This is a genomic window from Microbacterium ureisolvens, assembly GCF_015278315.1.
In the GTDB taxonomy this organism is placed as follows: Bacteria; Actinomycetota; Actinomycetes; order Actinomycetales; family Microbacteriaceae; genus Microbacterium; species Microbacterium ureisolvens.
In genome coordinates, this window is record NZ_JADIJE010000002.1 from 224997 (window position 1) to 340339 (window position 115343).

General features: G+C 71.2%; 89 protein-coding genes (2 of these 89 cut by a window edge). 33 read left to right on the forward strand and 56 right to left on the reverse strand.

Annotated elements, in window-relative coordinates; all coding sequences use genetic code 11:
• Together rhaI and IM767_RS03375 are read right to left on the reverse strand one after the other, a co-directional pair.
• On the reverse strand, window positions 1–15 hold the 5' end (the start) of the coding sequence (gene rhaI / locus IM767_RS03370; protein ID WP_109209041.1) for an L-rhamnose isomerase. The gene continues 1152 nt to the left of window position 1, outside the view; only the first 15 of its 1167 coding nucleotides appear in the window; its start codon is at window positions 13–15; its stop codon lies beyond the left edge, outside the window.
• A complete protein-coding gene (locus IM767_RS03375) occupies window positions 12–428 on the reverse strand; it encodes an L-rhamnose mutarotase (protein WP_109209042.1) in 417 nt (138 codons plus the stop codon). The genes rhaI and IM767_RS03375 overlap by 4 nt, the downstream gene beginning before the upstream one ends.
• Before the next feature lie 200 nt (window positions 429–628).
• Here IM767_RS03375 and IM767_RS03380 point away from each other — a divergent pair, with 200 nt between their 5' ends.
• Complete coding sequence (locus tag IM767_RS03380) at window positions 629–1411, forward strand: nucleotidyltransferase domain-containing protein (protein WP_109209043.1); 783 nt, start codon at window positions 629–631, stop codon at window positions 1409–1411.
• A 12-nt stretch (window positions 1412–1423) separates the two neighbouring features.
• Here IM767_RS03380 and IM767_RS03385 read toward each other — a convergent pair whose 3' ends face one another.
• The 3 genes from IM767_RS03385 to IM767_RS03395 all read right to left on the reverse strand — a co-directional run bounded on the left by IM767_RS03385 (window position 1424) and on the right by IM767_RS03395 (window position 4646).
• Window positions 1424–2332 (reverse strand): carbohydrate ABC transporter permease, encoded by a 909-nt coding sequence (locus IM767_RS03385; RefSeq protein ID WP_109209044.1) that lies wholly within the window; start codon window positions 2330–2332, stop codon window positions 1424–1426.
• Window positions 2329–3252, reverse strand: coding sequence for a carbohydrate ABC transporter permease (locus IM767_RS03390; protein WP_109209045.1), 924 nt, complete (start codon window positions 3250–3252; stop codon window positions 2329–2331). The genes IM767_RS03385 and IM767_RS03390 overlap by 4 nt, the downstream gene beginning before the upstream one ends.
• Before the next feature lie 83 nt (window positions 3253–3335).
• Complete coding sequence (locus IM767_RS03395; RefSeq protein WP_109209046.1) at window positions 3336–4646, reverse strand: ABC transporter substrate-binding protein; 1311 nt, start codon at window positions 4644–4646, stop codon at window positions 3336–3338.
• 267 nt (window positions 4647–4913) lie between these two features.
• On the opposite strand from IM767_RS03395, the gene IM767_RS03400 reads away from it, so the two are divergent.
• The 3 genes from IM767_RS03400 to IM767_RS03410 all read left to right on the forward strand — a co-directional run bounded on the left by IM767_RS03400 (window position 4914) and on the right by IM767_RS03410 (window position 11578).
• Window positions 4914–7601, forward strand: coding sequence for an alpha-L-rhamnosidase (locus IM767_RS03400; RefSeq protein WP_109209047.1), 2688 nt, complete (start codon window positions 4914–4916; stop codon window positions 7599–7601).
• Between the two features lie 65 nt (window positions 7602–7666).
• The gene (locus IM767_RS03405) at window positions 7667–10492 is read left to right on the forward strand and encodes a family 78 glycoside hydrolase catalytic domain (RefSeq protein WP_109209048.1); all 2826 of its coding nucleotides are present in this window, start codon (window positions 7667–7669) and stop codon (window positions 10490–10492) included.
• 78 nt (window positions 10493–10570) lie between these two features.
• Window positions 10571–11578 carry a LacI family DNA-binding transcriptional regulator gene (locus IM767_RS03410; protein ID WP_109209049.1) on the forward strand — a complete coding sequence of 336 codons (1008 nt, stop codon included), beginning with the start codon at window positions 10571–10573 and terminating at the stop codon, window positions 11576–11578.
• A 165-nt stretch (window positions 11579–11743) separates the two neighbouring features.
• Here the strand turns inward: IM767_RS03410 and IM767_RS03415 are convergent, their stop codons facing one another.
• Window positions 11744–14605 (reverse strand): FAD-binding and (Fe-S)-binding domain-containing protein, encoded by a 2862-nt coding sequence (locus IM767_RS03415; protein ID WP_109209050.1) that lies wholly within the window; start codon window positions 14603–14605, stop codon window positions 11744–11746.
• A 212-nt stretch (window positions 14606–14817) separates the two neighbouring features.
• On the opposite strand from IM767_RS03415, the gene IM767_RS03420 reads away from it, so the two are divergent.
• Window positions 14818–17958: a glycoside hydrolase family 2 TIM barrel-domain containing protein gene (locus IM767_RS03420; RefSeq protein WP_239453154.1), complete on the forward strand. Its 3141-nt coding sequence runs from the start codon at window positions 14818–14820 to the stop codon at window positions 17956–17958.
• Window positions 17959–17994: 36 nt separating this feature from the next.
• Here the strand turns inward: IM767_RS03420 and IM767_RS03425 are convergent, their stop codons facing one another.
• The 5 genes from IM767_RS03425 to IM767_RS03445 form a co-directional block, all read right to left on the reverse strand.
• Window positions 17995–20457 carry a transglycosylase domain-containing protein gene (locus tag IM767_RS03425; protein ID WP_239453156.1) on the reverse strand — a complete coding sequence of 821 codons (2463 nt, stop codon included), beginning with the start codon at window positions 20455–20457 and terminating at the stop codon, window positions 17995–17997.
• A 131-nt stretch (window positions 20458–20588) separates the two neighbouring features.
• Window positions 20589–21050: an NUDIX hydrolase gene (locus IM767_RS03430; RefSeq protein WP_109209053.1), complete on the reverse strand. Its 462-nt coding sequence runs from the start codon at window positions 21048–21050 to the stop codon at window positions 20589–20591.
• Between the two features lie 11 nt (window positions 21051–21061).
• Entirely contained in the window at window positions 21062–22351 is a 1290-nt protein-coding gene (locus IM767_RS21130; RefSeq protein WP_109209054.1) for a four-carbon acid sugar kinase family protein, read from the reverse strand.
• Complete coding sequence (locus IM767_RS03440) at window positions 22344–23615, reverse strand: RuBisCO large subunit C-terminal-like domain-containing protein (RefSeq protein ID WP_109209055.1); 1272 nt, start codon at window positions 23613–23615, stop codon at window positions 22344–22346. Before IM767_RS03440 ends, IM767_RS21130 begins: the two co-directional genes overlap by 8 nt.
• Before the next feature lie 4 nt (window positions 23616–23619).
• On the reverse strand, window positions 23620–25641 hold the full coding sequence (locus IM767_RS03445) for a glycoside hydrolase family 127 protein (protein WP_109209056.1): 2022 nt from the start codon (window positions 25639–25641) through the stop codon (window positions 23620–23622).
• A 246-nt stretch (window positions 25642–25887) separates the two neighbouring features.
• Between IM767_RS03445 and IM767_RS03450 the strand changes: the two genes are divergently transcribed.
• The 4 genes from IM767_RS03450 (at window position 25888) to IM767_RS03465 (ending at window position 29784) form a co-directional block, all read left to right on the forward strand.
• A complete protein-coding gene (locus IM767_RS03450) occupies window positions 25888–27234 on the forward strand; it encodes an ABC transporter substrate-binding protein (protein WP_109209057.1) in 1347 nt (448 codons plus the stop codon).
• A gap of 68 nt (window positions 27235–27302) precedes the next feature.
• Complete coding sequence (locus tag IM767_RS03455) at window positions 27303–28190, forward strand: carbohydrate ABC transporter permease (RefSeq protein WP_109209058.1); 888 nt, start codon at window positions 27303–27305, stop codon at window positions 28188–28190.
• Window positions 28187–29104, forward strand: coding sequence for a carbohydrate ABC transporter permease (locus IM767_RS03460; protein WP_109209059.1), 918 nt, complete (start codon window positions 28187–28189; stop codon window positions 29102–29104). The genes IM767_RS03455 and IM767_RS03460 overlap by 4 nt, the downstream gene beginning before the upstream one ends.
• A 20-nt stretch (window positions 29105–29124) precedes the next feature.
• A complete protein-coding gene (locus IM767_RS03465; RefSeq protein ID WP_109209060.1) occupies window positions 29125–29784 on the forward strand; it encodes an aspartate/glutamate racemase family protein in 660 nt (219 codons plus the stop codon).
• A gap of 262 nt (window positions 29785–30046) precedes the next feature.
• On the opposite strand, the gene IM767_RS03470 is transcribed toward IM767_RS03465, so the two are convergent.
• Together IM767_RS03470 and IM767_RS03475 are read right to left on the reverse strand one after the other, a co-directional pair.
• Window positions 30047–31024 (reverse strand): sugar-binding transcriptional regulator, encoded by a 978-nt coding sequence (locus IM767_RS03470; protein ID WP_109209061.1) that lies wholly within the window; start codon window positions 31022–31024, stop codon window positions 30047–30049.
• Between the two features lie 165 nt (window positions 31025–31189).
• Window positions 31190–33805 carry an alpha-L-rhamnosidase gene (locus tag IM767_RS03475; protein WP_109209062.1) on the reverse strand — a complete coding sequence of 872 codons (2616 nt, stop codon included), beginning with the start codon at window positions 33803–33805 and terminating at the stop codon, window positions 31190–31192.
• 121 nt (window positions 33806–33926) lie between these two features.
• Between IM767_RS03475 and IM767_RS03480 the strand changes: the two genes are divergently transcribed.
• From IM767_RS03480 to IM767_RS03490, 3 genes are read left to right on the forward strand one after another with little or no spacing between them, the layout of a single operon-like run.
• Window positions 33927–34757, forward strand: a complete 831-nt coding sequence (locus IM767_RS03480) for an NAD-dependent epimerase/dehydratase family protein (protein ID WP_109209063.1) — start codon at window positions 33927–33929, stop codon at window positions 34755–34757.
• A complete protein-coding gene (locus IM767_RS03485; protein WP_109209064.1) occupies window positions 34744–35787 on the forward strand; it encodes a LacI family DNA-binding transcriptional regulator in 1044 nt (347 codons plus the stop codon). Before IM767_RS03480 ends, IM767_RS03485 begins: the two co-directional genes overlap by 14 nt.
• Window positions 35788–35823: 36 nt before the next feature.
• On the forward strand, window positions 35824–37350 hold the full coding sequence (locus IM767_RS03490) for an apiosidase-like domain-containing protein (RefSeq protein WP_109209065.1): 1527 nt from the start codon (window positions 35824–35826) through the stop codon (window positions 37348–37350).
• A 54-nt stretch (window positions 37351–37404) separates the two neighbouring features.
• On the opposite strand, the gene IM767_RS03495 is transcribed toward IM767_RS03490, so the two are convergent.
• From IM767_RS03495 to IM767_RS03540, 10 genes are all read right to left on the reverse strand, one after another.
• Window positions 37405–39141: a D-apionate lactonase family protein gene (locus IM767_RS03495; RefSeq protein WP_109209066.1), complete on the reverse strand. Its 1737-nt coding sequence runs from the start codon at window positions 39139–39141 to the stop codon at window positions 37405–37407.
• A gap of 148 nt (window positions 39142–39289) precedes the next feature.
• Window positions 39290–40045 carry an SDR family NAD(P)-dependent oxidoreductase gene (locus IM767_RS03500; protein WP_109209067.1) on the reverse strand — a complete coding sequence of 252 codons (756 nt, stop codon included), beginning with the start codon at window positions 40043–40045 and terminating at the stop codon, window positions 39290–39292.
• A gap of 3 nt (window positions 40046–40048) precedes the next feature.
• On the reverse strand, window positions 40049–40927 hold the full coding sequence (locus IM767_RS03505; protein ID WP_109209068.1) for a phosphogluconate dehydrogenase C-terminal domain-containing protein: 879 nt from the start codon (window positions 40925–40927) through the stop codon (window positions 40049–40051).
• On the reverse strand, window positions 40924–41718 hold the full coding sequence (locus tag IM767_RS03510) for a sugar phosphate isomerase/epimerase family protein (RefSeq protein WP_109209069.1): 795 nt from the start codon (window positions 41716–41718) through the stop codon (window positions 40924–40926). Before IM767_RS03510 ends, IM767_RS03505 begins: the two co-directional genes overlap by 4 nt.
• Window positions 41715–42590 carry a triose-phosphate isomerase family protein gene (locus tag IM767_RS03515; protein ID WP_109209070.1) on the reverse strand — a complete coding sequence of 292 codons (876 nt, stop codon included), beginning with the start codon at window positions 42588–42590 and terminating at the stop codon, window positions 41715–41717. The genes IM767_RS03510 and IM767_RS03515 overlap by 4 nt, the downstream gene beginning before the upstream one ends.
• Complete coding sequence (locus IM767_RS03520; protein ID WP_109209071.1) at window positions 42590–43060, reverse strand: ribose-5-phosphate isomerase; 471 nt, start codon at window positions 43058–43060, stop codon at window positions 42590–42592. Before IM767_RS03520 ends, IM767_RS03515 begins: the two co-directional genes overlap by 1 nt.
• Window positions 43053–44813: a dihydroxyacetone kinase family protein gene (locus IM767_RS03525; protein WP_109209072.1), complete on the reverse strand. Its 1761-nt coding sequence runs from the start codon at window positions 44811–44813 to the stop codon at window positions 43053–43055. Before IM767_RS03525 ends, IM767_RS03520 begins: the two co-directional genes overlap by 8 nt.
• Window positions 44810–46225 (reverse strand): MFS transporter, encoded by a 1416-nt coding sequence (locus IM767_RS03530; protein ID WP_109209073.1) that lies wholly within the window; start codon window positions 46223–46225, stop codon window positions 44810–44812. Before IM767_RS03530 ends, IM767_RS03525 begins: the two co-directional genes overlap by 4 nt.
• A gap of 97 nt (window positions 46226–46322) precedes the next feature.
• Complete coding sequence (locus IM767_RS03535; RefSeq protein ID WP_239453158.1) at window positions 46323–47882, reverse strand: hypothetical protein; 1560 nt, start codon at window positions 47880–47882, stop codon at window positions 46323–46325.
• A 317-nt stretch (window positions 47883–48199) separates the two neighbouring features.
• Complete coding sequence (locus tag IM767_RS03540) at window positions 48200–49510, reverse strand: ABC transporter substrate-binding protein (RefSeq protein ID WP_109209074.1); 1311 nt, start codon at window positions 49508–49510, stop codon at window positions 48200–48202.
• A 145-nt stretch (window positions 49511–49655) separates the two neighbouring features.
• Between IM767_RS03540 and IM767_RS03545 the strand changes: the two genes are divergently transcribed.
• Entirely contained in the window at window positions 49656–50393 is a 738-nt protein-coding gene (locus tag IM767_RS03545; protein ID WP_109209075.1) for a FadR/GntR family transcriptional regulator, read from the forward strand.
• Between the two features lie 44 nt (window positions 50394–50437).
• Window positions 50438–51688: a D-arabinono-1,4-lactone oxidase gene (locus tag IM767_RS03550; RefSeq protein ID WP_109209076.1), complete on the forward strand. Its 1251-nt coding sequence runs from the start codon at window positions 50438–50440 to the stop codon at window positions 51686–51688.
• Window positions 51689–51841: 153 nt separating this feature from the next.
• Here IM767_RS03550 and IM767_RS03555 read toward each other — a convergent pair whose 3' ends face one another.
• From IM767_RS03555 to IM767_RS03565, 3 genes are all read right to left on the reverse strand, one after another.
• Entirely contained in the window at window positions 51842–52825 is a 984-nt protein-coding gene (locus IM767_RS03555; RefSeq protein WP_109209077.1) for a type IV toxin-antitoxin system AbiEi family antitoxin, read from the reverse strand.
• Window positions 52826–53076: 251 nt separating this feature from the next.
• On the reverse strand, window positions 53077–54423 hold the full coding sequence (locus tag IM767_RS03560) for an MFS transporter (protein WP_378764569.1): 1347 nt from the start codon (window positions 54421–54423) through the stop codon (window positions 53077–53079).
• 5 nt (window positions 54424–54428) lie between these two features.
• Window positions 54429–54902, reverse strand: coding sequence for a MarR family winged helix-turn-helix transcriptional regulator (locus tag IM767_RS03565; RefSeq protein ID WP_109209079.1), 474 nt, complete (start codon window positions 54900–54902; stop codon window positions 54429–54431).
• Window positions 54903–55003: 101 nt separating this feature from the next.
• Between IM767_RS03565 and IM767_RS03570 the strand changes: the two genes are divergently transcribed.
• The 7 genes from IM767_RS03570 (at window position 55004) to IM767_RS03600 (ending at window position 62628) form a co-directional block, all read left to right on the forward strand.
• Window positions 55004–55855 carry an alpha/beta fold hydrolase gene (locus IM767_RS03570; protein ID WP_109209080.1) on the forward strand — a complete coding sequence of 284 codons (852 nt, stop codon included), beginning with the start codon at window positions 55004–55006 and terminating at the stop codon, window positions 55853–55855.
• Between the two features lie 304 nt (window positions 55856–56159).
• On the forward strand, window positions 56160–57770 hold the full coding sequence (locus tag IM767_RS03575; protein ID WP_109209081.1) for a glycoside hydrolase family 6 protein: 1611 nt from the start codon (window positions 56160–56162) through the stop codon (window positions 57768–57770).
• A gap of 189 nt (window positions 57771–57959) precedes the next feature.
• Window positions 57960–58286, forward strand: a complete 327-nt coding sequence (locus tag IM767_RS03580) for a hypothetical protein (protein ID WP_109209082.1) — start codon at window positions 57960–57962, stop codon at window positions 58284–58286.
• A 68-nt stretch (window positions 58287–58354) separates the two neighbouring features.
• Window positions 58355–59404: a lipoate-protein ligase LplAB gene (locus IM767_RS03585; RefSeq protein ID WP_109209083.1), complete on the forward strand. Its 1050-nt coding sequence runs from the start codon at window positions 58355–58357 to the stop codon at window positions 59402–59404.
• A gap of 71 nt (window positions 59405–59475) precedes the next feature.
• Window positions 59476–60405 carry a DNA-methyltransferase gene (locus IM767_RS03590; RefSeq protein ID WP_109209084.1) on the forward strand — a complete coding sequence of 310 codons (930 nt, stop codon included), beginning with the start codon at window positions 59476–59478 and terminating at the stop codon, window positions 60403–60405.
• A gap of 137 nt (window positions 60406–60542) precedes the next feature.
• A complete protein-coding gene (locus tag IM767_RS03595) occupies window positions 60543–61529 on the forward strand; it encodes an LLM class F420-dependent oxidoreductase (RefSeq protein WP_109209175.1) in 987 nt (328 codons plus the stop codon).
• Window positions 61530–61749: 220 nt separating this feature from the next.
• Window positions 61750–62628 (forward strand): type IV toxin-antitoxin system AbiEi family antitoxin domain-containing protein, encoded by an 879-nt coding sequence (locus IM767_RS03600; RefSeq protein WP_109209085.1) that lies wholly within the window; start codon window positions 61750–61752, stop codon window positions 62626–62628.
• Window positions 62629–62679: 51 nt separating this feature from the next.
• Here the strand turns inward: IM767_RS03600 and IM767_RS03605 are convergent, their stop codons facing one another.
• The 5 genes from IM767_RS03605 to galT all read right to left on the reverse strand — a co-directional run bounded on the left by IM767_RS03605 (window position 62680) and on the right by galT (window position 68653).
• Complete coding sequence (locus IM767_RS03605) at window positions 62680–64179, reverse strand: carboxylesterase/lipase family protein (RefSeq protein ID WP_109209086.1); 1500 nt, start codon at window positions 64177–64179, stop codon at window positions 62680–62682.
• Complete coding sequence (locus IM767_RS03610; protein WP_109209087.1) at window positions 64176–64814, reverse strand: TetR/AcrR family transcriptional regulator; 639 nt, start codon at window positions 64812–64814, stop codon at window positions 64176–64178. The genes IM767_RS03605 and IM767_RS03610 overlap by 4 nt, the downstream gene beginning before the upstream one ends.
• A 338-nt stretch (window positions 64815–65152) precedes the next feature.
• Entirely contained in the window at window positions 65153–65995 is an 843-nt protein-coding gene (locus IM767_RS03615) for an alpha/beta fold hydrolase (RefSeq protein ID WP_109209088.1), read from the reverse strand.
• A 268-nt stretch (window positions 65996–66263) separates the two neighbouring features.
• Window positions 66264–67460 (reverse strand): galactokinase, encoded by a 1197-nt coding sequence (galK, locus tag IM767_RS03620; RefSeq protein ID WP_109209089.1) that lies wholly within the window; start codon window positions 67458–67460, stop codon window positions 66264–66266.
• The gene (gene galT, locus IM767_RS03625) at window positions 67457–68653 is read right to left on the reverse strand and encodes a galactose-1-phosphate uridylyltransferase (protein ID WP_109209176.1); all 1197 of its coding nucleotides are present in this window, start codon (window positions 68651–68653) and stop codon (window positions 67457–67459) included. The genes galK and galT overlap by 4 nt, the downstream gene beginning before the upstream one ends.
• Before the next feature lie 93 nt (window positions 68654–68746).
• Here galT and IM767_RS03630 point away from each other — a divergent pair, with 93 nt between their 5' ends.
• The gene (locus tag IM767_RS03630; RefSeq protein WP_109209090.1) at window positions 68747–69748 is read left to right on the forward strand and encodes a LacI family DNA-binding transcriptional regulator; all 1002 of its coding nucleotides are present in this window, start codon (window positions 68747–68749) and stop codon (window positions 69746–69748) included.
• A gap of 180 nt (window positions 69749–69928) precedes the next feature.
• Here the strand turns inward: IM767_RS03630 and galE are convergent, their stop codons facing one another.
• Together galE and IM767_RS03640 are read right to left on the reverse strand one after the other, a co-directional pair.
• Entirely contained in the window at window positions 69929–70906 is a 978-nt protein-coding gene (gene galE, locus IM767_RS03635) for a UDP-glucose 4-epimerase GalE (RefSeq protein WP_109209177.1), read from the reverse strand.
• A 240-nt stretch (window positions 70907–71146) separates the two neighbouring features.
• Window positions 71147–71857, reverse strand: a complete 711-nt coding sequence (locus IM767_RS03640; protein ID WP_239453159.1) for a ThuA domain-containing protein — start codon at window positions 71855–71857, stop codon at window positions 71147–71149.
• A gap of 108 nt (window positions 71858–71965) precedes the next feature.
• Between IM767_RS03640 and IM767_RS03645 the strand changes: the two genes are divergently transcribed.
• A complete protein-coding gene (locus IM767_RS03645; protein ID WP_109209092.1) occupies window positions 71966–73093 on the forward strand; it encodes a glycerate kinase in 1128 nt (375 codons plus the stop codon).
• A gap of 153 nt (window positions 73094–73246) precedes the next feature.
• Here the strand turns inward: IM767_RS03645 and IM767_RS03650 are convergent, their stop codons facing one another.
• The 6 genes from IM767_RS03650 to IM767_RS03675 all read right to left on the reverse strand — a co-directional run bounded on the left by IM767_RS03650 (window position 73247) and on the right by IM767_RS03675 (window position 79891).
• Window positions 73247–74707 (reverse strand): aldehyde dehydrogenase (NADP(+)), encoded by a 1461-nt coding sequence (locus IM767_RS03650; protein ID WP_109209093.1) that lies wholly within the window; start codon window positions 74705–74707, stop codon window positions 73247–73249.
• 97 nt (window positions 74708–74804) lie between these two features.
• A complete protein-coding gene (locus IM767_RS03655) occupies window positions 74805–75950 on the reverse strand; it encodes a mandelate racemase/muconate lactonizing enzyme family protein (RefSeq protein WP_109209094.1) in 1146 nt (381 codons plus the stop codon).
• On the reverse strand, window positions 75950–76849 hold the full coding sequence (locus IM767_RS03660) for a 5-dehydro-4-deoxyglucarate dehydratase (RefSeq protein WP_109209095.1): 900 nt from the start codon (window positions 76847–76849) through the stop codon (window positions 75950–75952). Before IM767_RS03660 ends, IM767_RS03655 begins: the two co-directional genes overlap by 1 nt.
• A complete protein-coding gene (locus tag IM767_RS03665) occupies window positions 76846–77817 on the reverse strand; it encodes an NAD-dependent epimerase/dehydratase family protein (RefSeq protein WP_109209096.1) in 972 nt (323 codons plus the stop codon). The genes IM767_RS03660 and IM767_RS03665 overlap by 4 nt, the downstream gene beginning before the upstream one ends.
• A complete protein-coding gene (locus IM767_RS03670) occupies window positions 77814–79169 on the reverse strand; it encodes a Gfo/Idh/MocA family oxidoreductase (RefSeq protein ID WP_109209097.1) in 1356 nt (451 codons plus the stop codon). Before IM767_RS03670 ends, IM767_RS03665 begins: the two co-directional genes overlap by 4 nt.
• An 89-nt stretch (window positions 79170–79258) precedes the next feature.
• Window positions 79259–79891, reverse strand: coding sequence for a TetR/AcrR family transcriptional regulator (locus IM767_RS03675; RefSeq protein ID WP_109209098.1), 633 nt, complete (start codon window positions 79889–79891; stop codon window positions 79259–79261).
• A 107-nt stretch (window positions 79892–79998) separates the two neighbouring features.
• Between IM767_RS03675 and IM767_RS03680 the strand changes: the two genes are divergently transcribed.
• A complete protein-coding gene (locus IM767_RS03680; RefSeq protein ID WP_109209099.1) occupies window positions 79999–80541 on the forward strand; it encodes a dihydrofolate reductase family protein in 543 nt (180 codons plus the stop codon).
• Window positions 80542–80707: 166 nt separating this feature from the next.
• Window positions 80708–81739 (forward strand): ScyD/ScyE family protein, encoded by a 1032-nt coding sequence (locus tag IM767_RS03685; protein ID WP_109209100.1) that lies wholly within the window; start codon window positions 80708–80710, stop codon window positions 81737–81739.
• Between the two features lie 164 nt (window positions 81740–81903).
• Here the strand turns inward: IM767_RS03685 and IM767_RS03690 are convergent, their stop codons facing one another.
• Complete coding sequence (locus IM767_RS03690) at window positions 81904–82914, reverse strand: LacI family DNA-binding transcriptional regulator (protein ID WP_109209101.1); 1011 nt, start codon at window positions 82912–82914, stop codon at window positions 81904–81906.
• 88 nt (window positions 82915–83002) lie between these two features.
• On the reverse strand, window positions 83003–84037 hold the full coding sequence (locus tag IM767_RS03695) for a LacI family DNA-binding transcriptional regulator (protein WP_109209102.1): 1035 nt from the start codon (window positions 84035–84037) through the stop codon (window positions 83003–83005).
• A gap of 107 nt (window positions 84038–84144) precedes the next feature.
• Here IM767_RS03695 and IM767_RS03700 point away from each other — a divergent pair, with 107 nt between their 5' ends.
• Window positions 84145–86451, forward strand: a complete 2307-nt coding sequence (locus tag IM767_RS03700) for a beta-L-arabinofuranosidase domain-containing protein (RefSeq protein ID WP_162564205.1) — start codon at window positions 84145–84147, stop codon at window positions 86449–86451.
• A 139-nt stretch (window positions 86452–86590) separates the two neighbouring features.
• On the opposite strand, the gene IM767_RS03705 is transcribed toward IM767_RS03700, so the two are convergent.
• The 6 genes from IM767_RS03705 to IM767_RS03730 all read right to left on the reverse strand — a co-directional run bounded on the left by IM767_RS03705 (window position 86591) and on the right by IM767_RS03730 (window position 95936).
• Complete coding sequence (locus IM767_RS03705) at window positions 86591–87469, reverse strand: sugar phosphate isomerase/epimerase family protein (protein ID WP_109209104.1); 879 nt, start codon at window positions 87467–87469, stop codon at window positions 86591–86593.
• Window positions 87466–88683: a dihydrodipicolinate synthase family protein gene (locus tag IM767_RS03710; RefSeq protein WP_109209105.1), complete on the reverse strand. Its 1218-nt coding sequence runs from the start codon at window positions 88681–88683 to the stop codon at window positions 87466–87468. Before IM767_RS03710 ends, IM767_RS03705 begins: the two co-directional genes overlap by 4 nt.
• 12 nt (window positions 88684–88695) lie before the next feature.
• Complete coding sequence (locus IM767_RS03715; RefSeq protein WP_194398796.1) at window positions 88696–89898, reverse strand: Gfo/Idh/MocA family protein; 1203 nt, start codon at window positions 89896–89898, stop codon at window positions 88696–88698.
• 135 nt (window positions 89899–90033) lie between these two features.
• Window positions 90034–91338, reverse strand: coding sequence for an alpha-galactosidase (locus IM767_RS03720; RefSeq protein WP_239453161.1), 1305 nt, complete (start codon window positions 91336–91338; stop codon window positions 90034–90036).
• Between the two features lie 91 nt (window positions 91339–91429).
• On the reverse strand, window positions 91430–92962 hold the full coding sequence (gene arfA, locus IM767_RS03725; RefSeq protein WP_109209106.1) for an arabinosylfuranosidase ArfA: 1533 nt from the start codon (window positions 92960–92962) through the stop codon (window positions 91430–91432).
• Window positions 92963–93029: 67 nt separating this feature from the next.
• Window positions 93030–95936: a glycoside hydrolase family 2 TIM barrel-domain containing protein gene (locus tag IM767_RS03730; protein WP_109209107.1), complete on the reverse strand. Its 2907-nt coding sequence runs from the start codon at window positions 95934–95936 to the stop codon at window positions 93030–93032.
• A 244-nt stretch (window positions 95937–96180) separates the two neighbouring features.
• On the opposite strand from IM767_RS03730, the gene IM767_RS03735 reads away from it, so the two are divergent.
• The 7 genes from IM767_RS03735 (at window position 96181) to iolG (ending at window position 103938) form a co-directional block, all read left to right on the forward strand.
• Entirely contained in the window at window positions 96181–97458 is a 1278-nt protein-coding gene (locus IM767_RS03735; RefSeq protein ID WP_109209108.1) for an ABC transporter substrate-binding protein, read from the forward strand.
• A gap of 2 nt (window positions 97459–97460) precedes the next feature.
• Window positions 97461–98426, forward strand: a complete 966-nt coding sequence (locus IM767_RS03740; RefSeq protein WP_109209109.1) for a carbohydrate ABC transporter permease — start codon at window positions 97461–97463, stop codon at window positions 98424–98426.
• Window positions 98423–99283, forward strand: a complete 861-nt coding sequence (locus IM767_RS03745; protein ID WP_109209110.1) for a carbohydrate ABC transporter permease — start codon at window positions 98423–98425, stop codon at window positions 99281–99283. Before IM767_RS03740 ends, IM767_RS03745 begins: the two co-directional genes overlap by 4 nt.
• A gap of 2 nt (window positions 99284–99285) precedes the next feature.
• A complete protein-coding gene (locus IM767_RS03750) occupies window positions 99286–101010 on the forward strand; it encodes a hypothetical protein (RefSeq protein ID WP_109209111.1) in 1725 nt (574 codons plus the stop codon).
• Window positions 101007–101906 (forward strand): Cgl0159 family (beta/alpha)8-fold protein, encoded by a 900-nt coding sequence (locus IM767_RS03755; protein ID WP_109209112.1) that lies wholly within the window; start codon window positions 101007–101009, stop codon window positions 101904–101906. Before IM767_RS03750 ends, IM767_RS03755 begins: the two co-directional genes overlap by 4 nt.
• Window positions 101907–101921: 15 nt before the next feature.
• Window positions 101922–102863, forward strand: a complete 942-nt coding sequence (locus IM767_RS03760; protein WP_239453163.1) for a sugar phosphate isomerase/epimerase family protein — start codon at window positions 101922–101924, stop codon at window positions 102861–102863.
• A gap of 64 nt (window positions 102864–102927) precedes the next feature.
• Window positions 102928–103938 (forward strand): inositol 2-dehydrogenase, encoded by a 1011-nt coding sequence (iolG, locus tag IM767_RS03765; protein ID WP_109209113.1) that lies wholly within the window; start codon window positions 102928–102930, stop codon window positions 103936–103938.
• A 205-nt stretch (window positions 103939–104143) separates the two neighbouring features.
• Here iolG and IM767_RS03770 read toward each other — a convergent pair whose 3' ends face one another.
• The 9 genes from IM767_RS03770 to IM767_RS03810 form a co-directional block, all read right to left on the reverse strand.
• On the reverse strand, window positions 104144–105430 hold the full coding sequence (locus IM767_RS03770; RefSeq protein ID WP_109209114.1) for an ABC transporter substrate-binding protein: 1287 nt from the start codon (window positions 105428–105430) through the stop codon (window positions 104144–104146).
• A gap of 52 nt (window positions 105431–105482) precedes the next feature.
• Window positions 105483–107573 (reverse strand): beta-galactosidase, encoded by a 2091-nt coding sequence (locus tag IM767_RS03775; RefSeq protein WP_109209115.1) that lies wholly within the window; start codon window positions 107571–107573, stop codon window positions 105483–105485.
• A 53-nt stretch (window positions 107574–107626) separates the two neighbouring features.
• A complete protein-coding gene (locus IM767_RS03780; protein ID WP_109209116.1) occupies window positions 107627–108274 on the reverse strand; it encodes a DUF624 domain-containing protein in 648 nt (215 codons plus the stop codon).
• An 8-nt stretch (window positions 108275–108282) separates the two neighbouring features.
• On the reverse strand, window positions 108283–109224 hold the full coding sequence (locus IM767_RS03785) for a carbohydrate ABC transporter permease (protein ID WP_109209117.1): 942 nt from the start codon (window positions 109222–109224) through the stop codon (window positions 108283–108285).
• Window positions 109221–110216 (reverse strand): carbohydrate ABC transporter permease, encoded by a 996-nt coding sequence (locus IM767_RS03790; RefSeq protein ID WP_109209118.1) that lies wholly within the window; start codon window positions 110214–110216, stop codon window positions 109221–109223. Before IM767_RS03790 ends, IM767_RS03785 begins: the two co-directional genes overlap by 4 nt.
• 76 nt (window positions 110217–110292) lie before the next feature.
• The gene (locus IM767_RS03795) at window positions 110293–111594 is read right to left on the reverse strand and encodes an ABC transporter substrate-binding protein (RefSeq protein WP_109209119.1); all 1302 of its coding nucleotides are present in this window, start codon (window positions 111592–111594) and stop codon (window positions 110293–110295) included.
• Between the two features lie 249 nt (window positions 111595–111843).
• On the reverse strand, window positions 111844–112830 hold the full coding sequence (locus tag IM767_RS03800) for a family 43 glycosylhydrolase (protein ID WP_109209120.1): 987 nt from the start codon (window positions 112828–112830) through the stop codon (window positions 111844–111846).
• The gene (locus tag IM767_RS03805) at window positions 112827–113921 is read right to left on the reverse strand and encodes a Gfo/Idh/MocA family protein (RefSeq protein WP_109209121.1); all 1095 of its coding nucleotides are present in this window, start codon (window positions 113919–113921) and stop codon (window positions 112827–112829) included. The genes IM767_RS03800 and IM767_RS03805 overlap by 4 nt, the downstream gene beginning before the upstream one ends.
• Window positions 113922–114132: 211 nt before the next feature.
• Window positions 114133–115343 carry the 3' portion of an ABC transporter ATP-binding protein gene (locus tag IM767_RS03810; RefSeq protein WP_109209122.1) on the reverse strand. The gene runs 577 nt beyond the window's last position, so only the last 1211 of its 1788 coding nucleotides appear in the window; its start codon lies beyond the right edge, outside the window — the gene reads right to left on this strand; its stop codon occupies window positions 114133–114135.

The window sequence follows — 115343 nt, forward strand, 5'->3', positions numbered from 1 at the left end:
TGACAGCGTCGTCATGATGCGGTGCCTTCTTGGTGGGCGGGGTCTGTCGGGGAGGTGAGCCCGCTCGCCGCGCCCCGGGCGGCGGTGAGCTGGTCGTGGAGGTTGAAGATCTCGGTGAGCGGGGTCGCGGCCTGGTCGGGACGGCCGTCGAGATCGACGAAGAACCGGCCCATCTCTGCCTCCCAGCGCGCGGCGACCTCGGAGCGCGCGAGATACTCCTGCGCCGCCGCGTCGTCGTCGGTCTCGTAGTAGCCGATGAGCCGGCCACCGTCGCCGAGGAAGAGCGAGTAGTTGCGGCGCCCCGCCGCTGCGATCTCGGCGAGCATCTCCGGCCACACCGGCGTGTGGCGGGCGATGTACTCGTCGAGCAGCTCGGGGCGGATCAGCAGCTGGAAGCAGACCCGCTTCGTCGCGGTGGCGCTGGTCATGTGCCGGAGGGTCCTCTGCGGTTCGGGGATGCGGCGGTCGCGGCATCCGTCATTCGGAATCGCGGTGCGATTGTGAATCGTTTCAACGATAAGGGTCCGAAACGTTTCTCGCAACCCGGAAAGCGTTTCCCTCCGCATCGTACGCGCCGGGTCGCGCAGTGTCGATAGCGTGGGAGCCGATTCGACGCGAGGGAGCACGGATGGAGCAGCAGGAGCGGGCGCTGGCCGCCTACGTGGATTCGGTGCGGGACCAGGCCGGCGCTCTCGGGGTCGTGCTGGTCGGCTCGGTGGCGCAGGGGAGGGAGCGCCCGGACTCCGACGTGGACGTCTACCTCGTCGTCGACGACGAGCGGTTCGCGGCCGAGACCGCGCAGGGGCGGTTCGCCTGGATCGAGCGGCGCGACGAGGACTATCCCGGCTCCTACATCGACATCAAGCTCGCGAGCCCCAGCTACCTCGCCGCGGCGGTCGAGAAGGCCGACGACCCCACGCGCGCGTCGTTCCTGGGCGCGCGCGTCGCGTGGAGCGCGCTGGCCGGACTCGACGAGACCGTCGCCCGGATCGCGGAGCTGCCCGACGACGTGTGGGACGAGCGGGTGCGATCGCACGTGGCACAGGCGCGCCTCTACGGCGGCTACTTCCTGCGGCAGGCCGTCGAGCGTGGCGACGAGTTCCTCCGTCGCCACGCCGGACTGCACCTGGCGCTGGCGGCTGCGCGAGCCGCCCTGGCCGCGAACCGGGTCGTGCTGCCGGGTCCGAAGTACATCTCGAAGCTCGTCGGCACGGTGCCCACCCCCGAGGGGTTCGTCGAGGCGTGGAGTCGCGTCGTGGACGCCCCCGACATCGACTCGGGTCGCGAGCTGCTGCGCCTCCTCGACGAGTGGCTGGCCGTGGGCCTCACCCCCGACGAGACGCTGTCGACGTTCATCCGCGACAACGAACTCGCCTGGCTCCGGGGGACCGTCCCCGCGGAGTTCTGGTGACCGCACCGCGCATCACCCCTTGACCGCTCCGCTGGTCATGCCCGCGACGATCTGCCGGTTGAAGAAGATGTACATCACCAGCGGCGGGATCGTGATGAGCAGGATGTCCATGAACAGCAGGTTCCACTGGCTCAGGTTCTGACTCGAGAAGTTGTAGAGCGTCAGCTGCACGGTGGCGTTGGCATCGCCCGGGAAGAAGTACAGCGGGTTGGTGAAGTCGTTGAACACCGCGACCGCCTGCACGACGATGACGGTGATGACGACCGGCTTCAGCAGCGGCAGGACCACGGTGAAGAACAGCCGCAGCGGTCCGGCGCCGTCGATGATGGCGGCCTCGTCGAGCTCTCGGGGGATCGTCGAGACGAACGCGCGGAACAGCAGGATGCAGAACGACAGACCGAATGTGACCTCGATGAGGATCATCCCGGGCATGGTCTTGAACAATCCCAGCGACTGCATGACCCAGATGGTCGGAACCACCGCCGGCGGGACGATGAGGCCGGCCAGCACGAAGAAGTTGATCAGGTGGTTCCACCGCGACTTGCGGCGCTGGAGCACATAGCCGACCATCGCGGCCAGCACGACCATGATGGCGACCGAGGCGACGGTCAGGATCGTGCTGTTGATGAACGCGGTCACCAGGATGTAGTCGCGCGCGGAGAAGACGGTGACGACGTTCTCCCACAGCTGCCAGCCCTGCTGCGGCAGCGTGAACTCGAGCAGGGAGGCTTCCTGCTCGTTCTTGGCCGCGGTGACGAAGATGAACGCGAACGGCACGATGAACACCACGATCGACACCAGGATCGCGATGATGCCGACGAAGTACTTCTTCATGAACCGCCGGAAGGTCAGCGGCTTGCGGTCGGGTCGTACCCGCGCCGACTTCGGGCCGGCCGTGGTGAGGGTGCGCGTGAGGCTCATGACTCGACCTGCCGCTTCGTGAGGTAGTAGTTGATGGGCAGCACGATCGCGGTGACGACGATGAAGAGCACGACGTTGCCGGCCGTCGAGAGTCCGTAGAACCCGGCCTGGTACTGCTTGTAGATGACCGACGCGATGACGTCGCTCGAGAATCCGGGGCCGCCTCTGGTCATCGCCCAGATGAGCTCGAACGAGCGGAGACCGCCGATGAGCGACAGCAGCACCACGGTCGCGGTGGCCGGCTGCACGAGAGGCAGCGTGATGTTCTTGAAGGTCTGCCACGCGCTCGCGCCGTCGACCCTCGCCGCCTCGAAGAACTCCTGCGGGATCGCGACGATTCCGGCGATGTAGATCAGCGTGGCGATGCCGACGCCTTTCCACACGTCGACGAGTGCGACCGAGAAGAGCGCCCACGCGGGGTCGGTGAGCCACGCGGGCCCCTGGATGCCGAAGACCGCCAGTGCGTTGTTGATGAGTCCGTCGAAGGGGTCCATGAGGACCTTGAACGTCACGCCGATGCCGATGGTCGAGACGAGCACCGGGAAGAAGATGGTCGCGCGCAGGTAGCCACGGCCGAGGATGCTGCCGGTGAGCAGCAGAGCCAGCGCCAGACCCAGGACGACCTTCAGTCCCGAGGTCACGAACCCGTAGATGAAGGTGTTGATCAGGCCCTGGAAGAGCATGGGCTCCGTGAAGAACGTCACGAAGTTCTGGAATCCGATGAACTCCACGTCGAACAGCGACCAGCGGGTCAGGCTGAAGTAGAACGACGCGAAGGTCGGGACGGCGAAAAGGACGACGTAGAGCACACCCGAGGGGATGTAGAACCACAGGGGGTACATGCTCTTGATCGACCGCCGTCTGTCGCGTGGCGGCGGGGTGGTCTGCTGTTGCTGCGGTCGCTCTGCGATCGTGGTCATGTCATCTCCGTTGATGTGAGCGGGGGCCGCGCCGCATGCGACGCGGCCCCCGGAGCGGTCAGCCGCCGATCAGTGCCGGTGGATCACCAGCCCTCGAGTCCAAGCTGCTGAGCCTGCTTGACGACGTCCTCGTCGTACAGCGCGGCACCCTCTTCGGCGGGGCTGATGCCCGAGCCGACCTGAACCGTGATGTTCTCGAGGTTCGGTCCCTTGATCGGGGACAGGAACTCCAGTGCGGGGTTCGTGTTGCCCTCGTCGAAGTACGGCTGCATGTCCTTCAGCAGACCGGGCACGTCGTCGGGCAGGGTGCACGCGTTCGTGGCGAACGGGCCGCTCGGCGTCATGACCGTGGTCTGGATCTCACAGCCACCCGGCGAGTTGAGGAACTCGATGAAGGTCTTCGCGGCCTCGAGCTTGTCGCCCTCGGTCGTCTTGGGGATGTAGACGGCGTTCGGCAGCCAGACCGTGAGCTTGGTGTCCTCCGCGTTCTGTGCGGGCAGCGGGAAGACGCCGATGTTCTCGAGCTCGTCGGGGTAGTTCTGCTGGAAGGTCGAGACGATGCCCGTCAGGATCGGGTAGTGCGCGCCCTCACCGGTCGCGACCATCCGTGCGCCGTCGTCGTACAGGGCGGAGGCGAAGTCCTCGTTCCACCAGCCGGCCTCGAAGCCCGCCTGCTGGTTCGCGAAGCCCGCCAGCGCGGGCTCGTCGACGTACTTGCGGTCGCCCTCGGTGTAGGCCTCGGCCCAGTCCGGGTCCTGCGCGAGGACGTTGCCGAAGTCGCCCAGCACGAACAGCTGGCTGGTCCACGTGTCGCCGTACGTCTGGATCACCGGTGTGATCCCGGCCGCCTTGATGGCCTCGTTGTTGGCGGCGAACTCGTCCCACGTCGTGGGCACCTCGAGGCCGAGGTCGGCGTAGACCTGCTTGTTGTAGACGACCGCGCCGGCCTGGGTCGCCCCGAACGGGGCGCCGTAGATGCCGTTGTCGGTCGAGACGACCGCCTTCATCGTGTCGATGAGGTCGCCCACCCACGGTTCGTCGTCGAGCGGGACGAGGTTCTGGTCGGGGTTCATCGCCTGGAACAGCGAACCGGAGTTGTAGTAGAAGACGTCCTCCATCTCGCCGGTGGCGAGCTTGGTCTTGATGAGGTTGTCGCCTTCCGTACCGGCGGGCTGGGTCTCCAGTCGCACGGTGATGCCTTCGTTCTCGGCTTCGAACGCCTCGATCAGCGCCTCGGCGACCTCGACGTTCGTGCCGGTGTTCTGCGTCAGAAAGGAGATCTCGACGCCGCCGTCGCTATCGCCGCCTCCCGCGCTGCACGCGGCCAGCGGCACAGCCACTGCCACGATGCCCGCACCCGCGAGGAGCACTCTCCTGGTCGGGGAGCTCTTCATCTTTACCTCCTTGTAAAGCCGAGCGGATGGTCCGCCCACGCTGCCGGAATCCCTGGTGCTTCGTCGATGGTGTCCTCTGCCGGGTGACATTGAAACCATTCAACCCTCGTACGGTACGACTCTTCCGCGGCCGCGGTCAACAGTCGTTTTGAAACGTTCAGTCACGATCGTGTAACGGTCTACACTCCTGTTGACAGGAAACCATGAATCGTTTCACGATGGTCGGGCGGGTCGGCGAGGAAGCCGCCCGCCGAAAGGACGACAGCCATGACGGCTCTTCCCCCTCCCGCTGCGCTCGATGCCGCGACCCGCGTCGTCGAGCTCCGCGCCCAGCACGGTCCCGGCCTCCTCGGCGTCCCGCGCACGGGGCTCCGGCTCGCCTGGAAGGCCGAGAGCGACGACCCGGACGCACGCGTCCTGGGGTACCAGCTGGCGCAGGGCGACGAGGGCGCCGAGCCGATCGCGTCGGAGCCGGTCGCCGACCCCCGTGGTTTCGGCGTCGAGATCCCCGGCGCCCTCTCGCCGCGCGAGCGCCGCGCCTTCGCCGTGCGCCTGGCCACCACCACCGGCTGGACCGCGTGGAGCGAGCCCCTCGTCGTCGAAGCGGGAGTGGACGGCCCCGGCCTCGAGGCGGTCGTGATCGGCGCCGACACCCCGCCCGACGGTCCGGTGCCCCTTCTGCGCACCGAGTTCACGCTCGATCGGGTTCCCGCCACCGCCCGGCTGCGGCTCAGCGCGCTCGGGCTCGTGGACGCCTGGATCAACGGCGCACGCGCCACCGACGCCCTGCTCACCCCGGGGTGGACCTCGTACCAGGAGCGCATCCTCGTCGACACCCTCGATGTCGCCGGCCTCCTGCGCGAGGGCGTCAACGTCATCGTGCTGGCCGTCGCCGACGGGTGGTACCGGGGCAGCTTCGGCTTCGCGCGGCGCCAGGCCATCTACGGCGACCGCACCGGCGCGCTGGCGCAGCTCGAGGCCGACGGCGAGGTCGTCGCGAAGACGGATGCCTCGTGGCGGACGGGCTTCGGACCCCTTCGGTCCGCCTCGATCTACGACGGTACGGTGACCGACCTGCGCCTCGACGACCCCACGGTCCACGAACCCGGGTTCGCCGGCGAAGGGTGGGTCGCGGCATCCGTCGTCGACTTCGACGCTTCGCGCTTCGAACCCCGCTCCGCACCGCCCGTGCGCGTGGTGGACGAGCTGGCCATGACCGCTGACGGGCACGGCAGGCGGACCCGCTTGGACGGCGGCCAGAACGTCTCGGGCTGGGTGCGGCTCGTCGTTCACGGCCGCGCGGGGGACGTGGTCACGGTCCGTCACGCCGAGGTGCTCGAGCCCTCGGGCGACCTGCACGTCAAGGCGCTGCGTTCGGCGAAGGCCACCGACGTGTACACGCTCGACCGCGACGGCGAGCACACGCTCGAGCCGGCTTTCACGTTCCACGGCTTCCGCTACGCCGACGTCGAGGGCGCGGAGGTCGTGTCGGCCACCGCCGTCGCGATCTCGAGCGATCTCGCGCCGCGCAGCACCTTCTCGTCGTCGCACGAGGCGCTCGACCGGTTCCACTCCAACGTCTTCTGGTCGCAGCGCGACAACTTCGTCTCGGTGCCCACCGACTGCCCGCAGCGCGACGAGCGTCTCGGCTGGACCGGCGACGCCCAGGCGTTCGCGGCCACTGCGAACACGCTCATGGACACCGAGTCGTTCTGGATGTCGTGGCTGCGCGATCTCGAGATCGACCAGACCGACGAGGGCGGCGTGCCCGCGGTGGTGCCCGACATCATCCGTCCGCAGGACATGCTCATGGGCGGCGTGCCGACCGAGAACATGGGACGAGCGGGATGGGCGGATGCCGCGACCATCGTGCCGCTCGCGGTGTACGAGTCGTACGGGTCCACGGAGGTGCTCGCGCGTCAGCGCAGCAGCATGCGGCGCTGGGTGGACCACCTTCGTCGTCGCGCGGGCGAGGGCGTGGTGCTGCCCGGCGGCGATTTCCAGTTCGGCGACTGGCTCGACCCAGACGCGCCCGGCGAGCGCCCGTGGGAGGCGAAGGTGTCGAGCGACTTCGTGTCGAACGCGTTCTACTCCTGGTCCGCCCGTCTGCTCGCCCGCGCCGAGCGCGTCCTCGGTGACGCGGAGAGCGCCGATGACTACGAAGCCCTCGCGGACCGGGTCGCCCAGGCCACGTTCGAGCGGTGGGGTGACGAGGCGATCCTCACCCAGAGCGGCGCGGCGATCGCGCTCGAGTTCGCCTTGGCTCCCGACGCTCGCCGCGCTGAGATCGCGGACGGCCTCGCCGAGAACGTGCGCCGCGAGAACGGCCGCATCGCGACCGGGTTCCTCGGCACGCCCCTCGTGCTGTTCGCGCTCTCGCGCAGCGGCCACCTCGACGAGGCGTACCTCATGCTGCTCCGGCGCGAAGCGCCGTCGTGGCTGTACCAGGTCGACCGCGGCGCGACGACGGTGTGGGAGCGCTGGGATGCGATCAAGCCCGACGGCAGCATCCACTCCGGTGCGATGGACGCCCTCCCCACCGAGGACGCCTCGGAGGACGACACCGGCATGCTCTCGTTCAACCACTACGCCTACGGCGCGATGATCGACTGGGTGTACCGCACCGTGGCCGGGCTGGCGCCCGATCCCGGCGATCCCGGCTACCGCACCGTGCACGTCGCGCCGCGCCCGGCCGAGGGCCTCGACCGTGCGTCGGCGTCCATCCAGACACCGCAGGGACGCCTCGCGATCGACTGGCGCGTCGCGGACGACGTCTTCGAGGCGACCCTGGAGGTGCCGTTCGGCTCGCGCGCCGTGCTCGATCTGCCGACGACCGACGAATCCGTCGTCACCGTGGACGGCGTCCCCGCTCCCGCCGAGCTCCACCACGGCACGCACCGGATCTCTGTCACCACCCCCGCGCTCGCCACCCCCGGCGCCGTCGTGAGGGCTTGACCGAGGCATCCGTCCCCGTCCACCCCAGCCACCGCCGACCGCTGCAGACCACACAGAGGAGTGCCATGAGCAGCCCCGTCCCGCACATCGTCACCGACGCGCCGTACCGCAGCGACGTCGTCGCCTCGCCGTCGCCCGAGATCGGGTGGCGCATCCGGACCGACACCCCCGACTGGCGGCAGACCGCCGCCGAGGTGGAGGTCACCCGCGGCGAGGGGGTGTCTTCGCACCGCATCGAAGGCCGGGCGTCGACCCGGATCGCCTGGCCGTTCCCGCCGCTGGAGCCTCGCGAGGAGGCGTCGCTGCGCGTCCGCGTGACCGGTGCCGACGGCGTCACGGGCGAGTGGAGCGAGCCCCGGCTGGTCGTGGCCGGGTTCCTCGGCGAGGGGGAGTGGCAGGCCGCCGCGATCGGCCTGCCGTCGCCGGCCGAGACCGCGCAGCCGGCGTACCTGCGCGCCGAGTTCGAGGTCACCGGGCCGGTTGCGCGGGCGACGCTCTACGCGACGGCGCTCGGCGTGTACCAGGTGGCGATCGACGGCGTCGACGTCGACGACCAGGTGATGAAGCCGGGGTGGACGCCGTACGCGCAGCGGACCATCCACGAGACGACCGATGTCACCGCGCTCCTGCGCGAGGGCCGCAACGCGATCGGCGTGCGCCTGGCCGGCGCCTGGGCGACCGAGCGCTACGGATTCCGCGACAATGCGCGGCCCCTCTACGCCGACCAGCCCCGCTTCGCCGGGCAGGTGCTCATCGAGTACGCGGACGGCTCGAGCCAGTGGGTGCGGACGGATGCCTCGTGGCAGGCGTCGACCGGACCCATCACTGCCAGCGGGCTCTACGCCGGGGAGGACTACGACGCCCGTCTCGCGCTCGTCGACGCCGACGGCCGCTCGTTCGCGCAGGCCGGGTACGCCGCTGACGGCTGGGAACGGGCCGTCGAGCTCGAGGCTATCCACGCGCCCGAGGCGCGGGTGTCGCCCTTCGTCCGGCGCCTCGACGTGTTGGCGGTGCGCGAGGTCATCACGACGCCGAGCGGCCGCACGGTGCTCGACTTCGGTCAGAACCTCGTCGGCCGGCTGCGCATCCGGGTCTCCGGCCCCGCGGGCACCCGGCTGACGCTGCGTCACGCGGAGGTTCTCGAGCACGGCGAGCTCGGCACACGCCCCCTGCGGGCGGCCGCCGCCACCGACCACTACACCCTCTCGGGCGACGGGATCGAGGAATGGGAGCCGGAGTTCACCTTCCACGGCTTCCGCTACGCAGAGATCGAGGGCTGGCCGGGCGAGTTCGACCCGTCCGCGGTGACCGCGGTCGTGATCCACAGCGACATGGAGCGCACCGGCTGGTTCGAGGCATCCCACCCCCTCGTCAACCGGCTGCACGAGAACATCGTGTGGGGTCTGCGCGGCAACTTCCTGTACCTGCCGACCGACTGCCCGCAGCGCGACGAGCGCCTGGGCTGGACCGGCGACATCCAGGTGTTCGCGCCCACCGCGGCGTTCCTGTACGACGTGCGCGGTTTCCTCGACTCGTGGCTGCGCGACCTCGCGCTGGAGCAGGTCGACGGAGTCGTGCCGTTCGTCGTGCCGAACGCGCTCGGCGCCGCCCGCCCCGCGGCGGCGTGGGGCGACGCCGCGACAGTCGTGCCGTGGGTGCTCCACGAGCGGTACGCCGACGTCGCGACGATCGAGCGCCAGTACGAGAGCATGAAGGGCTGGGCCGACGCGCTCATCGAGCTCGCCGGTCCGCGCCGGCTCTGGGAGGCGATGTTCCAGTTCGGCGACTGGCTCGACCCCGACGCGCCGCCGCACCTGCCGGCCAACGCCAAGACGGATCCCGACGTCGTCGCCTCGGCCTACCTGTTCGCGTCGACGGATGCCGTGGCCCGTGCCGCGGCGCTGCTCGGCCGCGACGACGAGGCCAGGCAGTACCGGGCGATCGCCGAAGACGTGCGCGCGGCGTTCCTCGCGGAGTACGTGACGCCCGCCGGGCGGATGATGTCGGACGCGCAGACCGCGTACGCGATGGCGATCGTGTTCGACATCGTGCCCGCCGAGCAGCAGGAGGTGCTCGGCGCGCGGCTCGCCGAGCTCACGCGGCTGTCGGGCTACCGCATCAGCACCGGATTCGTCGGCACGCCGATCATCCAGGACGCCCTGACGCGCACCGGCAACCTCGAGACCGCGCGCCGCCTGCTGGTGCAGACGGAGAACCCGTCGTGGCTCTACCCCGTGACGATGGGCGCGACCACCATCTGGGAGCGGTGGGACTCGATGCTGCCCGACGGGTCGATCAACCCGGGCGAGATGACGTCGTTCAACCACTACGCGCTCGGCGCCGTCGGCGACTGGCTCCATCGCGTCGTCGCGGGCCTCGCGCCCGACGCGCCGGGCTACGAGCGGATCCGCATCCAGCCCCGCCCTCTCGCGGACTTCGACCACGCGTGGGCCGAGCACCTCACCCCGTACGGCACCGCCCGCTCGGGGTGGGCGCGACAGGACGGCGTGATCCGCGTGGAGGCTGTCGTGCCGCCGAACACGACCGCCGTCGTCGTGCTGCCCGACGGCAGGGAGCTGGAGGTCGGCTCGGGGGCTCACGAGTGGGAGGTGACGGATGCCGCACCCGCGGTCGCGGCATCGCGCATCGGCCTGGACTCCACGCTCGCCGCCGTCATCGACGACCTCGAGGCCTACGAGGCGATCGCGGGCGTGCTGGAGGCGGTCGACCCCGAGAAAGCGCACGCCTTCCGCGCGAACACGAAGTGGTCGTCCGGTCGCGAGCTCGGTGAGGCGCTGGCCATGCACGCCGGCCCCGACACGAAGCGCGAGATCGCCGACCGCCTCTCCGAGCTGTCTGCGCGGCGCGAGGAGGCGACGGCGGATGCCTGATCCCGCACCGGGGGAGCGGGGCAACGCTTCCCCGGTGCCCTACACTCGCGAACAGCGGAGAGAAGCCCTGGGGGTGTCATGGTGGTGAGCGTGCGGGATGTCGCGGCCGCGGCATCCGTTTCGGTGGGCACCGTCTCGAACGTGCTCAACCGTCCGGAGAAGGTGTCGGCGGCGACCGTCGAGCGTGTCACGCAGGCGATCGAGCAGCTCGGGTTCGTGCGCAACGACGCGGCCCGGCAGCTGCGCGCCGGGCGCAGCCGCAGCATCGCGCTGATCGTGCTCGACGCGGGCAACCCGTTCTTCGCCGAGGTCGCGCGCGGCGCCGAGGACCGGGCGGCCGAGGCGGGCATGAGCGTGCTGCTGGGCAACAGCGACGAGCGCTCCGACCGCGAGGACGCGTACCTCGAGCTGTTCCGCGAGCAGCGGGTGAACGGCGTGCTGGTCACCCCCGTCGACGGCGACCTGACGAGACTCGAGCGCCTGCACGGCGGCGGCGTGCCGGTGGTGCTGGTCGATCACGAGGACGCCGAGCGGTCGTTCGGCTCCGTCTCGGTCGACGACGTCGAGGGCGGCTACCTCGCCGTGTCGCACCTGCTGTCGACCGGCCGGCGACGCGTCGCCTTCATCGGCGGCCCGCACACGATCCGGCAGGTGGCCGACCGCCTTGAAGGCGCGCGGCGCGCCGTTGCCGAGGTCGCCGGTGCCACCCTCGAGGTCATCGAGATGTCGGCGCTCACGGTGCTGCAGGGGCGCGAGGCCGGGGAGCTGCTCCGTGCGCGGCCCGCGGCCGAGCGCCCGGACGCCGTCTTCGCCGCGAACGACCTCCTCGCCGTGGGCGCGTTGCAGGCGTTCACGCTCATGGCCGACGTGAACGTGCCGCGCGACATCGCGCTGATCGGCTACGACGACATCGACTTCGCCTCCGCGACCGTCGTGCCGTTGAGCTCGATCCGCCAGCCCGCGCATCTCATCGGCTACACCGCCGTCGACCTGCTCCTGAAGGATCTCCAAGAGCCTCAGGGCGAGCACGAGCGTCGGGTGCGGTTCCGCCCGGAGCTGGTGGTGCGCGAGTCCACCGCCGGCTGACCCCGGGGCACAGGCACCGCCGCCCGCGAGCCCGCACGACGCCCGCGAACCCACACCTCCGCCGCGAACCCACACCCTCGGGCCGTACCCGCGGTGTGGGTTGGCGCGAAGAGTGTGGGTTCGGAGCACGGCCCTGCCCGGTCGCACCCTTCTGTCAGCGAGGGCCTAGTCTCCGGCACTCCCGGTGCGGGTCGCGCTCGAGCCGCGCCCGCCGGCCGGCGAGCCCGGGCGGGTCGCCTCCTCGAGAAGCTCGAGCACGTGGCGGTAGTCGACGCCGGTCGCCCGCGTCATGCCGAGCTCGCACGTGCGGTTGCACGACGCGTGGGCGTCGGCGCCGAGGTCCTGCACCTCTGCCGCCTCGGCGGCCGTGGCCGCGGCGGTGAGCTCGGGATGCAGCATCCCGCGGTCGCCCGCGAAGCCGCAGCACGACCACGCATCGGGCACGACGACCTCGCCGGCGACCGCCTCAGCGACGCGGCGCAGCGACGGGTCGAGGCCCAGCTGGGTGGACGAGCACGTCGGGTGCAGCGCGAGGGTCGCGGCGACCGGTGTCACGGTGCCCAGGCGCGGCAGCAGTTCGCGCTCGGCGAAGGCGACGGCGTCTTCGACGCGGGCGTCGACCCCCGCGCCGGCGAGCAGGTGGACGAAGCCCTCGGTGCAGCTCGAGGCGTCAGTGACGATCGTGAGGCGCCCGTCCGCCGAAGCCTCGGCCACGGCCGCCGCCACGCGCCGTGCCATCACCTCGCGCCCGCCGGCGTAGCCCTTCGAGGTCCAGGGCGTGCTGCAGCAGAGCCCGTCGACGCCGGCAGGCACCACGAGCCGCACGCCGGCGCGCTCCGCGAGGCGCCGGAACGCCTCGGTGGCGCCGACGCCGTCGCCGGCGGGGCCGAACATGGCGTTGACGCACGCGGGGAGGTAGACGGCGATCGGATCGTCTCCGCCCGCGCCGACGGAAGAGCCCAGGCGCGAACGCGGCGCGCCGCCGCGGGGAAGGTCGGCGGTGTACCGGGGGACGGTGTCGTCGCCGAGGACGGCGCGGCCCACATCGGTAGCGGCCGTCACCAGCGGGGCGGGCAGGTGGTCGGCGAGGGTGAGTCCGGCGGCGGCGACCCGCGTGCCGGCCCCCCACGCCTGCGCGGCGCCCTTCCATGCCGCGGCGGCGGCCGTTCCGGCGCTCTCGCGGCGCAGCCGCTTGACGAGGGTGCCGGTGTTGATCAGCACCGGGCACGCCGTCTGGCACATGCCGTCCACCGCGCACGTGTCGACGCCCGCGTAGTCGTAGTCGCGTTCCAGCTCGCGGACGAGCGCGTGATCGCCGGATGCCTCGGCCCGCGCGATCGCGCGCCGCGTGACGATGCGCTGGCGCGGCGTGAGCGTCAGGTCGCGGCTCGGGCACACCGGCTCGCAGTAGCCGCACTCGACGCAGCGGTCGGCCTCGGCCTCGATCGGATCGGCGAGCTTGATGCTGCGCAGGTGCGCCTCGGGGTCGTCGTCGATGATGACACCGGGATTGAGGATGCCGGCGGGGTCGCACAGGTGCTTGAGCTCGCGCATCACCTCGTAGAGCTCGTCGCCGTACTGGCGCCGCACGTAGGGCGCCATCACGCGTCCGGTTCCGTGCTCTGCCTTGAGGTTGCCGCCGGCGTCGAGCACGAGGTCGACCATGTCCTCGGTGAACGCGGTGTAGCGGGCCAGCTGCTGGGGCGACTCGAAGCGGTCGGTGAGCAGGAAGTGGATGTTGCCGTCCTTGGCGTGGCCGAAGATCACGCTGTCGCCGTAGTCGTACTTCTCGAACAGCGTCTGCAGGCTGCCGCAGGTGGCGGCCAGGCGCTCGACCGGCACCACCACGTCTTCGAGGAGCGCCGTCGTGCCGGTCGGCCGGGCACCGGCGACCGACGCGTAGAGGCCCTTGCGCAGCTTCCAGGCCACGGCGCGCTGTGCCGGGTCCGACGAGAAGGCCGCCGCCGCCTCCAGGGACTGCGCGCCGAGCACGCGCGCTCCCTCCGCGACAAGCGCGGCGAGCTCGTCGTCGTCCTGCGCGTGGTACTCGACGAGCAGCGCCGCCTGGTCCCGCACCCGCAGGCCGGCGATCTCGCGGGGCGCACCACCCAGCGACTGGCCGACGCGCAGGGACGTGGCATCCATCAGCTCCAGGGTCGCCGCACCCGTCGCGACGAGCTCGGGGAGAGCGCGGGTGGCCGCGTCGAGGTCTGGGAACACCGTGAGCGCGGTGGCCATGCGCGGCAGGATCGGCACGGTGCGGTAGGTCGCCTCGGCCACGAAGGCCAGCGTGCCCTCGCTTCCGACCACGAGGTGCGCGAGCAGCTGGGCGGGGGTCGCGAAGTCGAGGAACGCGTTGACGGCGTAGCCCATGGTGTTCTTCATGGCGAACCGGGCGCGGATGGTCTCGACCGAGCGCGGGTCCCCCACCACTCGCTCGCGCAGCCGCAGCAGGCGGTCGACGAGGTCGGGCTCGGCGGCGCGCAGCGCCGCGTCGGCATCGGGGGCACCGGAATCGACCACCGTGCCCGACGGCAGCACGAAGACGAGGGACTCGAGGGTCTGATAGGTGTTCTCGGTGATGCCGCACGCCATGCCGCTGGAGTTGTTGTTGACGACGCCGCCGATCGTGCAGGCGATCTCGCTGGCGGGGTCGGGGCCGAGGCGGCGGCCGTACCGCGCGAGCCGCGTGTTCACCTGCCGAACGGTCGCGCCCGGCTGAACCCGTACGCGCTCCCCGCCGTCGAGGACGTCGATCCGCCGGAACCGCTGACGCACGTCGACCAGCAGTCCGTCGGTGGAGGCCTGCCCCGAGAGGCTGGTGCCGCCCGAGCGGAAGGTCACCGGCGATCCCGCGGTTGTCGCGGCCCGCATGACCCGGCCGACCTCGCCCGCGTCGGCAGCCACGAGCACCGCCCGCGGGGTGAAGAGGAAGTGCGAGGCGTCGCCGGCGTAGGCGACCCGGTCGATGGCGCGGGTCTTGAGGCGCGCCGGCTCGTCCACCGCGAGCGCCACGGCCTCCGGCACGCGCGACGGCGGCAGCGTCGTGGGGGTGGCTGTTCTTGCCACGGGCACTCCTCGCTGAGCTAGACTGCAATCGCATTCAAGCAAGAATGGATATGCAAACTCCTATGGATATGCAGACTACCCGATCGTCGGCCGTCGCCTCCACCGATCGGACGCCGCACGATCATGCGACACCGTACTGGGAGAGTACGGAACCGGGGACGGGAAGACGGATGCCGCGCGCCGACGCGGTGAGCGACGCCGAGGTGCGAAGCCTCAACGGGGTCTGGCGCTTCCGCCTCTCGCCGACGGCTGCGGGCACCGGCTACTCGTTCCTGGCGCCGGATTTCGACGACTCCGCGTGGGACGCGATGCCGGTGCCGTCCCACTGGGTGCTCGAAGAGTTCACACCTCTGGCCGGCGGCCCGGCGCGTCGCATGCTCGGGACCGAAGAGGGCCCGCTCTACACGAACACCGCCTACCCCATCCCGCTCGATCCGCCGCATGTGTCGGCCGAGAACCCCACCGGCGACTACCGTCTCGTGTTCGACGTGCCCGCCGGCTTCGGATCGGCGGTGCTGCGCTTCCAGGGCGTCGACTCGTGCGCGAAGGTCTGGCTCAACGGCGAGGAGCTGGGCTGGTCGACCGGAAGCCGGCTGCCGTTCGAGTTCGACGCACCCGTCCGCGCCGGCCGCAACGTGGTGTGCGTGCGCGTGCATCGCTGGTCGGCGGGGACGTACCTCGAGGACCAGGACATGTGGTGGCTCCCCGGCATCTTCCGCGATGTCGAGCTGCTCTCGCGTCCGGCCGGGGCCATCGACGACCACTTCGTGCACGCCGACTACGACGCCGCGACAGGCACCGGGATTCTGAGGGTGGATGCCTCCGCCCCGGCGGTCGTCGAGATCCCGGAGCTCGGCATCCGTGTTCCCGCCGGCGAGAGCGTGACGGTCGTCGTCGAGCCGTGGAGTGCCGAGAGCCCGCGCCTGTACCGCGGGACCCTGCGTTCGAGTGGGGAGACGATCGAGGTCTCCGTCGGCTTCCGGCGGGTCGAGATCGTGGACGGCGTGTTCACGGTGAACGGCCGGCCCGTGACCTTCCGCGGCGTGAACCGGCACGAGCACCACCCCCGCACCGGGCGCACCCTCGATCGCGACACGATGATCCAGGACATCGTGATGATGAAGCGGGCGAACATCGACGCCGTCCGCACGAGCCACTATCCGCCGCATCCGGAGTTCCTTCGCCTATGCGACGAGTACGGGCTGTGGGTTGTGGTGGAGGTCGACCTCGAGACGCACGGCTTCATCTACGAGGGCTGGGCGCACAACCCGCCCGCGCTGCCGGAGTGGCGCGACGCGATCATGGACCGACTGCGGCGGACCGTGGAGCGCGACAAGAACCGCCCGAGCGTCGTGGTGTGGTCGCTCGCGAACGAGAGCATGACCGGCGAGGGCTTCGCCGAGATGCGTCGGTGGCTCGACGAGCGCGATCCGTCGCGACCCGTGCTGTACGAACGCGACCCGAGCTACCGCGACTCCGACTTCTACTCGCTCATGTACCCGTCGCTGGAGCTGCTCGAGCAGATCGGCCGGCATGAGGAGCCGCGCGGCGGGCGCCTCAGCATGCACGGCCTGGTGCTGGACGAGTCCGGCGGCCCCGCGCCGCTGCCCGACGGCGTGACCGAGGCCGACGAGGAGCGCCGCCGTGGCCTGCCGTTCCTCCTGGTCGAGTACGCCCACGCCATGGGCAACGGCCCCGGCTCGCTGCAGGACTACTGGCGCATCATCCGCGCACACGACCGCCTCTGCGGCGCATTCGTCTGGGAGTGGATCGACCACGGCTTCGACGCCGTCACGCCGGACGGCGTGCCCTTCGTGATGCACGGCGACGACGTCGACTACGAGCCGGGCGGTGGCCGCTTCAGCCTGCACGGACTGGTGTTCAGCGACCGCACGCCGACCCCCGGCCTCGTGGAGCTGAAGAAGGCGCACGAGCCGGTGCGGATCGAGTTCCGCGGCGGCGGCGGGCGTGAGGACGTTGTGGGCGGAGTCGATGGCGGCCCGGATGTGCTGCCCGGCGAAGGGCTCGACACGGTGTACATAATGAACAACCGACATCATGTAGATACGGCGGACCTGATATTCGGGTGGAAAGTCGAGGTCCACGGCTCCGTCGCCGCGGAGGGCGTGCTCGACGTGCCGGCGATCGCGGCCGGCTCATCGGCGGAGGTGCGGATTCCGGATGCCGCGACCGCCGCTGTGAACGAAGGCCGATCCGCGCGGCGATCGGGCGATCAGCGCGCGGGGGGCGAAGCATCCGTCCGCTCCGACGCCGTGCTCACTGTGGAGGCCACGCTCGCCGCGGACGTGCGGTGGGCGCCGGCCGGGCATGTGATCGCGTGGGCCCAGCGGGTCAGCCCCGCCACCGTCGCCGGGCCGCAAACCCCCCACCCGCCCCGAGACCCCAGCGGACTTCGAGGGTCCCGACGCGAAAGCGCGGCGCCGACCGCCCGACGGACCCCGACAGCCGACGGGGCGAGCACCGTGCGCGTCGGCGAGGGGGTCTTCGACGCGGCGACCGGGCGTCTCGTGCGCCTCGGTGGGCTCGAGATCGACGGTCCGGTACTCGACCTGTACCGGGCACCGACCGAGAACGACCACGGCCAGGGTGAGCTCAACAACCTCGCGGCGGTGTGGCGCAAGACGATGCTCCACCGGCTGCTGCACCGGATCGACGGCATCCACGCCGAAGACGATCGTCTTCGGGTCAGCGGGCGCACCGCGCCACGGACGCATCCTCACGGAGTGGCCTGGACGATGACCTGGACCGCCGACGGCGACGGGCTCGTGCTCGACGTCGACGCGGACTTCGTCGGTCCGTGGACGGACACCCCGTACATGCACCGCGACATCCCGGTGCCGCGACTCGGACTGCTGTTCGGGCTGCCGGGCGCGGCCGAGCGCGTCGCGTGGTTCGGCCGTGGACCGGGGGAGACCTACGTCGACTCCTGCGAAGGCTCGCGGATCGGCTGGTTCGACCGCTCGGTCGACGACCTGCAGGTGGCGTACCCGGTGCCGCAGGAGAACGGCAACCACGTGCAGACCCGATGGCTCGAGGTCGCGGGGTCCGGCATCCCGTCGCTCCGCGTGAACGGGCGCCCCGAGTTCGACTTCACCGCCCGCCGCTGGACGTCGCACGACCTCGATCGCGCCGTGAAGCCGCACCAGCTCGTCGACTCGGGTCGGGTCTGGCTCAACATCGACCACGCGCAGCAGGGCGTGGGCTCGGCGTCGGTCGGCCCGGCGCTTCCGGAGCAGTACCGCATCCGGCGGGAGCGGACGTCATGGAGCGTGCGGATGGAAGCGCGCTGACCAGAGGGTCGTGAGGCGTCGGCTGCGCGGCGGTCCTCACCCCGGCGGGGGAGCGGGAGCGGGAGCGGGCTCCGGGTCGGGGTCGCGGTCGGGCGGTGGCGCGGGCCGCCGGACCAGCTGGCCTGGGGGCGGCGGGAACGCGCCGCCCGGATAGAGCTGATTGGCGGTGGCCTGGATGTCGCGGGCCATCGGGAGCCGGATCGTCGAGAGCGCACGCCCGTTGTAGAAGGAACGGAACACGTCGCCCTCGCCGAAGCTGTTGCCCACCCAGACGGCGGTCGTCACGCGTGTGCTCGACTCGACCAGCCAGGTCTGGATCTGCTCGTGCGTTCCGGTCTTGCCCAGCATCGGCGTGCCGTCGTTCGGGTTGCCCCCGGCGCCCGTGCCGCCGGGCACCATGACGCCCTGCAGCGCGAACGCGGTCGCTGCCGCAACCTCGGGGCTGAGCACGCGGGAGCACCGGTCGCCGGGGATAGGCAGCTCCTGACCGTCGGCGTTCACGACGCGCTCGATGGCGTGCGGAACGCAGTACACGCCGTTGTTCGCGATTGTGGCGAACGCCGCCGCCATCGCCACGGGGGCGATGTTGTTCGTGCCGATGATGCCCGCGGCGCCCTCGATGTCGATCGGTGCGCCGGTGCCGCGGGTGACACCCATCCGGGCCGCCACCTCTTCGATGTCGCACAGGTCGAGCTTCTCGGCCATGCCGATGAAGCCGCTGTTGAGCGACTGGGCGGTGAACTGCATCGGGGTCCCGGTGTAGCCCTTGACGCCGCCGAAGTTGCGCACCGTGTGATTCTCGCGGTTGATCCAGGTGCCCTCGCAGCGGTCTTGGAGGCGGGGGATCGCGCGGAGACTGCCGTTGACGGGCTCGAACAGGGAGTGCCCCTTCTCCAGCCAGTCGACGAGGGTGAACAGCTTGAAGGTCGACCCCGTCGCGAACCCGTCCGAGACACCGTGCGCCCAGTCGCCCGCATAGACGAGGGAGGTGTAGGCGGGATCCTTGCTGGAGAGGTCGAGATCCTCCGTGAAGCGGTTGTTCTGGCTGATCGCGAGGATGCGGCCGTTCGTCGTGTCGAGGCTCACCGTGGCCGATCCGAAGGTCAGTCCCGCCACCGTCTCCGGGGCGTAGCGGCGCATGGCGTCCTGCGAGGCGTTCTGCAGCCGCCAGTCCAGCGTGGTGTAGATGTTCAGTCCCTCGCGCGTCAGCGAGCGGCGCCGGTCCTGGGCCGTCTCGCCGAAGGCGCCGGCGTAGTCCGGGTCCAGGCGGGCGGTGTTGACGACGTACTGGCAGAAGAAGGGGGCCGCGGTCGACGAGCATCCCACCTTCGCCGGCGTCAACGCCGGCGTGATGGGCTCCAGCGCCGTGGCGACGTACTGGTCTTCGGTGATGCGTCCGTCCTCGCGCATGCGGTCGAGGACGTACAGCTGCCGGCCCTTCGTGGCGCTGTACGCGTCGCCGGCCGCCAGGTACTGCTCCGGGGTGATGGTGCCCGCGGCGAGGAGGGAGTCCAGCCCGGCGAGGGTTCCGGGGGTGACGTCATCGACCGAGCCGTCGGCCGCCTTGTTGTACCCGGTTCCGTCGGCGCCGATGATCGAGCCGCCCGTGCGGTCGATGCGGAACGTGTTCGGGTTCTGCACGATGCCCGCGAGCGTCGCGGCCTGAGACAGCGTGAGCTGCGCGGCGGTGGTGCTGAAGTAATAGCGGGCGGCGGCTTCGATGCCGTAGGTCGTTCCGCCGAAGTTGGCGATGTTGAGGTAGCCGAGGAGGATGTCGTTCTTGGAGTACTGCTGCTCCAGCTGCACCGCGTACCGCATCTCCTGCAGCTTGCGGGTGTAGCCCTCGGACCCCTCGGCCGTCGTGGCGTCGGACCAGCAGTTCAGGAGGGCCTGCTCACGGCTGACCTTCTCGATGGGCAGCCCGGTGGCGGGGTCGGTGATCACCTCGCCCGCCTCATTCGTCTCGTACTCCGCCTCCGCGTCGCGCTCGCAGCGCTGCACCAGGACGTTCTTGACGTACTGCTGGCTGATCGAGGAGCCGCCCTGGACGTCACCGCCCTGGACGTTGCTGAGCAGGGCGCGGGTGGTGCCCAGGATGTCGATGCCGCCGTGCTGGTAGTAGCGGGGGTCCTCCGAGGCCAGGATCGCGTCGTACATGACCGGGGACACCTGGTCGAAGCTGACCGGTTCGCGGTTCTGGTCGTAGAAGGAGGTCAGCTCGACGTCCGCACCCGTCTGCGGGTCGCGTGCGTAGATCGTCGTCGGGAGCATGAGGCGGTCGATCTCGAGGTAGCTGGGCATCCCGTCGAACAGCGACACCGCGCTGCGCGCCGCGTGCCCGGAGATCGCGAGGACCGGTGTGATCGGTGCGATGACCAGAACGCCGGCGATGACGCTCAGCACCACGAGCCCCGCCAGGCCGCCGAGCACCCCGGCGAAGGTTCGCGCGTAGGGCGGGAAATGTGCGCCCTCCGGAGAGACTCCTGTTGACGGCTTCACGACGGCTTCCAATGTGCGGTGGGAGAAATCATGACACGCGAGTCTCGATTGTGCGAGAGGCGCGACGCACCGCGGGTCGGCCCGCACGGCGCCTGCGGCCGGCCGCCGTCGGGGTGCCGCCGGAGCGCGATTCAGCGGGCGGCGAAGCCGTGCTGCAGCAGCGTCGCGGCGCCGCCCGCGCGGAGCGCAGCGAGTGCCTCCCGCTCGTAGTCGGGCACGCGCTCTGGGAGCGCGTCGAGGTCGAACCATCCCAGCTCGGCGCACTTGCGCGGCTCGAGGATCTGCGGTTCGCCGTCCCACGCGTCGCACACGAAGAACCAGTCGACGCGCTGCTCGATGGGGTTGTCGGTGCCGTCGGTGCGCTGCATCACCGCGATCGGCGTGAGCGCCGCGGGGGCGATGTCGAGCCCGAGCTCTTCGCGCACCTCGCGCACGGCGGCGTCGACGGCGGTCTCGCCCAGCTCGACATGACCCGCGGCGCCGGCGGCCCAGCATCCGTCCATGTAGCCGGTGTTCTGCCGCAGCTGCAGCATCACCGCCCCGTCCCGACGGAGGAAGACGTACGACGAGGGGACGACGGAGAAGCGGGCCACGGCGACCCAACCTATCGCCCGGATGCGTCCCCCAGCGCCGCGACGTCGAGGAAGAGCGTGTCGGCGCCGACCTGGCCGCCCTTGAGCAGCAGTTCGAGGCCGTCGATCGCAGGGTCTGCGGCATGCGCCCGCAGCAGCACCACGTTGCCCCACGGGTTCGCGGCGATCGACAGCGCCTCCACTCCGAGCAGCCGCGCGACGCGGCTGGAGGTGTCGCCGCCGCAGACGATCACGCGTCGTGCGGCGTCGTCCCGCGCGACGGCGGAGATGACGGATGCCGCAGCCTCCGCGATCGCCGCGAGCACCGGTCCGCCCGCGGCCGCGGCCGTATCGGCGTCGTCGGAGGTCAGCACGACGCCGCGGCCGGCCCGGAGCGCGGCGAGGACGACGGGAAGGGATGCCTCGACCCCTGCGGCGCCGAGGCGGAGGGGCTCGACCAGCCACCCTGCGGCGGCTGCGGCGTCCGCCTGGCGCCGGGTCTGCGCCGAGCGGCTTCCGGAGACCACGAGCACCGGCCCCTGGGTGTCGGTCGCGGTCGGGAGGAGAGGTCCGTCGCCCGGCGCGGCGGCGGCGATGCCGTGAGACAGGCCGCCGGATCCGATCGCGAACACCGGTCCGCGAAGGGCGCTCACCGCCCCGCCGACCACCACGAGATGCTCGTCGGTGAGGGCGTCGAGGACGACGCCGGCCTCGGGGGCGTCGCGCAGCGCCGCCTCGAGATCGTCGTACGCGAGGAGCGACACCGAGCCGATCGGCAGGCGCGTCTGCCGGCCGATGTGCGCGGCCAGATCGGCCTCGGTCATCGGCGTCGACGGGTGATGCGACATCGTCGGCTGGCGGTCGAGCCGGTAGACGATGCCCTGCTCTGCGGCGAAGTGCTGGCCGAACAGCGTGTAGCGTCCGAAGTCCGGCTGCGCGAAGAGCATGGGCACCGGCCTGTCGCCGAACGTCTCGCGCGCCAGTTCGATCACGCGGCCGAGGCTGCCGACCTCTGGCGCCGAATCAGCGGTCGAACAGGCCTTGTACTGCACGACGTCGGGGTCGAGCGCGGCGAAGGCGGCGAACACCGGTCGCAGCTCGGCGTCCATCTCGGCGGGGGGCAGCGAACGCGAGATGCCGGCCACACCCACCACGTCGACCTCGGCCGCCGCGCGCGCCAGCGCCTGCGCACCGCCCGGCGTCGCGGCATCCGGCAACCGCGTGAACAGCCGCCCGGTCCACCCGCGCCGCGCGAACTGCAGGAGCGCGTCGACGCTGCCGGTGAAGTCGTCGCCGTAGAAGGCGACGCGGGCTCTAGGCACGGACGGGTCCGAACAGCTCGGCGGCCCGCCGCAGCGCCGGGGAGTTCTCGTACGCGTGGTCGGCGCTCTCGCCGCGTGCGGCCGACGCCCACGCGTCGCGCATGCTCGCCACGCCCGCCGCGGCGCCGTCGGGATGACCGTGGATGCCGCCACCGGCGAGCACCAGGAGGTCGGTCGTGCCCACCGCGGCATAGGTGGCGTGCGCGAGGCCGCCCCACTGCCCCGACGAGAGCACGGGCACGGTCGGCGTCAGGCCGAGCAGCGGCTCGCGCACCGCGGCGATGGAGTCGAGCACCTGTTCGTCCGTCTCGTAGAACTTGTTGCTGATGCCGTTGGTGTGCAGGTGATCCGCGCCGGCGAGCCGGGCGAGCTTCTGCCACGCACGGAACCCTATCCCGACCTGCTCCGAGCGCCCGAACGCGCCGAACATCGCGCGATGGCCGTGGATCGGCACCTCGCTGTGCCCGCGGAGGAACTCCAGTCCCGGCAGGCCGACGAGGTTGATGCACGCCATCACGCACGTGCCGCCGGCAGCCACGACGAGGTCGTGGTTCGCCTCGAGCCGGCCGATGTCGTCGGTGATGTTGAAGGCGTACATCGGCTTGCGCCCGTGCCGGTCGGCATACCGCTCGAGCACCGGCATGACCGCGGCGACCCGCTCGGCCAGCGGTGCGCTCGGCCCGTTGCCCTGCAGCTCGTCGTCCTTGATGAAGTCGATGCCCGACTCGGCCAGCTGCGACACGACGTCGGCGAGATCCGCGGGCGACAGGCCGATGCTGGGCTTCACGATCGTGCCGATCATCGCGCCCTCGGGGCGGCCGACGAGCCGCCGCGTGCCCTCGACGCCGAAGGCGGGGCCGGGATAGTGCTCGGCGAACGCGCCCGGCAGCTCGAGGTCGACCAGCCGGATGGCCGACAGCTCCTTGATCTCGAACAGGTTGCCGGCCACCGCCGCGAGCAGGTTCGGCAGCGAAGGTCCGAAGTTGTCGAGCGGGAACCGCAGCCGCAGCCGGGCGCGCCGGCGGCGCTCGGGGTCGCCGACCGAGCCGGGGAGCGGCGAGGCGCCGGTGAGCGGCAGCTCGTCGATCGACTCCACCTGCGCCGCGAACCGGGCACGGAGGTCTTCGGACTCGCGCTCGACGCGCACGAACGTGCCGGTGGACTGCTCGCCGGCGAGCACCTCGGCGGCGTGCTGCAGGGGCAGCGAGGTCTCGATGATGTAGGTCGCGACGACGTGCTGCGACGTGAAGTGCGAAGCGGTCATGTCGTCACCACACCAGCGGGAGCCAGACCGACATCTCGCCGGCGCCGCGGTTGCCCCACGCGAAGTACGGGATCAGCCGTACGGATGCCGTGGCGAGCTCGGTGTCGGCGAGGTCGTCGTACAGCTCGTCCTCGTCGCCACCGGGAAGCACGACGGCCTCCGTCTCGAGGGCGACCACGCGGTGTCCTGCGATCTCGGTCTCGACCGGCGCGAGCGCCGCGCCGCGCCGCAGGGCGACCTGCTCCAGCACGACGCCTTCGGGGAGGTCGGCGCTCTCGACGCAGTAGACGACGGGTCCGCGGCGGACGGCGACCTGATTCGTCGCCTCCTCGGCGAGACGGTGCGCGCGCAGCACCCGCACCGGCATCGGAAGCGTGAGCTCGATGACATCGCCCGACTGCCACTCGCGCTCGATGCGCGTGTACGTGCCCGGCTCGGTCACCGGCACGGGCTCGCCGTTGACGGTGAGCGTCGCGCCCGACGACCAGCCGGGAATGCGCAGGTGCAGCGGGATGCCGGGGGCCGAAGCACCTGCGCTGCGTGACGAAGGAGTCGAAGCATCCGTCACGGTGAAGGAGACCGTCTCGCTCCAGGGGTAGTCCCCGTCCTCGCGCAGGGAGAGGCGCCCGCCGTCGGCCGTCGAGACGTCGAGGGTGCTGCCGCCGTACAGGTGCACGTAGAGGCCGTCCTCGCCCAGCGAGGCGGCGCGCTCGTGGAAGCGCGCCAGCGTGCGGGCGATGTTGGGCGGGCAGCAGAAGCAGCTGAGGTACGACTCGCGCAGGCGTTCGTCGGACGGCGGGGGCGGCGGCGTCGGATGGATCGCGGTGTCGCCGGGTCTGCGGAGGGGATAGGGGAGGTCTCGCACCTGCCGCAGCGGGTTGGTGTAGAAGTACTCGGACCCGGCCAGGCTGATGCTCGACAGCAGGCTGTTGAAGGCGACCTGCTCGATGACGTCGGCATAGGCCGCGTCTGCGGTGAGCGCCAGCATCCGCTCGCCCCACAGGATGAGGCCGATGTTGGCGCACGACTCGTTGTGGGCCGTGGTGTGCGGCAGCTGGTACGCGCGGCCGTAGGCCTGGTGCACGCGGCTGATCTGGTCCTGCCACGGGGAGCCGTCAGGGGATGCCCCGTCATAGAGCGCGCCGGCTCCGCCGGTGATGTAGAGCTTGGTGTCGACGACGTCGCGCCACAGGTTCTCGAGCACCGCCTCCAGCTCTTCGTCGCCCGTCTCCGCGACGAGGTCGGCCAGCCCCGCGTAGAGGTAGTTCGCGCGCACGGCGTGACCGGCGACGGCGGTCTGCTCGCGCACAGGAACGCGGTCCTGGTTGTCGTCGCCGCCCGCGAAGTCGTCGCGCACGCGGATGAAGGCCTCCGACAGCCGGAGGTACTGATCGTCGCCGGTCGCGCGGTAGAGATCGATGACCGCCATGTAGTGCGACGGGCAGATGGCGCTGCGGGCGAGCTCCAGCGGCTTGTTGGTCGCCAGATCCTCGAGGAAGCCGGCGGCCTTGCGCGCGGCATCCAGCAGCGTCGTCGAGCCGGTGACCTCGTAGTGGCGCACGCCGGCGGTGATGAGGTGGCCGAGGTTGTAGGTCTCGAAGTTGAACCGGTCTGCCAGGGCGATGGCGTCCTCGTGGTTGCGCGTCGAGATGATGGTCGGCGTGTGGAGGTAGCCGTCCTCGCGCTGCACCGACGCGATGAGGCGCGCGATCTCCTCGATGCGCGCGGCGAGCTCCGGATCGGGGTCGGTCTCCAGGCGTGCGATCGCCGCCTCGAGCCACTTGTAGAAGTCGCCGTCCATGAAGGGAGGGCCGGTGTGCTCGCCGGTGGCGAGTCCTGCGGCGATGCGGAAGTTGGTGAGGCCGGGGCTCACGGCGGGATCGCTCAGGGAGGACCAGATCTGCGGGATCGTCACGTCGCGGGTGCGATCGTGGACGTCACCCCAGAAGCCGCTCGCCCAGCGCGCGCTGTCGGCGCCGAGGGGTCGCAGCCGGGCGTGCGCCCGGGTCGCGGTCGTGGCGGTCATGGCTTTCCTTCCGAGTGGCGTTCAGTCTCGTGGGGCTCGCTGCGTCGCGGCAACCACGGCCCTGATGCAGAGGTCAGTTTGCGACAGCGTTGCAAGATCTCGCAACACTGCATGGAAATGCAGTCTATCCCCTGAATCGTCTCAAAGTGAATAGAATTTCAGTACTGACTGTTGACACACGTCGAAATCGTGCCTACTGTCGTGCTCGTACCTTTCACCCGCATGGTCGTCGTCAAGGAGGACGCTATGAACACACGCAGCAACCGCCGCCGCATCGCGGCGCTGGGCATCGCACTCGCCGCGGTCCTGCCGCTGGCCGCCTGCGCCGGGGGCGACGCCGACCCCGACACCGCCTCGACCGAGGGCGGCAACGCCGGCGCGGGCGGCACCGACCCCGACGTCTTCACCGTCATGACGGCGAACGAGAACCCGGTGCTGGAGGAGCAGCTCACCGCTCTCTCGGAGGGCGCGTGCGAGGCCGAGAACGAGGCCCTCCCGCTCGAGCACCAGAAGGTCGCGCAGGCCGACACCGTGCAGAAGGTCACGCTGCTCGCCAGCCAGGGCGCGCTGCCCACCCACACCATCGCCGGCACGGCTCTCATCCGCCCCGACGGCGACCTCAACGCGGCGGGTCTCGTCGGCGACCTGAAGGCGGCCCTCGAGGGCTCCGGCGCCTGGGAGAACGTGCTCCCCGCCGCCGCATCGACCGTCGAGCAGGTCTACGGCGGCATGTACTCGCTGCCGTACCAGTACAACATCGAGGGCATCTTCTACAACAAGGAGATCCTCGCCGACAACGACATCGAGGAGCCCCAGACCTGGGACGAGCTCGTCGACGCGGCCGACACTCTGGCCGACGCCGGTGTGGTGCCGATGACCGAGGCGGGCGCCAACGGCTGGCCGCTCACCCGCATCATGGGCATGTACATCTTCCGCAACGTCGGCCCCGACGCGATGGCCGCCGTCCGCGACGGTGAGGCGAAGCTGACCGACCCCGAGTACGTCGAGGGCGCCCAGGCGCTCGCCGACTTCGCCGAGGCCGGATACTTCGGCGAGGGCTTCTCGACGCGCGACGGCGACACCTCGTCGAACATGTTCCTGACCGGCCAGGCCGCCATGACCTACGACGGCTCGTGGCTGCTGAGCGCCATCAACGACCCCGAGCGCAACGAGATCGGCGGCGAGAACGTCGGCTTCATGCCGTTCCCCGCGGTCGAGGGCGGCGAGGGCTCGATCGACCAGTACGCCGCGAACGCCGGTGCGCCGATGATCATCAACGCCGAGCAGTTCGGCCCGAAGGTCGTCGACTGGGTCAGCTGCATCGCCGAGAACTACGGCCATCAGGCGCTGCAGGACGCGGGTGTCATCTCCGGCTTCAAGGTGAACGGCGAGGTCACCGACATCTCCGCCAACACCGCCGAGATCCAGGAGCGCATCGCTGCGACCGACGAAACCGTACTGTGGTTCGAGGCGCTGATGGACTCGAAGAGCAACTCGCTCGCGTCGACCAACGCCACGCTGCTGACCACCGGCCAGATGACGGCCGAGGAGTACATGACCCAGCTCCAGGCGAGCATCGACGCCAACGGCTGAGACATCGCACCGGCTCCCCGGGCGCTCGCCCGGGGAGCCGGCTCTTCGACAGAGAAAGCAGTTCGCAGATGAACTCGATCTTCGGAGATCGGAAGACGATCTTCATCCTGCTGGCACCGGCCCTGGTGCTCTACACCCTGCTGAAGGTGGTGCCCGTCGGCTGGTCGCTCGGCCTCTCCTTCTTCGAAGGCAACTCGCTGCGCGGGTTCGACTGGGTCGGCCTGCAGAACTTCACGACCTTCTTCACCGACCCGAACGCGCTGCAGTCGATGTGGGTGAGCGTCTTCTTCGCGATCGTCGCCACCATCGGGCAGGTCGCCCTCGGCTACGGCCTGGCACTCCTCTACGTCTTCGTCCTGCGCAAGGGCTCCACGCTCGTGCGGACGTTCGTGTTCTTCCCGACCGTGCTCCCGACGGTCGCCGTCGCACTGCTCTTCCGCAGCTTCGTCGCCGTCGGTGAGAACCAGGGACCGGTCAACGACATCATCAACTTCTTCGGCGGCGAGAGCGTCGAGGTCCTCGCCTCCACAGTCGGCACCATGACGACGGCGATCGTCATGACCCTGTGGAGCTCGATGGGCTTCTACGCCGTGCTCCTGTATGCGGGTCTGCTCGACATCCCGGAGGAGGTCATCGAATCCGCCCGCCTCGACGGCGCCAACGGATTCAAGCTGGTGCGCCACATCGTGGTGCCGCTGTCGCTGCCCATCCTGCTGTCGTCGATCATCTTCAGCCTCAACGCCACGCTCAAGGTGTTCGACAGCCTGCTCGCCCTCAACGGCGGCGGACCGGGCACGTCGACCGCCCCGATGACCCTGTACATGTACCGCACCGCCTTCGAGTACGCCGAGTACGGCTACGGCTCCACCATCGCCGTGCTGCTCACCGCGCTCTGCCTGGTGTTCACCCTCGCGATCTTCCGATCGTCGCGCCGGAAGGCGGAGGTCCGACGATGACTCTCACGCACCCCGAGACGTCCGCCTACACGGTGGCCACACCCACCGTCCGCAAGCCCGGTCAAGGCCGGGGCCGCCGCACGCTGGCGAAGGCGCTGCGCCGCCTCCCGATCTGGATCCTCGTCGCGGTCCTCATGGTCGTGGTGCTGTACCCGCAGGTGTGGATGGTGCTGGGCTCGTTCAAGACCCAGTCCGAGTTCCTCTCCAATCCCGCGCTGTCGCTGCCCGAGACGTGGAACTTCGACAACTACGTCACCGCGCTCACCAACGGCAACGTCGCCCGCAACTGGATGAACAGCGTGCTGGTGACCATCCCGTCGGTGCTGCTGATCGTCTTCATCGGCGTCGCCGCGGGGTACGCGCTCGAGGTCATGATCTGGAAGGGGCGCAACGGCGTCCTGCTCTACATCCTCGCGGGCATCATGGTGCCCGGTCAGATGATCCTGGTGCCGCTGTTCATCACCTACTTCCGCATCGGCATCACCGACACCCTGTGGCCGCTGATCATCACGTACACCGTGATGGGCCTCCCGTTGACGACGTTCCTCATGGCGACCTACTTCCGATCGGTGCCGCGGGAGATCTTCGAGGCCGCGACCGTCGACGGCTCCGGACCCCTCCGGTCGTTCTTCGTGATCGGCATCCCGATGATGAAGAACGCCATCCTGACGATCGGCCTCGTGCAGTTCTTCAGCGTCTGGAACGACCTGCTCATCGCCCTGACGTTCACGACGAGGCCCGACCTCGCCACGATCCAGGTCGGCCTTCTGAGCCTCAGCGACGAGTACGGCTCCACGCAGTACGGTCCGCTGTTCGCGGCGGTCAGCATCAACATCGTGGTGCTGCTCATCCTGTTCCTGACGCTCAACAAGAAGATCATGGCCGGCATGTCCGGCGGCGCCCTCAAGGGCTGAGTAGCTGGAAGGCTGGTCCCATGACCTCGGCACCCCGCATCGCGTTCCTGCACACCGGAGCGGTCAACATCGCCCCCTTCGGCGCGCTCGCGGCCGAGTTCCTGCCGGGCGCGACGGTCGTCAATTACCTCGACGACCGCATCGTGGCCGATCTCGGAGATGAGGCCCGCGCGTCTTCGGTGCCCGAGCGCATCGACGACCTGGTCCGCGCCGCGGCGGCGGGGGGAGCGGATGCCGTCATGTTCACCTGCTCGTCGATCTCCGAGCTCGCCGCCCCCGCGGCGGCGGCGGCCGGCGTGCCGGTGCTGCGCGTCGACGAGGCGATGGCGGATGCCGCGGTCCGCGCCGGTCGCCGCATCCGCGTGCTCGCGACCCTGCCCACGACCTGCCGTCCCACCCTGGGCCTGCTGCAGGAGCGGGCGGTGCTGGCCGGCGTCGAGCCCGAGTTCACCAGCGAGGTCATCGACGGCGCGTTCGCGGCGGTCGCCGGTGGCGATCGCGCCACCCACGACAGGCTCGTCGCCGCCGCCATCGAGCGCGGTGCGGCCGAGGCCGACGTGATCGTGCTGGCCCAGGCATCCATGGCGTCCGCCGCCGAGGCCGTGTCGGTTGATGTGCCCGTGCTCACGAGCCCGCGGCTCGGTGTGGAGCGCCTGGCAGCCTCTCTCGCCGCGCGCTGACCACCCTTCACCGGGTCAGGAGATCTGACGAGCGCAGGACGTTCCGCGCCGGATCGTCCTGCCTTCGTGAGATCTCCTGACGTGGTGACGAACGCCCGCGGCCCCGGGGAATCGCCGGGTCAGGAGATCTGGCGAGCGCAGGACGTTCCGCGCCGGATCGTCCTGCCTTCGTGAGATCCCCTGACGTGGTGACGGACGCCCGCGGCCCCGGAAATCGCCGGATCAGGGACAGACGGATGCCGCTGCCGCCGCCGCTCGGCGGTCAGCGGTCGGCGAGGGCCTCGGCGGAGCGGAGGTCGGTCACGAGGGTTGTCACCCAGTCGCCGGCGAGGGCACCGTGGATCGCCTCGAGCTTGCGCTCGCCGCCGGCGATGCCGACGCGGCGCGGGATGCGGCGCAGGTTCTCGACGGTGATCGCGATGATGCGATCGTCGATGGCGCCGCGCACGAGCGATCCGTCGGCGCGGAAGATGCGGTGGCAGATGTCGCCGACGGCGCCTTCGTCCAGCAGCGCCTCGCGCTCCTCCGCCGGGAAGGCGTTGCCGCTCGTGGCGAGCACGTCCGACGGCTCGATGCTGCCGATGCCCATGATCGCCATCGTGAGCTCGTTCCAGTGGCGGGCGACCTCCTGCATGGACGGGTCCTGCAGCAGGCTGTCGCGGATGGCCGGGTCGCCGACCACACCGGGCGCCTGCACGTACACCGGCTCGGCGCCGAGCGTGCGCGCGAGCTCGCCGAGGATGCGGTTGGAGTGGCTCTGCGCCTCCGGAGCGCCGACGCCGCCGAGCAGCTGCACGACCTCCGTCGCGCCGCGCACGGTGAAAGGCCGCATGCGGTCGACCATGGCGAGGATGGTCTGGCTCCACGACGAGACGCCGATCCGGTCGGCGCCTGACAGTGTCGCCTCGAGGTAGGCGGCGGCGCCCGCTCCGAGCGAGGCCAGCAGCTCGCCCTCGTCGGCGTCGGGGTCGACATCGACCACGACGGCCTCAGCGAGCCCGTACTTCTCCTCGAGCTGCTCCTCCAGCTCGGCGTACACCCCGGGGGCGACCGTGACGATCGTGCGCACGATGCCCACCGATTCGGCCCGCTTGAGCAGACGCGACACCTTCGCCTGTGAGATATTGAGCGCGGTCGCGATGTCTGCCTGGCGGACGCCCCGTTCGTGGTACATACGCGCGACCTTCGTGAGCAGGCGCACCTGCCCGTCCGCGGGCCGGGTGTAGGGCGTCAAGGGCACGGTGTCTCCGTTCGTGGCGATCCGACTGTGGATTCGCTAACGAAAGGATATTCACTATCCGCGCGTGGCGCCAGTGGCGGCCGGCGGCTGATCCGCAGATCGACACGGGATTCCGGATGCCGCGGGCCGCGGCATCCGGAATCAGATGGGCCGGTCGACCGCCGGTCAGGCGGTGACGACGGACGATGTCGCGGGAACGCCCACGACCCGCGTGTGCGTGCCGGGGGCCAGCGTCTCCTCTTCGCACCCGTCGAGGTCGAGCACCGCCTCGGTGCCGACAGGCACGGTCAGCTCGACGTGCAGCTGCTCATCCTCGATGCGCCACGAGATCGCCGCCTCGCCGTACGCGGTGAGCTGGCGCGCGGTGGCCGAGGTCAGTCCGCCGCCGGGGCGCGGTGCGAACCGGATCCGCCGGTAGCCGGGGGCGTCGGCCGCGAGCCCGCCGATGACACGGTGCATCCAGTCGGCGACGGCGCCGAGGGCGTAGTGGTTGAACGAGGTCATCTGGCCCGGGTTGACGGTGCCGTCGGGCAGCAGTGAATCCCAGCGCTCCCACACCGTCGTCGCTCCCTGCTCCACCTGGTAGAGCCACGAGGGGCACTCGCGCTCGAGGATCAGGTCGTACGCGGTGGCCACCTGGCCGCCGGAGCTCAGCGCGTCCGACACGAGCGGCGTGCCCACGAAGCCCGTCGCGATGCGGTTGCCCGCGTCGTGCACCAGCTGCGCGAGGCGGGTGGTCGCGGCCTCACGCCTCACCGGATCGGTGATCAGGTCGAACTGCAGGCCCAGCGCGTACGCGGTCTGCGCGTCGCTGGTCATCGTGCCGTCGGCGTTCACGTACGCGGCCTCGAAGGCGGCGACCACCTCGTCGGCGAGCGCGTCGTAGTGCGCGCGCTCGTCGGCGAGCCCGAGCGCTGCTGCCATGCGCGCCACCGTTCGCGCGGACTTGGCGAAGTAGGCGGTCGCGACCAGGTAGCGGTCGGTGAGGGCGTCGGCGGGATCGTCCGGCGGAGCCGCCGGGTCGAGCCAGTCGCCGAGCTGGAAGCCCGAGTCCCACAAACGCGAAGGCCCGGCCAGGCGCTCGAGCAGGTCGACCCAGCGGTGCGCGCTGTCCCACTGCGCCTGCAGGACGCCCACGTCGCCGAAGCGCTCGTAGAGGGTCCACGGGAGCAGGGTCGCGACGTCGCCCCACGCGGCGCCCGGCCGCATCGGCGTCCAGGCCTTGTCGGCGGGGATCACCGGAACGTACCAGGGCACGGTGCCGTCGGGAAGCTGCTCGATCGCGAGATCCTGCAGCCACCCCGAGAGCATGCCCGACACGTCGTAGAGGGTCGACGCCGTCGGCCCGAACACCTGGATGTCGCCCGTCCAGCCGATGCGCTCGTCGCGCTGGGGGCAGTCGGTGGGGATGTCGACGAAGTTGCCGCGCATGCCCCAGCGCACGTTCTCGTGCAGGCGGTTGAGTGCCGGGTCGGAGGACTCGAACCAGCCCGTGCGCTCGAGGTCGGTGTGGTAGACCCGAGCGACCAGGGCGCCCGAGGCCGCGTCGGCGTCGAGATCGCCCGGCCAGCCCGCGACCTCGACGTAGCGGAAGCCGTGGAAGGTGAAGCGGGGCTCCCACTCCTCGACCTCGCGACCGGCGAGCGTGTAGTTGTCGGTCGAGCGGGCGGCGCGCAGGGGACGCGTGTAGATCTCGCCGTCCTGCATGACCTCGGCCGTGCGCAGCGTCACCGTGGTGCCGGCCTCGCCCGATACGCGGATCCGCACCCGCCCGACGAGGTTCTGCCCGAAATCGAGGATGCGCGAGCCGCTCGGGCCGGTCAGCACCGCGATCGGGTGCACCTCCTCGGTCGAGCGCACCGGGGGAGCGGTCGGGGCGACGAGCGTCGCCGGGTCGCGGTGGCGCTCCTGCACGCCCTCCCACTCGCCGTCGTCGAAGTCGGCGGTCGACCAGCCGGGCAGTTCCTCGCGGGCGTCGTAGTCCTCGCCGTCGTAGATGCCGCTGTGCAGGATCGGGCTCGGCGCCGAACGCCACGTGTGGTCGGTCGCGATGACCTCGCGCGACCCGTCGTCGTAGGTGAGCTCGAGCTGGCCGAGGAACGACTGGTCGTCGCCGTAGAGGTTGCGGAAGCCGCCGCGCCAGCCGAGCCGTCCGCGGTACCACCCGTCGCCGAGCCACGCGCCGAGCGCGTTCGCGCCGGGCTTCACGACGTCGGTCACGTCGTAGGTGTAGTACCGCAGGCGCTTGCCGTACACGGTCCAGCCCGGGGAGAGCGTGTCGTCGCCGACGCGCTGCCCGTTGAGCTCGGCCTCGTACACGCCGTGCGCGGTGGCATAGAGCCGAGCGCGAACGAGGCCCTCGCGCACTTCGAAGCCCCGCCGCACGAGCGATGGTCGCCGCTGGTCCGACATCGGGTTCTCGTTGCGCAGGGAGCCGACCGGCCTGGCGGTCCAGTCGGAGGGCTCGAGGAGGCCCGCCTCCAGGACGGTGGGGACGGATGCCTCGGACCAGGCGCCGTCCTCGCCGCGCACCGCGATCCGCACGGCCACGACGTCGCGCGAGCGGAGCGGCTCGCCGGGCCAGGCCACCAGCACCTGGTCGGGCGAGTCGACGACGTAGGTCGTGATGCCGCCGTCGCGCGCCACCTCGACGGAGTACGCGCTCTGACGCCAGCCCGTCGGCGCGGAGGAGACACGCCACGAGAGGCGCGGCATCCGCTCTCCGATCCCGAGCGGTTCGCGGTGGTGTTCGATGCGGGGTGCCTCGACGGTGACGGACATCAGCGTCCTCTCTGAGAAAAACGAAACGTTTCAGTAGCAACGTGTACAGTGAGTGTCGCACCGAATTCGAAACGTTTCAAGTTCGGAGTCACCTCACGGGTGCGGCACAAGGAGGTACGGCATGCGGATCGGTGTCACCGGCAGCGGAGGCAAGCTCGGGCGGGCGACGGTGGAACGGCTGCGCGCGGACGGCCACGAGGTCATGGGCTTCGACCTCGCGGGTGCGCCCGGACCGGGATTCACCCGCGTCGACCTCACCGACTTCGGGCAGACGCTCGACGCGTTCCTCTCGGTGACAGCGCGCCACGAGGGGCTCGACGCGCTCGTGCACCTCGCCGCGATCCCGGTGAACGGACTCGTGCCCGACGCCGCGACCTTCCACAACAACGTCACCGTCTCGTTCAACGCGCTGTTCGCCGCGCACCGCGCCGGCATCCGCACCATCGTGCTGGCCTCGAGCATCACCGCGATGGGGTTCCCGTTCGACGAGGCCCCGCCGGCACTGCCCGTCGACGAGACGTACACCGCGGCCAACAACACATACGGCCTCGGCAAGGTCGCCGAAGAGGCGATCGCCGCGCAGCTCGTCCGCTGGAACCCCGAGACCTCCATCACGGCCCTGCGCTTCACGAACGTCGTCGCTCCCGACGAGTACGCGACCTTCGAGCGGGCCGGAGAGCCCGGCTACCGCCGCGACCTCGTCGGCTCGTGGGTCGACGCCCGCGACGGCGCGCTCGCCGTCGCGCTCGCGCTCGGCGCGGCCCGGCCGGGGTTCGAGGTGTACAACGTGGCCGCACCGGAATCCGGCAATGCACAGCCGTCGCGCGAGGTTGCCGCTCGCTGGTTCCCCGGAACGCCAGTGGCCGACGATCTCGGCGAGTTCGAGTCGCTCATGTCGACCCGCAAGATCCGCGCGCGGCTCGGCTTCGCCGCCGAGCATGACTGGCGCTGAGGTGTCGCCGCAGGGGAGCGCGCCCGGTCGTCCGGGAATCCGCCAGGTCGCGGCCCGGGCGGGAGTCGCGGTGGGCACCGTGTCGGCCTACCTCAACCACCCCGACCGCGTCTCGGCGGAGCGGGCGCGGCGCATCGGCGAGGCCATCGACGAGCTGGGGTTCGTGCCCTCGAGCGCCGGCCGCCAGCTGCGCCTGGGCGTCAGCAGTCTGATCGGCTACCTGTCGCCCGACGTGAGCAACCCCCACTTCAGCGAGATCGCGCAGGAGGTCGAGTACCGGGCGGAGCGGCTCGGCATGACGGTGTTCTTCGCGCACTCCCACGGCGACCGCGATCGAGAGGACGCGTACCTCGAGGCGTTCGAGCAGCGTCAGGTGCGCGGGCTGCTGGTGTCGTCGTTCGAGCCCATCGAAGAGCGGCTCGCGGCGATGCGGGAGCGCGGCACGCCGTCGGTGCTCGTCGGACGACGCGCGCGCGAGGCGAGCCAGCCGTCCATCTCCATCGACGACGTCTCCGGAGGCCGCCAGGCGGCCGAGCACCTCGTGGCGAGCGGATGCCGCCGCCTGGCGTTCGTCGGTGGTCCGCTGCCCGTCCAGCAGGTGACCGACCGCCTCGCAGGAGCGCGCCAGGCGGTCGCGGCCGAGCCTGTTGCGGGCATCGAGGTCGTCGAGGTCGCCGAGCGCTCGATCGCCGCGGGCCGCGCGGTCGGAGCCGCGCTCGCCGCCCGGCCCGCCGCGGAGCGCCCCGACGGCGTCTTCGCCGCCAACGACGTGCTCGCGCTCGGTGTGCTGCAGGCGCTCGCGGCGGGCGGCGTCTCGGTGCCGCGGGACGTGGCGCTCGTCGGCTACGACGACAACGAGTTCGCCGAGGCGTCCCTCATCCCGCTCACCAGCGTGCGCGCCCGCCATGAGGATTTCGGTGCGACCGCCGTCGACCTGCTGTTCGAGGCGATCGAGCACGGCGCCGTCGCGCAGCGGGTCTACGAGCCCGAGCTGATCGTGCGCGAGAGCTCGCGCCGCACCGCCCCCTGACCACCCCGCACGGACCCGAGTCGAAGGAGAATCCCCGTGTCCTCTGAGCCCGCCCCGCAGCCGCAGGAGCTGTACCGCCCGATCGAGCTGGCGTTCGAGGGCGCCGAAGCGATCCCGGCCGACCGCACGCCGCTCACCCTGCGCGCGCGGCACCACGGCTCCGGCGCAGAGCGCGTCGTGCCCGGCTTCTGGGACGGCGGCACGACGTACCGCGTACGGTTCTCCCCGGACCTCGAGGGGGAGTGGTCGTGGACGACGGAGAGCGCGGATGCCGCGCTCTCGGGCAGATCCGGCACGTTCGCGGTCGTGCGCGGCACAGAGCGCGGGCCCGTAAGGGTCGCGCACCGCTTCCACTTCGCCCACGCCGACGGCACCCCGATCCGGCCCGTCGGCGCGACCGCGTACAACTGGCTGCATCAGGAGGAGCCCCTGTACTCGTCGACCGTCGACGCGATCGCCGAGGCGGGGTTCAACAAGTTCCGCTTCATGGTCTTCCCGCAGGGCGGCGGCTACATCGAGCACATCCCGACGCTCTGGCCGTTCGAGAAGACCGACGGACGGTGGGACGTGACCCGGCCCGTGCCGGCGTTCTTCCAGCGGCTCGACCGCGCCGTCGAGCTGCTCGGCGAACGGGGCATCCAGGCCGACGTGCTGATCTACAACGCGTACGACCGCGGTCAGTTCGGGCTGAACGAGCTCACCGAGGACGAGGACGCCGTCTACCTGCGCTACCTCGTCGCGCGCCTGGCCGCGTATCCGCACGTGTGGTGGTCGCTGTGCAACGAGTTCGACCAGCTCGAGCGGCCGGACGAGCGCTGGGACCGCACCGGGGCGCTCCTGGCCGAGATCGACCCGTACGACCACCTGCGCTCGATCCACAACTGGATCGAGCTGTACGACAACAACCAGCCGTGGGTGACGCACGCCTCGATCCAGAACGGCTCGGTCACCACGGACTTCGGCCGTGCCGGGCTGTACCGCGACGTGTGGGGCAAGCCCGTCGTGCTCGACGAGATCAAGTACGAGGGCGACATCCCGGAGCGCTGGGGACACCTGGACGCGGAGCAGCTCGTGCACCAGTTCTGGGTGTCGACGGTCGCCGGCTGCTACGCCTCGCACGGGGAGAGCTTCGTCACCGCGTCCGGCAGCCTCCACATGGTCGAGGGCGGCCCCCTGCGCGGCGACTCGCCCGTACGGCTGGGCTTCCTGCGGCGCATCCTCGAGGAGGTCGACGGGCCCGGCCTCGACCCCGTCGACAAGTGGGACGACCCCGCTCATGTCGCCGGCATCCCTCGTCGCACCTACCTGCAGTACCTCGGCAGCTCGGCGCCCGCCGACTGGTCGTTCCGGCTGCCGATCGGCTTCCCCGGCGAGCGCCCCGAGCCCGGCGACGCCTTCGAGGTCGACATCATCGACACCTGGAACATGACGGTCACGCCGGTCGGGCGCCGCTTCACGCTCGACGACGTGCAGCGCAACGACGCCTACGACCGCGCGTCCGCGCCGGTGGAGCTGCCCGAGGGCGAGGCCCTCGCCCTGCGCATCACCCGGGTCGAGGCCTGAGTCATCGCGCGACGCGACCCGTCGTGAGCTGACGCCACGACGGGTCGCGGGGGGTCAGAGCTGCACGAACTCGCCCGGCGCGACCTCCGCCGTGCGGAAAGAGCCGTCGGGCAGCTCGACCTCGACCGCCCGGGTCGACCGGTCGAGGTTCGCCACCAGGACGACCGCGCCCTCATCGGTGCGGGCGCCGATCGCCCACACCAGGCCGTCGGCGGAGTCGCCGGCAAGAGCCGGGTGGCCCGACAGCGAGCGGAGGGCCGACACCGCCCCGAGCACCGGGTAGGGCGCGCCGTCCGCTCCGCGGAGGCCACGCGGACCCCATTCCTCGAAGTACGCGAGGGTCGCGACGCCGGGCACCGCAAGGGCGGCTGCGCTCGCGACGGTCCAGGCGGCGAGCTCGGGTGCCTGCTGGCGCTCGTCGACCGCGTCGATCAGCGCGGAGCCGTAGCCCTCGCGCAGGTCGTCGTGGGCGGGCATCGGCGGCGCCGTCGTCGCGACGTCGTTGAAGTGCGGACGCAGCGAGATCGGACCGATGTGCACGGGAGCCCCGCGCGCGATCTGCACCCCCTGTGTCGCGACCAGCCGCTGGATGGGCAGCGCCTCGACGAGCTGAGCCGTGGAGAGGCTGTGGAAGAGCGGCGTGCTGCTGAACACGATGCCGTCCAGGCCCCGCGGCAAACGGTGCTGCTCGCGGTTCAGCTCGGTGAAGTGGGAGCGTGCTCCGCCCACGACCTCGGTCCGGACGCCGGCCTCGTCGACGGCATGGCGCAGCAGGGCGATCGCCTCCAGGTCGGAGACGTGGCGCGCGGGCCCGGTCGGCCAGAACGCGCTGGCGCGCGCGACCGGCAGTCCGCGCAGCGCCGCGGCGCCGTCGTGCACGCTCTCCGGGTCGGAATGGTCGAGCACGAAGCGAACGTCGAGCGGGAGAGCGGATGCCGCGGCCCGGTCGAGCGCCGCCCGCCAGTTGCGGGTGGCGAGATCGAGCTCGACCAGCACGGCGGCCGGCGTCGCTGCATCGTCATCGGCGAAGGGGGCGGGACCGGCTGCCGTCGAGGCCGCCACCGCGATCGCGGGGAAGGCCGGCCCCTGCGTGAGGCGGAGACGGGTGACCTCGGCCGGCGCGAGCGGAACCGGCTTTGCCGACACCGCGAGGTCCACCGACTGCACGACCCGCTCGCCCGCCGCCAGGGTGTAGGGGAAGGGCAGTGCCAGTGGCCGGCTGTACGTCTTGTACGAGGCATCCGTCCAGTTGCGCTGGTCCTCCATCTCGAACACGTCGCCCTCGAAGCGGACGTCGACGTCGAGGCCCTCGTGCGACCACGAGAGCCCGGCGACGTCGAACGCCGGCTGGTGGGGGCTGATGTGCTCCGGGAAGCGCGAGTGGGCGACCGCCCCGTCGGAGTGGCGGACGAGGAGGGCGGTACCCGCGACGGTCGGCGGATGCAGCACGACGAGACCGGTGCGATTCGTCGCGAACTCAGCCTGCGATTCGAGATCGGTGAGCACGCGCAGCCGCCCGGGACCGCGCACCTCCGCGCGCACGATGCCCCGGAGATCGGCGCCCAGACCCTCCGTGTGCACGTGCAGGGTGAGGGCGAGGTCGGACGACGCGATGCGGTCGACGACCAGACTCGCCGTGTCCCAGTTGCGGTCGCGCACGACGGCGCGCACCGACCGCAGCACGATGCGGCCCTCGAACGCGATGTCGGCGAGTTCGTCGGCCCACACCTCCAGCGACCAGGCGCCGCTGCGCCACGTGCGCGCCCGTTCGCCGTTCCACAGGTCCGTCATGGTTCCCATCCTCGTACTCCGATCGCGTTCGAGGTCACGTGCCGTCCGTGGTCCGTGCTTCGGGGGTTCGGCGCGCGGACTCCCCGTCGGGGTGCAGGGCTGCGCCCCGACGGAGAAAGGCGCCCGGAACCCGGGACGCCGCCGGGCCTCAGAGCGAGGTCATGCCGCCGTCGACCTGGAACGTCGCACCCGTCGCGAAGGCGCCGTCGTCGCTGGCGAGGTAGACCATGATGCCCGCGACGTCGTCGGGCGTGCCGGCGCGGCCGATCGGGATGCGGCCGATGATCGCGGCGCGGGACTCGGGGTCCTCGCTGATCGCCGCGACGAGGGGCGTCTCGGTGTACGCGGGCTGCACCGTGTTCACCCGGACGCCCTTGTCGGCGTAGGCCGCGGCGACGGTGCGGCCGAGGCCGTGCATACCGGCCTTCGACGCGCTGTAGGCGGTGAAGTCCCTGCCCTCGCCGTTGACCGCGGTCGGGCTGCCGGTGAGGATGATCGACCCGCCGCCGCGCGGCACCATGCTGCGCAGGGCGTGCTTGACCGTCAGGAACGTGCCCGTCAGGTTGATGTCGATCGTGCGGCGCCACACGTCCAAGTCGAGGTCGGCCGCCGGCGCGTCCTGCCCGAACAGCTGCACGCCGGCGTTCGCGACCACCACGTCGGGCGCCCAGCCCGCCGCCTCGACCTCGGCGAACGCCGCTTCGACCGCGGCTTCGTCCGAGATGTCCATCGTGACGGCGCGGGCGTTCTCGCCGATCTCGGCAGCGGCCGCAGCCGCGCCCTCGCCGTTGCGGTCGGCGAGGATGACCCGGGCGCCCTCGCGGGCGAAGCGCTGGGCGACGGCCAGGCCGATTCCCAGTGCCCCGCCCGTGATGAGCGCGGTCTTGCCCTCGAGCTGGCCCACCGGTCAGCGCTCGATGTGGTCGAGGTGGAGCATGCGCGCCAGGTTCTTGTCGAGCTCGTCGTCGCGGAAGATCTTCTTCCAGTCGTCCTTGATGATCGACTCGCGCCCGTAGTCCATGGCGATGAGGCACGCGTCCGAGAACGGGTTGTCGCCGCGCAGGCCGTTGGCCAGGGCTACCTGGGTGTGGCCGTACAGGATGCTGCGCGCCGCCGCCTCGGGCACGCCCATGGTGTTGATCGCCTCGTCGAGCGCCTCGTTGAGGAGCGAGCCGATCATGCAGGCGACGGTCTCCACGAGGGTCGGCTCGAGCTGGGCGAGCTGCTTGACGGTCACGAAGTGCACGTCGATGACGGGCGCGTAGATCGCGCGGACGGTCGCCTCGACGATCTCCTTGTGCGCGGGGTCGTCGCTCTCGACGGCTGCGATCGCGTCCTGGGGGGCGGCGATGCCGCCGAAGGTGTCGGCCCACTCCTCCTTGGTGGTGCGCTCGAGGAACACCGACGGGTGGCACGGGTGCGCGACGGCCTGGATGACGTCCTCGCGGGTGGTGAGCAGCCCCGCGTAGGCGGCGGCCGGGTCGAGCGTCAGCACGATCGCGCCGGACTTCAGCTGCGGCACCAGGTCGGCGGTGACGGGGCCGAGGGCGAGGTCGGGCACGGCCAGGACGACGATGTCGGCGTCGGCGACGGCGGTCGCGGCATCCGTCAGCTCACGACCCGCGTCGATCGTGCGCTGGCGGCCGGCCGGCGAGTTCTCGACGTACCAGACGGTGTGGTCGGTCCCCGCGAGGTTGTTGGACACCCGCATGCCCATCTTGCCGCCGGCGCCGACGACGGCGATCCTGTACGTGGCTGTGCCGGTGTTCTCAGCGGTGGTGCTCATGTCGTGCTCCTCAGGTGTTCGATGGTTCGGCGGGTCCATTCCCGCTCGGTGCGGACGGTGGTCTCGGCATTCCCCTGCCAGGAGAGCCAGTGCTCGACGACCTCGTTCACGCCGCGCTCGCGCGGGCGCACGGTCTCGAGCAGGTGGGGGTAGTCGTGCAGGCCCTCGCCCATGGGCGCGCCGCCGTAGGTGAAGCCGACCCAGCCGGGCTGGCGGGCGAAGGCGAAGTCCTTGACGTGCACGTTCTTGACGTGCGGGGCGGTCAGCTCGACGCAGTCGCGCGGCAGCTCCAGACGGGCCACGACGTTCGCCGGGTCCAGGCAGATGCCCAGCCGCTCGCTGTCGATGCGGGCGACGAGGCCGACGAGGTCTTCCGTCGCGACCTGCTCGTACGTCTCGAGGGCGAGGTCGACTCCGGATGCCTCGTACGCCGGCAGTGCGGCGCGCAGCCACTCCGCGGCCTGACCGAGGGTGGGGCGGTTGTCGGGGGAGTACAGCATGCTGCGGACGAGCTTCGCGTCGAAGACGCCGGCCAGCTCGAGGAAGCGGGCGAGCCGGTCGGGCTCGACGCCCTTGGTGCCGAGCTCGATCGTGAGGCCGAGGTCGCGGGCGGCCGCGGCCGCATCGCTGAGCTCCGCGGCGGTCATGAACTCGAGCGGTGCGTAGTCGCAGATCTGGAACAGCTCGACCTCGAGCTCCTTCGTGGCCTCGAACGCGCCGACGAGCGACAGCGGCTCGGGCACCTGGTCGGAGTGCTGCCAGAAGAACGCGTACGTGCCGAGCCCGATCATGCGTCGACCTCGACCGTGTCTCCGTGAGACGACAGCGGGAGGACGAGACCGTGGGGTTCGCCCTGGGTCTCGTCCTGCCACTGGGGTCTCACGGACGGGAAGGAGTGCGAGGAGCGGGAGGAGGCGAGGGCGGATGCCTCGTCCAGGACCGCCACGAGCGCGTCAGGGTCGTGCGCGAAACGGCCGAGGAAGAGGCCGTCGACGCTGTCGCCGAGGCGGGTCAGGAGTCCGGGGCCGGCGGAGCCGCCGTAGATGACGACGCTGCCGGTGCGGGCGGGGTCGGCGTCGATGGCGGCGCGGAGGGCTCGGGTCACCGCTGCGATGTGGTCGTCGGGGGCGGGTTCGGCGGCGCCGATCGCCCAGACCGGCTCGTAGGCGACGATGACCGGGCCCGCGGGAACGTTCTCGAGGTTCGCGGCGAGCTGCTCGACGTTCGCGAGCGCGGCGGCGGGGGTGCCCAGGCGTTCGGCTTCGCCGATGCACAGCACCGGGGTGATGCCGTGGGTGAGGGCGGCGGCTGCCTTCGCGGCGGTGACCGTGTCGGTCTCGTCGAACAGGCGGCGTCTCTCGGCGTGGCCGATCTCGGCGACCTGGACGCCGATCTCGGCGAGCTCGGCGGCGGTGATCTCGCCGGTGTACGCGCCGGGCGGATGCTGCGAGACGTCCTGCGCGCCGACGAGCACCGGGGTGTTCGCGAACGCGGTGAGACCGGTGGGGATCTGCAGGTAGGTGGGGATCACGAAGAACCGCACCGAACCGTCGGCCACGGCGGGGTGGCCGGCGGCGCGGATCGCCACGTCGGCGAACCAGGCGCGCGCCCGCTCGTGCCCGAAGTACGTCTTCAGGCTGACCCCCACCGTGACCCCGCTCATCAGCAGGAGCCCGTGGTCTCGTACTCGTCGATGACGGCGACCTTCTCCGCCGAGGCGGAGGTGGTGTCGAACCGGTAGGTGAGCCACTCGCGCACCAGGCGGCGGGCCAGCTCGATGCCGACGACGCGCTGGCCCATGGTGAGCACCTGCGCGTTGTTCGAGAGCACGCCGCGCTCGACCGAGAACGAGTCGTGGGCGGTGACGGCGCGGATGCCGGGCACCTTGTTGGCGGCGATCGCGACGCCCAGGCCTGTGCCGCAGATCAGCAGCGCCCGGTCGGCGTTGCCTTTCGCGACCTGCTGGGCGGCCTCGATGGCGACCTTCGGGTAGGGGGTGTGGCCGTCGGCGTCCACACCCACGTCGATGACCAGGGCGACACCGGGGTTGTCCTGAAGATCCTTCTTGAGGATCTCCTTGTAGTCGAAGCCGGCGTCGTCGGCGCCGATCACGATGCGCAGCGGCTCAGCCATGTGCGTTCTCCTTCTGGTTCTCGGCCGCGAGCGTCTCGGCGGCGAGCGTTTCTCCGATGGCGGTCACGATGAGCGCGAGCGAGATCGCGCCCGGGTCGGGCGTGCCCACGCTGTTCTGACCGTGCGTACGGGCACGGCCCATGCGCGGCAGCAGGTCGGCGGTCGCGGTCGCGGCGCGGGTTGCGGCATCCGCCGCCGTCCGCCAGGCGTCGGTGAGTGAGGCGCCGGCGTCCACGGCGTGGGTCAGCGCCGAGCTGAAGGGCACGAGTGCGTCGACGAGGGTCTTGTCGCCCACCTCGGCCTTGCCGTAGTCGGTGACGCCGCGGGAGCCGGCCGCGACACCGGCGGCGATGGCGGCCGAATCCGGGCGGCCCTCGTCGCCGAGCCCCCGGGCGACCGCGTTCAGGATGACGCCCCACAGTGCGCCGGACGTGCCGCCGGCCTTGTCGCTCCAGGCGTCGGCGGCGCGGGCGAGCGTGGTGCGGGCACCTGCCCCGGCGTCGACGGCTGTCGTGGCGGCGCGAAGGGCCGCGTGCGATCCGCGCTGCATGCCGATGCCGTGGTCGCCGTCTCCCGCGATCGCGTCGATGCGGCCCAGCTCGTCCACGTGCGCATCCACCGTCTCGGCGATCGTGCGCACCGCGGCGAGCACCGTCCGGGCGACGGAGCGGGATGACTCGTCCCCGGGCTCGATGACGTCGGCCACTGTCGCGGCGGCTGTCGAGGCATCCGTCCGCTCCTGCGGCGCGACGGAGCCGCGCCGGTAGGACGGCGTGTCCACGGGGGCCTCCCACAGCTCGGCGAGCTCTTCGTCGAGCCAGAACAGGGTGAGCGAGGTGCCGGCCATGTCGAAGCTCGTGCAGTACTCGCCCACGTGCGGGTCGACGAGCTCCAGGCGGGCGTCCTGGAGCAGCTGTGCGATGCGCCGGTAGACGACGAACATCTCCTCGTACTTCAGCGACCCCAGGCCGTTGAGGATCGGCACCACGCGGGCGCCCTCGACGGTCACGCCCTCGGGCACCTCGGCGAGCAGCTTCTCGACCAGCAGCTGCGCGAGCCCGTCGGCGGTGGGGATGCCGGTCTCGTCGATGCCGGGCTCGCCGTGGATGCCCAGCCCGATCGCCATCCGCCCCTCCGGCACGGTGAAGAGCGCCTGCTCGGCGCCGGGCAGCGTGCACCCGGTGAACGCCACCCCGAACGACCGCGTGCGCTCGTTCGCGTGACGGGCGAGGCGCGTCACCTCGGCGAGGTCGGCGCCCGCCGCCGCCGCGGCGCCGGCGATGCGGAACACCGTCAGGTCGCCGGCGATGCCGCGCCGCTTGTGCTTCTCGTCCGCCCTCGCCGACACGATGTCGTCGGTCACCGTGACCGTCTCGCAGGCGATGCCGTCGGCCCTCAGCCGCTCCTGTGCGGCGTCGAAGTTCAGCACATCGCCGGCGTAGTTGCCATAGCTGAAGAACACGCCGCCGCCGTTATCGGCGGCCTTCGCGACCGCGTACACCTGCTGCGTCGAGGGCGACGCGAACAGGTTGCCCATCGCCGCGCCGTGCGCGAGGCCGGGGCCGACGAGCCCGCCGAACGCGGGGTAGTGGCCCGAGCCGCCGCCGACGACCACCGCGACCTGACCGGCCGGCGACACCGTCGAGCGCACCACGCCGCCCGGCACCCGGCGGACGTACCGCCCGTTCGCCGCGACGAAGCCGTCGATCATCTCGTCGGCGAAGTCCGCCGGCTCGTTCCAGAGTCGGGTCATCGCGCGTCGCCCCGGGGGTCTGCCGCGGTGCGCAGGGCCTCCGCGTCGACGGCGGCATCGGCGGCCGTGTCGTCGACGTCGACCGGGCTGATGCGGTTGCTGCGGGCCAGCAGCACCATGAGCACCGCCGAGACGAGCATGACGAAGCCGACGATGAACATCGGGATCTCGTAGCCACCGGTCCAGTCGTGCACCGCACCGGTGATGAACGGGGCCGAGAAGCCGGCGAGGTTGCCGATCGTGTTGATGAGCGCGACGCCCGCCGCCGCGGCGGCACCCGTCAGGAAGCGCGTCGGCAGCGTCCAGAAGTTCGGGAGCGCGGCGAAGATGGCGCACGCCGTGATCGTGATGACGGCGATCGTCGCGGCGGGCGACCCCATGAACAGCGCGAGGGGGATGCTGATGGCCCCGGCGATCGCAGGACCGGCGATGTGCCACGTCTTGAGTCCGCGCTTGGAGGCGTCGCGCGACCAGAAGTACATGACGATCGCGGCCGGCAGGTACGGGATCGCGGTGATGAGGCCCTTCTGCAGCGTGTCGAAGGTCTGGCCGGTCTGGGCCTGGAAGCCCTCGATGATGGTCGGCAGGAAGAACGCCAGCGCGTACAGGCCGTAGATGAAGCCGAAGTAGATGAACGAGAGCACCCAGACGCGGCCGCTCTTGAAGGCGAAGCGCGCCGAGACGTGGCCCTGCTCCTTCTTCTGCGTGGCCGCCTTCTCGCGGTCGAGCGCGTCGGTCAGCCAGACCTGCTCCTCGCGCGTCAGCCACTTGGCGTCGGCCGGCTTGTCCTTGAGGTAGAACCACGCGATGATGCCGACCACGATCGCCGGGATCGCGACGCCGAAGAACATGAAGCGCCAGCCCTCGAGGCCGAAGAACACCTCGTGCTGCTGGATGAGCCAGCCGGCCAGCGGGGCGCCGATGACGGTGGTGAGCGGCTGCGCCAGGTAGAAGAGCATCAGGATGCGGCCGCGGTACTGCGCGGGCACCCAGAGGCTCAGGAAGAGGATGGCGCCCGGGAAGAAGCCGGCCTCGGCGACGCCGAGGAGGAAGCGCAGCACGACGAGCTGCTCGAAGTTCTGAACCCACGTGAACAGAAGGGCGACGATGCCCCAGCTGACCATGATGCGCGAGAGCCAGCGGCGGGCGCCGAACTTGTGCAGCGCCAGGTTCGAGGGCACCTCGAGCAGGATGTAGCCGATGAAGAAGACGCCCGACGCGAAGCCGAACTGCGCGGCGGAGAGCGCCAGGTCTTCGTTCATGCCGTTCGGAGCGGCGAACCCGATCGCGGTGCGGTCGAGGTAGTTGATGAAGAACATCAGCGCGACGAACGGCACGAGGCGGATCGACACCTTGCGGATCGTCGAGCGCGCGACCGCTGGCGCGTCGGCGGTGATCTGATTCTGGTCCACGGTGACTCCTGCTCATCGACGGTGATCGAGGTGGTTTCCGGACCATTGTGACAAACCGGTTGACCAATTGCAAGCGCGGCGAACGGATGCCGGAGGCTCAGCCGATCCGCCGCGTCGCGGCATCTGCGATCTCGAACTCGAGCGTCTCACCGGCGGCGTCCCCGGTCGTGATCCGCAGCTCGTGGGCGCCGAAGCGCTGCGACCACACGTCGGGCGTGCCCGCGTGGGCGGCGATCGCCTCCTGCGCGTCGGCGTCGTCGAAGTCCTCGTACACGACCCAGTCTCCGCTGCCGACCCTCTCGGTCTTCGCTCGATCCGGGCCGCACAGCCAGGCCGCGATGAGCACCGTCGCCCCCGCTTCGGCGCGGGCGCGGAGGCCGTCGAGCGTCGCGCGGGGTAGGCGGCTGCCGGCGACGACGACGAGTCCGGCATCCGCCAGCTGATCGGCCCGCACGTGCTCGTCGAACGCGAGCACCCCGCGGGTCGCCTGGAACAGCCCGTGCAGGCGCGTGGGCTCTGTGGCACCGGCGTCGAGCGGGAATCGCGACCGCGGGATGCCGTTGAGGCCGTGGCGCGGGAAGTCGTAACCGGGGATGTGCAGGCAGCTGCCGTGCGCGGGGAGCTGCCCGTGGCTGAGGGCGTGCCACGCCGCGAAGACGCTCTGCGAAGCGGCGGGCGCCGTCGCCTGCCGGTTTCCGAACGGCCGCTCGCCGCGGCCGAAGTCGCTGTCGTCGGCATGCACGAGGGCGATGTCGGGACGCGCGTCGCGGTGGCTCCAGCGCAGCGGATGCCGGGGCACGAAGTCCTTCGCGAACTCCAGCCACACCTCGCCGTGCGCCGTGCGCGCGAAGCGGCCCTGGCCGAGGTGGCGGGTGAGCACATCGATGTTCTCGACGAAGAGCCGCGTCGGTGCGAACAGGTACGCCAGGCGCAGGGCCGAGGCGAACTCGGCGGGGGAGTGACCGGGGAAGCCGGGGGCCCGCGTGGTCCACGGCCCGACGTCGGGACCCCAGAGGTCGGCGCATATCCACAGCTCGCGGTCGTACTGGAGGGCGGCGCCGAGCGCGGTGCCGAGCTGCAGCGGCTGGAACGACTCCTTCATGACCTTGGGTGCCGGGGTCATGCCGGCCCGCGCGAGCGCGTGGAACATGACGGGGAACACCTGCTCCGAGAGCACCGGCACCGGCCGGCCGCCGGCCTGGCTCACCGCGTCTGCGATGTCGGTCGTGAGCGCTCGCACCGTGTCGTCGATCACGTCGAGGGCGGCTGCGGCGTCGAGTCCGTCGGTCTGCCCGAAGTGGGGGAGATGCGCGTCGTGCCGGTACTGGTCGGCGTGGATCTGCAGGTGCTCGGGCTCGTCGTAGAGCACGCCTTCGAGCACTCCGGATGCGGCTGCGTCGCGCACCAGTTCCGCCGGCAGGTCGTACCGGTTGGTGCCGTCGGCGTGCGGGCCGTTGATGTTGCCGTACTCGTTGCCGAGCACGAGGCCGATGCCGGCCGCGGCGAGGTCGTCGAAGAGGGCCGCGTGATCCTCTTGCGTCGGGATCACGTGGTGCACGTAGAAGTCGGCGCCCAGCTCGCGCAGCTGCGCCGTGAACTCGGCCGGCGTCGGCGCCGGGTCCTGAGAGGCGATGGGGATGCCGGTGCCCGTGCGCATGATGTCGTCCGACGCGCCGCCCGCCCAGGGATCGTGGAACGCGACGACGGGGCCCTGGATGCCGAGCGAGGGCCGGGCGGTGGGTTCCCGGTCGGGCGTGGCCGGGGCGGGAACGGGGGAGGGCGCGGACAGGGTGGGGCTCCTCGGGTCGGGTCGGGTGCGGTCGGGCCGCGTGCGGGTCGCGGGCGGGTGCGGTCGCGGGCGGGTGGAGAGGGTGACGGAGACTGCGGGCGTGGCGGGGCGCGCCGACGGGCCGACGGCGCCGAGACGGTGCGGGAGCCGGCACCCCCCCGGAGCCGGCTGCCGCACCCGACGTGCTACTGGTTCAGCACCACGTCCATCTCGGCGAAGAACTGCTCGACGGCCTGGTCGACAGTCAGCGTGCCGAAGTTCAGCTCCTCGGTCAGCTCGCGGAACTTCTCGTGCAGCGAGCCGTAGCCGACGATCGGCGCGGGCGGGGCGTCGCCGAGGCGGTCGGCGATCGACGCCTCGTAGTCGACGATGTCCTGGCTGACCGGGTCGAGGTCCGCGGCCTCCCGCGCCGTCGCCGACGCCGGCAGGCCGCGGTTGGTGCCGAAGATCTCGCCCGACTCCGGCGAGTTGATGAGGAAGTCGATGAGCGTCGCGGCCGCAGCCGGGTGCTCCGAGTTCGCGGCGATGGAGTACATCTGCGAGGCCTTCAGGTACAGATCCTTCGCGCCCTCCTCCGACAGCGGCGGAGCCTGCAGCGTGACCTCGTAGCCTTCGCCGAGGTTCGCGAGGTATCCCGCGAGGAAGTTGTCGGTCTGCGTATCGCTCGCGCCGAGGCCCGCGTCGAACGCGGTCATCGGCTGCACCTCGGCGACCCGCTGCTGCGGCACGAACTGCCCGGCCTCGCGCACCGCGGCGCCCTGCTCCCAGTACTCGGTGAGACGCTCCTCGTCGAAGCCGGGGTTGCCCTCGTCGTCGAAGAGCTCCTTGCCCTCGGCGCGCAGCTGCATCTCGAAGTTGACGAAGCGCGAGCTCGGGTCGACGCCGCCCCACACGTCCGCCACGCCGGCCGCCTCGGCGGCGTCGCTGGTCTCGGCGACCCACTCGTAGTACTCGTCCCAGGTGCCGCCTGCGAACGGCTCGACGCCGATCTCGTCGAGGATCGTCGTGTTCATGAACATCGACCAGGCGTTCGTGGAGATCGGGACGGCCGTGGTGACGCCGTCGACCACGCCGGCGCCGAGCACGGACGGCTCGATCGGCTCCGTCTGGATGATGGTGCCGAGGTACGGCTCGAGGTCGAGCAGCGAGCCGCTCTGCGAGTATTGGCGGATGTAAGCGAGATCCATGGTCACGACGTCGGGAAGACCGCTGCCGCTCGCCTCGATCTGACGCTTCTCCCAGTAGTCGTTGGGCGAGAGGAACAGCACCGAGACGTCGATGTTCGGATGCTGCTCCTCGAAGACGTCGATCGCCTCGTTGTAGAGCTCGGCGCGCACGTCGTTGCCCCAGAAGGTGAAGTCGATCGACACCTCCTCGTCGGGGTCGAGCGTGGGTTCGGTGCTGGCCGGCGCCGATGAGGCGCACCCCGTCAGCACGAGGGCTGCCAGGGTCGTCCCCGTCATGCCCGCCATCAGCTTCCTGCTCCGGAACTTCATCGTTGATCGCCTCTCACCATCGAGCCAAGGAAACGTTTTCTCGCAAGACCGCGAGAAAGGCGACCTGCGTCGCCTGACGACAGTCTGACAAACCGGTTGACCGAAAGCAATCCCGAATCCCGCCCGACTGCCGTAAGTTGTTCGCATGCCCGCCTACCCCGACGACCGGTCCGCCGAGATCACCGCGGCGCTGGGCGCCCTGCCGAGCGGCACGCCGGTGTCGGAGGTCGCGCGGCGGCTGATGGATCTGTTCACCGGCGGCGACCTCGAAGCGGGCACCAGGCTGCCGCCCGAGCGGCAGCTCGCCGCGACGCTCGGCGTCGGCCGGTCCGCGGTGCGCGAGGCGCTGGCCGCGCTGGAGATCCTCGGCATCGTCGACGTCCGTCCGGGCTCGGGCACGTACCTGCGCGGCACCGCCAGCGAGCTGCTGCCGCAGACCCTGCGGTGGGGGCTGCTGATCGGCCAGAAGAACACCGCCGAGCTGCTGGAGCTGCGCTCGGGCCTCGAGATCTACGTCGCGCGGCTCGCCGCCGGCCGGGCCGCGGCATCCGATCGGCGTGCCCTCTCCGGATCTCTCGAACGCATGCGCGGCGGCGTGGGCGACCTCAAGGCGTTCGCGCGCGCCGACCTCGACTTCCACAACGCGCTGGCCGCCGCGGCCGGGAACGACACCCTCGTCGACCTGCTGCACGTCGTGCGCTCGCTGCTGCAGGTGTACGCCGACCGGGCCGTTCATGACGAGACCGAGGCGCGCACCGCCATCGACGAGCACGCCGCGGTCTTCCGCGCCATCGAGGCGGAGGACGAGGATGCCGCCGCCTCCGCGATGGCGACCCACATGGCGACAGCTTCGCAGCGACTGGCTGCCGAAGCCGCCCACTGACCCCCATCGTCCCGAGCAGGACGCACATCCGAGAAGGAGGCGCGATGCCGCGCAACTGGGCAGGAACCTACGAGTACACGGCGCCCCGGATCGTCGACGCGACGTCGGTCGACGACGTCCGGCGCGTGCTCGCGGAGCCGGGGCGGGTGCGCGCGCTGGGCACGCGGCACTCGTTCACCGATCTGCCCGACACCACGGGGACCCTCGTCGACGTGACCGGGTTCGCCGCCGACTTCGAGCTCGACGAGTCCGCCCGCACCGTGACCGTGCCGGCCGGCATCCGCTACGGCGTGCTGGCCGTCTGGCTCGACGATCGCGGCTGGGCCCTGCGCAACATGGGTTCGCTGCCGCACATCAACGTCGGCGGGGCCACGGCCACCGCCACGCACGGCTCGGGCGACCGCAATCCGGTGCTCTCGGCATCCGTGCGCGCCCTGCGCTACGTCGGGGCCGACGCCGAGGTGCACGAGGTGCGTCGCGGCGAACCCGACTTCGACGCGCTCGTCGTGGGTCTCGGCGCCTACGGCATCGTGGTCGCGCTCACTCTCGACATCGAGCCCGCCTTCCGCGTGCGGCAGGACATCTACACGGGCGTGACATGGGATGCCGCGCTCGCGCACTACGACGAGCTCACGTCCGCCGGGTACAGCGTGTCGGTGTTCTCGCGCTGGGAGGATCCGTCGGTCGGTTACGTCTGGATCAAGACGCGCCTCGACGCCGACGACGACGCGGTGCCCGACACGGTCCTCGACGGCGTGCGCGCGCTCACCGGCGACTCGCCGCTCGGCGTGGAGGACAACGTCACCGAGCTCGCCGGCGTCCCCGGGCCGTGGATGCTGCGACTGCCGCATTTCCGGCTCGACGCGCAGCCGTCGTTCGGCGATGAGATCCAGAGCGAGTACTTCGTCGACCGGGCCGCCGCGCCGGCGGCGCTGAACGCGGTTCGGGCACTGGGCGACGGCATCCGGCCTCATCTCATCTGGACCGAGCTGCGCACCGCCGCCGCCGACGAGCTGTGGCTGAGCCCGGCCTATCGCCGCGACGTCGTGATCATCCACTTCACCTGGTACAACCACGCCGACGAGGTCGCCGCCGCCGTCGCCCGTATCGAGGCCGCGCTCGAGCCGTTCGGCGCGCGTCCGCACTGGGGCAAGCTGCACGGCTTCGAGCGCCCGGCGATGGAGAGGGTGCACCCGCGCCTGGCCGACGCGCGGGCGGTGTTCGAGCGACTCGACCCCGACGGGCGGTTCACCAACGCCCACCTCGAGAGGGTGGGCGTGCGCGAGCCGCGCTGAGCTCGCAGCCGCGCAGGGTCTCGCCGGGCCCCGTCTCGCGAACCCACATCTTCTCTCGCGAACCCACATCGCGCGCGCCAACCCACATCGGCGAGGTCCCCGATACGGGTGGGTTCGCGCGGAATGTGTGGGTTGGCGGGGATCCCCGAGGCCTCAGCGCCGCGGCGCGATGTGGAAGTCCGCCAACCGGCGGCGGAGTGCCTCGGCTGACGTGATGTGCGGCGATCCCCACCGGACGAATGATCGACCACTGTGCCCACGGATCCAGTCCTCCCGCTCCTTCTCGCGGATGAACACCTCGCGGCTGGTCCGGCCGCGAAGCATCGCGGGGTCGGAGTACTTCCCCTCGCCGTCGAACTCGCCCCACGCGTCGACGTCGTCTAGACCGAAGTCGATCTCGTACCTCCTGCCGCCGGGGCCCTCGAACGGAACCTGCAGCCGAGGAGCCGCGAAGCCCAGATCGTCGAGGTAGAGCCGGCTCACGCTCTCACCCGGCAGGTGCGCGCGCCCGTCGGCGAAGGCGGCGACCCATCGCGCCTGACGGATACCGCGACGCCCCGAGGACCGGGCGATCCGCGCCAGCAGCTCCTGACGCCATTGTTCCGCCACGATGAGCGAGTACGAGCGCTCGGCCTCGCTCCACGCGACGAGGCGCAGGGCGGCGTCGGCGGCCGCGACGGCGGTCTCGCGCGGTGTGGTCCGTATGAGGTCGTAGACCGTGCGCTGGAGAGTCGTGCAGGGGATGCCGCCGACCTGGGTGCGGTCGACGCGTGCGACTTCGACCTCATGACGCAGGACCAGTCCCGGGGCCGACACCACTCCTCGCGTGCGCGGCCCGCTCACATGCACCCCGCGGGGACGCCGACGATACAGCGGCAGCCCATGCAGCACGGCGGCGGACTCGTGTGACGCAACGACATCGCCTCCGCGCCGCGCCGGTTCCACGGCGAGGACTTCGAGCAGGTGCTGATCCTCCGGCCGCATGGCCGACCAGTCGTCTGCGCGGACGTACCGCCCGCGGTGGAGTCGCCGAAGCTCCCCTTGCCGCACGCCACGGCGAAGGGCCTGCGGATCTCGTCCGAGGCGCTCGAGCGATGCAGGGCTGTGGATGAGCGCGCGGGCGGCTTCGGCATCCATCCCCGCATCCTCTTCCGCCCGCCGAACCGTCTCGACGGCCGGAAGTCGTGATGTGGAACTTTCGCGCTCGCAGCCCGCTGTGGAGAAGTCGCCGCGCCGCCCCGGCGCCCTGGCCCCGTTGCCCACCCCACATCGACCGCGCCAACCCACACCCGCTTACCGGCTGGAGCGTGTGGGTTCGCGCCGGGAGTGTGGGTTCGGCGGGGGCGAGGGGCAGCAGACGCCTCGGGACGAAGCGGTTGAGCGCGGGGTCAGCTGGCGCGGGCGCGCGAGCGCAGCTCGTCGTCGTCCGGCAGCACGCGGATGGGCGTGGTGCCGGCGACCTCGTCGCTGAACTCCTCGGGTGCGATCACCGTGAGGGGCCGCGTCTCCTCCAGGGTGAGGCGGAACCGCTTGCGCTCGTGGCGGTGCAGGCGCCCCGACACGAGCAGCCACGTGCCGCCGATCGCGAAGGCGACGAACGCGGCGACGGCGCCGACGAGGATCGCCATGCGCGGGCCGAACTCAGCGGCGACCCAGCCGACGATGGGCGCGCCGATCGGGGTGCCGCCCATGAGGATCGCCATGTACAGCGCCAGCACGCGACCGCGCAGCACGGGATCGGTCGTGGTCTGCACGTAACCGTTCGCCGTGGTCATCATCGTGACGACCGCGAAGCCCGTGAACATGAGGGTGATCGCGTAGAGCCAGTAGGTCGGCATGAAGGCGGAGACCACGGCGGCGGCGCCGAACATCGCAGTGCCGATGATGAGGACGCGAAGGCGCGCGCGGTCACGGCGGGCGGCCAGCAGCGCGCCGGCGACGGAGCCGATCGCGAGGATCGAGCTCAGCAGGCCGAACCCGTCGGCCTCCTTGCCGAACTCGACGGCCATCGTCGAGGCGAGGATGGGGAAGTTCATCCCGAACGCGCCGATGAGGAACACCATCGCGCACGTCACGATGAGATCGGGTCGGCCGGCCACGTACCGGAAGCCGTCGGCGAGCCGCGACGACTGCGGCGCCTTCACGCGGGGGATGAGCTCGTGCGTGCGGATGAGAAGGAGGGCCGCCAGCATCGCGAGGAACGTCACGCCGTTCGCGACGAAGACCCAGCCGGTGCCCACCGCGACGATGACGATGCCGGCGACGGCGGGGCCGATCATGCGCGCGCCGTTGAACGAGGCGGCGTTGAGCGCGACGGCGTTCGACGCGTTCTCGCGGGCGACGAGGTCGGACACGAACGCCTGACGCGCGGGGTTGTCGAACGCCGCGACGACGCCGAGCGCGAGGGCGAAAAGATACATGATCGGCAGCGTCATCGCGCCGGCGAAGATCAGCACGCCGATCGCGACGCCGAGCAGGAGCAGCAGGCTCTGGGTCAGGAGCAGGAGCTTGCGGCGGTCGAAGCGGTCCGCGACGAGACCGGTGACCCCGACCAGCAGCAGGGGCGGGGCGAACTGCAGCGCCATCGTGACGCCCATCGCGGCGGCGTCGTTGTCGGTGAGCTCGGTGAGCACCACCCAGCTGATGGCGGTGGCCTGCATCCAGGCGCCGATGTTCGACACCAGCGCGCCGATGAACCACACCCGGTAGTTGAACGCGGAGAAGGACCGGAACATCGCGCTCATCGGGCGGCCATCCTCTCCATGATCTCGGTGGCGCGCGCGAGGGTGGCGCGCTCCTTGGGGGTGAGCCCGGCCAGCGCCGCCTCGACCCAGGCGTCGCGTCGCCGGGCCGTCTCGTCGACGATCGAGCGGCCGGCATCGGTCAGCGAGATGACGACCTTGCGTCCGTCCTTCTCGTCGGCCGAGCGGGTGATCCAGCCGGACTCCTGCAGGCAGTTGACCGTGCGGTTCATCGACGGCGCCGAGACGCGCTCGCGGTCGGCCAGCTCGCCGAGGGTGTGGGGGCCGTGGGTCCACAGCCCCGCCAGCACCGCGAACTGCCCGTCGCTCATCGAGTCGACGGCGCGCTGCGTGCGCATGCGGCGGGCGAGACGGAACGTCGCGATCCGAAGCCGCGAGGCGGCCACGGAGAGGTCGGGCTGATCCGCCGCCTCTGCGGCGGGGTCTGTCGTCTGCGTTCCGTGGCTGCTCATCCGATTCTTTAGCCTAGCTCATTAGTCTTGCTAAGGAAAACCGGATGCCGCGACCCGGGCCGGTTCATCGCGCCCCACTCGCCGCGCCCTAGACTCGCCGCATGCCCGAGTTCCTCGATGCGCACGGCATCACGATCTTCTTCGACGTGCATCCGGCGAAGACCGACCCGCGGGCTGTCGTGCAGCTGCTGCACGGGGTGGGCGAACACGCCGGGCGGTACGCCACGCTCATCGAGGCTCTCACGACCCATGGCTACATCGTGTGGGCGGCGGACCACCGGGGCCACGGCCGCACCGGCATGACGCAGCACAAGGGCGACGTCGCGCTGCTCGGCCACCTCGGGCCCGGTGGATTGCGTGCTGCGCTGGCGACGATGTGGCAATTCACGCAGCAGATCCGCGCCGAGAACCCCGGGCTGCCGCTGGTGCTGCTCGGGCACTCCGGCGGGTCGGTCCTCGCCCAGATGCTCGTGAACGAGCACGCCGACGCCTACGACGGACTGGTTCTCACCGGGTCCGCGCTGCGCATGCCGGGCTCGATCCACACCAGCGGACTGAACAAGCCGTGGGCCGGTCCCGACGCGATGGGTACCGAGTGGCTCTCGAGCGATCTCGCGGTCGGACGCGCCTTCCTCGACGATCCGCTCACCACGAGCGAGGACCCCATCAAGCTGATCGGCGTACTCGACTCGCTGCGCATGTACGGGCTGCCTCGCAAGAACCTCGGCCGCGACATCCCGACCCTCCTGATGGTCGGGCGCGACGACACCGTGGGCGGCCCGCGCAGCGTGCATCGGCTCGCCGACGCCTATCGCACCCGATCCGGTTTCACCGACGTGACGACGCTCGTGTATCCGGGCGCACGCCACGAGATCTTCAACGAGGTCATGCAGGCCGACGTCCGCGGCGACCTGCTCGCGTGGCTCGACCAGCGCATGCCCGCCCGCAGCTGACGCCGGCTCTCGATCTCGCGCCCGGAGTGGCCGGGGGCCGGGGGCCGCGGCCCGGGGACCGCGTGAACAGGGGCGGCGGTCAGGATCGGTGGTCGTGGCTGCGCCTGCGCCCGCACGGCATGGGCGGACGTGAGCCGATTGCTCATTGACGCCGCGGGCGTCGTGGGACATCCTGGCCCCAGCAAGCATTGTGGGAGCGCTCCCACGCTCTTCCGAAGGCGGAATCACGCCGCCCCAGGCACGCACGACGCTGCTCCCCGGGCGAAGACGCCCGGCGGTCGACGACGACCAACGGAGAATCCCCATGTTCCACGTATCCGCCCGTCCCGCCGCTCATCCGCCCGGCAGGCGCCGCGCCCTCGTCCTCGGCGCCGCCGCGGCACTGGCGGTCGGGCTCGCGGTCCCGCTCGGCTCTTCGGCTGCGGCAGCCGACGACGCCCCGGGTGCGGGACTCGTCGGCTCCGACCTGTACGTCAATCCGTGGAGCACGACGCTCGAGGCGTCGCAGTCGCTCAGCGGGCAGGCGCGCGACGACGCCCAGCTTCTGGGCTCGATCGCCTCGGCGACCTGGTTCACCTCCGGCACGCCCGACGAGGTGCGGGCCGAGGTCGACGCCGTCGTGACGGCGGCCGCCGCGCAGGGCGCGATGCCCGTGCTGGTGGCGTACAACGTGCCCTTCCGCGACTGCGCGCAGTACTCCGCGGGCGGGGCGCTCGACACCGCGGCGTACCAGGCGTGGATCGACGGATTCGCGGCGGGCATCGGTGATCGACCCGCGACCGTCATCCTCGAGCCCGACGGTCTCGGAATCATCCCGCACTACGTCACCCTCGACGGCGTCGCCGAGTGGTGCCAGCCTGCCGAGGTCCCCGCAGAGACGGCGGCGGCCGAGCGCTTCGCGCAGCTCAACCACGCCGTGGACGCGCTCGGCGCCCTGCCCGCGGCATCCGTCTATCTCGACGGAACGGGGTCGAGCTGGCTCAACGTCGGCGAGATCTCGGACCGCCTGCTCAAGGGCGGCGTGGAGCGCGCGGACGGGTTCTTCCTCAACGCCTCGAACTACCAGTTCACGAGCAACTCGACGTCGTTCGGCACGTGGGTGTCTCAGTGCATCGCCTACGTGACCCAGGTGAACCCCGGCGACTTCGGCTCGTGCGGCAACCAGTACTGGAACGGCGGTCCGGCCACGAACTGGAACGGCGTCGCGATGTCGCAGTACGGCCAGTGGAGCGCGGATGCCGCCGACCCGGCGCTGAACACGAAGGGCGTCGATTCGCGCTACGCCCTGATCCTCGGCGACGTCGAGGCGACGACGCGCTTCGTGATCGACACGAGCCGCAACGGGCTCGGACCGTGGAACCACGAAGGCGCCTACTGGGATACGCACGAGGACTGGTGCAACCCGCCGGACCGCGGCCTCGGGCTGCGTCCCGACACCACGACCGACGTGCCGCTGGTGGACGCGTACCTCTGGATCAAGGTGCCCGGCGAGTCGGACGGCAAGTGCTACCGCGGCACGGCGGGACCGCTCGACCCCGAACGCGGCATGGAGGACCCCGCCGCCGGGCAGTGGTTCGTCGAGCAGGCGCGTGAGCTCATCGCCCTCGCCGACCCCGCGATCGCGCCCCTGGACTGCCACGTGGAGTGGACGCTCGACGCAGGCACGGGCGGGTACTCGGCGACCGTCCGCCTCTCCGGTGCCGTGGCCGATCGGTACTCGCTCGCCTTCGCGGTCCGCGACGGGCAGACGGTCGCCAAGGCCACCCGTGCCGCCATCGCGCAGGACGGAGGGATCGTCACCGTCACGGGCACCACCAAGAAGACCGGCAACGCGCCCGATACGGTGATCCACGCGAAGGGCGAGCCGGGCACGCCGTGGCAGTTCCTGCTCGACGGACGCGCCTGCACCTCGTGAGCGAGCGCGCGCCGTCCTGAGAAGAGGCGGCGGCGACGGATGCCTCGCCCCGTCGCCGCCGCCTCATACCAGTTCGCGCGGGCCCGCGTCCAGCCCTCGGCCTTTCCGGCGGCGCGGTCCGCCCCGTCGCTAGGCTGACGCGCGCTGCGGCGCCCGCCGCGGCATCCCTCGCGAAAGGTTCCCCCCGCCTTGATCACTCTCAGCTGGCTCCTGCTCATCGCCCTCGTCGGAGGCGTGCTCGCGATCGTGGACGGCATCCTGCGCGTCCGCGGCAAGGGCAACACCCTCATCGGGATCATCGAGATCGTCGTCGCCGCGCTGTTCGTGCTGTCGCTGTTCCTTCCCGGCATCCCGTTCGGATCGCTGGTGCTCGCGATCGCCACGCTCATCGTCATCGTCCTCGGGATCGTGTTCCGCGGTCGCCAGGGCGTCGGCGTCGCGATCGCGGCGCTCGCGGTCATCGCGCTGTGGATCGTGCTGGCGAACCGCTGGCTCGTCATCCCCGGCATCAACTGAGGTGCGAGCCGGGCGCCGTCCTCCGGCGGCGCCCGGTCGCGCCCGCACCCGCCCAATAGGCTGAAAGCATGCACGGCGAATACAAGGTGCCCGGTGGAAAGCTCGTGGTCGTCGACCTGGAGGAGCGCGACGGCCGCATCGCGGAGTTCCACCTCGCGGGCGACTTCTTCCTCGAGCCCGACGACGCCCTCGCCGACATCGACGCCGCCGTCAACGGGCTGCCCATCGAGTCGGATGTCGCGGCGATCGCGGCCGCCGTGCGCTCGGCGCTCCCCGAGGGGGCGCAACTGCTCGGCTTCACCCCCGAGGCCGTCGGCACCGCGGTGCGCCGTGCACTGGTCACCGCCCCGGGCTGGCGCGACTTCGACTGGGAGATCGTGCACGACGGTCCGGTCTCGCCGCGCATGAACCTCGCCCTCGACGAGGTGCTCACCGGTCGCGTCGGCGACGGCCGCCGCCGGCCGACGCTTCGCATCTGGGAGTGGAACGAGAACGCCGTCGTGATCGGATCCTTCCAGTCCCTGCGCAACGAGGTCGACCCCGACGGCGCGGCAAAGCACGGCTTCGACGTCGTCCGACGCATCTCTGGCGGTGGCGCCATGCTCATGGGCGCCAACTCGATCGTGACGTACTCGCTGTATGTGCCGGCATCCCTCGTCGCCGGCCTGACCTTCGCGGACTCGTACGCGTTCCTCGACGACTGGGTGCTGCAGGCGCTGCGCGCCCTCGGGATCGGGGCGACGTATCAGCCCCTCAACGACATCGCCTCGCCGCAGGGCAAGATCGGCGGCGCGGCGCAGAAGCGGCTCGCCAACGGGGGAGTGCTGCACCACGCGACCCTCAGCTACGACATGGACGGCGCGGTCATGACCGAGGTGCTGCGCATCGGTCGCGAGAAGCTCAGTGACAAGGGCACGACGTCTGCCGCCAAGCGCGTCGACCCGCTGCGCCGCCAGACGGGCCTGCCGCGCGAAGCGATCATCAGCAAGTTCGAGGAGACGTTCGCGACCCTCTACGGGGCTGTCCCCGGGCACATCACCGAAGACGAGTACGCCGAGGCGGAGGCGCTTGTGGAGTCCAAGTTCGCCACCGACGCGTGGCTGCGTCGCGTTCCGTGACCGTCCAGCCCGTCCCTGAGTCCGTCGAAGGGCTCGCGACTCCGGGGCCAGCGGTCCCTGAGCCTGTCGAAGTGCCCGCGACCCCCGTTGCTGAGCCTGTCGGAGGGCCTGCGATCCCCGGGACCGTCGAGATCCACATCGGCGACAATCTCGAGGTCATCCGCTCCCTGGCCGACGCCTCGTTCACCCTGATCTATCTCGACCCTCCCTTCAACACCGGCCGCCCGCAGGAGCGCTCGATCGAGACCGCGAGGTCGCGGCATCCGTCCCCTCCCGCCGGCTCTGCCGAGGAGCAGGGTGCGGGCGAGGCTGCCGGAGCGGTCCGTCGGGGATTTCACGGGCGCGAGTACGAGCGGATCCGCGGCGACCTGCGCGCGTACGACGACCGGTTCGACGACTACTGGGGCTTCCTCGAGCCGCGGCTGCTCGAGGCGTGGCGGCTCCTCGCCGACGACGGCACGCTCTACCTGCATCTCGACTACCGCGAGGCGCACTACGCCAAGGTGCTGATGGACGCCCTCGTCGGGCGCGAGCGGTTCCTCAACGAGCTGATCTGGGCCTACGACTACGGCGCCAAGACCCGCAAGCGCTGGCCCACCAAGCACGACACGATCCTGGTGTACGTCAAGGATCCGAAGTGCTACTGGTTCGACTCGGACGCCGTCGACCGCGAGCCCTACATGGCGCCCGGCCTCGTCACGCCCGAGAAGGCCGAGCGCGGCAAGCTCCCCACCGACGTGTGGTGGCACACCATCGTGCCGACGACCGGGCGCGAGAAGACCGGGTACCCGACCCAGAAGCCCGAGGGCGTCCTCCGGCGCATCGTCCAGGCCTCGTCGCGGCCCGGCGACCGCGTCCTCGACTTCTTCGCGGGCAGCGGCACGACCGGCGCCGTCGCCTCCGCGCTCGGCCGCGACGCGGTCCTCGTGGACCACAACCCCGAAGCGATCGCGGTGATGCGCGAGCGGATGCCGCACGCCCGCGTCTTCCCGCCGCGCTGAGTCGCCTGGCGCGAAAGTTCGGGTGTCCGCGCCGGTTCCCGGGCCGAGTGGGCGGAAATATACCCTCTCGCGAGGCCTGCGGCGAGGGGCAGTCGGCACCGGGTCGCGGCATCCGTCATCGCCCTAGGCTGATGACCATGCGCTTCGGAACCTTCATCCCTCAAGGCTGGCGATTCGATCTCGTGGGCATCGAGCCCGCGGAGCACTGGGCGGTGATGAAGGGGCTCGCCGAGCGCGCCGACGCCGGTCCGTGGGAGTCGCTCTGGGTCTACGACCACTTCCACACCACGCCGGTGCACAGCGACGAGGCGACGCACGAGGCGTGGACGCTGATGGCGGCGTTCGCCGCGACGACGAGCCGCATCCGGCTCGGCCAGATGTGCACGTGCATGGGCTACCGCAACCCGGCGTACCTCGCGAAGGTCGCCGCGACCGTCGACATCGTCTCGGGCGGACGCACCGAGATGGGCATCGGCGGCGGCTGGTACGAGCACGAGTGGGAGGCCTACGGCTACGGCTTCCCGCCGATCCCGGAGCGACTGCGGATGCTGCGCGAAGGCGTCGACATCATGCAGCAGGCCTGGACGACCGGACGCGCGACCCTCGACGGCAAGCACTACCAGGTCGACGGCGCCATCGTGCAGCCGCTGCCGCTGCAGGACGGCGGCATCCCGATCTGGGTCGCCGGCGGCGGTGAGAAGGTCACGCTGAAGATCGCGGCGAAGTACGCGTCGTACACGAACTACGCCGGCTCGCTCGAAGACATCGACCGCAAGAGCGCGATCCTCCGTGAGCACTGCGACGCCCTCGGTCGCGACTTCGCCGATATCACGCGCTCCTCGAACTTCAACACGATCGTCGGCGCCACCGAGACCGAGGCGCGCGAGCGGCTCGCCGTCGTCAAGGAGCGTCTGCTGCCGCACGTCGGCCAGGAGCGTGCCGACCACATCGAGCGCGAGTACCTCGCCTCGCCCGCGTTCGGCGCGGTGGAGCAGGTCGTCGAGCGGCTCGCCGAGCGCGAGCAGCACGGCATCACCTACGCGATCCACTACTTCCCCGAGGCCGCCTACGACCTCTCCGGCGTGGAGCTGTTCGAGCGCGAGGTCGTCCCCGCGCTCAGCTGACCGGCCGGTCGCCGGTCCTCGCGGACAAGGGCTGGCGTCAAGAACTCAGGAAGACTCACCCGTACGGCGCCCACCCGGCGCCGTACGGGTGAGGAGCCGCCGTTTCTCCTGAGTTCTTGACGCCGCTGCCGCCTCCTCCCCACCAGCGGCCTCATGCCAGCTCCACACAGACCAGGACCGCACGCCCCGCAGTCGACCGGTGCTCGTCCACGGTGGTCGGATGCATACCGGCTCCGTCTTCTTCCGCAGGTCCGACCTCCTCAAGAGCGGCTGGACCGACCGATCCCTCAAGGCGGCTGTGCGAGATGGCCGCCTGCTTCGCGCGCGCGCCGGTGTCTACCTCGAGCCCGACGCACCCCACGACATCGTCGAGGCCTGCAGGCTCGGCGGGCGCCTCGCCTGCACCAGCGCCCTGATTCAGAGGGGAATCTTCGCACTCGACCGGGGCACACTCCACGTGCACCTGCCTGTCAACTCCTCGAGGCTCCGGCCGCTGGCGCGCAGCGTTCGACGGCATTGGGGAGAGCTCCACCGGACGCCCGATCCCCGGTCCGCCTGCGTGGAGCTGTTCGATGCCCTCGTTCAGGCTGTGCGCTGTCAGCCGGCGCGCGCCGCGGTGGCGACGCTCGATTCCGCGATCAACATGGGAGCGCTGGACCCGGGGGACATCGACGAGCTGTTCCGGGTGCTTCCCGGCAGGTACGGTGTCATCCGGCCGCTCCTCGATGGACGGTGCCAATCCGGTCCTGAGTCGCTGATCCGGCTCATGCTGAGATCTCTCGGCGTCCCGTTCGAGGTACAGAAGCGGATCCCTGGGGTGGGCATCGTCGATTTCCTCGTCGACGGGTGGCTGACCATCGAGTGCGACAGTCGAGCTCATCACTCGAGCTGGGACGCCCAACGTCGTGATCGGCGCCGCGACCAGTCGGCGGCACAGCTCGGACTGGCGACCTTTCGTCCGATCGCCGAGGACATCATGTGGGATCCGGGCGTCGTCCTGGCGGCCCTGCGCGGGCTGCTCTCTCACCGACCGTCAAGGATTCAGGAGAACGCGCGGTTCCAGACCGCTTCGCGCCGCCCTCCCCGGCGTGTCTCCTGAATTCTTCACGTGCTGATCCGGATCGCTGTGACTCAGGGAGGAGCGGTGGGGTCAGAGGAGGGCGCGGACGCTGCGGTAGCCGTCGGCGACGACGTCGGGAGCGGATGCCTCGCCGCCGAACACCCGGGTCGTGCCGGGCGCTCCCGACCACGCCGGCCACCCCGGGTCGTCGCCGCGCGCGAAGGCGACGGCCGCGCCGTGGACGGCCGCGGCCAGCCGACGCGGAGGCTCGTCACCGGCGATCGCCGCCACGTGAGGATCGTCGAGGCAGTCGAACCAGAACGGCACGTCCAGGCAGTGCAGCGCCCACCGGCGCGTGGGCGAGGGCCACGAGAAGCGGTAGACCCAGGTGGGCGCCGCGGCGCGGGCGTCCGCGACCTTCACGACCGTCGAGCGGAAGACGGTGTCGGTGACATAGCGGCCGAGAAGCGCCGCGGTGCCCTTGCGGCGCTGCGGCCGGTTGTCGGCGAGGTACGCGCGCCGGCGCTCGCGGTCGACGCCGAGCTTGGCGAAGGCGAGACCGGCCGGCACGAAACGGAGCTTGTTCGCCGCGTCGTCGAGCACCATCGTGAACTCGTCGTCGGTCGTGCCGAGCACGAGGGGCTTGTCGGCGCCGATGCCGGAGCGCAGCGCTGCGAGGGTCGGCTCGGGCACGAGGTCGACGTCGATCATCGGCCCCCACGACAGGCCGTCCGCGAGGAGCGTCCGAACCCCGGCGAGCCGGTCACCGGACTCCGGGTGCGACGCCTTCTCCTGCAGCGACCGGAGCGTCTCCTCGGGCACCGACGCGAAGCCGTCGCGCGTGGGCTCGACCTCGGCGAGTCGCGCGAGGCGGTTCGAGGCGGAGCGGGCCCGCTCGGGCGCCACGTCGGCGCGGGCCGCCGAGAGCGCCCACACCGCGTGGAACAGGTGCTGCGCCGCAGGCATCGCGAGCAGTCGCAACACGGCGCCGCCGCCGGCGGACTGGCCCGCGATCGTCACCCGGGCCGGATCGCCGCCGAAATCCGCGATGTTCGCCTGCACCCACTCGAGGGCGGCGATCCAGTCGCGCACGCCGCGGTTCGACGGCGCCCCTTCGATGTGCCCGAAGCCGTCGAATCCCAGCCGGTACGAGATCGTCACGGTCACGACGCCATCGCGGTTGAACGCGCGTCCGTCGTACCAAGGACTGGCGGGCGACCCCGAGATGTAGCCTCCGCCGTGGATCCAGACGAGCACCGGCAATGCGGCATCCGTCTCCCCCGGGGCAGGAGTGAAGACGTTGACGTTGAGCGTCGCGTGGCCGGGGATCGACGGCTCGGGGATGAGCGTGTTCCCGGTGTCACCCCGCTGCGCGGTGGCGCCGAACGCGAGCGCATCGCGCACGCCCTCCCACGGGTCCATCGGCACCGGCGCCGCGAACCGCAGCGCGCCCACCGGCGGCTTGGCGAACGGGATGCCGAGGAACGCGGCCGAACCGCCCGCCCCGGGCTCGCCGCGCCAGAACCCACGCACCTGGCCCGCGACGGTGTCGGCCACCACGTATCGCGTGCTCGTCGATGTGTCTGTCACGTCGCCTCCGGGTCCAGCAGATCGAACAGCGCTTCCACGGCCGCCGCCATGTCGACGTCGGGCTCGAGCATCCACTGCAGCTGCATGCCGTCCGCGACCGCCTGGAAGAGGCGCGCAAGGGTCGCGGCATCCACCCGGTCGGTGATCGCGCCGGCGGCCTGGCCGGCGGCGATCGCCTGCTCGAAGTGGGCGCGCAGACTCTCGCCGCGCGTGAGGAAGAACTGATGGGCGGGATGCTGCGGGTCGGCCGCGTCGACCGACAGCCGGGCGAACAGGTGCACGAGGCCGGGGACCTCGGCGTTGTGGCGGATGATGCCGAGGTAGTCCTCGCGGACGCCGGGCAGGTCGCCTGCCGGACCCGCGTCGGGCCCACGCCGCAGATCGGCGTCGAGTCCTCGGCCGGCGGCGTCGCGCTCGTCGCGCTTGCGGAGGATCTCGGTGAAGAGCTCCTCCTTGCTGTCGAAGTAGTGGAGGAGTCCGGCCTGGCTGAGGCCGACGGCATCCGCCAGCTCCTTCACCGATGCGCCGCGATAGCCCTCGCGGGCGATGACGTCCAGTGCGCGGCTGAGGATCTCCTCGCGCTTCGCGACGCCCTTGGCGTAGGAGCCTCGTCGCCCCGTGCCGCTCGCTGTCATAGGGAAAGTAAACCCGAACAGCGCTCGATTTTTCACCCCCGGAGCTGATCCGGACATTTGGAAGCCCCGGCACCGCGCCAGTAGGCGGGTGCCGGGGCCTCCGTTATCGGGGTCGTCGCCCGGCGCGCGGCGTTTCGTCTCGCTCGTTCCTCGCTCGCTCAACGACCGGGGCGCTGGTCCCGCCCGTTCGACGACCGGGGCGCTGGTCCCGCCCGTTCGACGACCGGGGGCGCACGGGACTCGCTCGCTCGCTCGCACGGAGCACCGCGGCGCGGGTCCTCACTGGACCGACGGCCCGACGCCGGGCGCGCGCAGGCCGAGCGGCGCAGGACCGCGGGTCAGCTGTGCAGGAAGGCGAGCAGAGCCTCGTTCACCTCAGCGCCGTGGGTCCACAGCAGGCCGTGGGGCGCGCCCTCGAGCTCGACGTAGGTGGCGTCGGGCAGGAGGTCCTTGAACCGGCGGGCGGTCACGTCGATCGGCAGGATGTTGTCGGCGGTGCCGTGCAGGATGAGCGCCGGCACGTCGACCGCCGAGATGTCGCCGCGGAAGTCCGTCGGCCAGGTGAGGGGGGCCGCTGCGATCGCCGTGTTGCCGGCGTGGCTCGCGACCTGGACGCTGGCGTCGAGGGCCTCCTGCGAGATGCGCGAGCCGAGGTTGTCGTCGAGGTTGTAGAAGTCCTTGAAGAACCCGGCGATGAAGGCGTAGCGGTCGTCGCGCGCAGCCTGCGCGAACCCCTCGAAGAACTCGAGCGGTCCCGCGCCCTCGGGGTTGTCGTCGGTCTTGAGCAGGTAGGGCTCGAGCGAACCGAGGAACGCCGCCTTCGCGACGCGGCCGCTGCCGTAGCGCGACAGGTAGCGCGCGATCTCCCCGGTCCCCATCGAGAAGCCGACGAGCACGACGTCGCGGAGGTCGAGGTCTTCGATCAGCGCGTGAAGGTCTGCGGCGAACGTGTCGTAGTCGTAGCCCGAGCCGGCCTTCGTCGAGGCGCCGAACCCGCGGCGGTCGTACGCGATCACGCGGTAGCCGGCGTCGAGCAGGGCGGCCTGCTGCTTGCCCCACGACTCGCCGTTCAGCGGGAACCCGTGGATCAGCACGACCGGCTGCGCATCGGCCGGTCCCTGGTCGGTGTAGTAGAGGTCGATGTCGACCGAGTTCTCGGTTCCGACGGTGATGTACGCCACGGTGGCTCCTTCCGGGCCGGGAGACGGATGCCGCGGCCCTGCGTTCGACGCTAGGCCGAGGCATCCGTCATCGCCAGTCTCTTGCGCGGGTGCGTCACGAGCGTTCACGTCGCGTTCAGCGGCAGAGCGTGAACGCCGCGCTCGAGGCGTTTCGTCTCGCTCGTTCCTCGCTCGCTCAACGGCCGGGGGTCTCGGCCGTGAGCGGAGGGCGCCCCAGCGCCCGGAGACGAAACGCCCCGGACCTCCGAGCAACCCAGGCGCGGGACCGTCAGTCGCGGGCGGCGCCGGCGGACGGGGTCACAGTGAAGATCGTCGGGGCGGCGAAGCCGGCGGCCGCGAACGCGGCGGTTGCGGCATCCGTCACCGCCTGGACCTTGTCGTGGGCGACCAGCGCGATCGCGGCGCCGCCGAAGCCGCCGCCGGTCATGCGGGCGCCGACAGCGCCGGCCGAGAGCGCCGCCTCGACGGCGGTGTCGAGCTCGGGGACCGAGATCTCGAAGTCGTCGCGCATCGAGGCGTGCGAGGCGACGAGGAGGTCGCCGATCGCGGTCGGGCCGTGCTCGCGGAGTGTCTGGACGGTGTCGAGCACGCGCTGGTTCTCGGTGACCACGTGGCGCACGCGGCGGAAGGTGACCTCGTCGACGAGCTCGGCCAGGCGCGGCAGGTCGTCGGGGGTGACGTCGCGCAGCGCGGCGACGCCGAGCACCGCGGCGCCGCGTTCGCAGGCCGCGCGACGCTCGCCGTAGCCACCGGTGGCGTGCGAGTGCTTCACGCCGGTGTCGATCACGATGAGCTCCAGGCCCGCATCGGCGAATCCGAGGTCGATGACGTTCGCATCGAGCGAGCGGCAGTCGAGGAAGATCGCCGCGTCGGCCCGGCCGAGCAGCGACGCCATCTGGTCCATGATGCCGGTGGGCGCCCCGACGGCCTCGTTCTCGGCGCGGCGCCCGATCTGGGCGAGCGCGACGCGGTCGAGGTCGATGCCCCACGTCTCGGCGAGGGCGACAGCCGTGGCGCCCTCGATCGCGGCCGACGACGAGAGTCCCGCGCCGACGGGCACGTCGGACGCGAACGCCAGATCGACGCCGCGGACGGACCGCGGGTCGGTTCCGGATGCCGCGAGCAGCGCCCACGCGACACCCAGCGGGTAGCGCGACCACTCGGGGATCTCGTCGCGCCGCTCGGGGAAGAGGGCGTCGAGCTCGTCGAGGGCGACGTCGACGATCCCCTCGTCGAACGTCGAGATGACGCGCACGCGGAAGACACCGTCTTCGCGGGGTGCGAGCGCCACGTGGGTGCGGTGCTGGATCGCGAACGGCAGCACGAAGCCGTCGTTGTAGTCGGTGTGCTCGCCGATGAGGTTCACGCGGCCTGGAGCCGACCAGGTGCCGACCGGCTCGGTGCCGAAGCGCTCGACGAAGAGGGTGCGCGCGGCGTCTGCCGTGCGGGTGCCGGTGGCGGTCACAGGGTCTCCTCGGGGATGGACAGAACGGCTTCGCGCAGCCTCGCGGCGGCCGTCTCGGGCGGGATGTCGCCGATCCAGGCGCCCATGGCGGCCTCGGATCCGGCGAGGAACTTGAGCTTGTCGGCGGCGCGGCGGGGCGACGTCAGCTGCAGGTGCAGACGCGCAGCCTCGCGGCCCCGGTGAACGGGTGCCTGGTGCCACGCGGCGATGTACGGCGTCGGGGAGTCGTAGAGCGCGTCGACCCCGCGCAGCAGACGCAGGTACAACGGGGCGAGCTCGTCGCGCTCGGCCCGGGTCGTCTCGGCGAAGTCGGCGACGTGGCGGTGCGGCAGCAGGTGGATCTCGATGGGCCAGCGCGCGGCGAACGGCACGAACGCGGTCCAGTGCTCGCCCTCGAGGATCACGCGCTCGCCGCCGCGCTCGAAGGCGAGGATGCGCTCGAACAGGTCGGCGCCCTCGCGATCGATCGATGCCAGCAGGCTCGTCGTGCGCGGCGTGATGTACGGGTAGGCGTAGATCTGTCCGTGCGGGTGGGGGAGCGTCACCCCGATCGCCTCGCCGCGGTTCTCGAACGGGAACACCTGCTCGACACCAGGAAGGGCCGAGAGCGCCGCGGTCCGGTCGGCCCACGCCTCGATGACCGTGCGGGCACGCGTCGGCGTGAGCGATCCGAACGAGCCCGAGTGCTCGGGGCTGAAGCACACCACCTCGCACCGCCCGACGCTCGTGCGGGTGCGGCCGAGGCCGGGGGCGACCAGATCGTCGAGGTCGCGCGGCGCGTCGGTGCCGGCGGGCGCGTCGCCGTGGGCGACGGTGAGAGCCGGGCCGAACGACGGCGATTTGTTCTCGAAGACCGCGACGTCGTACAGCGACGGGATCTCGGACGGGTTGGTCGGCGTCTGGGGCGCCAGCGGGTCGAGGTGCGCCGGCGGCAGGAATGCGCGGTTCTGCCGCGCCGCGGCGATCGACACCCAGTCGCCGGTGAGCACGTCCCGCCGCATCGTCGCGGTCTCGGGGCGGGGAGCGGGCTCGCGGGCGTCGACGGAGCGCTCGGCGCCGAGCGTGGTGCCGCGATCGTCGTAGTAGATGAGCTCGCGACCGTCGGCGAGGAGCGTCGAGCGCTTCACGACGCCGGCGCCCAGCGTCTCGCCGGGGATGTCGTGGGCGGGCGGCGTCGAGCCGTCCTGAGGCATGTTCACGTCAACACGTTATCAAGTCGGCTATGTTAGCGTCAACATGGATGCCGCGATCCGGCCGGTTCGGCGGCTCCGGTGGAAGGCGGGGCGATGTCTGCGAGACGCGTATCGATGGCCGACGTCGCTGAGCTCGCGGGCGTGTCGGGTCAGACCGTCTCGCGGGTCGTCAATGCCAGTCCTCGCGTGGACCCGGAGACCCGCACGCGCGTCGAGGCCGCGATGGCCGAGCTGGGCTACCGCCCGCACCGCGCGGCCCGGGCCCTGCGCACCGGCCGCACCCAGACGATCGGGCTCGTGGTCTCGACGCTCACCTCGGTGGGCAACTCCCGCATGCTGCAGGCGGTGGCGGATGCCGCGGCCAGCCGCGGCTACGCGCTCACGGTCGTGACGCTCGGGGCCGACGGCGAGGTCGCAGCCGCGTTCGAGCGGCTCGCCGAGCAGGGTGTGGACGGCGCGATCGTGCTGAACGAGGCGACCGAGCGCGTGCGCGAGGCGGACCTGCCCGCCGCCGGCCTGCGGCTCGTCGTCGTCGACTCACCGCAGGATCCCCGCTTCGGCGTCGTCGAGACCGAGCACGCCTCCGGCGCGCGGCTCGCGGTCGAACACCTGCTCGCGCAGGGGCACGCTTCCGTGCACCACCTCGCCGGTCCCGAGGGCTCGTTCGCGGCCGCCGAGCGCGAGCGCGGCTGGCGCGAGGCGCTGGCCGCGGCGGGCGCGCCCGAGGTGCCTGTGGCGCGCGGCGACTGGACATCGTCGTCGGGCTTCGCCGCGGCATCCGCTCTGCTCGACGACGGCGCCACCGCCGTCTTCGCCGCCAACGATCAGATGGCGCTGGGGGTGCTGCGCGCCGTCGCCGAATCGGGTCGGTCGGTGCCTCGCGATGTGAGCGTGGTCGGCTTCGACGATGTGGCCGATGCCGCTGACTACCGTCCGCCGCTCACGACGGTCCGTCAGGACTTCGATGCCCTCGGGTCTCGGGCCGTGGCCGCGCTCGTGGACGGCATCGAGGCCGACGCTCCGGCGACCTTCGAGACGGTGCCGACGCGCCTCATCGTGCGGCAGAGCACGGCCCCCGCCGCCGCCGGTCACTGAGCCTGTCGAAGGGCAGCCCTCACACTCGCGAACACCTGAGGCGTTTCGTCTGCGGGCGCTGGAGCGCCCTCCGCTCAACGACCGGCCCGTCGGCGCGCGGTCGCTGGGCGAGCGAGGAACGAGCGAGACGAAACGCCCTGCACCCGGCGCAGACGCCGGGTCGGAGCATCCGTCAACCGGTCACTGCGCGGCCCGGCGGGCCTCCCAGCCGGTGCGGACCATCTCGTCGACGCTGTAGCGGTTCTTCCAGTCGAGGTCGCGGGCCGCGAGCTCGCCGGTCGCCACGATACGGTCGGGGTCGCCGGGGCGGCGCGGAGCGATCTCGGGTGTGAACTCGATGCCGGTGACGCGCGCCATCGCGTCCATGATCTCGCGCACGCTCAGGCCGTTCTGCGATCCGAGGTTGTAGGCGGGCTCGATCGGCTCGCCCGCGAGGAGGCGCTGCGCGGCGGCGACGTGGGCGGCCGCGATGTCGGCGACGTGCACGTAGTCGCGCACGTTGGTGCCGTCGGGGGTGTCGTAGTCGTCGCCGTTGATGCGGGGCGTCTTGCCGGCGAGCAGCGCCTCGAACACGAGGGGGAAGAGGTTGTGCGGGCTGCTGTCGTAGACGGCCGGGTCGCCTGACCCGACGACGTTGAAGTACCGCAGCGCGGTGTGGCGTAGCGGGCGCTCCGATTCGGCCGTCGCGACGGCCTGGTCGCGGATCAGCCATTCGCCGATGAGCTTGGACTCGCCGTACGGCGAAGCCGGGCGCTTGGGCAGGTCCTCGGTGACGAGCGCCACATCGGGCGTGCCGTACACGGCGGCCGACGACGAGAACACGAGGTTCGCGACGCCGGCGGCGTCCATCGCCGCCAGGAGCGCTCGCGTGCCCTCCACGTTCTGCGCGTACGTGTGCAGCGGCCGCTGCACCGAGACCCCGGCGTACTTGAAGCCGGCGAGGTGGATGACGCCGACGACGTCGTGCTCGCGGAGCGTCCGCTCGACGAGGTCGCCGTCGAGGATCGAGCCCTGGACGAAGGGCACGCCGTCGGGGACGAAGCTCGCGTGCCCGCTCGACAGGTCGTCGATCACCACGGGCGTCAGGCCCGCCTCGGCGAGCGCGCGGACGATGTGGGCGCCGATGTAGCCGGCGCCTCCGGTCACGAGCCAGGTCATGTCACTCCGTCGGTCGGGGGCGAGGGGGTGGTCGCCGAGCGGCGCCGCGTTCCATTCTGCCCGGTCGCCCGCGGGCGCTGTCGCCGCCGTCTCCGCCGTCGCGGAGCCGTGCACAGAATCGGAGGTCTTGCGCGGCGCGCCGGGTCGCGGCATCCGTTGTCGGCGTGTCGGGCAGATTCTCCGACGCTGTGGCGCGGGAGTGCCGACCTGGGTCGCAGGATGGCCGAGGCTGCGGGGCGCTCAGACTCGCGCGGCCCAGCGTGCCGCGCGCTGCAGCAGGGCGACGTGCTCGGGCGCGTCGTAGGCGCGCTCGTCATGACCCAAGGACGACACGACCGCGCGCGTCGGCTCCTCTTTGATCCAGACCGCGGGGTGCTCGGCGCCCTCGACGTCGTGCACGGCGAGCACGCGCACCGCGTCGTCGACCACGAGGTCGCTGTAGCGCTCGTCGAAGACGTCGAGGTGCGGCATCCGTTCGCTCACCGGGTGGTCCGGGTCGACGACCCGCACGCGCGCGTCGCCGATGGGCGGATGCCACGAGACGCCCGGTGCCCACTCGCCGCCGATGGCCTCCCGCCAGGCCGCGTAGTCGCGCAGGCTCGACAGTGCCGCGTGCACGCCGAGGAGGCCGATGCCGCGAGCGATGGCGGAGCGCAGACCGGCTTCGGCGTGCGGGTCCGCCCGGCGCTCGAGCTCGCTCGCACCCTCCCGCCACGGGTCGCCGGCGTTCACGACCAGCAGGTCGACGCCGTCGAGGGCAGCGAGGGCGTGGTCCACGTCATGATCGACGGCGACGTCCCATCCGTCGGCGCGGAGGGCGGCGGCGATGCGCTCCGACGTCGCCGGATACGGATGCCACGGGTCGGCGTACCTGCCGGTGCCCGTGGCGATTACCGCACGCGGCCGCGGGGAGTCGTTCTGCGCAGCGGGCTCGGCTTCCGGTCGCTCCATGGATACCATGATGTGCAGGATAACGCTTTCCCGCATCGGCGTCACCGGAATGGACATCGGTGCGCAGGCACTGACGCCCGATCGGGCACGCCCGAGGAGAATGACGCCATGGCACACACCGTCGTGATCGCCCCCGACTCGTTCAAGGGGACCATCGGCGCCGCGGCCGCCGCCGACGCGCTCGCGGTCGGCTGGACCCGTGAGCGCCCCGACGATCTCGTCCGCCTCATGCCCATGGCCGACGGCGGCGAGGGAACGGTCGACGCCTTCGCGGCCGCGGTGCCGGCGGCGCGCCGCATCCCCGTGACGGTGAGCGGCCCCGAGGGAACGCCGGTCGAGGCATCGTGGGTGCTGCTTCCGCCGACGCCCGATGCTCCCGACGGGACAGCGGTCGTCGAGCTCGCGAACACCAGCGGCATCGAGCTTCTCGGGACGCCGCCCCGGCTGCGTCCCTTCGACGCTCACACGCGGGGCTTCGGCGAGGCCATCGCCGCCGCCCTCGATCACGGGGTCTCCCGGCTCGTGCTGGGAATCGGGTCGAGCTCTTCCACCGACGGCGGCGCGGGCATGCTCACCGCCCTCGGTGCGCGGTTCACGGATGCCGAGGGTCGGGCCATCGCCGACGGCGCCCGCGGACTCGCGACGGTGGCCGCCGCCGACCTGTCGGATCTCGCGCCGCTGCCGCCCGGCGGGGTCACAGTGCTGAGCGACGTGACCAACCCGCTGCTCGGAGCCCGAGGAGCGGCTGCCGTGTTCGGCCCGCAGAAGGGCGCCGGCGTCGACGACGTGCCGGTGCTCGACGCCGCGCTGGCTCGGCTGGCGACGCTGCTCGAGGCGGACACGGATGCCGCGGGCGCAGGCGCTGCGGGAGGCACCGGCTTCGGCCTGCTGGCGTGGGGCGCTCGACTCGTGCCCGGCTCGGCGGCGGTCGCGGAACTGGTGGGACTGGACGCGGCGGTGGCCGCGGCATCCGTCGTCGTCACGGGCGAGGGGTCGTACGACGGTCAGTCCGCCGCCGGCAAGGTGCCCGCGCACGTCGGCGCGGTCGCGGCGTCGGCAGGTGTGCCCGTCGGGCTCGTGGCCGGGCGCATCGCCGCGGATGCCGACGCCTCGGGCTTCGCTGCGACGGCCTCGCTCACCGACCTGGCCGGCTCTGGCGAGGCCGCGATGGCCGACGCCGCCCGCTGGCTCGTCGAGGCCGGCGCTCAGCTCGCCCGCGCCTTCGGCGCCCGCTGACGCCGGAACAGCGCCGCTCGCTGGCGGGCCAGATTCCTGTATCCCGGTGCCTGAGCGAGGGAGCGCCAGCGACCGAGATGAAGGGCGCACCGTGTGCCTGAAGCACGAACGCGGCGGGACACCAAGGTGCCCCGCCGCGTTCGTCGCCAGGGGTCAGGGCAGGCGGAGCGCGCCGTTGCGGCGGTGGGGAAGGGCGGCAAGCGCCTCGTCGCGGAGCACCTCGGGAAGAAACGCCTCCGGCGCGTCCTGGAAGACGACGGGCCGCAGGAAGCGGCGGATCGCGGTCGCGCCGACCGAGGTGTGGAGCGACGTGGTGGCGGGCCACGGGCCGCCGTGCTGCTGCGACCAGGTGACGGCGACGCCGGTCGGCCAGCCGGCGAAGAGCACGCGACCGGCCTTGCGGGTCAGCACCTCGAGCACCGCGGCGACGTCGTCGGACGACTCGGAGTGCAGCGTCGCCGTGAGCGAACCCGGCACGGCCTCGAGGGCAGCGTGGAGTTCCTCGGTTGAGGAGTACCGGACGAGCAGCGTCACCGGGCCGAAGCACTCTTCGAGGAGCGTCTCGGGGCGTGCGGCGACGGCCGCGGCATCCGTCGACAGCACGACCGGCTGCGCCGACCCCGGCTCGGCCGGAAGGCCCTGCGCCACGACCGCGACGGACGGGTCGGCCTCGAGGTGCTCGATGCCGGCCGGGAACGCCTCGGTGATGCGGTCGGTGAGGAGCGGTCCGCCGGCAGCACCGGTGGCGAAGCCCGCGACGAGCTCCTCGAAGCCCGCGCCGGCGGGCACGAACACGACGCCGGGCTTCGTGCAGAACTGGCCGACGCCGAGGGTGAACGATCCGACGAGGCCCTGCGCGAGCGCTTCGCCGCGGGCGGCGACCGCCGCCTCGGTGAGCACGACGGGGTTCACCGAGCCGAGTTCGCCGTAGAACGGGATGGGGTCGGGGCGTCCCGACGCGAGGTCGAACAGGGCGCGGCCGCCGCCGAGCGATCCGGTGAAGCCGGCCGCCTGGATGACCGGGTGCTGCACCAGAGCGTTGCCCGCTTCGCGGCCCTCGACGAGCGCGAGCGAGCCCTCGGGCGCCCCGGCGGCGACGAGCGCGTCCGCCACGATCGCCGCCGTGCGCTCCGAAAGGCGCGGGTGGCCCGAGTGCGCCTTCACGATGACGGGGTTGCCCGACGCGAGAGCCGAGGCCGTGTCGCCGCCCGCGACCGAGAACGCGAAGGGGAAGTTGGATGCCGAGAACACCGCGACCGGGCCGACGCCGACGAGCATGCGGCGCAGCTCGGGACGCGGCGGGGTGGCCGACGGGTCGGCGTCGTCGACGGTGAGCTCGAGGTACGAGCCCTCCTCGACGACCGATGCGAACAGTCGCAGCTGCCCGGTGGTGCGGCCGACCTCGCCGCGCAGGCGGGTCTCACCGAGGCGGGTCTCCTCGTCGGCGATCGCGACGAGCTCGTCGATGTGGGCGTCGAGCGCATCGGCGGCCGCGCGCAGCCACGAGGCGCGGGTCGCGGCATCCGCTGCCCGCCAGATCGGCGCCGCGGCCGCGGCGGCCGCGGTGAGCGTGTCGAGCTCGGCGCTCGTGGTGGTGGTGAGAGCGGTGGTCATCGGGGATCCTTTCGGCTTGCCGTCCGCTCGCGAGCGCAGAGACTGCGCTCGGGAGCCGGCTCGATGGACATTCTGTGCGCTTTCGGCGGGAGGGGAGTCATGAGAAGCGGATGCCGAGTCCAGCGTGCGGGACCTCGGTGAGTATTCCGTCCGCGATGCGCACGGGCGACGGGTCGAGGAGGGCTCCCAGGGCGCCGAATCCGGCATCCTCCACGTCCTCGGCCATCGGGGCCGGAACGCCCGGAACCGCCCGCAGGCACAGCGCGAGCTGCCCGGACAGTTCGGGGAGCAGGTGCGGGTGCAGCGCTGCGCCGTACTCGGCCGCGATCGCCGCGATGCCGAGGAACGGCGTGATGCCGCCGACGCGCACCACGTTGGGCTGCACGATCTGCGCGGCGCCGGTGCGCAGGAAGTCGTCGAAGCGATAGACGTTGTGGAGGTTCTCGCCGACCGCGATGGGGATGCCGCTCGATGCGGCCAGGCGCTTGGCGAGCTCGATGTGCCCGTACAGGTCGTCGGCGCGCAGGGGCTCCTCGATCCAGGCGGGCGACACCTCGGCGAGCACCTCGAGCGACCGCGTCGCCCGGTCGAGCTCCCACCGCTGATTCGCGTCGATCATGAGCGCGCGATCGGGGCCGAGCACCTCGCGCACCGCGCGCATGCGGTCCAGGTCCTCGGCGACGTCGGGCTTGCCGACCTTGACCTTGACCGCGTCGAAGCCCGCGTCGACCCACCGGCGCACCTGGGCGACGAGCTCGTCCTGCGTGTAGTGCAGGTTGACCCCCGAGCCGTACGCCGTCACGCTCTCGCGCTGTGTACCGAGGAATCCGGGGAGCGAGGTGCCCGCCGCACGGATCGCGGCATCCCACAGCGCGAGGTTGAGGCCCGCCATCGCGATCGTCGTGAGGCCGCCGCCACCGGCCTCGTGGAGGTGCTGCCAGAGCGCCAGCCACTCCGAACCCGGATCGGCCGAGCGACCGACGGCGAAGGCGGTGATGTCGTTCGCGAGCAGCGCGTGCACCGCTTCGGCGCCGATCTGCGGGGTCCATGAGAACCCCCAGCCCTCGGCGCCGTCCGAGCGCACCACGTGCGTCGCGACCACTCCGACCGACGTGACATCGGCCGCCCACGGCCGGGTGAGCGGCACTCGGACCAGTCGCGCGTCGAACGCGGCGATCGTCGGGGCGTCCTCGAGGGGCGATCCGGTGATCGCGGTCGCCGCCGCGGCGGAGGCATCCGTCATCACAGCAGCGCTCGTCCCGCCTCGAGGATCTCGGCGAGACGGACCTCTTGCGCGGGGGTCGGGTCGACCAGGGGTGCGCGCACCGAGCCGACCGGGAGCCCGCCCAGGCGCAACCCCGTCTTGATGAGCGAGACGCCGAAGCCCGGGGTCTCGTCGCGCAGCTGCACCAGCGGCGAGTAGAACCCGTCGAGCAGCTCGGCGCGCCGCGCCTCGTCGCCGTCGACATAGGCGCGGTAGTACGCGTTCGCCACCTCGGGGATCATCGCGAACGCCGCGGAAGAGTACAGCGGGATGCCGATGCCCCGGTACGCGCCCTGCGTCAGCTCGGCGGTGAGGAGGCCGTTGAAGAAGGCGAAGTCGTCGCGGCCCGAGGCTGCGACCGCGCGCACGATCTGCTGCGCGAGCCCGACGTCGCCGACGCCGTCCTTGAAGCCGACGACCTTCGGGTTCGCGGCGAGGCGCCGCACCGAGTCGACGGAGTACTGCGCCGTGCCGCGGTGATAGATCACGACGGGAAGATCGGATGCCGCGGCCACCGCCTCGACGTAGGCGACGAGGCCCGCCTGCGGGCCGCCGACCAGGTACGGCGGCAGCACGAGCAGCGCGTCGGCGCCGGCGTCGGCCGCCGCACGCGCGAGCGCGGTCGCGTGGCCGAGGGGGCCGCCGGTGCCGGCGACGACGGGGACGCGCCCGGCGACGGTCTCGGTGGCGACCTGGACGACGCGCGTCGCCTCCTCGGTGGACAGGGCGTGGAACTCGCCGGTGCCGCAGGCGGGGAAGACGCCGCCGGGCGCGTGCGCGAGCGTGGTGTCGATGTGCTGCCGCAGCAGGTCCTCGTCGACGCGGCCGTCGGCGTCGAACGGGGTGACGGGGAAGAAGAGGATGCCGTCGAAGTTCACGCCAGCACGTCCTTTCGGGCGAGGTCGGGGGAGGGGGTCACTGAGTCCGAGTCGGTCGCTGAGCCTGTCGAAGCGTCGCCGAGCTCACCGCGCCACGTGTGCGCCGGGCCCCAGCCGAGCACACGCCGGGCCTTCGCGTTGGAGAACGCCGGCGCGGTGCCGGTCAATTCCGCGGCGAGCAGGTCGGTGCCCGGCACGAACCGGGGAAGAAGCTCAGCGAGGGGGCGGCGGGCGAGCGCGTCGTCGGCGCCGACGAAGAACACCTCGGCGTTGGGGATCTCGGGGAGGGCCAGCAGCAGGGTGTCGACGAAGGTGGCGACGTCGCGGGCGTCGACGTAGTTGAACAGGGCCGGCGCCGACAGGGCGGGGTCGGCCAGGCGTTCGAGCACCGTGTGGCCCTGCTGCGTCGGCGCGCCGCGCCATTCCTCGGGAGCGATGACGTAGCACGGGCGGAACGCCGCGAACCGGGTCGCGTCGCCCGTCTGGCGCGCCAGCATCGCGATCGTCTGCTCCGCCAGATGCTTCGACAGCGCGTACGCATTCCAGGGACGGGGCGCGGACTCCTCGTCGAGGGGGAGGCGGTCCGGCAGCCACCCTGTCGGCGCACCGTAGCCGAGCACAGTCGGGCTCGACGCCGTCACGATCTTCGGGATGCCGGCCGCGACTCCGGCCGACATCACATTGAGCGCCATCGTCGCGTTCGTGCGGAGGATGACGTCCTCGGGGGCGCTGAAGGGCACCGCGATCGCGGCGAGGTGGATGAGCGCGTCGGCACGGGCGTCGGCGATCGCGCGGGTCGTGGCATCCGTCTCCGTCAGATCCACCGCGATCTGCTCGACATCGGAGAGCTCCGACGCGTCGGAGATGCCGCGGTCGAGCGACACCAGCTCGTGGCCCGCCGCGGCGAGCCCCGCGACGAGGCTGCGGCCGAGCCGACCCGCGCCGCCGGTGACCGCGATGCGGGTCATGCGCGTGCGACCGCGGCGTCGGCCGCGTCGGCGGTGAGGAAGCGGATGCCGAGGTCGGAGACCTGCACCGGCAGGCCGGTCTCGAGCGAGAGGTTGCCCGCGATGCCGACCGCGATGGAGCGGACCCCGTCGCGCCAGTCGGCGGGCCGGGCGAGCGGGTCGTCGCCGGGGCCTTCGAACACGTCGGCCAGCAGGAGCGCGTCACCGCCGCCGTGGCCGCCCTCACCGTTCAGGATCGGGACCTCGTAGGCCGCCTCCCAGTGCTTCTGCACGATGAGGCGCTCGCCCTCGGGACGCAGCGAGCCCGACGAGCCGGCGTCGACAGCGGATGGGTCCAGCACCGGGTGCAGCCCCTCGTCGGCGAGCACGGCGCCGCGCTCGACGACCTCGAGCTCGGCGCGGCCGAGCGTGCCGTTGACCGCGACGCGGTAGCCCTCCCACGGCGAGTGGGCGTTGAGCGAGTACGACAGCGTGGCACCCGAGAGGTAGTCGACGACGAGCGCGAGGTTGTCTTCGATGGTGATGCCCTCGCCGAACACGTCGCGGTCACGGAGGTAGCCGTCGTGCTGCTCGGCCTCGAGGTAGAGCGCCTTCAGGCGCTCGTCGTCGCGCAGGTCGAGCTCGAACGCGTCGCCCCCGTCGTGCGTGCCGCGGGCGGGACGGTCGTGGATGCCGCGCGCGGCGGCGTTGTCGGCGCCGTAGAAGCGCAGGCCGCCCGAGGCGAACACGCGGCGCGGCGCGGAGCGGATCCACCAGTTGACGAGGTCGAAGTGGTGGCTGGCCTTGTGGACGAGCAGGCCGCCCGAGTGCTCCTTCTCGCGGTGCCAGCGGCGGAAGTAGTCCGCGCCGTGCTTGGTGTCGAGCACCCACGAGAAGTCGACCGAGGTGACCTCGCCGATCACGCCGTCCTGGATGACCTGGCGCAGCGCGGAGTTGCGGGGCGAGTAGCGGTAGTTGAAGGTGATGACGACCTCGCGGCCGGTGCGGTCGATGGCGTCCTCGATCGCCGCCGCGGAGGGTCCGTCGATGGTGAGAGGCTTCTCGACGACGACGTCGGCGCCGGCATCCAGCGACCGCACGATCAGGGGCGCGTGGAGGTCGTCGCGGGCGCAGATGACGACGCGGCCGACCTGCTGGTCGCGGACCATCGCCTCCAGGTCGTCGGGACCGTAGACGGCCGGGGCCGGGAGGCCCGCGGCGACCACGCGGTCGACGTAGTACTGCGCGCGGACCGGGTTCGGCTCGCAGATCGCCACGAGCGCGGCGTCGTCGGCGTAGCGGCCGATGATCGCGTCGACGTACATCTGGGCGCGGTGTCCGGCCCCGACGAGGGCATACCGGCGGTGGCTCATCTCACTCCTTCAGGAAACGTTTTCTCAGGATAGCACGCGGAATCGGGATGCCGGCCGCCCGGGTGGCCCGGCGGACCGCGGTGGTCTCGTCAGCGACCCGCGGGCGCGCCGTATCGCGCGACCATCGTCCGGGCGGCCTCGTCCACCACGCGGCGGACCTCCTCGTCGCTGAGCACCCAGTCGCCGTGCACGAGGCGCGGCCAGAAGACGACCGTCGAGATCATGCCCAGGAACTGGGCCGCCGCGGCGTCGATGTCGTCCACGCGCGCAGTGCCGGCGGCGTCCTCCGCCCGCAGGTAGCGGTGCAGCGTCGTGATCACCGGCAGGGTGCCGAAGTCGAACGTCCGCTCCCGCAGCTCGGGAAAGCGGGGGGCCTCGGCGATCACCGTGCGCAGCAGCTCCTCGACGCCAGGGCGTGACAGGAGCTCGGCGTAGGCCAGGCCGAGCGCGAGCAGCCCGGCGCGCAGGTCGCCGGGTGGCGGCTCGGGGAGGTGGGCCGCGGGGGTGCTCCCCGCCGCGAGGACCGTCGCCTCGAACAGCTCGGCCTTGGTCGGGAACTGCTTGAAGAGCGTCGCCTTCGACACGCCCGCGCTCGCTGCGACGCGCGCCAGCGAGGTGCGGTCGTATCCGGTCTCGAGGAACAGTCGAGTGGCGGAGTCGAGGATCTGCTGCCGGTTGGTGGCGGCGACCTGGCGATGGTAGGCGGAGAGCTCTCTCGGCATGCCTTCAGTATGGACCGAGATGAGACGGTTGACTCACCTTTCCGTGGCGCGTAGTGTCGTGAGAGGTGAGTCGAGCGACTCATCTCTCATGTCGAGGAGGACAGGTCATGGCAACGGTGATCGTTCATGCGACGGTGACGCTCGACGGCTTCCTGGCGACGCCCGACGGCGGCGTCGACTGGATGTTCGACTTCCCGTCCGCGCCCGAAGACGAGGACGTCGTCGATCGCGTCTGCGCGCAGATCGGCGCGGTCGTCGGCGGGGCGAACAAGACGCAGACGATCGAGGAGGGGGAGATCCCCTACGGCGGGATGCTGAAGGTCCCGGTGTTCCTCATGACCCACACGCCGCACGATCCGATCGAGAGGGACGGCATCACATACACCTTCGTCGTGGACGACATCGCGCAGGCGGTCCACGAAGCCCAGCGCGCGGCCGGGTCGAAGTGGGTCAGCCTCCTGGGCGGCAGCATCTCCCGTCAGAGCCTCCGGCTGGGCCTGGTGGACGAGCTCCACCTCGACGTCGTCCCGGTGCTGCTGGGAGACGGGATCCCTCTGTTCGCGGGACTCGGCCAGCGCGTCGACCTCGAGCGCCTCGAGACCTCGGCGTTCGCGAGCGAGACGCACCTCCGGTTCCGCGTGGCCGGGTAGCGGGAGGGTGCGCCGACTGATGCCTTGACCGTGCGCGGGCCGAGGAGGATCCTGAGCACGTGCTGCCGTGTCGCAGCGATATCCGTGATCCTGGGCAGGGCAGTTCTCAGGGGTCGCATCACCCACCGGGCGGTGCGATCGAGGCCTGTCGAAGGGGATTGGGGACATGGGTATCAGACGAGCGGCGTCCCTCGCCGCGATCATGACGGCTGCACTGGTGTCGGCCGCGCTGCTTCCGGCCGCGGCGAGTGCCGCCCCGCCCGGCTCTGCGCCGGAGCCTGTCGCCGTCGAGCTCGCCACCGGAATGGTGCAACCGCTCGGCAGCGTCATCGGACCGGACGGGGCGCTGTACGTCGCCGATCGGGGCGCAGGCCAGGTTGTCCGCGTCGACACGACGACCGGGGCCACGTCGACCTACGTGACGGGACTGCCCGTGACCGGTCCGGGCGGCGTGCTGGACGTGACATTCATCGGGGATGTCGCGTACCTGCTCATCAGCGTGGTCGGTCCCGACGTGGGCGGCACCGACATCGGCGGCGTCTACCGCGTCGACGACGTCGACGACATCACGCTCATCGCCGACACGGCGACGTGGTCGATCGACAACCCGCCCGATGCGGACTACTTCGTGCCGAGCGGAGTCCAGTACACGCTCGTGCCCTACGACGACGGATTCCTCATCGCGGACGGGCATCACAACCGCGTGCTGTTCGCCGGCCTCGACGGCGAGATCAGCGAGGTCGCGCAATACGGCAATGTCGTTCCGACGGGCCTTCAGCTCGGCCACGGGACGATCTACATGGCCGAGGCGGGGCCGATCCCGCACGACCCCTCGACCGGCGCGGTGGTCGCGATCAACCCCAAGCACCCGGTGGAACGGGTGGTCGCCTCGGGTTACAGCCTCATCGTCGACGTCGAAGCAGCGTCGTGCGGTCTGTACGCGTTGTCGCAGGGCGATTCGCCCGGCATGGTCGAGCCGGGAACCCCGGGTCTTCCCGACAGCGGTGAACTCCTGCGCGTCAACGGCAACGGCACGTTCACGGTCGTCGTCGATGAGCTCGACCGGCCGACGTCGCTCTCGTTCGTGGGTGACACCGCCTACATCGTGACACTCGGCGGAGACGTGCTCATGGTCGAAGACGTCGCGCCGGACCGGCACGGCATGTGGGGAGGCTGCGGGGGAATGGGCGCCGGCTGACCGGACGCTCGAACGAGTCGCGCGGGGCGCGTCGCCTGGGGCGCGTCGCGCGGGGCGCGTCGCGCGGGGCGGCGCACCCGTGCGGACGCGCCGCCGACCGACCCGAACCCGGCGCGCGGTGAGCGGTCCCCGGACCGACCGCACCGTCCGCGCGGTCGCTCGTGTCAGGCGGCGGGACCGGTGGTGCCGCGCACCGTCAGCTCGGGGAGGACGGTGAGCGGATGCCCTGGCTCGGCGCCTTCCAGCAGCTCGCGCATGCGCGACCACGCCTGCGACCCGAGCTCGGTGGCCGGCACCGCCGCCGTGGTGAGCGGGGGAGTCGTGTACTGCGCGAACGGGATGTCGTCGAAGCCGACGATGGACAGATCGTCGGGGACGCGGCATCCCTTCGCCTGCACGGCACTGAGGAGGCCCATCGCGACGAGGTCGTTGAAGGCCAGGGCGGCGGTCGCGCCGGAGGCGAGCACGGCGTCGCCGGCGGCGGCGCCGGCCTCGAAGTCGACGCCGCAGGGGATCTCGGAGACCTCGGTGTCGCCGTGCTCTGCGACGAACGCCGCGATCGCCTCGAGACGGGCGGCGTTGGCGACGCTGCCGGGGGCGCCGGCGAGGAAGACGATGCGCCGGTGCCCGAGCTCGTGGAGGTGCGCGAGCTCGGCGGCGAGGGCCGTGCGGTAGTCCGCGCGGACCGAAGGCACCTCGCCGGAGGTGCGGTTGATGAGGACGACCGGGCGAAGTCCTCCCACCAGCCGGTCGAGCTCGTCCTGCGGCAGACGCGGCGCGCACAGGATGACGCCGTCGGTGCGCCGGCGCGTCGCGCCGGCGAGCACGCGCTCCTCCTCGACGGATTCGGCGGAGTCGGCGACGAGCACGTGGTAGTCGTCCGCGGCGGCCGCGCGGCTGAGTCCGCGCAGGATCGCCTGGAAGGTCGGGTTGCCGAGGTCGGGCACGATGACCGCGACCGTCTGCGTGCGCCCGAGGACGAGGCTGCGGGCGACGGGGCTCGCGGTGTAGTCGAGGGCGGCGGCCGCCTCCTTCACGCGCTCGGCGAGGGCGGGGTCCACCGTCGGGTTGCCGTTCAGCGCACGCGACACGGTCGAGAGCGAGACGCCCGCACGGGCGGCGACGTCGGCGATCGTGACGCGCGCTGCCCGGTCGGCGCGGGGCGGTCGAGGCATCCGTGTCTCCTTGCGTAGCGGCGCGCCTCAGCCTACCCGGAAACGTTTCCCCGCCCAGGGGAACTCGGGAGGCCGCGGCCGACCGCCGTCAGGAGCGGGGAGGGGTGCTGCCTCGGACGATGACCTCGAGCGGGAGCTGCGGCTCGGCGGCATCCCAGTCCGGATCCGTCGCCGCGTGCAGCGCGCGGTAGCCGAGGTCCTCGAGCGGCACGCGCACGGTGGTGAGGCCGGGACGAATGTCGCGACCCGTGGCGATGTCGTCGAAGCCGGCGACGGCGATGTCGGCGCCGACCTGCCGCCCGGCGTCGCGCACGGCCGACATGATGCCGATCGCGACCACGTCGCTGATGCCGAAGATGAGAGTGCCGGCGGGCACGTCGCCCTCGAGCAGCTCGGCGGCTGCCGCGTACCCGGCGTCGCGGGTGAAGCCGCCTCGGCGCACTTCGCGCACCGTGCCGCCCGCCGCCGTGAAGCCCTCGGTGAACCCCTCGACGCGGTCGTCGGAGGTGCGGATGCCCTCGGCTGCCGCCACCACGATCGCGTCTCGGTAGCCGATGCCGGCGAGCTCGGCGCCGAGCGTCGCAGCACCGCCGCGGTTGTCGACGGCGACCGAGCGCGCCGCGCCGCCGCCCGGGCCGACGACCACGACGCGTCCGCCCATGTTCGAGAACGCGTCGAGCTCGCCCTGCAGGCCGACGGCGTCGGGCCCCTCCACGCGGGACGCCGCGAGGATGAGTCCGCGCGGGCGCTGTCCGCGCAGCGCGCGCACGAGCTTGACCTCGCGCTGCGGGTCGCGCTCGGTGATGGCGATCGTGACGACGAGTCCTGCCTCGTCGGCGCCGCGGGCGACGCCCGAGGCCAGCTGTCCGAAGTACGGGTCGGCGATGTCGGCGACGAGCAGTGCGACGATGGCGGCGGTGCCGCGCGCGGTCGCCTGCGCCGACAGGTTGGCGGTGTAGCCGAGCTTCTCGGCGGCGGCCTCGACGCGTTCGCGGTAGCTTTCTGCGACCTTCCGCGTGGATCCGTTCAGCACGCGCGACGCGGTCGCGAGCGAGACACCGGCCTCGCGCGCGACGTCGTGCAGGGTTGCGGCGCCTCGGGTCGGCGCGGTGATGTCGCTCACAGGCGAGAGTCTAGGGCTTGTGTCCGGTTCGGGCGATAGATTGGGAAACGGTTTCCCTCCGTCCGCTTCCTCACGGGATGCCTCAGGTGCCTTCTCGAAGGAGAGCCATGCCGCCCACCGCAGAGCCGCGCTTCGTGCCCGGCACCCATGTGCGCCTCACCGACGGCGCCGACCTCGACGCCCAGCGGACCGTGAGCGCCACGCTCCAGCGGCTCGATCTCGACCGCCTCCTGGCGCCGTTCCGTCGCGAGGCCGGGCTCGCCCCGCGCGCCGAGACGTACGGCGGCTGGGAGGCCGACGGGCTCGACGGGCACACCGCCGGGCACGTGCTGTCGGCGGCGAGCACGCTCGCGGCGGGAGGGGATGCCGCCGCCCCGGCGATCGTGCGCACGCTGGTGGACGGCATCCGCGAATGCCAGCTCGCAGGCGGCACCGGGTACGTCGGCGGCGTGCCCGACGGCGAGGCGCTCTGGGACGAGCTGCGCGCCGGACGGATCGACGCCGGCGCCTTCCACCTCAACGGCCGGTGGGTGCCGCTGTACAACCTGCACAAGATCCTCGCGGGCCTCGTCGACGCGGTCGAGCTCACCGACGACGCGACCGCTAGGGACGCGCTCGCCGACCTGGGCGCCTGGTGGCTGCGCACCGCGGCGGAGCTCGACGACGACGCCTTCGAGCGCATCCTCGAGTGCGAGTTCGGCGGTATGACCGAGGCCTTCGCGCGTGCCGCGCTGGTGCTCGAGGATGCCGCGTACCTGCGCCTCGCGCGGCGCTTCGCGCGCCGCGGCCTCGTCGAGCCGCTGGCCGCGGGTCGCGACGAGCTGGACGGTCTGCACGCGAACACGCAGATCCCGGTCGCCGTGGGCTTCGCGACGATCGAACGCGCCGCTCGCACGCTGGCTCCCGGGCTGCTCCCCGAGGTCGAGGCCCGCGAGGGAGCCGCCGCGCGGGTGTTCTTCGACCGCGTCGCACGGCACCGCAGCGCCGCGATCGGCGGCGACAGCGTGCGCGAGCACTTCCCGCAGGACTTCACGAGCATGTTCATCGCGCGCGAAGGGCCGGAGACGTGCAACAGCCACAACATGATCAAGCTCGCCGCCGAGCTCCACGTGCTCACGGGCGATGACGCGTATCTGCACTGGGCCGAGCGGACGCGCGCCAACCACCTGCGCTCGGCGCAGCACCCCGAGCACGGCGGGCTCGTCTACTTCACGCCGCAGCGGCCCGCGCACTACCGGGTCTACTCGCCGGAGGCGGAGGGCTTCTGGTGCTGCATGGGCTCAGGGTTCGAGGCGCAAGCGCGACATGGCGCGCTCGTCTTCGCGGAGCACGCGGGCGAGGTGCGCGTGAACGCCCTGGTGCCGTCTCGGGCGGAGCTCGACGGTGCGGACCTCGAGATCACGCTGGACGAGCGCACGGACTCTGCGGCCGTCCACGCGACGATCCGCGTGCGGGCGGCGCGGCCGACTCGGCTGGCCCTGCTGATCCCCGACTGGGTCGACGGTGAAGCGTCCGTCCGGCTGTCGACCGAGGGTGGGACGGATGCCGCGTCCTCGGCCGCAGCCGGCACCCGCGTGCGTCTGGAGATCGGCGAGGGCCTGTCCGTGGTGCACCTCACGCTCCCGCGCCGGCTCCGTTTCGAGCGCCCTGCCGATGGCTCGGACTGGGCGTGGATCGTGGACGGCCCCGATGTGCTCGCCGAGCGCGTGGCCGACGACGCCGTCGCGTACCGGGGCAACGGCGCCCGCATGGGCCACATCGCCGTCGGTGCGCTCCGGCCGCTCGCCGATACGCCGGTGCTCGCGCCCGACGCGCTCGAGCGTGCGGTGCGCGAGGCGCCGGGCCGGCTGCGCGTGCCCACTGCCGACGGCGACAGCGTCGACCTCGAGCCGTTCGCCGCCATCCATGACGCCCGCTATACGGTCTCGTGGCCGCTGGCGCAGGGGACGGATACCGCCTCCGCCGCCGCTCGCCGCGCCGAGCTCGAGCACATCGACGCGGCATCGCTCGGGCTCGAGGCGCGCACGCGCGACGTGATCGCGTTCGGTGAGCAGCAGCCCGAGTCGGACCACGGCCTGGCCGCCTCCGACGAAGAGATCGGGATCTCGGGCGATGCGCGGTGGCGGCGCACCCGCGGCACGATCGCTCTGACGCTCCGGGACTGGAGCGGCACTGCCGACGCCCTGCGTGTGGTGTGGCTCGGCGGCCACGAGGATGCCCGCCTGCGAGTGCTGGTGGGCGAAGCGGTCGTACTCGACGAGGTCGTGCCCGCCGGCGCCGGCGACGCCGTCCGCGAGGTGCCGCTCACCGCGGCCACGGGCGCCGTCGAGCTTCCGGTGCGCATCGAGGCCGCGGGCTCCGTCACCCCGCGTCTGCGAGAGCTCCGCGCGCTCGCCGCCGCCTCCGACCGCTGACCCTCCCGGCGGTCCGGGGCGTTTCGTCGCGCTCGTTCCTCGCTCGCTCAACGTCCGGCATCGGCGTTCACCTCTCCGGGGAACGACGAAGCGCCCGCGGGGGCGAAGACCCCGCGAGCGCTTCAGCTCGTGCTGCGCGTCAGCTCGCGACGCGCGTGCGCAGGTGAGGGGAGACGGATGCCTCGAACCCGGCCGCCGTCCGCTGCACGGCCAGCAGCGGGTCGGTGGCCCAGATCTCCTCGTTGAAGATCTCGACCTCGATGTCGCGGTCGTAGCCGGTCGCCTCGACGGCGGCGGTCAGCGACGCGAAGTCGATGACGCCGTCGCCCGGGTAGTGGCGGCTCAGGAGCACGTCCGCGGGAAGCGGCGTCTTCCAGTCGCACACCTGGTACGTGGCGATGCGGCCCTCGCGGCCGGCGCGCTCGATCGAGGCGAGGACGTCGGGGTCCCACCAGATGTGGAACGTGTCGACGGTGGCGCCCACGACGGCCGGGTCGAAGTCCGCCGCGATGTCCAGCGCCTGGCCGAGTGTCGAGACGACGCAGCGGTCCGAGGCGTACATCGGGTGCAGCGGCTCGATGGCGAGCGTCACGCCGGCGGCCGCGGCATCCGGAGCAAGCTCGCCGATGGCGTCGCGCACGCGCTCGCGCGCGCCGACGAGGTCACGGGAGCCCTCGGGCAGTCCGCCCGCCACCAGCACGAGGATCGCCGTGGAGCCCTCGGCGCCCGCGGCGGCCAGCGTCGCGGCCTCTTCGATCGCGACGCGGTTGTCGTCGATCGAGGCCCGGCGGGCGGCACCCTCGGGCATCGTGAAGAAGCCGGAGCGGCAGTGCGTCGTGAAGCGCAGGCCGGAGTCGGCCAGCATCGACGCGGCCGTCGCGAGACCGACCTCCTGCACGGGCTCGCGCCACAGGCCGATCGCCTGCACGCCCGCCTCGGCCGTCACACGCAGCGCGGTGGCGAGGTCGGCGTACTTGATCGTGGCCTGGTTGATGGACAGACGCGGGTCCGCGCTCATGCGATCACCCCGGGGACGTCGATGCCGTTGTGGCGCAGCATGCCGTGCCAGCGGATCGCCGCGAGCTCCGGACGCTCCAGGGCCAGCGACGAGTTCGCGAGCTCGACGATGCGGGAGAGGTGCGGGAGGCTGCGCGCCGAGTGCAGGCCGCCGACCATCTGGAACGCGCGCTGGTGGCCGTTGAGCCACGACAGGAACGCGACGCCGGTCTTGTAGTAGAACGTCGGCGCGGCGAACACCTGGCGGCTGAGCTCTTCGGTCGGGCCGAGGATCTCGAGGTACCGTGCCGGGTCGCCCGCGTCGAGCGCCTGGATGGCGGCCGAGGCGACCGGCGTGATCGCCGCGAACGCGCCGAGCAGCGCGTCGGAGTGCTGACGCGTGCTCTCGGGGTTGCGCTCCGGCTGCGTCGCGTCGGGAACGTCCTGACCGCCGATGAGGCCCACGTAGTTGAAGTCGTCGCCGGTGAACATGCGCACGCCCTGGGGAAGGCGCTCGCGCACCGACACCTCGGAGGCGGCGTCGAGCAGGCTCATCTTGACGCCTGCGACCTTGTCGACGTTCTCCTCGATGATCTCCAGCAGCACCGACGACGCGTCGCGCCAATCGCCCGAGCCGAAGTATCCCTCGAGCGCCGGGTCGAACGCGGTGCCGAGCCAGTGCAGCACCACCGGGCCGCTCGCCGCCTGCAGCACCTCGCGGTACACGCGGCGGTAGTCGTCGGCCGACTCCGCGACGCGCGCGAGGTGGCGCGAGGCCATGAGCACGGGGCCCGCGCCCTGCTCCTCGGTGAAGTGCAGCTGCTCCTTGTAGGCGTCGATCACCTGGTCGAGCGAGATCCGCTCGGCGTCGACGTGGTCGGTGTTGACCCCGACCACGACCGAGCCGCCCTCTTCACGGGCGACCTGCGCCGAACGGGCGATCAGGTCGCGCGTCGCGGCGGCGTCGAGCCCCATGTTGCGCTGGGCGGTGTCCATGGCGTCGGCGACGCCCAGGCCCCACGAGTACACCGCGCGACGGAAGTCCAGTGTGGCGTCCCAGTCGACCTCGGCCGGCTGGCCGGGGGTGTTGTCGGCCCAGGTCTTGGGCACGACGTGCGCCGCGGCGTACGCGACGCGGCTGCGCAGCGCGCCCTCGGGCCTGGTGTAGCCGGGCGATTCGTTGAGCTCGACGGCCGAGAGTGCCCCGGCGTCGGAGAGAAGGGTGAGCTTCGGCATCCGTGCTCCCGATCAGTCCAGCGACAGCGTCGGCAGCTCGACCTTGCGGCCCTCGCGGCTGGACTGCAGGCCGGCCTCGGCCAGCAGCACGCCGCGCGCGCCCGAGAGGAGGTCGAACTCGTAGTCGGTGCCCTCGACGTACGACACGAGGAACTCCTCCCACTGCTGACGGAAGCCGTTCTGGAACACGTCGTTCGTCGGAACCTCGGCCCAGTCGGCGTCGTAGTCGTGGTCGTCGGCCAGGTCGGGGTTCCAGACCGGCTTCGGGGTGGCGTTGCGGTGCTGAATCTTCGCGCCGAACAGGCCCACGACGGCCGAGCCGTGCGTGCCGTCGACGTGGAACTCGACGAGCTCGTCGCGGTTGACGCGCACGGTCCACGACGAGTTGATCTGCGCGACGATGTCGCCCTTGAGCTCGAAGATGCCGTAGGCGGCGTCCTCGGCGGTCGCGGTGTAGTGCTCGCCCTTCTCGTCCCAGCGGTCCTGGATGTGCACGGCGGCCTGCGCGTACACGGTCTTGACCTCGCCGAACAGGTTCTCGAGCACGTAGTTCCAGTGCGGGAACATGTCGACGATGATGCCGCCGCCGTCCTCGGCGCGGTAGTTCCACGACGGGCGCTGCGCGGGCTGCCAGTCGCCCTCGAAGACCCAGTAGCCGAACTCGCCGCGCACCGACAGGATGCGGCCGAAGAAGCCGGAGTCGATGAGGCGCTTGAGCTTCTGGAGGCCGGGCAGGTAGAGCTTGTCGTGCACGACGCCGGTCTTGACGCCGGCCTCCTGCGCGAGCTTGGCGAGCTCGAGGGCCTCGTCGACCGTCTCGGCCGTGGGCTTCTCGGTGTAGATGGTCTTGCCGGCGGCGATGGCCTTGCGCAGCGCCGAGGCACGCGCCTTGGTCACGAGGAAGTCGGCGTAGATCTCCCAGCGCGGGTCGGCGAGGGCGGCGTCGAGGTCGGTCGTGTAGTCCTCGATGCCGTGCTTGGCGGCGAGCTCGGCGAGCTTGGCTTCGCTCCGGCCGACGAGGAGCGGCTTGACGGTGACCTTGGTGCCGTCGGCCAGCTCGATGCCGCCCTGCTCGCGGATTGCGAGGATCGAGCGCACGAGGTGCTGACGGTAGCCCATGCGGCCCGAGACGCCGTTCATGATGATGCCGATCTCGCGCACCTGCGGGCGGGCCTGTGCCTCAGCCGAGGCGGGAGCGAGTGTCGTGTCGGTCATGGGGTCCTGCTTTCTTCTCTGAAGGCTGTGGTACCCGCCCGGCGGGCTTCCGTGCGGGTAAACGCTTTCCAATAGTGTGCCATGCGATCGGATACCACGCAAGCGCTTTCCCAGCGGCATCCGACCACCGATCCGTCACGAGCGCAAGAGCACGCACCCGTGCGGCTCGAGTCCGAGCCGCACGACGCTGCTGCCGGGGGCGACGCCGCGCGCGGCATCCGATTGCTCTTCGACCGCCTCGACGGGGACGGATGCCGCATTCCACACGTCGACGACCGCGTCCGGCGAGTGGCCGAGGCCGAGCGAGCGGGTGTCGAAGGGCTCGTCGCGCGCGTCGTCGGACGTGTTGAACACGGCGACCCAGCGCGTATCGCCGTGCTCGGCGGCCCAGACCACGAGATCGCGCTCGCGCAGGAGCTCGCGGTTGCCGGAGGAGTCGCGAAGGATCTCGAGCACCGCGTCGTTCGTGAAGAGGGCGATGGTCTCTGGTGCGCTCGTCGGCAGGTCGCCGCCGATCATGAGCGGAGAGCGGGCCATGACCCAGAGCGTCACCAGCGTCCGGCGCTCGGCGAGCGTCAGTGCGCCTTCGCGGGGCTCGCCGCGCTCGGCGCGGAGGCCGATGCGGCCGAGCGGCAGCATGTCGGCGTCGGGCCAGCCCTGCGGGCCCGCGAGGGGCGCCCATCGGGCGAGGCGCGCGAAGTTCGCCTCGACGTCTTCCCACCGGTCCCACAGATCGTCGCAGATGCGCCACATCGTGGCGTGCGCGCGCAGGTGCTCGAGGTGCGCGGCCGACAGGTCCCGCCCGGGTGAGAGCGACAGCGCGATCTCGCGAGGAGCCGTCTCGATCGCCGTCGAGAGCGCTTCGATCTCGGCGGCCTGATACGGCCAGAGCAGATCGTCGGCCTTGATGAAGTCGACGCCCCACTGGGCGTACTGGTCGGCGATCGAGTGGTAGTAGGCCGCCGCGCCGCGCTGCGAGTGATCGAGGCCGAGATAGTGCGGGTTCCACTCGCAGACGTTCGCCGGGTCGGCGACGGTCGCGGCCGTGACGCGGGCGCCGAGCACAGGGAGGTCGCGCTCGACCGCGAGGCGAGGGATGCCGCGCATGATGTGGATGCCGAACTTCAGGCCGAGCCCGTGCACGCGGGCGGCCAGCGGGCCGAAGCCGGCGCCGCCTGCCGACGACGGGAAGCGCACCGGATCGGGCTGCACCCGGCCGAATCCGTCGATCACCAGCGGGGCGGACTCGTTGTAGCCGTGCGAGCGGGCGGTGGGATCGGCCCAGTCGATGTCGACGACGATCGTGTCCCACCCGTGGCGGAGCAGGTGTTCGGCCATGAACTCGGCGTTGGCCAGGACCTCGGCCTCGGTCACGGTCGTGCCGTACGAGTCCCAGCTGTTCCAGCCCATCGGGGGAGTGGCGGTCTTGAGCAGCGTCATCGCTCGGTCTCCTGTCGTCGTCGACGTTCCGGGAAGGGGAGCCGCGGTGCCGGCGCGGCCCGCGCGCCGGCACCTGTTCGGCTCAGGGTGTTCAGGCCAGCCGGATCGCGGCCCACGACACGGCGGGCAGCGCGAGTGACAGCTCCGCGCCGTCGACGGATGCCTCGGCGGCCCGCACGCCGACCCGCTCGCGGTCGTCGAGGGTGTTTGCGGCGTAGAGGTCGTCGTCGTGCAGCAGGTGCGACTCGACGACCTGAACCTCCCGGCCGAGGGCGCGCACGAGCGGTTCGAGGTCGACGCGCAGGGTCGCGGCATCCGTCGTCGAACGGTTCACGACGAACAGCGACACGCCCTCGTCGTCGATGGTCGCGACGGCGTTCAGCGCCGCGACGTCGCCGAGCTTCTCGGTCGCGAAAGTGGCTGACGACACCGGCACCCGCACGGCGCGGCCCTGCGCGAGGCGCGACGTGATCGAGAACGGGAAGAAGGTCGTCTGGCGCCAGGCCGGGCCGCCGGGCTCGGTCATGATGGGGGCGATCACGTTCACCAGCTGCGCGAGGGACGCCGAGCGCACGCGATCGGCGTGCTGGAGCAGCGTGATCATGAGGTCGCCGAAGACCACGGCGTCGAGGGCGTTGTACTTGTCCTCGAGCAGGCGCGGCGCCACCGGCCAGGCGCCGCCCTTGAACTCGTGGCCCGACTCGGTGCCGTCATCGCGGTGGAGGTACCAGACGTTCCACTCGTCGAACGAGATCATGATGCGCTTGTCGCTCTTCTTGGTCGCGGCGACCGTATCGGCGATGGCCACCACCGACTCGATGAAGCGCGCCATGTCGACCCCCGACGCGAGGAACTCCTGCGCGTTGCCGTCGTGCTCCTGGTAGTACGAGTGGCACGAGATGAAGTCGACGTCGTCGAAGGTGTGCTCGAGCACCTGGCGCTCCCACGAGCCGAACGTCGGCATCGACCGCGCCGACGATCCGCACACGACGAGCTCTACGTCGGGGTCGACCATGCGCATCGCCTTCGCGGTCTGCGAGGCGAGCTTGCCGTAGTCGTCGGCGTTTTTGTGCCCGACCTGCCAGGGGCCGTCCATCTCGTTGCCGAGGCACCACATCTTGACGCCGAAGGGCGTCTCGCGCCCGTTCGCGGCGCGCTGGTCGGTCCACTCCGTCTGCGAGTCGACGTTGGCGTACTCCAGCAGATCGAGCGCCTCCTGCGTACCGCGCGTGCCGAGGTTGACGGCGAGCATCAGCTCGCTGCCCACGCGGTCGAGCCACGCCTGGAACTCGTGCAGGCCCACCTCGTTGGTCTCGGTCGAGTGCCAGGCGAGATCGAGGCGGCGGGGGCGCTGGGCCACCGGGCCGATGCCGTCCTCCCAGCGGTAGCCCGACACGAAGTTGCCGCCGGGATAGCGGATGGTCGAGACGCCGAGCTCCTTGACGAGGTCGATCACGTCGGTGCGGAAGCCCTCGGCGTCGGCGGACGGGTGTCCCGGCTCGAAGATTCCGTCGTAGATGTGGCGTCCGAGGTGCTCGACGAACCCGCCGAACAGGCGCCGGTCGATGTCGGCGATCTCGTAGTGCGGGTCGAGGCGGGCGGAGGCGTCGTGCGAAGAGGTCACGGGCGGTCTTTCATCGGTCGGTGTCCGGAAGCGTGTCGGTCGGGCCGAGCCTCGCTGAGGTGAGGGGTCAGGACGGGACGGGCTCGGGGCGGAGGATCAGCGAGATGGCCGCCGACCGAGCGGGCAGCCGGTGGCGGGGGAGCACTCCCGGACCGCAGGTCGCCGTGCCGACGCCCGACTGCGCGAGATCGATCGACACGAACGTGCGGCCTTCAGGGGTGAGCTCCCAGTTGTGCAGGGCGGCGTCCAGAGCCTTGCGGCTGTGCGGCGACACCGTGAGCGCGAACGGATGGTCGAGGGTCGACACGCGCAGTGCACCACCCCCGGTGACGATTCTGGCATCCCGGACGCCCATGCGGGAACCGCTTTCCTGAGGCCGGATGCTGTCGACGACGAGATCGTCGGCGTCGAGGTGCCACCAGCCGAAGCGTGCCGCCGAACGGAGGTCGGGGTAGCTGTGCATCGGGCCCGAGCCGGCGAGGTCCACGCCGATCGGAGCGCCGTCGATGACGAGGTCGAGTCCGAGTCGTGCCCACTCCGTGGTCCACGTCCCGCGCGGCTCGAGCTCGACGTCCAGGCGCACAGCATCGCCTTCGAGAGCCGTCCACCGCAGCGTCGCGTCGACGGCGCTGTCGAGGATCGGGGTGCCGGTGCGGGTGCGCACCGTGAGCGCGCCGCCCTCGGCGGTCAGGTCGACCAGGCGCGTCATCGTCCGGTCGATGCCGGCCGCCCGCCACCGCTCGGAATAGGGAGGGAGCTCGAGCTCGTCGTTGCCGAGGTCGCGATCGTTGTCGGTGGGCGCGCGCCAGATGCCCACGGTCGGGCCGCTGACTGCGAGCGCGCCGAGGCTGCGGAGCCCGCCGGTGGTGACGTCGAACGCGGCACCGCCGACCCGCTCCCGGGTCACCGCTGCGGTGAGGGCCGGCGGTGCCTCGGGCCGACCGTCCGACACGTGCTGGCCGCTGCCGAGTACATGACCCGCGTCCGCCCAGGCAGACGGGGCGAGGGTGACCGCCTCGACGTTGAGAACATCGGCGACGGCGGCTGCGGCATCCGTCCGTCCTTCTTCCGGCAGCGGGATGCTGACCGCGGTGCGCGCGGCGCAGGGCGGCAGGTCGAGCGTGCCCGACGCCGTGATCTCGCCGTCGACCGTCCGCGACCAGCGCACGCGCACGTGGCCGAGGTCGAGGAAGTCGTACCGGTTCGCGATGCGAACGGCGGTGCGGTCGGCGTCGACGTCGATCACGACCGGTGCGATGACGGCCGCGTAGTGCAGCAGGCCGGGACGCGGGTTGCGGTCGGCGTCGACCAGTCCGTCGATGACGAAGTTGCCGTCGTGGACCTCCTCGCCGAAGTCGCCGCCGTAGAGGATGCGGGTGCCGCCGTCCGGGTCGTCCACGGCGATGCCGTGCTCGAGCCACTCCCAGACGAACCCGCCCGCGTGCCGCGGGTACTCCTCGAACAGGTCCCAGTACTCCTGGAGCCCGCCGGGACCCGTGCCCATCGCGTGGGCGAACTCGCACTGCAGGAACGGCAGCCCGAGGCGATGCGCCTGGGCGGGGGTGGCGTCGAACGCGACGGGCCGCAGCGCCTCTTCGCCGATCTCGCGCACCTCGTCGTGCGACGCGTACATGCGCGAGTAGACGTCGACGTAGCGGCTCTCGCGATCGCCCTCGTAGTGGACGAGGCGCGTCGGATCGGTGACCTTGGTCCACCGGGCCATCGCCTCGAGGTTCGCCCCGGCGTGGGACTCGTTGCCGAGCGACCACATGATCACGCTCGCGTGGTTCTTGTCGCGGTGCACGGTGCGCTGCATGCGGTCGAGGAAGGCGTCGCGCCACACCGGGTCGGTGCTGGGGTTGCCGCGCCAGCCGACGTGCTCGAAGCCGTGCGTCTCGAGGTCGCACTCGTCGATCACCCAGAAGCCCAGCTCGTCGAACAGGTCGAGCACATCGGGGTGGGGCGGGTAGTGCGACGTGCGCACGGCGTTGATGTTGTGCTGCTTCATCAGCAGCAGCTCGTCGCGCGCGACGGCGGCGTCGAAGACGCGGCCGTGGCGGGGACGATGCTCGTGCCGGTTGACGCCGCGGAGCATGATCGGAGCGCCGTTGACGAGGAGCCGCGCATCGCGCACCTCGACCCGCCGGAAGCCGACGCGGAGCGCGACCGTCTCCGACGCCGTGCGGACCTCGACGTCGTAAAGCCGCGGCTGCTCAGCGGTCCAGGGCTCCACGTCGGCGATCCGCAGCGGCTCGTCGGCGGGGGAGTCGATGCCGAGCTCGGCGATGACGACGCGCGCCGACGCGCTGCCGTCCACTGCGGCGGCGAGGTCGAGGGCCCCGGTGCCGGTGAGCGGGTCGTAGTCGGCGCGCAAGAAGACGTCGTCGACGCCGCCGTCGGGCCTGGCCAGCAGCGTCACGCTGCGGAAGATGCCCGGCAGCCACCACATGTCCTGGTTCTCGAGGTACGTCGCGTCGCTGAACTGGGCGACGCGGACGGCCAGGCGATTGACGCCGTCGACCAGCACGTCCGAGACGTCGAACTCGTGCGTGAGCCGGCTTCCACGGGTCGTGCCCAGGAGCGTATCGTTCAGCCAGATCTCGGCCGCGGACTCGATCCCGTCGAAGCGGAGGAGTCTGCGGCGGTGTCCGAGCACCGCCGCAGACGCGGTGAAGTCGAGCCGGTGATCGCCGATCGGGTTGGCATCGGGAGGGAAGGGCGGATCGACCGGAAACGGCATCTGCACGTTGGAGTACGCGGGGGAGCCGTAACCCTGCAGGTTCCAATGTCCGGGCACCTCGACCGTTCCCCAGTCGTCCGCGTCGACCGTCCGCCAGTCGGCCGGCGCGCTGCGCAGCGACGGTGAGACGCGGAACCGCCATTGACCGTCCAGCGACTGCTCCGGGGCATTCGAACGCACGCGCGCGCGGGGGGCGACGCTGCCGGATCCGGGGCGGGTGGTGGCGATCTCCATGTGTTCCTCGTCACTGAGTCTGAGCGTCGAAGCATCGACCTTACCGAACGGAATGCGCTTGCCCACTGACTGGGAATTGGACGGGAAGGCGCTTGCCCGGTGGTGGACTTTGCATTAATGTCCTAACATCGTATCAGCGATCAGATCCGGAGCCCGGTTCCGGTGAAGCCACACAGAGCGCGAAATCCCGCGCTCGATCGACAACGACGTTGGCCCCAGGTCTCCCGGGGTGAAGGGAAATCCGATGAAGCATTCAGCAAAGTCCCGCGTGCGGATCTCGCTCGCGCTCACCGCCGCGACGGTGACCGCCGTGGCGCTCACGGGCTGCGGATCGGGCGACGCCGGCGGCGCGTCCGACGAGCCGATCCAGTTCTTCCTCTCGGGCGACGCCAACCAGGGCGGCGGCTACGCCCACATGGCGGAGAAGTACGAGGAGGAGACCGGCGTCAAGGTCGAGATCGTCGACATCGCCAACGAAGACCTCACGACGAAGCTCCGCAACGCGGCGCAGGCCAACGACCTTCCGGCCATCGGCCGCGTGGGCGCCGTCGACCCGGTGTGGCGCGACGCGATCGTCGACCTCTCGGACATCGCCGACGGCAGCGACATCCGCACGGAGCTGTCCGACAAGGATGAGGACGGCAACGTCATCTCGCTCCCGTCCGACATCACCGCCGTCGGCATGTTCATCAACAAGTCGCTCTTCGACGAGGCGGGAGTCGCCTACCCGACCAGCGAGGACGACATCTGGACGTGGGACGAGTACGTCGCCGCGGTCAAGGAGGTGCAGGAGAAGACCGGCACCACCTACGGCATGGTGATGGACAAGTCGTCCCACCGCCTGAAGTCCTTCCTGTACGAGTTCGGCTCGGACTACTTCCAGCCCGATGACTCGGGCGAGTTCAGCACGAACGACGAGACGAAGGTCGCGCTGGAGTACTTCAACTCGCTGAACGACGACTCGTTCATGCCGCGTTCGGTGTGGCTGTCGGATGCCGACCCCAATGCTCTCTTCAAGTCGGGCGACGTCGTGTCGTACCTCTCCGGCTCGTGGCAGATCGCCGACTTCGCCGTGAACATCGCCGACTTCGACTGGGCCTCCGTCTACCTGCCGACCGGCGAGGAGCGGGCCACCAACTACGGCAACGCCGCATCCGTCGTCGTCTTCGAGGGGCCGCAGCAGGAGGCGGCGTACGACTTCATCGAGTGGCTGTACGAGCCGGAGAACTACACCGAGCTCTCGGAGACCTCTTCGTTCATCCCCGCGATCGACGGACTCGACATCACCTACGCGTCTGATGGTGAGGCCTTCGACATCTACAACCAGGACATCGCGGCTTCGCCCGAGATCGTCGGCGACATCAAGGCCATGGAGCTGAAGTACGGCGCCCAGGGTGTGACGACCGAGGGCGACCCGGTGCGTGACGAGACGGTCAAGTACCTCGCCGGCGAGCAGGACGTCGACACCACCATCGACAACATCAACGCGCTGTTCACCGATCAGCTGGGCGCGCTGGAGTGACCATGACCACCAAGACCGTCGATGGGCGCAGCGCTGAGACATCTGCGCTCATCACCACGGGGCGGCGGACGCCTGGCGTCCGCCGCCCCCGGCGGCGGAGCTCGACCCATTTCGTGCTCGCCCCGCTCAGCTTCATCGCGATCTCGGTGGTGCTGTTCGGCCTCTTCTTCGTCTGGCCGGGCGCGCTGGGTCTCTGGTACTCCTTCACCGATTACTCGGGCGTCGGAACTCCCGACTTCATCGGCGGAGAGAACTACGTCGAGCTCGCGCAGGACCCGGTCTTCTACTCGGTGCTCGGCCGCACATTCCTGTACACGATCCTGTCGGTGCCGCTGCACTACGTGGCGGCCCTCGGCATCGCCGTGCTGCTGACCAGCAGCCTGGCCAAGGGCAAGAACACGGCCCGGATCATCTTCTTCCTGCCGTGGCTGATCTCGCCGATCGTGGCCGGTGTCATCTGGAAGTGGCTCTTCGGCGAGAACTTCGGGCTCGTCAACTTCCTGATCGAGTCGCTCGGGGGCAACGGCCTGCAGTGGGAGACAAATCCCAACCTCGCACTCGCACTCATCCTCATCGTGAGCACGTGGGGCGGCACGGCGTTCAACATGCTCCTGTTCATCGCCGCCATCCGGAACGTGCCGCAGTCCTATCTCGAGGCGGCGCAGCTGGACGGCGCCAACGGGTGGCAGCGCTTCTACCGGATCGTCCTGCCGCTGCTGCGCCCGACGTCGTTCATGGTGATCCTCCTCACCACGATCGGTTCGATGAAGGAGTTCGCCATGGTCCAGGCGCTCAACGGCGGTGGTCCGGGCACGTCGAACATGTTCATCGTGCAGTACATCTACCGCACCGGCTTCGAGCGCGCGGACGTCGGCTACGCCAGCGCGGCGTCGATGGTCCTCATGGTGATCCTCATCATCATCGCGGTCATCCAGATGCGCTTCGACAAGAGGAACGATCTCGCATGACGAGTCTCCGATCCGCGTCCCAGACGCGCAAGAGCACCCCGAAGGCCTTCCGCGGCCTGCCGAGCACGCTGCTCCTGTGGCTGCTCGCCCTCGGCTTCCTGATCCCCGTCGCGTGGTTCCTGCTCAGCTCCTTCAAGCCGGGCTCCGAGCTGTTCAGCCTGCCCCTCACGCTCTTCCCCGAGAACTGGACGGTCAGCGGCTACGAGACCGCCTGGAACCGCTTCAACTTCGCCCAGTACTTCCTCAACACATCCATCGTCGCCGTCGTGACGACGGTGCTGACGGTGCTGGTGAGTGCGATGACCGGTTACGCGTTCGCGAAGTACAAGGCGTGGTGGCTGAAGGTGTTCTTCATCTGCATCCTTGCAACCACGATGCTTCCCACCGAGGTCATCATGCCGAGCTCGTTCGCGGTGGTCCGCGACCTCGGCATGTACAACACCCTGGCCGGCATCATCGTGCCCTCGATCATCACGGCGACGGGCATCTTCATGTTCCGGCAGTACTTCAAGACGATCCCGGACGAGCTGCTCGAGGCCGCGCGCATCGACGGCGTCTCGGAGTTCGGCGCCTTCTGGCGCATCATGCTGCCGCTCGCGAAGCCGATCGCCGTCGTGCTGGCCATCTTCTCCTTCCAATGGCGGTGGAACGACTACATCTGGCCCCTCATCGTGCTGCGCGACCCCGACCGCTACACCTTGCAGGTCGCCCTCCGCTCGATCGTCGGCGCCGACAACATCGACTGGTCCGTGCTGCTGTCGGCCTCCGTCATCTCGCTGATCCCGATGGTGGTCCTGTTCGCGGTCTTCCAGCGGCAGATCATGAACGCCGACGTCAACTCCGGCCTGAAGGACTGAGGATGCCGGACCATACCGAGTTCACTCGCACACTCGGCCAGGCGGTCACCGTCGACGTGGAACAGGCGCTCGCCGAAGGCGTCGGCCCCGACGAGCGGCATCGGCGGCTCATGGAGCGGGCCAAGATGTTCGTGGCGGCCTACCTGTGGGACGGCACCGACCGCCACGGCGATCCCGCCCTCGCAGCCGCGGCCCTCGAGAACGTGCGCGCGCTGCGGGCGCTGCAGGGGCCGAGCGGCCTGTTCATCGGCGGCGACAACGTCGACTCCCCGCCCGACTCGTCCTTCACGGTGAACGACGTGTGCGACACCCTCCACCTCATCGGCCTGGCCGCCGCCACCTCCGCCGGCGCTTCGGGCGCGGCGAGCGAGGACCTGGGCGCCGTCGCCGCCGAGCTCGACACGATCGCCGATGCGGTCGAGCCGGCGCTCCTCACCGGCGGCGTCCACACCCCGAACCACCGCTGGGAGATCTCCGCGGCGCTGGCGCGGCTGCACCGGCGGCGTCCGTCGGCGGCGCTGCGCGCGCGGGCCGAGGAGTGGCTCGCCGAGGGTGTCGACATCACGCCTGACGGGGTCTTCTCGGAGCGCAGTGCGAACTATGCCGCGTACGTGTCGAACCCGTCGCTGAGCGTCATCGCCGACGAGTTCGGCCGCGACGACGCGCGCGAAGCCGTCGTCCGCAACCTCGAGAGCACCCTCGGCCTCATCCACCCCGATGACAGCGTCGAGACGGTGCACTCGCGACGGCAGGACCAGCTGCGGCGCTTCCCGCTCGCGCCGTACCTCGTGGGCTACCGCCGGTACGCGATCGAGCTCGGCCGCGGTGACTTCGCCTGGGCGGCCGAGCGCGCACTGGACGGCGGCATCCTGCACCCGGCGACCGTTCTCGCCGAGCTGCTGATCGAGCCCCGCCTCGGAGGGGAGTTGCCGGATGCCGCACCCCCGGCGCCGCAGCGCGCGTGGGAGCAGTCCTCGCTCGTGGTGGACGACGCGGCCGAGCGACGCCTCGTCGTCTTCGGCGGGTCGGACTATCCGCGGTTCCGGCGCGTGCGCTCGGGCCTTTCGACCAACCCGACGTTCCTGCGCCTGTTCGCGGGGGATGCCGTGCTCGACTCGGTCCGGCTCTCGCGGGACTTCTTCGGCCTCGGACCTTTCCGCGCCGACCGCTTCGAGACGCGGCACGACGCTGACGGCACTGTGCACCATGTGCTCGAGGAGACCGTCGCGGCGAACTACTACCAGCCGCTCGAGGCGGATCACCGCTCGGCCACCGGCGAATACGCCCTCACCGATGACGGGCGGTTCTTCGGCTCGATGGCCTTCCCGGAACGCCGGCGCGACGAGGTCGCCCTCCGCACGGCGATCGACGTGCGCCCCACGGCGGACGGCGCGGTGGTCTCGATCGACATCGTCGGTCCGGACAGCCCGTGGGCTCTCGAGCTCGCGTTCCGCGACGGCGGCCGGTTCGAGGGACCGAGGTCGCTCGGGGACGACGGCGCAGCGGTGCTCACGGAGGGGATCGGGCGCTACGTCGTCGGAGACACGGCGATCGCGTTCGACGCCGGAGACGACTACCGGGCGGCCGGCCCGGCGCGATACCACCCCGGAGAGGACTACGCGTTCCTGGGGGCCACCGACGCCGCCGAGGGCAGCCGCGTGTACCTCACCGGACGGGCGCCGGGGCGCCTCGTGCTCACCCTGCGCGCCGAGCGGGTCGCCCGATGAGCGCCGTCGCGCTGGATGCGCTCGAGTTCGACACGCTCCGCGCCCTGCGCGCCGAGCGACCGGTGGCCGTGGCGGAGGCGCTCGCGCGCCGGTCCCGCCGCGACGTCGTGCGCGGCGACGGCCGGCTCTTCATCGTCGCCGCCGACCACCCGGCCCGGGGCGCGCTCGGAGTCGGCGACCGCGGCGACGCGATGGCCAGCCGGTACCTGCTGCTCCAGCGGCTCGCCGTGGCACTCAGCCACCCCGGCGTGGACGGCGTGCTCGGCACGCCCGACATCATCGACGACCTCGCGCTGCTCGGACTCCTCGACGACAAGGTCGTCGTGGGCTCGATGAACCGTGGAGGACTGCGCGGGTCCACCTTCGAGATGGACGACCGCTTCACGGGCTACGACGTGCCGTCGATGGTGCGCTCGGGGGTCGACTTCGCGAAGGTGCTGTTGCGCGTCAACCACGCCGACGCGGGCACGGCGGCCACGCTGGAGGCTGCCGCCCAGGCGGTGACGGCGGCGGCAGAAGCCCGCATCCCGATCATGCTCGAGCCGTTCCTCAGCCGCTGGGTCGACGGCCGCATCGTCAACGACCTCTCGACGGACGCCGTTGTGCTCTCGATCGCGATCGCCGCGGGGCTCGGCGTGAGCAGCGCCTACACGTGGATGAAGCTTCCCGTCGTGCCCGACATGGAGCGGGTGATGGCGGCGACCACGCTTCCCACTCTGCTCCTGGGCGGCGACACGGGCGGCGACCCGGACGAGACCTTCTCGTCGTGGGAGGATGCTCTGACGCTTCCCGGCGTCCGCGGCCTGACCGCGGGACGTGCGCTGCTGTACCCGCCCGACGGTGACGTGGCAGGGGCCGTCGACGCCGCCGCCCGTCTGGTCCACCCCGACCTCTGAACCTTGGAGGAGTCCATGACCATGGGCCGTGATGACCCGATGAAGGCCGAGGTAGCGGGAGCGCCGGTGAGCTTCGGAGTGTTCGAGATGACGCCCGAGGGCGCGGCCACTGTGGGCGCCGACGACATGCTCGAGGTGCTGGCCGAGTCCGGCTACCGGGGCGTCGATCTCGGACCGCTCGGCTTCCTCGGCCGCGACGCCGAGCTCCGCTCCCGGCTGGACAGGTTCGGGCTCGAACTCGCGGGCGGCTGGGTGCAGCTGCCCTTCTCCGACGACGACGCGTTCGCGGCATCCCTGCCCTCCCTCCACGAAGCGCTGCGGGTCTTCTCGGATGCCGCGCAAGCGGGTCCGCGACGGCTGCCGCTGCCGACGCTCGCCGACGACGGGTCGGTGGCCCGTCGCGCCCACCCCGGGCGCGGCGCGGAGGCCGACCCGCTTGCCGCCGACGCGTGGGACCGGCTCCTGGCCAACACCGAGCGCGCCGCGGCGCTGGTGCGAGAAGCCGGCTTCGAGCCGACGTTCCACCACCACGCGGGGACGTTCGTCGAGTCGCCCGACGAGATCGACCGCTTCCTCGCGAACGTGGACGTCGATCTCACCCTCGACACCGGGCACCTGCTCATCGCCGACGGCGACCCGGTGGATGCCGTCACGCGCTGGGGCGACCGCATCAACCATCTGCACCTGAAGGACGTCGACCGCGCCGAGCTGCGCCGCGTGCTCGCGGCGGGGGGCGGCATGACCGAGGTCTGGTCGTCGGGCTCCTTCGTCGCCTTCGGCCGCGGCGACCTCGACCTCTCCAGCGTGATGGACGCGATGGCGGCGCGCGGCTTCGACGGTTGGGTCGTCGTCGAGCAGGACGTGCTCAACGCCCCCGACGTCGCGATCGACGACTTCCGGTCCGAACGCGCCGGCGACCAGCGCGTCAACCGCGACGCCCTCCGGCCCTGGGTCTGACCCGCGTCCGCACGACACCCGTGCTCCCCACGCACCCCGCCTGCTCCACGACAAGGAATCGACTGTGTCACACGCTCCGCTCCGCTTCGGTCTCATCGGCACCGGCCGCATCGGCCAGGTCCACGCCGAGAACATCGCCGCGAACCCCGACGCCGTCCTGACGCGGGTCGCCGACCCGTTCATGGACGGCGCCCGACGGGTGGCCGAGCGATTCGGCGGTCAGGCGACCGCGGACTCCGACGAGGTCTTCGCGGCCGGCGACGTGGACGCTGTGCTCATCGCCTCGCCGACGCCCACGCACGTCGACCTGATCCAGAAGGCGGTGGATGCCGGCATCCCGGTGCTGTGCGAGAAGCCGATCGACCTCGACATCGCGCGCGTCGAGGCGCTGCGCCCGAAGGTGGCCGCCGCCGGCGTGCCGGTCGCGCTGGGCTTCAACAGGCGCTTCGACCCCGCGTTCGCCGAGGTCCGGGCGCGGGTGGCTGCCGGCGAGATCGGCGAGCTCGAGCAGCTGACGATCGTGAGCCGCGATCCGGCCGCCCCGCCCGCCGCCTACATCGGCGTCTCGGGCGGCATCTTCCGCGACATGACCATCCACGACTTCGACATGGCGCGCTTCTTCCTGCCCGACATCGTCGAGGTCAGCGCGGTCGGCTCGACGACGTTCGATCCGGGCGCCCGCGAGCACGGCGACTTCGACACCGCCGTCGTGACGCTGCGAGCCGCCTCGGGCGCGGTCGTCACGATCATCAACTCGCGGCACAGCGCCGTCGGCTACGACCAGCGTCTGGAGGCCTTCGGCGGCAAGGGGTCGCTGCAGGTCGCCAATCGCGCGACGAGTCTCGTGAGCCTCTCCACCGCGACGCAGACCGAGGCCCGTTCTCCCTACGAGGACTTCTTCCTGCAGCGCTACGCCGAGGCGTACGCCGAGGAGCTGCGCGCCTTCGTCTCGCTCGCCCGCGGCGGCGCGTCAGCGAGCCCGACCTTCGACGACGGCCGCGCCGCGCTCCTCCTCGCCGACGCGGCGCAGCGCTCCGCGGTCGAGCGGGTCGCGGTGGCGGTCGCCCTCGACTGATCCGCGTTCGCCGAGACAGAGCATTCGCGCCGAGACCGTGGGCGCTGTCCGTGGTTTCGCTGAAAAGCCCCGGTTCCGGTGAGGTCCCGGGACTCAGAGCAGGGTGACGGGGGCTCGGTCGCGAGGGCAGCGCTCGGAGGCCGACAGACGGATGCCGCGGCAGGAGGTCGTGCCGCGGCATCCGTTCGTTCGTACTGAACGGCGCTCAGCCGAGGATGGCGTCCGCTTCTGCGAAGAACTGCGTCACGGCGTCGTCCACCGAGATCGCACCGAGGCCGATCGACTTGCCGAGATCCCAGAAGGTCTGCTCGAGCGAGCCATATCCCACGACAGGGACCGGCGGCGCGTCGCCGATACGCTCGGCGGCGGACTCGATGTAGTCGGCGACCTGCTTGTCGGCGCCCTCCACAGTCGTGCCTTCGAGCTTCGACGATGACGCGGGGAATCCGAGCGTGGTGCCGAAGATCTCGCCGGCGTCCGGACTGTTCACCACGAAGTCGAGGAAGAGGGCCGCGGCTTCCGGGTGCTCGCTGTTCGCGGCGATCGCGACCTGGAGGCCGGCCTGGCGGTAGAGGTCCTTCGAGCCTTCCTTGGAGGTCGGCGGGGCGACGATCGAGATCGACGAGGCGCCCGAGTCGGCGAGATATCCGCCGAGGAAATTGCTCCAGCTCATCTCGCTCGCGGTGATCGCGGCGCCGAAGCCCGACTTCGGCGAGAGCTCCTCGAGCTTCTGTTGCGGCACGGTGACGCCATCGCGGATCTGGGCGCCGGACTCCCAGAACTCCCGGAGGTCGTCCTTGGCGAATCCGAGCTCGCCGTCTTCGGTGTAGAGGTCGCCGCCGTCGGCGCGCAGCTGCAACTCGAACACCTGGATGCGCTGCGTGTAGTCGGTGCCGCCATACACCGCACCGCCGGTGGCGTCGGTGACCGAGGCCATCCAGTCGTCGAACTCCTCGAAGGAGGTGCCGCCTTCCGGTGCTTCCACGCCCACCTGGGCGACCAGGTCGTCGTTGACGAAGTTCGCCCACAGGCTGTAGCCCGTCGGCAGCGAGTACTGCACTCCCTCGAGTGCGCCGGTGCCGAGCAGCGACTCATCGAAGGTGGTCGTGTCGATGTAATCCGATACTTCGGCGAGGTCGAGCAGGTTGCCCGACTCGCCGTACTGACGCAGGTAGCTGTCGGAGAACTGGAAGACGTCGGGAAGACCCCCGCCGGCCGCCTCGGTCTGGCGCTTCTCCCAGAAGCTCGGGAAGTCCGTGAACGAGGTGTTGACCGTGATGTTCGGATACTCCTCGTTGAACGCGGCGATCAGCTCGTTGTAGCGCGTCGCGCGGTCGTCGTTGCCCCAGAACGCGAAATCGATGCTGACCTTCTCATCGGGGTCGAACGCTGCGGCGTCGTCGTCGGACGAGTCGCCGGCACAGCCCGAGAGGACGAGGGCGGCGCCGACGGTCAGGGCAGCGGTGGCGAGGAGGGGGCGAGGTGCTGGCATGGAGATGCTCCGGTCTTCGTTGCGATGGGTGTCAGGGATGCTGACGGTGGGCTCAGGCGCGCGCCACCGCGTCGCTCGCGGTGAGCGAGGGGCCGGAGGGCGCGGCTGGGCCGGAGGGCGCGGCGGGTGCGGAGACGAACGCCACGCCCTGGGGGTCGAGCACCACGCGATCGACGGCGACGCCGGTCTCGGCATCCGTCCCCTCGATCGCGATCTCGACGCGCGCGTCGCCGTGGTTGATGAGGGTGACGAGGTCCCCCCGCCGGGCCGCCTCCACGCCCGCGGGGAGGCCCGCGACGACGGGGTGGACGCCGGATGCCGCGACCACCGCGCCGACGACGGCATCGAGCGCGTCGGCCCCCGGCTGCGTCGCGGTGTACCAGGCCTCGCCGGCGCCGAAGCGGTGACGGGTCAGCGCCGGGGCGCCGGTCTGCGCTCCCGACGTGAACGCCGCGACGACGTCCGCGCCGGACGCGTGGATGGACTCGGCCACCACCCGGCCCGACAGCTCGGTGCCGTTCAGCTCGAAGGTGACGGCGCCGCGGGCGGCGGCGCTGCGCGCAGCCTGGACGGCGTCGGCGTTCAGCGCGCCGACGCCGGCCGCGGCCGACGAGGTGCCGGCGAGGGCGCCGAAGTCCTCGAAGCGCAGACCGAGCACCGGACCGAGCTGGGTGAGGAAGCCGCCGTCGCGGAACTGGTCGTGCGCGTCGACGATATCGCTGAAGGGGCCGGTCAGCAGGGTGCCGCCCGCCTCGACGAAGCGGGTGAGCGCCGCACCGCCCTCGTCGCGGAGGAGGTACAGCGCCGGGGCGACGACGAGGTCGTAGCCTTCGACCTCCTCCGGACCGACGATGTCGACCTGGATGTGCCGGGCGTGGAAGGCGCCGTACCACTCGAGCACGAGCGCGAGGTAGTCGATCTCGGTCGGGTGGTCGCGCTCCTCGACGGCCCACCAGTTCTCCCAGTCGAACACGAGCGCGACCTGCGCGTCGCGGCCGGGCGCGGGGAGGGCCGGAAGCGCGGCCAGGCGCGCGCCGAGCTCGGTGACCGCGTCCCAGATGCGGGTCCGGGTGCCGGCGTGGGGGAGCATCGCCGAGTGGAACTTCTCACTGCCCGCGCGGGACTGGCGCCACTGGAAGAACATGATGCCGTCGGCGCCGCGCGCGATGGACTGGGCGGTCTCGGCGACCAGCGCACCGGGGCGCTTGCCGGGGTTCGCGGGACGCCAGTTGACGGCATCCGTCGCCTGCTCCCACAGCAGCCACGGCACGCCCGGCTTGAGCGATCGCACGAGGTCGCGCTGGAAGGCGGCGTCGCGCACGCGGTGCGGGTTGGCGGGGTCGGGGTAGCAGTCGTCGGCGATCACGTCCATGAACGGCGCCCACTTGCGGTAGTCCGCGGGCTTGAACGGTCCCATGAAGTTGGTGGTGATCGGCTGCGTCGCGCCGGCGGCCTGCAGGATCTCGCGCTCCATCAGGTAGCACTCCAGCAGCATGTCGCTGGTGAAGCGGCGCCAGTCGAGCATCGACGACGGGTTGTGGCTGTACGGCGCGAGTCGCGGCGGGAAGACCTCGTCGAAGCCGCCGTACCGCTGCGACCAGAAGCTGGTGCCCCATGCGTCGTTGAGCGCGTCGACCGTCGCGTAGCGGTTCTGCAGCCACACGCGATACGCGTCGCGCGCGGCATCGGAGAAGTCCATCCAGAGGTGGCACCCGAACTCGTTGCCGACGTGCCACATCACCACGGCGGGGTGGTGCACGTAGCGCTCGGCCAGGCGACGCACCAGCTCGCCGGCCAGGCGCCGGTAGGTGGGCGACGACGGTGCGAAGTGCTGACGGCTGCCCGGCCAGTACGAGGCGCCCGACTCGTCGGCGGGCAGCGTCTCGGGGTAGGTCGCGCTCACCCACGGCGGGGGAGAGGCGGTCGCCGTCGCGAGGTTCACGGCGATGCCGCCGGCGTGCAGCTTGTCGATGACGGTGTCGAGCCACTCGAAGTCCCACACGTCTTCGGCGGGCTGGATGCGCGACCACGCGAAGATGCCGAGGCTCACGATGTTGACGCCGGCCTCCTGCATGAGGCGGACGTCCTCGTCCCACACCTCCTCGGGCCACTGGTCGGGGTTGTAGTCGGCGCCGTACAGCACGTCGAGCAGCTCCTCTGGCTGGGGTTTCGGATCGGAGAAGGGAGGGCGGGCGGTCAGCGCCGGCTGCGGCGCGCCGGGAGGGCGACGACCGCGAAGGCGGCGCAGCCGAGCCCGGCCACGATGAGGGGCGCGAGCATCCAGGTCACGACGCCCACGAGCACCGCCGCGGCGGCGAGGTAGATCGCGGCGACGGGGTCGGCGGCGACGGCCGAGGGGATGCCGCGGACGGCGGCCTTCCAGCCGCCCTCGGGCGTCCATGCGCCGGCGGCGACCAGCAGCGCGGTCGCGCCGGCGGCGAGGCCCAGCCAGCCGACGAGGGCGACGACACCGCCGCCGGGCAGCGCGCCCGAGTTCGCCAGATAGATGTCGAGCGTCAGCACGAACGCCAGGGCGACCCCCGCGACACCGACGACCAGTCCGCCGGGGAGTGCCGCACGCCAGTCCTGCCAGAACGTGCGCACGTGGGACTGCTCGGCGTTCACGTAGCGGCGGAGATGACGGATGCCGGCGGCCAGTGCGGCCGGCAGGGTGACGACGAGAAGCCCGGCCGCTGTCACGAGCAGGCCCGTCAGCAGCACCTCGCCGAACAGGGCGAAGGCTCCCTTCGCGCCCGGGTAGCGGGCGGGTTCGCGCTCTTCGAGCGTGGGCCCGCTGCCCGAGGCGTCGGCGCGACGCGCCGCACGGAGTTCTCGACGGTCCATGGCAGGTCCTATCCCTTGAGGCCCTGGGTGGCGACGCCGTCGACGAGGAAGCGCTGGAACACCAGGAAGAAGAGGAGGACCGGGAGCAGGGCGATGAAGGATGCCGTGACCGTGGCGCCGTAGTCGCTGACCGAGGTCTGGTCGTTGTAGAGGCGCAGCGCGATCGGGAGCGGGTAGTTCTCGGGGCTGGTGAGGTACAGCAGGGGTCCGAGGAAGTCGTTCCACGCCCAGATGAACGCGAAGATCGAGCAGGTGATCAGGGCGGGCTTGATCAGCGGCAGGATGATCGACCAGAAGATCCGCATGTGGCCGGCGCCGTCGATGCGGGCCGCTTCGTCCATGTCGCGGGGCATCTGGCGGATGAACTGCACCAGCAGGAACACGAAGAACGCCTCGGTGGCCAGGAACTTCGGCAGCAGCAGCGGCCAGAACGTGTCCACCATCTCGAGGTTGTTGAAGATGATGTACTGCGGGATGATCACGACGTGGAACGGCAGCAGCAGCGTGCCGATCATCGCCGCGAACAGGATGCCGAGGCCCTTGAACTGGATGCGGGCGAATGCGTACGCGGCCAGCGACGATGACAGCAGCACGCCGATGACGGAGCCGACGGCGATGATGAGGGAGTTCAGGTAGAACCGCCACATCGGCACGCCCGCGATGCCCTCCAGCACCTTGACGTAGTTGTCGATGGTGGGGGTGTTGGGCAGCAGGCCCATGTTGGAGCCGAACTCGCTGTTGGGCTTGAAGGTGGCGAACAGCAGCCACACCAGCGGGTAGAGCACGACCGCGGTGATCGCGAGGAGCACGACGAACCAGATGACGGTCTGCCAGGTGCGGCGCTTGACCTTACGGCGCGGCTGCGGCGCCGCGGTGGACGGGCGGTCGGGGTCGACCTGGTTCTCGGTGAGGACGAGGGCGTTCTCGCCGAACGAGGATGTGGTGCTCATCGGTTGTCTCCGGCGTAGTGGACCCAGGAGCGCTGGGTGCGGAAGAGGATGAAGGCGATGATGGCGACGACGATCAGCAGCACCCACGCGATGGCGGCGGCGTAGCCCATCTGGCCGTCCGAGAAGCCGCGCTTGTAGAGGTAGAGGGTGATGAAGTTGGTCATGCCGGCCGGGCCGCCGGTGCCGTTGGAGATGATGTAGGCCGAGGCGAAGACCTGGAAGGCGCCGATGAGGCCCAGCAGCAGGTTGAAGAAGATGACCGGCGACAGCATGGGCAGGGTGACCGCGCGGAAGCGGTGCCAGGGGCCGGCGCCGTCCATCTCGGCGGCCTCGTACAGCTCCTTGGGGATCTGCTTCAGGCCGGCCAGGAAGATGACCATGGTCGCACCGAACTGCCAGATCGCGAGCAGGATCATCGCGGGAAGGACCAGGGCGGGGTTTCCGATCCAGCCGCCGAGGTCGATGCCGATCGCGGAGAGGGCGTTGTCGACCGGGCCGTCGGAGGCGAACATCGCCCGCCACACGATCGCCACCGAGACCGAACCGCCGATGAGCGACGGGGCGTAGAAGGCGGAGCGGAAGAAGCCGGCGCCGCGGTCGCGGTAGTTCAGCAGCATGGCCACGCCGAGAGCGGCGGCCAGCGTGATCGGGGTGCCGACCAGCACGTAGATCAGCGTGATCTGCGCGGACTGCATGAACGCCGGGTCGGACGTGAACATCCGGATGTAGTTGTCGAGCCCGATCCACCGGGGCGGGCTGAAGATGTTGTAGCTGGTGAACGACAGGTACAGCGAGTACGCCATCGGGATCAGCGTGAGGCCGAAGAAGCCGACCAGCCACGGCACGAGGAATCCGTAGCCGGCGACCGTCTCGCGCACGACGCGCTGCCGCTGGCCGGGACGGTTCAGGTGCTCCGGCCGGGGCTTGCGGAACAGGGACCGGCGCGATGACTTCTCACCGGTCACGATGACTCTGGTCGCTGTGGTGCTCACGAGGACTCTCCGATGCGGGTTCTGAGGAGTGGTGTTCCGGGCCCGGGCGCCTGCTGCGCCCGGACCCGGAAGACTGTCACTGGTTGAGGACGACGTCCATCTCGGCGAAGAACTGCGAGACCGCTTCCTCCACCGTGATCGTGCCGAAGTTGAGCTCGGTGCCCAGCTGGCGGAACTTCTCCTCGAGGGTGCCGTAGCCGACGATCGGCACGGGCGGGGCGTCGCCGAGGCGGTCGGCGATCGACGCCTCGTAGTCCTTGACCTGCTGGCTCAGCGGGTCGAGCTCGGCGGCGTCCAGGGCGGTCTCCGAGGCCGGGAGGCCGCGGTTGGTGCCGAAGATCTCACCGGACTGCGGCGAGTTCACGAGGAAGTTGACCAGCGTCGCGGCCGCCTCGGGGTGCTCGGTGTTGGCCGAGATCGTGTGCAGCATCGAGGGCTTGAGGTACAGGTCCTTCGCGCCCTCCTCCGTCACCGGGGGAGCGATGAGGCCGAGCTCGGTGTAGTCCGCGCCGAGGCCCGCGAGGTAGCCCGCGCCGAAGTTGTCCCACGTGAGCTCGCTGGCCGTCAGCGCGCTGTCGAAGGCGCCCTTCGGGGCGACCTCCTCGACGCGCTGCTGCGGGATGCCGATGCCGTCGCGGATGTCCTGGCCGGACTCCCAGAACTCGGTGAGGCGCTCTTCGTCGAAGCCGGGGGTGCCGTCCTCGTTGAACAGGTTCTCGCCCTCGGAGCGCAGCTGCAGCTCGAAGTTCTGGATGCGGCCGGTGAAGTCGCCGCCGCCCCAGAATGCGCCGCCGGCACCGTCGGTGACCTCACCCATCCACTCGGTGTAGTCCTCCCAGCTGCCGCCGGCGAACTCCTCGACGCCCGCCTGCTCGAGGAGCTTCGGGTTGGTGAAGAGGCCCCACGCGTTGGTGGAGGTGGCGATGCCGTAGGTGACGTCGTTGACGACGCCGATGCTGAGGATGTTCTCGGGCAGCGGGTCGGTCTCGATGATGTTGCCGAGGAACGGGTCGAGGTCGAGCAGCAGCTCGTTCTGCGAGTACTGGCGCAGGTACGAGTAGTCGAACTGCATCACGTCGGGCAGGTTGCCGCCGGCGGCCTCGGTCTGGCGCTTCTCCCAGAACTCGGGGAAGGCCAGGAACGTGGAGTTGACCGTGATGTTGGGGTACTCCTCGTTGAAGGCGGCGATCGCCTCGTTGTAGAGCTCCGCGCGAACGTCGTTGCCCCAGAACGCGAGGTCGAGGGTGACCTCCTCGTTCGGGTCGAAGGTCGGGTCGGCTTCGGGGGCGTCCTCGCTGCCGCCGGCGCAGCCGGCGAGCACCAGGGCGGTGCCGGCCGCGATCGCGGCGACGGCGAATGCCCGCTTCTTGCTGAACATCCTTGTCCTCTCTTGAACGTCTGCGTTCGCTGTCCGCGAGAGACGTTCGTCGTCTGTGTTGCGGTGTGGGGCGCGTTTCCCTTGGTGCGGATCGGGCCGTGATTGGAAAGCGCTTGCCCGCTACGGTACCTCGTCTAAAAACGTTTCGCAAGACATCTGGGCGAGAAATTAGAACGATTCAGTAACGGGGAGCCGAGTCGGCGGGTGCGCGACTGTGCCCGGTCACAGTCGCGGGCCGGCGGGAGCCGGTCAGCGCTCGGCGACGAGGACGCCGTCGACCACGCGGAGCCGTGCGACATGCACCGCGCTGCGCCGGTGACTGCGCTCGTCGGTGTCGGCGAGCTCACTGCCGTCCCACCACGGATGGGTGAAGAAGTAGAGGCGGGCCTCGTCGTCCACGACGACCACCGAGCCGTGCCGGCCGATCTGCACGCCGTCGCGCGGCGGTCCGCTCTCGCCCAGGATGACGGCATCCGCCCCGCCCTGACGCTCCCACCGCACGGCGTCGTCACTGCGATGCACGGCCATGCCGCGCCACTCGTCGGTGAGCATGAACCACGCGCCGTCCAGCGCGAAGACGAAGGGGCCCTCGTGCGGGCGGCCGCCGATTGCGGTGCCGTCGAGGTGCCACGACTCCAGGTCGTCCGACACCGCGACGGCGGTGGTCGAGTCGGCGGCCTCGTCCTTGTACCAGAGACGCCAGCGGCCGTCGGGGCACCGAGCCACGGCGGCGTCGATGACGAGGTCGCTGGCGAGCTCGAGGGGTCCTCGCCGCGTCCACTCGCGCAGGTCGGCCGATGTGTACTCGACAATGCGCCGCGGGTGGCCCGCCCACTCCGTCGGGATGCCGTCGATCTCGGTGAGGTACATGCGCCAGCGGGCGCCGTCGTGGATGACCTCGGGTGCCCAGTGCGTCTCGGCCACGGCAGCCGGGGGAGCGCCTTCGCGCAGCAGCAGGCCGCGCGCGGCATCGAGGCCGGGTGTCATCGGCTCGAGCGTGCCGACGTACTCCCAGCGCAGGCCGTCGTCGCTGCGGGCGACGCCGATGCGAGAGCCGTGCACCCACGCGACGCCCGGTCCGGGGTCGGGGTGGGTGGCGCGGCGCTGCGTGTAGAACATCCACCAGCCGTCGGCCGCCCGCACCACGGTCGGGTCGGTCGCACCGTCGTACACGGGGTCGCGGTAGATCTCGCGCGGCGCCGGAGCGTCGGGATCGAGGGTCGCGTCGACCGTCATCGGGCCGGTCGCAGGTCGATGACTGCGCTCGCGAAGCTCTTGCGGTGCGTGGGGTGCACGGCCAGGTCTGCCGGCGTGACCACGTCGCCGTCGGCGGAGGCCGAGGCGTAGATCGCGGCGACGATCTCGATCGACCGTGCCGGCGCGTCCGCCGTCGGCGGCAGCGGCGCGCCCGTGCGCAGGGCGTCGAACACGTCGCGCAGGAGCGGGGCGTGGCCGCTCGGCTCCTCCGCGTCCGTCAGCTCCCAGGTGGCCGCCTCGGCGGGGTCGACGTGGGCGGCAGGGGTGATGAGCCAGTTGTCGTGGCCATGGCCGTACAGGTGGTCGACGGTGATCGTGGCCTTCTCGGTGTCGATGCGGATGGTGCTGACCTCGCGGGGAGAGAGCGTGCTCGACACCATCTGGGCGACCACGCCGCCGTCGAACACGATCGTCGCGGTCGAGACGTCCTCGGTCTGCGTCTCGCGGTCCAGCCTCCACAGGCGTCCTTCGACACGGGTCCAGTCGCCCAGGAGGAACGCGAGCAGGTCGATCTGGTGGATCGCGTGGCCGAGCGTCGTGCCGCCGCCCTCGGTCTCCCACTTCCCCCGCCACGGCACGGCGAAGTACGCCGCATCGCGGTACCAGAGCGTCTGGCACTGGGCCACGAGCGCACGGCCGAGCGCGCCCGAGTCGAGCAGGCGCTTGGCGTGCGCGGCCGCGGTGCCGGTGCGCTGCTGGAAGACCACCGCGAGGCGGCGGTCCGCGGCGGCCGCGGCATCCGTCATCTCCTGCAGCTCGTCCAGCGACGGCGCCGGCGGCTTCTCCACGACCACGTGCGCTCCCGCGGCGAAGGCGGCCAGGGTCTGCGCGTGGTGCGCGCCGGGAGGCGTGCAGATGTGCACGACGTCGGGGTGCTCGGCCGCGAGCAGCGACTCGAGGTCGTCGTAGACCGCCGGCACCCCGTACGACTCGGCGAACGCGTCGGCCGACGTGCGGCTGAGGTCGGTGGCTGCCACGAGCTCGGCATCGGGATACGCCGCGATCGCCCTCGCGTGCGAGTGGGCGATGGCGCCGGTGCCCACGATGGCGCAGCGGAGGGTGTCGGTCACGGGGGCTCCTTCGGGTGGATCGCGAGCGGATGCCGCAACCGGCGGCATCCGCTCCCTCCAGGGTAGGCGCTCATCCCGGAAAGCGCTATCCCATCACGGTCGGCGCAGTCGCGTCTGCAGAACTCCGCAGGAATCGACGCGTCGGGTTTGCGGAAACGCTTCTTCGCGTGCCCCCGCCCGATTCTGGAGGAGTTCTGCAGGGGCGCGCGCGTCACCGGGGGAGGCCCGCCTGGGTCGCGTGAAGGTGCGCGTAGCGGCCGGCGGCGGCCACGAGGTCGTCGTGCGCGCCGACCTCGACCACCTCGCCGTGCTCGAGCACCACGATGCGATCGGCCTGCCGGATGGTCGAGAGCCGGTGGGCGACGACGAGGGTGGTGCGGCCCTTCATGAGGCGGTTGAGCGCCTCCTTCACGAGCTCCTCCGACTCGGGGTCCAGCGCCGAGGTCGCCTCGTCCAGGAGCAGGATGCGGGGGTCGCGCACGAGCGCCCGCGCGATCGCCAGACGCTGGCGCTGCCCGCCCGAGAGGCGTGCGCCGCGCTCGCCGACGACGGTGTCCCAGTTCTCGGGCAGCCGGTCGACGAACTCCGCGGCGTTCGCGTCGCGCAGCGCCTCGCGCAGGCGCTCGTCCGACACGTCGTCGAGGCCGTACGCGATGTTCTCGCGGATGGTGCCCTCGAAGAGCACCGACTCCTGCGGCACCACCGAGACGGACTGGCGCACGGTGCGCAGGTCGAGCTCCTGCATGTCGGCGCCGTCGAGCAGGATGCGGCCCGCGGTCGGGCGCACGAAGCCGAGCACGAGGTTGAGCATCGTCGACTTGCCCGAACCCGACGAGCCCACGAAGGCCACGGTCTCGCCGGGCGTGATGTCGAGCGAGACGTCGTGCACGGCATCCCGTTCTGCTCCGTCGTAGCGGTGCGAGACGTGACGGAGTTCGAGGTGCCCGCCGACGCGGTCCACCGCGCGCTTGCCCTCGTTCTGCTCGAGGTCGGGCTCCTGCAGCACCTCCGAGATGGAGCGCATCGACTCGAGGCCGCGCGCGCCGACCGGGATGAGCATGAGCAGCGACGTGAGGCCCTGTGTGAGCAGGGTGAAGTACGTCGACAGCAGCACGACCTCGCCCGGCGTGATGGGGAGGATGCCGGTGAGCGCGAAGATCGCCGCGAGCACGAGGCATCCGAGTCCCAGCAGCTGCATCGCGACCCACGAGATCGACGCGACGTGGCCGTTGAGCATGTCGAGGTGAAGGCCCGCGCGGCGCACGCCGTCGGCGCCGGCCTGCACGCGCGACACCGCGGTGCGCTCCAGGCCGTGCGCGCGCGTCACCGGGATGAGCGACGCCATCTCGCCGACGCGGGCCGCGAAGCCCTCGACCTCGCGGCGGAACACCTCGTTGCGGGCGCGCGAGCGGCGGCTGAGCG

What these genes read in the sequence shown, in the direction of transcription:
- IM767_RS03375 (WP_109209042.1), bottom strand. Translation starts at nt 428, where the DNA reads ATGACCAGCGCCACCGCGACGAAGCGGGTCTGCTTCCAGCTGCTGATC.
- IM767_RS03380 (WP_109209043.1), top strand. Translation starts at nt 629, where the DNA reads ATGGAGCAGCAGGAGCGGGCGCTGGCCGCCTACGTGGATTCGGTGCGG.
- IM767_RS03385 (WP_109209044.1), bottom strand. Translation starts at nt 2,332, where the DNA reads ATGAGCCTCACGCGCACCCTCACCACGGCCGGCCCGAAGTCGGCGCGG.
- IM767_RS03390 (WP_109209045.1), bottom strand. Translation starts at nt 3,252, where the DNA reads ATGACCACGATCGCAGAGCGACCGCAGCAACAGCAGACCACCCCGCCG.
- IM767_RS03395 (WP_109209046.1), bottom strand. Translation starts at nt 4,646, where the DNA reads ATGAAGAGCTCCCCGACCAGGAGAGTGCTCCTCGCGGGTGCGGGCATC.
- IM767_RS03400 (WP_109209047.1), top strand. Translation starts at nt 4,914, where the DNA reads ATGACGGCTCTTCCCCCTCCCGCTGCGCTCGATGCCGCGACCCGCGTC.
- IM767_RS03405 (WP_109209048.1), top strand. Translation starts at nt 7,667, where the DNA reads ATGAGCAGCCCCGTCCCGCACATCGTCACCGACGCGCCGTACCGCAGC.
- IM767_RS03410 (WP_109209049.1), top strand. Translation starts at nt 10,571, where the DNA reads ATGGTGGTGAGCGTGCGGGATGTCGCGGCCGCGGCATCCGTTTCGGTG.
- IM767_RS03420 (WP_239453154.1), top strand. Translation starts at nt 14,818, where the DNA reads ATGCCGCGCGCCGACGCGGTGAGCGACGCCGAGGTGCGAAGCCTCAAC.
- IM767_RS03440 (WP_109209055.1), bottom strand. Translation starts at nt 23,615, where the DNA reads ATGACCGCTTCGCACTTCACGTCGCAGCACGTCGTCGCGACCTACATC.
- IM767_RS03445 (WP_109209056.1), bottom strand. Translation starts at nt 25,641, where the DNA reads ATGACCGCCACGACCGCGACCCGGGCGCACGCCCGGCTGCGACCCCTC.
- IM767_RS03450 (WP_109209057.1), top strand. Translation starts at nt 25,888, where the DNA reads ATGAACACACGCAGCAACCGCCGCCGCATCGCGGCGCTGGGCATCGCA.
- IM767_RS03455 (WP_109209058.1), top strand. Translation starts at nt 27,303, where the DNA reads ATGAACTCGATCTTCGGAGATCGGAAGACGATCTTCATCCTGCTGGCA.
- IM767_RS03460 (WP_109209059.1), top strand. Translation starts at nt 28,187, where the DNA reads ATGACTCTCACGCACCCCGAGACGTCCGCCTACACGGTGGCCACACCC.
- IM767_RS03465 (WP_109209060.1), top strand. Translation starts at nt 29,125, where the DNA reads ATGACCTCGGCACCCCGCATCGCGTTCCTGCACACCGGAGCGGTCAAC.
- IM767_RS03475 (WP_109209062.1), bottom strand. Translation starts at nt 33,805, where the DNA reads ATGTCCGTCACCGTCGAGGCACCCCGCATCGAACACCACCGCGAACCG.
- IM767_RS03480 (WP_109209063.1), top strand. Translation starts at nt 33,927, where the DNA reads ATGCGGATCGGTGTCACCGGCAGCGGAGGCAAGCTCGGGCGGGCGACG.
- IM767_RS03485 (WP_109209064.1), top strand. Translation starts at nt 34,744, where the DNA reads ATGACTGGCGCTGAGGTGTCGCCGCAGGGGAGCGCGCCCGGTCGTCCG.
- IM767_RS03495 (WP_109209066.1), bottom strand. Translation starts at nt 39,141, where the DNA reads ATGACGGACCTGTGGAACGGCGAACGGGCGCGCACGTGGCGCAGCGGC.
- IM767_RS03505 (WP_109209068.1), bottom strand. Translation starts at nt 40,927, where the DNA reads ATGAGCACCACCGCTGAGAACACCGGCACAGCCACGTACAGGATCGCC.
- IM767_RS03510 (WP_109209069.1), bottom strand. Translation starts at nt 41,718, where the DNA reads ATGATCGGGCTCGGCACGTACGCGTTCTTCTGGCAGCACTCCGACCAG.
- IM767_RS03515 (WP_109209070.1), bottom strand. Translation starts at nt 42,590, where the DNA reads ATGAGCGGGGTCACGGTGGGGGTCAGCCTGAAGACGTACTTCGGGCAC.
- IM767_RS03520 (WP_109209071.1), bottom strand. Translation starts at nt 43,060, where the DNA reads ATGGCTGAGCCGCTGCGCATCGTGATCGGCGCCGACGACGCCGGCTTC.
- IM767_RS03525 (WP_109209072.1), bottom strand. Translation starts at nt 44,813, where the DNA reads ATGACCCGACTCTGGAACGAGCCGGCGGACTTCGCCGACGAGATGATC.
- IM767_RS03535 (WP_239453158.1), bottom strand. Translation starts at nt 47,882, where the DNA reads ATGCGCACGGGCACCGGCATCCCCATCGCCTCTCAGGACCCGGCGCCG.
- IM767_RS03540 (WP_109209074.1), bottom strand. Translation starts at nt 49,510, where the DNA reads ATGAAGTTCCGGAGCAGGAAGCTGATGGCGGGCATGACGGGGACGACC.
- IM767_RS03545 (WP_109209075.1), top strand. Translation starts at nt 49,656, where the DNA reads ATGCCCGCCTACCCCGACGACCGGTCCGCCGAGATCACCGCGGCGCTG.
- IM767_RS03550 (WP_109209076.1), top strand. Translation starts at nt 50,438, where the DNA reads ATGCCGCGCAACTGGGCAGGAACCTACGAGTACACGGCGCCCCGGATC.
- IM767_RS03555 (WP_109209077.1), bottom strand. Translation starts at nt 52,825, where the DNA reads ATGGATGCCGAAGCCGCCCGCGCGCTCATCCACAGCCCTGCATCGCTC.
- IM767_RS03560 (WP_378764569.1), bottom strand. Translation starts at nt 54,423, where the DNA reads ATGTTCCGGTCCTTCTCCGCGTTCAACTACCGGGTGTGGTTCATCGGC.
- IM767_RS03565 (WP_109209079.1), bottom strand. Translation starts at nt 54,902, where the DNA reads ATGAGCAGCCACGGAACGCAGACGACAGACCCCGCCGCAGAGGCGGCG.
- IM767_RS03570 (WP_109209080.1), top strand. Translation starts at nt 55,004, where the DNA reads ATGCCCGAGTTCCTCGATGCGCACGGCATCACGATCTTCTTCGACGTG.
- IM767_RS03575 (WP_109209081.1), top strand. Translation starts at nt 56,160, where the DNA reads ATGTTCCACGTATCCGCCCGTCCCGCCGCTCATCCGCCCGGCAGGCGC.
- IM767_RS03585 (WP_109209083.1), top strand. Translation starts at nt 58,355, where the DNA reads ATGCACGGCGAATACAAGGTGCCCGGTGGAAAGCTCGTGGTCGTCGAC.
- IM767_RS03595 (WP_109209175.1), top strand. Translation starts at nt 60,543, where the DNA reads ATGCGCTTCGGAACCTTCATCCCTCAAGGCTGGCGATTCGATCTCGTG.
- IM767_RS03600 (WP_109209085.1), top strand. Translation starts at nt 61,750, where the DNA reads ATGCATACCGGCTCCGTCTTCTTCCGCAGGTCCGACCTCCTCAAGAGC.
- IM767_RS03610 (WP_109209087.1), bottom strand. Translation starts at nt 64,814, where the DNA reads ATGACAGCGAGCGGCACGGGGCGACGAGGCTCCTACGCCAAGGGCGTC.
- galT (WP_109209176.1), bottom strand. Translation starts at nt 68,653, where the DNA reads ATGCCTCAGGACGGCTCGACGCCGCCCGCCCACGACATCCCCGGCGAG.
- IM767_RS03630 (WP_109209090.1), top strand. Translation starts at nt 68,747, where the DNA reads ATGTCTGCGAGACGCGTATCGATGGCCGACGTCGCTGAGCTCGCGGGC.
- galE (WP_109209177.1), bottom strand. Translation starts at nt 70,906, where the DNA reads ATGACCTGGCTCGTGACCGGAGGCGCCGGCTACATCGGCGCCCACATC.
- IM767_RS03640 (WP_239453159.1), bottom strand. Translation starts at nt 71,857, where the DNA reads ATGGAGCGACCGGAAGCCGAGCCCGCTGCGCAGAACGACTCCCCGCGG.
- IM767_RS03645 (WP_109209092.1), top strand. Translation starts at nt 71,966, where the DNA reads ATGGCACACACCGTCGTGATCGCCCCCGACTCGTTCAAGGGGACCATC.
- IM767_RS03650 (WP_109209093.1), bottom strand. Translation starts at nt 74,707, where the DNA reads ATGACCACCGCTCTCACCACCACCACGAGCGCCGAGCTCGACACGCTC.
- IM767_RS03655 (WP_109209094.1), bottom strand. Translation starts at nt 75,950, where the DNA reads ATGACGGATGCCTCCGCCGCGGCGGCGACCGCGATCACCGGATCGCCC.
- IM767_RS03665 (WP_109209096.1), bottom strand. Translation starts at nt 77,817, where the DNA reads ATGACCCGCATCGCGGTCACCGGCGGCGCGGGTCGGCTCGGCCGCAGC.
- IM767_RS03670 (WP_109209097.1), bottom strand. Translation starts at nt 79,169, where the DNA reads ATGAGCCACCGCCGGTATGCCCTCGTCGGGGCCGGACACCGCGCCCAG.
- IM767_RS03675 (WP_109209098.1), bottom strand. Translation starts at nt 79,891, where the DNA reads ATGCCGAGAGAGCTCTCCGCCTACCATCGCCAGGTCGCCGCCACCAAC.
- IM767_RS03680 (WP_109209099.1), top strand. Translation starts at nt 79,999, where the DNA reads ATGGCAACGGTGATCGTTCATGCGACGGTGACGCTCGACGGCTTCCTG.
- IM767_RS03685 (WP_109209100.1), top strand. Translation starts at nt 80,708, where the DNA reads ATGGGTATCAGACGAGCGGCGTCCCTCGCCGCGATCATGACGGCTGCA.
- IM767_RS03690 (WP_109209101.1), bottom strand. Translation starts at nt 82,914, where the DNA reads ATGCCTCGACCGCCCCGCGCCGACCGGGCAGCGCGCGTCACGATCGCC.
- IM767_RS03700 (WP_162564205.1), top strand. Translation starts at nt 84,145, where the DNA reads ATGCCGCCCACCGCAGAGCCGCGCTTCGTGCCCGGCACCCATGTGCGC.
- IM767_RS03705 (WP_109209104.1), bottom strand. Translation starts at nt 87,469, where the DNA reads ATGAGCGCGGACCCGCGTCTGTCCATCAACCAGGCCACGATCAAGTAC.
- IM767_RS03710 (WP_109209105.1), bottom strand. Translation starts at nt 88,683, where the DNA reads ATGCCGAAGCTCACCCTTCTCTCCGACGCCGGGGCACTCTCGGCCGTC.
- IM767_RS03715 (WP_194398796.1), bottom strand. Translation starts at nt 89,898, where the DNA reads ATGACCGACACGACACTCGCTCCCGCCTCGGCTGAGGCACAGGCCCGC.
- IM767_RS03720 (WP_239453161.1), bottom strand. Translation starts at nt 91,338, where the DNA reads ATGACGCTGCTCAAGACCGCCACTCCCCCGATGGGCTGGAACAGCTGG.
- IM767_RS03730 (WP_109209107.1), bottom strand. Translation starts at nt 95,936, where the DNA reads ATGGAGATCGCCACCACCCGCCCCGGATCCGGCAGCGTCGCCCCCCGC.
- IM767_RS03735 (WP_109209108.1), top strand. Translation starts at nt 96,181, where the DNA reads ATGAAGCATTCAGCAAAGTCCCGCGTGCGGATCTCGCTCGCGCTCACC.
- IM767_RS03740 (WP_109209109.1), top strand. Translation starts at nt 97,461, where the DNA reads ATGACCACCAAGACCGTCGATGGGCGCAGCGCTGAGACATCTGCGCTC.
- IM767_RS03745 (WP_109209110.1), top strand. Translation starts at nt 98,423, where the DNA reads ATGACGAGTCTCCGATCCGCGTCCCAGACGCGCAAGAGCACCCCGAAG.
- IM767_RS03750 (WP_109209111.1), top strand. Translation starts at nt 99,286, where the DNA reads ATGCCGGACCATACCGAGTTCACTCGCACACTCGGCCAGGCGGTCACC.
- IM767_RS03755 (WP_109209112.1), top strand. Translation starts at nt 101,007, where the DNA reads ATGAGCGCCGTCGCGCTGGATGCGCTCGAGTTCGACACGCTCCGCGCC.
- IM767_RS03760 (WP_239453163.1), top strand. Translation starts at nt 101,922, where the DNA reads ATGACCATGGGCCGTGATGACCCGATGAAGGCCGAGGTAGCGGGAGCG.
- IM767_RS03770 (WP_109209114.1), bottom strand. Translation starts at nt 105,430, where the DNA reads ATGCCAGCACCTCGCCCCCTCCTCGCCACCGCTGCCCTGACCGTCGGC.
- IM767_RS03780 (WP_109209116.1), bottom strand. Translation starts at nt 108,274, where the DNA reads ATGGACCGTCGAGAACTCCGTGCGGCGCGTCGCGCCGACGCCTCGGGC.
- IM767_RS03785 (WP_109209117.1), bottom strand. Translation starts at nt 109,224, where the DNA reads ATGAGCACCACATCCTCGTTCGGCGAGAACGCCCTCGTCCTCACCGAG.
- IM767_RS03795 (WP_109209119.1), bottom strand. Translation starts at nt 111,594, where the DNA reads ATGTTCAGCAAGAAGCGGGCATTCGCCGTCGCCGCGATCGCGGCCGGC.
- IM767_RS03800 (WP_109209120.1), bottom strand. Translation starts at nt 112,830, where the DNA reads ATGACGGTCGACGCGACCCTCGATCCCGACGCTCCGGCGCCGCGCGAG.